This is a genomic window from Streptomyces mayteni, assembly GCF_054783955.1.
Genome location: NZ_BAAGPR010000018.1, coordinates 1 through 104,468 on the forward strand (window position 1 = coordinate 1; position 104,468 = coordinate 104,468).

68 protein-coding genes and 5 pseudogenes are annotated in these 104,468 nt (G+C 74.2%); 39 read left to right on the plus strand and 34 right to left on the minus strand.

Annotated features, from left to right (window positions below):
* Positions 1–1,358, plus strand: a 1,358-nt coding sequence (locus tag ACYVPE_RS11210; protein WP_461033342.1) for an acetamidase/formamidase family protein, incomplete at its 5' end; no start/stop codon positions are given.
* A 13-nt stretch (positions 1,359–1,371) separates the two neighbouring features.
* Here the strand turns inward: ACYVPE_RS11210 and ACYVPE_RS11215 are convergent.
* The 3 genes and pseudogenes from ACYVPE_RS11215 to ACYVPE_RS11225 form a co-directional block, all read right to left on the minus strand.
* Entirely contained in the window at positions 1,372–1,827 is a 456-nt protein-coding gene (locus tag ACYVPE_RS11215) for a GNAT family N-acetyltransferase (RefSeq protein ID WP_461033343.1), read from the minus strand.
* A complete protein-coding gene (locus ACYVPE_RS11220) occupies positions 1,824–2,339 on the minus strand; it encodes a tetratricopeptide repeat protein (protein WP_461033403.1) in 516 nt (171 codons plus the stop codon). Before ACYVPE_RS11220 ends, ACYVPE_RS11215 begins: the two co-directional genes overlap by 4 nt.
* Positions 2,322–2,825, minus strand: a pseudogene (locus ACYVPE_RS11225) (nucleoside deaminase); the annotation flags it as partial. The gene ACYVPE_RS11220 and the pseudogene ACYVPE_RS11225, both read right to left, overlap by 18 nt.
* Before the next feature lie 103 nt (positions 2,826–2,928).
* On the opposite strand from ACYVPE_RS11225, the gene ligD reads away from it, so the two are divergent.
* Positions 2,929–3,957: a non-homologous end-joining DNA ligase gene (gene ligD / locus ACYVPE_RS11230; protein ID WP_461033344.1), complete on the plus strand. Its 1,029-nt coding sequence runs from the start codon at positions 2,929–2,931 to the stop codon at positions 3,955–3,957.
* Positions 3,958–4,018: 61 nt separating this feature from the next.
* Complete coding sequence (locus tag ACYVPE_RS11235) at positions 4,019–5,434, plus strand: dihydrolipoyl dehydrogenase family protein (protein ID WP_461033345.1); 1,416 nt, start codon at positions 4,019–4,021, stop codon at positions 5,432–5,434.
* Positions 5,435–5,491: 57 nt separating this feature from the next.
* Here the strand turns inward: ACYVPE_RS11235 and ACYVPE_RS11240 are convergent, their stop codons facing one another.
* Positions 5,492–5,869, minus strand: a complete 378-nt coding sequence (locus ACYVPE_RS11240; protein WP_461033346.1) for a hypothetical protein — start codon at positions 5,867–5,869, stop codon at positions 5,492–5,494.
* Positions 5,870–6,023: 154 nt separating this feature from the next.
* Here ACYVPE_RS11240 and ACYVPE_RS11245 point away from each other — a divergent pair, with 154 nt between their 5' ends.
* The gene (locus ACYVPE_RS11245) at positions 6,024–6,410 is read left to right on the plus strand and encodes an RNA-binding S4 domain-containing protein (RefSeq protein ID WP_461033347.1); all 387 of its coding nucleotides are present in this window, start codon (positions 6,024–6,026) and stop codon (positions 6,408–6,410) included.
* 79 nt (positions 6,411–6,489) lie between these two features.
* Here ACYVPE_RS11245 and ACYVPE_RS11250 read toward each other — a convergent pair whose 3' ends face one another.
* From ACYVPE_RS11250 to ACYVPE_RS11260, 3 genes are all read right to left on the minus strand, one after another.
* Entirely contained in the window at positions 6,490–7,131 is a 642-nt protein-coding gene (locus ACYVPE_RS11250; RefSeq protein ID WP_461033348.1) for a DUF305 domain-containing protein, read from the minus strand.
* Positions 7,128–7,823 (minus strand): DUF3105 domain-containing protein, encoded by a 696-nt coding sequence (locus ACYVPE_RS11255; protein WP_461033349.1) that lies wholly within the window; start codon positions 7,821–7,823, stop codon positions 7,128–7,130. The genes ACYVPE_RS11250 and ACYVPE_RS11255 overlap by 4 nt, the downstream gene beginning before the upstream one ends.
* A 74-nt stretch (positions 7,824–7,897) precedes the next feature.
* Positions 7,898–8,356 carry a hypothetical protein gene (locus ACYVPE_RS11260; RefSeq protein ID WP_461033350.1) on the minus strand — a complete coding sequence of 153 codons (459 nt, stop codon included), beginning with the start codon at positions 8,354–8,356 and terminating at the stop codon, positions 7,898–7,900.
* A gap of 204 nt (positions 8,357–8,560) precedes the next feature.
* On the opposite strand from ACYVPE_RS11260, the gene ACYVPE_RS11265 reads away from it, so the two are divergent.
* The 4 genes from ACYVPE_RS11265 to ACYVPE_RS11280 all read left to right on the plus strand — a co-directional run bounded on the left by ACYVPE_RS11265 (position 8,561) and on the right by ACYVPE_RS11280 (position 12,374).
* Positions 8,561–9,559: a sporulation protein gene (locus ACYVPE_RS11265; protein ID WP_461033351.1), complete on the plus strand. Its 999-nt coding sequence runs from the start codon at positions 8,561–8,563 to the stop codon at positions 9,557–9,559.
* Positions 9,560–9,769: 210 nt separating this feature from the next.
* A complete protein-coding gene (locus ACYVPE_RS11270) occupies positions 9,770–10,753 on the plus strand; it encodes a sulfotransferase family protein (RefSeq protein ID WP_461033352.1) in 984 nt (327 codons plus the stop codon).
* The gene (locus tag ACYVPE_RS11275) at positions 10,750–11,193 is read left to right on the plus strand and encodes a hypothetical protein (protein WP_461033353.1); all 444 of its coding nucleotides are present in this window, start codon (positions 10,750–10,752) and stop codon (positions 11,191–11,193) included. Before ACYVPE_RS11270 ends, ACYVPE_RS11275 begins: the two co-directional genes overlap by 4 nt.
* Complete coding sequence (locus tag ACYVPE_RS11280) at positions 11,190–12,374, plus strand: glycosyltransferase family 4 protein (protein WP_461033354.1); 1,185 nt, start codon at positions 11,190–11,192, stop codon at positions 12,372–12,374. The genes ACYVPE_RS11275 and ACYVPE_RS11280 overlap by 4 nt, the downstream gene beginning before the upstream one ends.
* A gap of 39 nt (positions 12,375–12,413) precedes the next feature.
* Here the strand turns inward: ACYVPE_RS11280 and ACYVPE_RS11285 are convergent, their stop codons facing one another.
* Entirely contained in the window at positions 12,414–13,013 is a 600-nt protein-coding gene (locus ACYVPE_RS11285) for a LuxR C-terminal-related transcriptional regulator (RefSeq protein WP_461033404.1), read from the minus strand.
* A 32-nt stretch (positions 13,014–13,045) separates the two neighbouring features.
* Positions 13,046–14,215, minus strand: coding sequence for a sensor histidine kinase (locus ACYVPE_RS11290; RefSeq protein WP_461033355.1), 1,170 nt, complete (start codon positions 14,213–14,215; stop codon positions 13,046–13,048).
* Positions 14,216–14,326: 111 nt separating this feature from the next.
* Here ACYVPE_RS11290 and ACYVPE_RS11295 point away from each other — a divergent pair, with 111 nt between their 5' ends.
* Together ACYVPE_RS11295 and ACYVPE_RS11300 are read left to right on the plus strand one after the other, a co-directional pair.
* The gene (locus ACYVPE_RS11295) at positions 14,327–15,085 is read left to right on the plus strand and encodes an ABC transporter ATP-binding protein (protein WP_461033356.1); all 759 of its coding nucleotides are present in this window, start codon (positions 14,327–14,329) and stop codon (positions 15,083–15,085) included.
* Positions 15,082–17,490, plus strand: coding sequence for an ABC transporter permease (locus ACYVPE_RS11300; RefSeq protein WP_461033357.1), 2,409 nt, complete (start codon positions 15,082–15,084; stop codon positions 17,488–17,490). The genes ACYVPE_RS11295 and ACYVPE_RS11300 overlap by 4 nt, the downstream gene beginning before the upstream one ends.
* 34 nt (positions 17,491–17,524) lie before the next feature.
* Here the strand turns inward: ACYVPE_RS11300 and ACYVPE_RS11305 are convergent, their stop codons facing one another.
* The 4 genes and pseudogenes from ACYVPE_RS11305 to ACYVPE_RS11320 all read right to left on the minus strand — a co-directional run bounded on the left by ACYVPE_RS11305 (position 17,525) and on the right by ACYVPE_RS11320 (position 50,292).
* Complete coding sequence (locus tag ACYVPE_RS11305; RefSeq protein ID WP_461033358.1) at positions 17,525–18,421, minus strand: ABC transporter permease; 897 nt, start codon at positions 18,419–18,421, stop codon at positions 17,525–17,527.
* Positions 18,421–21,114 carry an alpha/beta fold hydrolase gene (locus tag ACYVPE_RS11310; protein WP_461033359.1) on the minus strand — a complete coding sequence of 898 codons (2,694 nt, stop codon included), beginning with the start codon at positions 21,112–21,114 and terminating at the stop codon, positions 18,421–18,423. The genes ACYVPE_RS11305 and ACYVPE_RS11310 overlap by 1 nt, the downstream gene beginning before the upstream one ends.
* 98 nt (positions 21,115–21,212) lie before the next feature.
* A pseudogene (locus ACYVPE_RS11315) lies at positions 21,213–28,415 on the minus strand (SDR family NAD(P)-dependent oxidoreductase); the annotation flags it as partial.
* Positions 28,416–28,500: 85 nt separating this feature from the next.
* Positions 28,501–50,292: a type I polyketide synthase gene (locus tag ACYVPE_RS11320; protein ID WP_461033405.1), complete on the minus strand. Its 21,792-nt coding sequence runs from the start codon at positions 50,290–50,292 to the stop codon at positions 28,501–28,503.
* An 843-nt stretch (positions 50,293–51,135) separates the two neighbouring features.
* Between ACYVPE_RS11320 and ACYVPE_RS11325 the strand changes: the two genes are divergently transcribed.
* The 3 genes and pseudogenes from ACYVPE_RS11325 to ACYVPE_RS11335 form a co-directional block, all read left to right on the plus strand.
* The gene (locus tag ACYVPE_RS11325) at positions 51,136–51,363 is read left to right on the plus strand and encodes a potassium transporter TrkA (protein ID WP_461033360.1); all 228 of its coding nucleotides are present in this window, start codon (positions 51,136–51,138) and stop codon (positions 51,361–51,363) included.
* A gap of 13 nt (positions 51,364–51,376) precedes the next feature.
* On the plus strand, positions 51,377–52,870 hold the full coding sequence (locus ACYVPE_RS11330) for a cation:proton antiporter domain-containing protein (RefSeq protein WP_461033361.1): 1,494 nt from the start codon (positions 51,377–51,379) through the stop codon (positions 52,868–52,870).
* A gap of 152 nt (positions 52,871–53,022) precedes the next feature.
* Positions 53,023–54,504, plus strand: a pseudogene (locus ACYVPE_RS11335) (DHA2 family efflux MFS transporter permease subunit); the annotation flags it as partial.
* A 49-nt stretch (positions 54,505–54,553) separates the two neighbouring features.
* Here the strand turns inward: ACYVPE_RS11335 and ACYVPE_RS11340 are convergent.
* Positions 54,554–54,823: a DUF397 domain-containing protein gene (locus tag ACYVPE_RS11340; protein WP_461033362.1), complete on the minus strand. Its 270-nt coding sequence runs from the start codon at positions 54,821–54,823 to the stop codon at positions 54,554–54,556.
* Positions 54,824–54,829: 6 nt separating this feature from the next.
* Positions 54,830–55,687, minus strand: a complete 858-nt coding sequence (locus ACYVPE_RS11345; protein WP_461033363.1) for a helix-turn-helix domain-containing protein — start codon at positions 55,685–55,687, stop codon at positions 54,830–54,832.
* Positions 55,688–55,882: 195 nt separating this feature from the next.
* Between ACYVPE_RS11345 and ACYVPE_RS11350 the strand changes: the two genes are divergently transcribed.
* A complete protein-coding gene (locus ACYVPE_RS11350) occupies positions 55,883–56,335 on the plus strand; it encodes an ATP-binding protein (protein WP_461033364.1) in 453 nt (150 codons plus the stop codon).
* Here ACYVPE_RS11350 and ACYVPE_RS11355 read toward each other — a convergent pair.
* Positions 56,280–58,058, minus strand: a complete 1,779-nt coding sequence (locus ACYVPE_RS11355) for a SpoIIE family protein phosphatase (protein ID WP_461033365.1) — start codon at positions 58,056–58,058, stop codon at positions 56,280–56,282. The genes ACYVPE_RS11350 and ACYVPE_RS11355 overlap by 56 nt on opposite strands.
* Positions 58,059–58,291: 233 nt before the next feature.
* Here ACYVPE_RS11355 and ACYVPE_RS11360 point away from each other — a divergent pair, with 233 nt between their 5' ends.
* The gene (locus ACYVPE_RS11360; protein ID WP_461033366.1) at positions 58,292–60,121 is read left to right on the plus strand and encodes a VanW family protein; all 1,830 of its coding nucleotides are present in this window, start codon (positions 58,292–58,294) and stop codon (positions 60,119–60,121) included.
* Here the strand turns inward: ACYVPE_RS11360 and ACYVPE_RS11365 are convergent.
* From ACYVPE_RS11365 to ACYVPE_RS11375, 3 genes are all read right to left on the minus strand, one after another.
* The gene (locus ACYVPE_RS11365; protein WP_461033367.1) at positions 60,115–61,137 is read right to left on the minus strand and encodes an aminoglycoside phosphotransferase/kinase family protein; all 1,023 of its coding nucleotides are present in this window, start codon (positions 61,135–61,137) and stop codon (positions 60,115–60,117) included. The genes ACYVPE_RS11360 and ACYVPE_RS11365 overlap by 7 nt on opposite strands.
* Before the next feature lie 40 nt (positions 61,138–61,177).
* Positions 61,178–62,191, minus strand: coding sequence for a class I SAM-dependent methyltransferase (locus ACYVPE_RS11370; RefSeq protein WP_461033368.1), 1,014 nt, complete (start codon positions 62,189–62,191; stop codon positions 61,178–61,180).
* A gap of 157 nt (positions 62,192–62,348) precedes the next feature.
* Positions 62,349–62,723, minus strand: a complete 375-nt coding sequence (locus ACYVPE_RS11375; protein WP_461033369.1) for a MerR family transcriptional regulator — start codon at positions 62,721–62,723, stop codon at positions 62,349–62,351.
* Positions 62,724–62,837: 114 nt separating this feature from the next.
* Between ACYVPE_RS11375 and ACYVPE_RS11380 the strand changes: the two genes are divergently transcribed.
* From ACYVPE_RS11380 to ACYVPE_RS11390, 3 genes are all read left to right on the plus strand, one after another.
* Positions 62,838–63,911: an alkene reductase gene (locus ACYVPE_RS11380; protein ID WP_461033370.1), complete on the plus strand. Its 1,074-nt coding sequence runs from the start codon at positions 62,838–62,840 to the stop codon at positions 63,909–63,911.
* Between the two features lie 258 nt (positions 63,912–64,169).
* The gene (locus tag ACYVPE_RS11385) at positions 64,170–66,536 is read left to right on the plus strand and encodes a hypothetical protein (protein WP_461033371.1); all 2,367 of its coding nucleotides are present in this window, start codon (positions 64,170–64,172) and stop codon (positions 66,534–66,536) included.
* A 56-nt stretch (positions 66,537–66,592) separates the two neighbouring features.
* Positions 66,593–67,207, plus strand: a complete 615-nt coding sequence (locus ACYVPE_RS11390; protein ID WP_461033372.1) for a hypothetical protein — start codon at positions 66,593–66,595, stop codon at positions 67,205–67,207.
* Between the two features lie 7 nt (positions 67,208–67,214).
* On the opposite strand, the gene ACYVPE_RS11395 is transcribed toward ACYVPE_RS11390, so the two are convergent.
* A complete protein-coding gene (locus ACYVPE_RS11395; protein ID WP_461033373.1) occupies positions 67,215–67,763 on the minus strand; it encodes a DinB family protein in 549 nt (182 codons plus the stop codon).
* A gap of 473 nt (positions 67,764–68,236) precedes the next feature.
* Here ACYVPE_RS11395 and ACYVPE_RS11400 point away from each other — a divergent pair, with 473 nt between their 5' ends.
* A complete protein-coding gene (locus ACYVPE_RS11400) occupies positions 68,237–71,896 on the plus strand; it encodes a WD40 repeat domain-containing protein (RefSeq protein ID WP_461033374.1) in 3,660 nt (1,219 codons plus the stop codon).
* Between the two features lie 42 nt (positions 71,897–71,938).
* On the opposite strand, the gene ACYVPE_RS11405 is transcribed toward ACYVPE_RS11400, so the two are convergent.
* On the minus strand, positions 71,939–72,718 hold the full coding sequence (locus tag ACYVPE_RS11405; protein WP_461033375.1) for a hypothetical protein: 780 nt from the start codon (positions 72,716–72,718) through the stop codon (positions 71,939–71,941).
* A 1-nt stretch (position 72,719) separates the two neighbouring features.
* A complete protein-coding gene (locus tag ACYVPE_RS11410; protein WP_461033376.1) occupies positions 72,720–74,321 on the minus strand; it encodes a serine hydrolase in 1,602 nt (533 codons plus the stop codon).
* A 74-nt stretch (positions 74,322–74,395) separates the two neighbouring features.
* Here ACYVPE_RS11410 and ACYVPE_RS11415 point away from each other — a divergent pair, with 74 nt between their 5' ends.
* Complete coding sequence (locus ACYVPE_RS11415; RefSeq protein WP_461033377.1) at positions 74,396–75,046, plus strand: TetR/AcrR family transcriptional regulator; 651 nt, start codon at positions 74,396–74,398, stop codon at positions 75,044–75,046.
* Here ACYVPE_RS11415 and ACYVPE_RS11420 read toward each other — a convergent pair.
* A pseudogene (locus tag ACYVPE_RS11420) lies at positions 75,043–75,690 on the minus strand (ABC transporter permease); the annotation flags it as partial. The gene ACYVPE_RS11415 and the pseudogene ACYVPE_RS11420 sit on opposite strands and share 4 nt — an antisense overlap.
* 81 nt (positions 75,691–75,771) lie before the next feature.
* On the opposite strand from ACYVPE_RS11420, the gene ACYVPE_RS11425 reads away from it, so the two are divergent.
* Entirely contained in the window at positions 75,772–75,981 is a 210-nt protein-coding gene (locus ACYVPE_RS11425; RefSeq protein WP_461033409.1) for a hypothetical protein, read from the plus strand.
* Here ACYVPE_RS11425 and ACYVPE_RS11430 read toward each other — a convergent pair.
* Positions 75,974–76,870 carry an AraC family transcriptional regulator gene (locus tag ACYVPE_RS11430; RefSeq protein ID WP_461033378.1) on the minus strand — a complete coding sequence of 299 codons (897 nt, stop codon included), beginning with the start codon at positions 76,868–76,870 and terminating at the stop codon, positions 75,974–75,976. The genes ACYVPE_RS11425 and ACYVPE_RS11430 overlap by 8 nt on opposite strands.
* Before the next feature lie 153 nt (positions 76,871–77,023).
* Here ACYVPE_RS11430 and ACYVPE_RS11435 point away from each other — a divergent pair, with 153 nt between their 5' ends.
* Both ACYVPE_RS11435 and ACYVPE_RS11440 read left to right on the plus strand, forming a co-directional pair.
* Positions 77,024–77,782, plus strand: a complete 759-nt coding sequence (locus ACYVPE_RS11435) for an SDR family NAD(P)-dependent oxidoreductase (RefSeq protein WP_461033379.1) — start codon at positions 77,024–77,026, stop codon at positions 77,780–77,782.
* A 184-nt stretch (positions 77,783–77,966) separates the two neighbouring features.
* Positions 77,967–79,406 carry an FAD-dependent oxidoreductase gene (locus ACYVPE_RS11440; RefSeq protein WP_461033380.1) on the plus strand — a complete coding sequence of 480 codons (1,440 nt, stop codon included), beginning with the start codon at positions 77,967–77,969 and terminating at the stop codon, positions 79,404–79,406.
* 9 nt (positions 79,407–79,415) lie between these two features.
* On the opposite strand, the gene ACYVPE_RS11445 is transcribed toward ACYVPE_RS11440, so the two are convergent.
* Positions 79,416–79,865, minus strand: coding sequence for a hypothetical protein (locus tag ACYVPE_RS11445; RefSeq protein ID WP_461033381.1), 450 nt, complete (start codon positions 79,863–79,865; stop codon positions 79,416–79,418).
* Positions 79,862–80,293: a hypothetical protein gene (locus tag ACYVPE_RS11450; protein WP_461033382.1), complete on the minus strand. Its 432-nt coding sequence runs from the start codon at positions 80,291–80,293 to the stop codon at positions 79,862–79,864. The genes ACYVPE_RS11445 and ACYVPE_RS11450 overlap by 4 nt, the downstream gene beginning before the upstream one ends.
* Positions 80,294–80,409: 116 nt before the next feature.
* Between ACYVPE_RS11450 and ACYVPE_RS11455 the strand changes: the two genes are divergently transcribed.
* Together ACYVPE_RS11455 and ACYVPE_RS11460 are read left to right on the plus strand one after the other, a co-directional pair.
* On the plus strand, positions 80,410–81,225 hold the full coding sequence (locus ACYVPE_RS11455; RefSeq protein ID WP_461033383.1) for a helix-turn-helix domain-containing protein: 816 nt from the start codon (positions 80,410–80,412) through the stop codon (positions 81,223–81,225).
* Complete coding sequence (locus ACYVPE_RS11460; protein WP_461033384.1) at positions 81,222–81,464, plus strand: DUF397 domain-containing protein; 243 nt, start codon at positions 81,222–81,224, stop codon at positions 81,462–81,464. The genes ACYVPE_RS11455 and ACYVPE_RS11460 overlap by 4 nt, the downstream gene beginning before the upstream one ends.
* On the opposite strand, the gene ACYVPE_RS11465 is transcribed toward ACYVPE_RS11460, so the two are convergent.
* Positions 81,461–82,420 carry a threonine ammonia-lyase gene (locus ACYVPE_RS11465; RefSeq protein ID WP_461033385.1) on the minus strand — a complete coding sequence of 320 codons (960 nt, stop codon included), beginning with the start codon at positions 82,418–82,420 and terminating at the stop codon, positions 81,461–81,463. The two genes, ACYVPE_RS11460 and ACYVPE_RS11465, sit on opposite strands and share 4 nt — an antisense overlap.
* Before the next feature lie 56 nt (positions 82,421–82,476).
* Here ACYVPE_RS11465 and ACYVPE_RS11470 point away from each other — a divergent pair, with 56 nt between their 5' ends.
* From ACYVPE_RS11470 to ACYVPE_RS11485, 4 genes are all read left to right on the plus strand, one after another.
* Positions 82,477–82,872, plus strand: coding sequence for a hypothetical protein (locus ACYVPE_RS11470; protein WP_461033386.1), 396 nt, complete (start codon positions 82,477–82,479; stop codon positions 82,870–82,872).
* 20 nt (positions 82,873–82,892) lie between these two features.
* Positions 82,893–85,379, plus strand: coding sequence for a DUF4132 domain-containing protein (locus ACYVPE_RS11475; protein WP_461033387.1), 2,487 nt, complete (start codon positions 82,893–82,895; stop codon positions 85,377–85,379).
* A gap of 38 nt (positions 85,380–85,417) precedes the next feature.
* Positions 85,418–85,924 (plus strand): GNAT family N-acetyltransferase, encoded by a 507-nt coding sequence (locus tag ACYVPE_RS11480; RefSeq protein WP_461033388.1) that lies wholly within the window; start codon positions 85,418–85,420, stop codon positions 85,922–85,924.
* A 100-nt stretch (positions 85,925–86,024) separates the two neighbouring features.
* The gene (locus tag ACYVPE_RS11485; RefSeq protein ID WP_461033389.1) at positions 86,025–87,053 is read left to right on the plus strand and encodes a ParB/Srx family N-terminal domain-containing protein; all 1,029 of its coding nucleotides are present in this window, start codon (positions 86,025–86,027) and stop codon (positions 87,051–87,053) included.
* Here the strand turns inward: ACYVPE_RS11485 and ACYVPE_RS11490 are convergent.
* Complete coding sequence (locus ACYVPE_RS11490) at positions 87,025–87,471, minus strand: hypothetical protein (protein ID WP_461033390.1); 447 nt, start codon at positions 87,469–87,471, stop codon at positions 87,025–87,027. The two genes, ACYVPE_RS11485 and ACYVPE_RS11490, sit on opposite strands and share 29 nt — an antisense overlap.
* Here ACYVPE_RS11490 and ACYVPE_RS11495 point away from each other — a divergent pair.
* From ACYVPE_RS11495 to ACYVPE_RS11505, 3 genes are all read left to right on the plus strand, one after another.
* Positions 87,466–87,939, plus strand: coding sequence for a histidine kinase (locus ACYVPE_RS11495; RefSeq protein WP_461033391.1), 474 nt, complete (start codon positions 87,466–87,468; stop codon positions 87,937–87,939). The two genes, ACYVPE_RS11490 and ACYVPE_RS11495, sit on opposite strands and share 6 nt — an antisense overlap.
* Entirely contained in the window at positions 87,894–88,796 is a 903-nt protein-coding gene (locus tag ACYVPE_RS11500; protein WP_461033392.1) for an alpha/beta fold hydrolase, read from the plus strand. Before ACYVPE_RS11495 ends, ACYVPE_RS11500 begins: the two co-directional genes overlap by 46 nt.
* Before the next feature lie 297 nt (positions 88,797–89,093).
* Entirely contained in the window at positions 89,094–90,881 is a 1,788-nt protein-coding gene (locus tag ACYVPE_RS11505; RefSeq protein ID WP_461033393.1) for a BCCT family transporter, read from the plus strand.
* 54 nt (positions 90,882–90,935) lie between these two features.
* Here ACYVPE_RS11505 and ACYVPE_RS11510 read toward each other — a convergent pair whose 3' ends face one another.
* Together ACYVPE_RS11510 and ACYVPE_RS11515 are read right to left on the minus strand one after the other, a co-directional pair.
* On the minus strand, positions 90,936–92,588 hold the full coding sequence (locus tag ACYVPE_RS11510) for an FAD-binding dehydrogenase (protein WP_461033394.1): 1,653 nt from the start codon (positions 92,586–92,588) through the stop codon (positions 90,936–90,938).
* Positions 92,589–92,900: 312 nt separating this feature from the next.
* Positions 92,901–95,549, minus strand: a complete 2,649-nt coding sequence (locus ACYVPE_RS11515) for an alpha-amylase family glycosyl hydrolase (RefSeq protein WP_461033395.1) — start codon at positions 95,547–95,549, stop codon at positions 92,901–92,903.
* 190 nt (positions 95,550–95,739) lie between these two features.
* Between ACYVPE_RS11515 and ACYVPE_RS11520 the strand changes: the two genes are divergently transcribed.
* From ACYVPE_RS11520 to ACYVPE_RS11530, 3 genes are all read left to right on the plus strand, one after another.
* Positions 95,740–96,606 carry a GNAT family N-acetyltransferase gene (locus ACYVPE_RS11520; protein WP_461033396.1) on the plus strand — a complete coding sequence of 289 codons (867 nt, stop codon included), beginning with the start codon at positions 95,740–95,742 and terminating at the stop codon, positions 96,604–96,606.
* Between the two features lie 61 nt (positions 96,607–96,667).
* A complete protein-coding gene (locus tag ACYVPE_RS11525) occupies positions 96,668–97,042 on the plus strand; it encodes a YidH family protein (protein ID WP_461033406.1) in 375 nt (124 codons plus the stop codon).
* Positions 97,042–97,350 (plus strand): DUF202 domain-containing protein, encoded by a 309-nt coding sequence (locus tag ACYVPE_RS11530; RefSeq protein ID WP_461033397.1) that lies wholly within the window; start codon positions 97,042–97,044, stop codon positions 97,348–97,350. Before ACYVPE_RS11525 ends, ACYVPE_RS11530 begins: the two co-directional genes overlap by 1 nt.
* Here the strand turns inward: ACYVPE_RS11530 and ACYVPE_RS11535 are convergent.
* Entirely contained in the window at positions 97,337–98,419 is a 1,083-nt protein-coding gene (locus ACYVPE_RS11535) for a PQQ-dependent sugar dehydrogenase (protein WP_461033398.1), read from the minus strand. The genes ACYVPE_RS11530 and ACYVPE_RS11535 overlap by 14 nt on opposite strands.
* A 132-nt stretch (positions 98,420–98,551) precedes the next feature.
* Between ACYVPE_RS11535 and ACYVPE_RS11540 the strand changes: the two genes are divergently transcribed.
* The 4 genes from ACYVPE_RS11540 (at position 98,552) to ACYVPE_RS11555 (ending at position 102,891) form a co-directional block, all read left to right on the plus strand.
* The gene (locus tag ACYVPE_RS11540) at positions 98,552–99,013 is read left to right on the plus strand and encodes a MaoC family dehydratase (RefSeq protein WP_461033407.1); all 462 of its coding nucleotides are present in this window, start codon (positions 98,552–98,554) and stop codon (positions 99,011–99,013) included.
* 297 nt (positions 99,014–99,310) lie between these two features.
* The gene (locus tag ACYVPE_RS11545) at positions 99,311–100,615 is read left to right on the plus strand and encodes a hypothetical protein (protein ID WP_461033399.1); all 1,305 of its coding nucleotides are present in this window, start codon (positions 99,311–99,313) and stop codon (positions 100,613–100,615) included.
* An 87-nt stretch (positions 100,616–100,702) separates the two neighbouring features.
* Entirely contained in the window at positions 100,703–102,025 is a 1,323-nt protein-coding gene (hmgA, locus tag ACYVPE_RS11550) for a homogentisate 1,2-dioxygenase (RefSeq protein WP_461033400.1), read from the plus strand.
* A gap of 38 nt (positions 102,026–102,063) precedes the next feature.
* Positions 102,064–102,891, plus strand: coding sequence for a GntR family transcriptional regulator (locus ACYVPE_RS11555; protein WP_461033408.1), 828 nt, complete (start codon positions 102,064–102,066; stop codon positions 102,889–102,891).
* Between the two features lie 54 nt (positions 102,892–102,945).
* Here ACYVPE_RS11555 and ACYVPE_RS11560 read toward each other — a convergent pair whose 3' ends face one another.
* The 3 genes and pseudogenes from ACYVPE_RS11560 to ACYVPE_RS11570 form a co-directional block, all read right to left on the minus strand.
* The gene (locus ACYVPE_RS11560) at positions 102,946–103,209 is read right to left on the minus strand and encodes a hypothetical protein (RefSeq protein WP_461033401.1); all 264 of its coding nucleotides are present in this window, start codon (positions 103,207–103,209) and stop codon (positions 102,946–102,948) included.
* Between the two features lie 154 nt (positions 103,210–103,363).
* Complete coding sequence (locus tag ACYVPE_RS11565; RefSeq protein ID WP_461033402.1) at positions 103,364–104,119, minus strand: class I SAM-dependent methyltransferase; 756 nt, start codon at positions 104,117–104,119, stop codon at positions 103,364–103,366.
* A 90-nt stretch (positions 104,120–104,209) separates the two neighbouring features.
* Positions 104,210–104,468, minus strand: a pseudogene (locus ACYVPE_RS11570) (hypothetical protein); the annotation flags it as partial.

Sequence of the window (104,468 nt, forward strand, 5' to 3'; positions counted from 1 at the left end):
CGCCCCCCGCCCGTGCCACCCTGATCGCCCCCCCCGCCCCCCGCCGCTTCCTCCAGGCGCCCGGCGCGGTGCCGCCCGCCGGCACCGCGGCCGGCCTCACCGCCGCGGCGCCGGCCGCCGCTGCCGAGCCCGCCTCGCGCGGCGGCGCTCCGCGCGAGATCCTGCAGCCGCACCGGGGGCCGATCCACGGCCGGCACTACCTGCCGTCGCTGCCCGACCAGGTCCGCTGGGGGTACACGCCGGCGGTGGGCAGCGATCCCGTACTGCGGATCAGGTCGGGCGAGACGGTGACCGTCGACTCGGTCTCCCATGAGGGCATCCTGGAGGACCAGGGCCGCGACCCGGTGGCCTTCTTCGGCGACCACGACGTGCCGCGCGGGCAGGTGCTGAGCGACGCGATCGCCATCGCCGCCGAGTACGACCGCACGGAGCGCGACTTCGACGCCGACGGCCCGCACGTCATCACCGGGCCGATCGCGGTGGCCGGCGCCGAGCCGGGCGACGTGCTGAAGATCGAGCCGCTCTCGCTGCTGCCCCGCGTCCCCTACGGCGTGATATCCAGCCGGCACGGCAAGGGCGCCCTCGGCCGCCGCCCGGACGGCTCGGCGCCCGACGGGATCACGCTCGACGAGGTGATGCCGCCGGTGGCCACGGACGGCAGGGCCGGCGGCGACCCGGCCGGGTACGGCAACGTCTCGGTGTTCACGCCGGTGCGGCGCGGCCGGGGCGGGGCGCTGAACGGGGTGCTGCCGCTCGGCTCGCGGCGCGGGCGCGAGGTGACGTTCCCGCTGCGGCCGCACATGGGCACCATGGGCGTCGCGTTCGCCGAGGCGGCCGCGCTCACCGACCCGGCGCTCAACTCCATCCCGCCGACGCTCGGCGGCGGCAACATCGACATCAACCTGCTGCGTGAGGGCGCCACCCTCTACCTGCCGGTCTTCGCCGAGGGCGCGCTCTTCTACACCGGGGACCCGCACTTCGCGATGGCCGACGGCGAGGTGGCGCTCACCGCCGTCGAGGGCTCGCTGCGCACCACGTTCCGGCTCACCGTCTGCAAGCCGGACTCGGGCGACGCGCCCTCGGTGGCGTTCCGCTACCCGTTCGGCGAGACCGAGGACGCCTGGCTGCCGGTGGGCCTCTCCGACCCGGACGGCAGCCAGGGCGGGCAACTCAGCGACCTGGACGTGGCGATGCGGCGGGCCGTGGTCAACGCCCTCGACTTCCTGGAGCACGACCTGGGCATGGACCGGGCCACCGGCTACGCCTACCTGTCGGCGGCGGCCGACTTCCACATCTCCCAGGTGGTCGACCGCACCGTGGGCGTGCACGGCGTGATCAGCAAGGACCACTTCGGCTGACCGCCGGGCGCGCCTAGAGCGCGCGGGAGAACACCACCCGGTCGCGCCCCGGTCCTTCGTACCCGGGGCGCGGCTCGGAGACCTCGAAGCCCAGGGCCCGGTGGAAAGCGATGGACGGCTCGTTGACCGGCGAGGTCACCGCCCGCACCGTGGTCCGCCCGCCGGCCCTGGCCTGGGCGAAGAACCGCTGGTACAGGTCGCGGGCCAGGCCGCCGCGGCGGTGCTCCGGGGCCACCCCGGTGAAGTGGATGTACGCCTCGTCGGGGGCGGAGGGCGAGAGGAAGCCGATCACGAACCCGGCCAGCTCGCCGTCGCGTTCGGCGACCAGGCTGGTCCGGTGGAAGTGGTCGAGGAACAGCCGGCCGAGGACCTCGGAGACGGGCCGGCCCCACCAGTCGTCGGCGACCGCGACGATCGCGTCGTAGTCGCCCGGCCGCGCGGACCGCACCAGGAAGGCGTCGGACGTCATCGCGGATCGGCCTCGGGGCGCAGGGCGCGGGCGTAGTTCGCCATCGAGCGCTGGTAGCGCGGCAGATGGGGGGCGAGCGCGGTGAGGGCCACGGAGACCGCCTCGCGTTCACGGCCGACGTCGACCAGGCAGAGCGCCAGCGTGGCGCGGACCGCGTCGTCCATGTGGTCGGAGGTGCGGGCCAGCTCGGCGGTCAGCAGTTCGACGCCGGCCGCCGGGTCGCCCAGGTTCCGCAGCGAGCTGGCCAGTTGGCAGGCCGCCCGGCGGCGCCGCACGCCCGTCAGGCCGAGTTCGAGCGCCCGCCGGTACTCGGGGACGGCGCGCTCCGGCTGGCCGGTGGAGTCGTGGGCGCAGCCGCGCTCGAACGCGGCCAGGGCGCTGTCCGCCGGGAGTTCGTCGGCCAGGCCCTCGATCAGCGCCCGGAACTCGGCCGCGTCGTGCTCGTCGATGGTGCGCCAGGCGTGGGCGACCCGCTGCTCCCAGTTGGGCTCACCGTGGAAGCGACGGTGCAACTCCCGCACCTGGTCGGCCAGTTCCGGCACCGGGCCGGCGACCAGCACGCCGGGCGCCACCTCGGAGATCGGCAGCGTGGCGACCGGCGGCGTCGGAACGCCGAACTCCACGAGCCACTCCCCCAGTTGTTCCGAGGAGCAGACGTAGACGACCCGCCCGAGGCCGACCCAGGCGTGCGCGGCCGCGCACATCGGGCAGTGCTCGCCCGAGGTGTAGACGGTCGCGGCGGCCCGCTCGGCCGGGGTCAGGTTGGCGGCCGCCCAGCGGGCCAGCCGGAACTCCGGGTGCCTGGTGTTGTCGCCGCCGGCCACCCGGTTGTGGTCCTCGGCGAGCACGGTCCCGTCGGCGGCGACCAGCACGGAGCCGAACGGCTCGTCCCCGGCGGCCAGTGCCTCGGCCGCCAGCTCCACACAGCGCCGCAGATGGCGCGCGTCCGCCTCGTCCACCACGGTGTCCTCCCGGCCCGACTCGTCCTGTTCGATCATGCGGCGATCAGGATACGTCGCGGACGTGCGCCGTTCGGGCGGGCACGGGCCGGCCGGCGGCGTGCTGTCCTCGGCGACCTGCGGGCGCCCCTCTACTGGGGGCATGGAACGGGACCCGAGCCCGCCGGCGGGCGTGCCCGACGCGGTGCCCCCGATGCTGGCGGTGGACGGCGAGCCGCCGACCGGCCCGTGGGGCTACGAGTTCAAGTGGGACGGCTACCGCTGTTGCCTGTGCGTGGGCCCGGCCGGTCGCACCCGGCTGACCAGCCGCAACGGCCACGACCTCAGCGACACCTACCCGGAGCTCGCCGGCGTCGTGCCGAGGGCGCTCGGCGCCGGCGGCGGGCTGGTCCTGGACGGCGAGATCGTCGCCCTGGACGACGCAGGCCGCCCCGACTTCGGGCTGCTGCAGCGGCGGCACCAACGGCGGCCGGCCGCTGGGCTGCTGGCCCGGGTGCCGGTGACGTACTTCGCCTTCGACGTGCTGCGGCACGACGGGCGGGCGCTGCTCGACGAGCCCTACGCCGACCGCCGCGAGCGGCTGGTCGGCCTGGGTCTCGACGGCGCGTCGGGGCTGGCCGTGCCGCCGCACTACACCGGCGCGGAGGTGGCGCCCGAGCGGTTGCTGGAGATCGCCCGCGAGCACGGTCTCGAGGGGGTGATCGCCAAGCGGCTCGACTCCCGCTACCTGCCGGGCCGGCGCTCCCGACTCTGGGTGAAGAAGGCGCTGTTCACCACCCGTGAGGTGGTGGTCGGCGGCTGGCAGCCGGGCGAGGGGCGCCGGGTCGAGTCCATCGGCTCGCTGCTGATCGGCGCGCACGACGCGGCCGGCCGGCTGTGTTACGTCGGCCGGGTGGGCAGCGGTTTCGGCGAGGCGGTGCTGGCGGATCTGCGCGCCAGGCTGGCCCCGCTGGCCCGCGACACCAGCCCGTTCGACGAACCGGTGCCCGGCCCGCACGCGCGGCGCGCCAGGTGGGTGGCGCCCCGGCTGGTCGGCGAGGTGGCACACCGCACCTGGACCGCGGACGGCCGGCTGCGGCATCCGGTGTGGCGCGGGCTGCGCCCGGACCGCGACCCGGCCGAGGTCGGGCTGCCGGCGCGGCCACGCGAAGATCGGGAGGGCAGGGCCTAGCGTGGGCTGCCGGCCGTGGAACGGTTGAGCGAGGAACGGTTGAGCGAGGAACGGAAGTCTGATGAGTGACGACGACACCTACGACGTGATCGTGATCGGCGCGGGCCCGGTCGGCGAGAACGTCGCGGACCGCACGGCGGCCGCCGGGCTGCGCACCGTGATCGTGGAGAGCGAGCTGGTGGGTGGCGAGTGTTCCTACTGGGCCTGCATCCCGAGCAAGGCCCTGCTGCGGCCGGCGGCGGCGCTGTCCGGCGCCAGATCGGTGGCCGGGGCGCGGGAGGCGGTGGGCGACCGGCGGGTGGACGCGGCGGCCGTGTTGGCCCGGCGCAACGCGTTCGTCGGCGACTGGAAGGACGACGGGCAGGTCTCGTGGCTCGACTCGGTCGGCATCGAACTGGTCCGCGGGCACGGGCGGTTGGCCGGCCCGCGGCGGGTGGAGGTGGCCGGGCGGACGCTGACCGCCAGGCACGCGGTGGTGGTCTGCACCGGCAGCCGGGCCGTGCTGCCCGACCTGCCGGGGTTGGCGTCGGCCAGGCCGTGGACCAGCCGGGAGGCCACCGGCTCCCAGGAGGTGCCGGGGCGGCTCGCCATCGTGGGCGGTGGCGTGGTGGGCGCCGAGATGGCGGCGGCGTGGAGCGCGCTCGGCTCCCGGGTGACGCTGCTGATCCGCGGCGAGCGGCCGCTGCCGCGGATGGAGCCGTTCGCCGGCGACCTGGTGGCCGACGGGCTGCGCGCCTCGGGCGTCGACGTGCGAACGGGCGTCTCGGTCACGGCCGTCGAGCGGAAGGACGGGCCGGTGGAGATCACGCTGGACCACGGTGACCCGCTGACCGCCGACGAGGTGCTGTTCGCCACCGGCCGGGCGCCGCGCACCGACGACCTGGGTCTGGAGACGGTCGGCCTGGAACCCGGCTCCTGGCTGGAGGTGGACGACAGCCTGCGGGTGGCGGGCGTGCCGGACGGCTGGCTGTACTGCGCGGGCGACCTCAACCACCGGGCGCTGCTGACCCATCAGGGCAAGTACCAGGCGCGGATCGCCGGCGCGGCGATCGCGGCCCGGGCCGCCGACCGGCCGGTGGACGAGGCGCCGTGGGGGCCGTTCGCGGCGACGGCCGACCACGCGGCGGTCCCGCAGGCGGTGTTCACCGAGCCCGAGGTGGCCGCGGTCGGCCTGACCCTGGCGGCCGCCGAGGCGGCCGGCCACCGCTGCCGGGCGGTGGACTACGACCTCGGCGCGGTCTCGGGTGCCGCGCTCTACTCCGACGAGTACCGGGGTCAGGCCAGGATGGTGGTCGACCTGGACGACGAGCGGCTGCTCGGCGTCACGTTCGTCGGCCCCGGCACCGGCGAACTCCTGCACGCCGCGACCATCGCGGTCACGGCCGAGGTCCCGCTGTCCCGCCTCTGGCACGCGGTCCCGGCCTTCCCGACCACCAACGAGATCTGGCTCCGCCTCCTGGAGACCTACCGGGGGTAGGACCCCGCCCGGCCGGGTCGCCGCGCGGACCCGGCCGCCCCCGGCGGGTCCGGCGTCTCAGCCGGCCAGGTAGGGCTCGCAGAGGTCACGGATCTGGTCGTCCCAGAAGTCCTGCCAGTCCACGGCCGCCTCGCAGAAGGCGCTCATGGCCTCGTCCGCGCCGTCCCCGCCGGGCGGCGGGGGCTCGGTGCCCGGCGGGGGCGCGTCGTCGGTGGGCTCCGGGTCAGGGGCGGGGGCCTCGGTCTCCTCGGGCGTGGGCTCGGGGAGCGTGGTCGTCAGCCCCTCCTGCGGGGACGGGTCGGTGATCTCCTGGTCCGGCTCGGGGCCCTCCTCGGGGGAGGCGTCCGAGGTGAGCGCCGGGCGTGGGCCGCCGTCCGGCTCCAGGGAGTCCGCCGTCCCGCAGCCGGCGACCCCCAGCACCACCATCGTCACCATCCCCAACGTCCTCTGCCGAGCCCGCACTTGTCTCCTCCGCCTGGTCGTCCGGCGCACTGTGGTGCGGCCCACTCTGTCAGACGGCCGTCCGGAGATCGGCGGCAGCCCGGAGAAGGTGCGGAGAAGAAGCTGTGGCGGGTTTAGGCTCGGGCGCATGGCTTCCGAGGAGGAGAGCAGCGTCCGCGTCGACAGCTGGATCTGGTCGGTGCGGCTGGCGAGGACGCGGTCGGCCGCGGCCGCCGCCTGCCGGGCGGGGCACGTCCGGGTGAACGGGGAGCGGGCCAAGCCGGCGCAGCCGGTGCGGTCCGGGGACGAGATCCGGGTGCGGCAGGAGGGGCGGGAGCGGATCGTGGTGGTGACGAAGCTGATCCGCAAGCGGGTCGGCGCGCCGGTGGCCGTGGAGTGCTACCAGGACAACAGCCCGCCGTCGCCCCCGCGCGAGCAGTCCCTGCCGGTGGCCCGCCGCGACCGCGGCACCGGCCGGCCGACCAAGCGGGAACGGCGGGACACCGAGCGGCTGCGCGGCCTCACCGACCACTGACCTGCCGCCCCGCGCCGGCGGCGCCTCCGCCCCGCCGCCGCGCGGCCCCGGCGGCCGAGCCCCGCCGCCGGGGTGCCCGTCAGGACGTCGGCTCGACGCCGCGGTCGGCCAGCATGTCGGCCATCAGCCGGATCTCGGACTCCTGGGCCTCGACCATGCCGGCGGCCAAGTGCTCGATCTCGTCGGTGCCCGCCTGCTCCGCCGCCGCCTGGGCCATCACGACGCCGCCCTGGTGGTGCACCGTCATCAGCTGGAGGTAACGGATCTCCGCCTCCTCGCCCTCGGCCGCCGAGAGCTCGGCCAGCTCCTCGTCGGTGGCCATGCCAGGCATCAGCGCGCCGTCACCCGCCGCCTCGTGGCCGCCGTGCGCGTCGCCTTCCATCCAGGACATCGGCGGCTCGCCCGAGCTCTTGTTCCGGCCCCAGACCTCAAGCCAGCCGAGCATCATCCCCCGCTGGTTGGCCTGGGTGTTGATGATGTCGTAGGCGAGCCGGCGCACGTCCTCGTCGTCCGTGCGGTCGCGGATGACGAAGGACATCTCCACCGCCTGCTGGTGGTGGACCGACATGTCCCGGGCGAAGCCCACGTCCGCCGACTCCTCGGCCGGCGCGGCCGCCGCGGAGTCGGCGGGGGCCAGGGCGGTCAGGCCGATCAGCAGCGCGGCGACCACGGCGATGGAGCCGCTGGCCGCGATCAGCCACCGCCGGACGCTGGCACTCATTCCGCGAGCCCCCCGGTGCAGGCGGCGCCCGGCTCCGGCGTCTGGGCGCCCTGGACGAAGGTGTTGAGGAAGGTCTCGACGCGCGGGTCGTCCGCGGTGTCGACCGCCAGCTGGTTGCCCCAGGCCGTGAGCACGATTGGCGACTCCTGGTCGGCCTTGGGGCTCATCAGGGTGTACGTGGTGCTGGAGACGCGGTCACCGAGGGTGGCTATGTCCTCCTCGGCGGCGGCGTCGTTGTAGGTGACCCAGACGGCGCCGTGCTCCAGCGAGTGCACCGCGTTCTCGTTGGCTATCTCGGCCTCGTAGACGTCGGCGTCGCAGTTCATCCAGGCCTGCGCGTGGTCGCCGCCGGCCGGCGGGTTCATGTCGTAGTCGACCTGGCCCTCGACGTGGTTGCGGCTGAGCTCCTCCCAGGTCTGCACGCCCTCGATGTCGGCGGACTCGCCGGACTGCGACCCGGCGGTGTCGTTGTCGCCGTCGGCGTTCGACACCAGCCACCAGCCGCCGCCGACGGTGGCGGCGAGCACCACGCAGCAGGCGACGATGGTGAGGAGGCGGTTGCGGCGGTCGCGGGCGCGTTCCTTCCGGCGGGCCTCCTCGATCTTGGCCCGGCGCTCGGCGGTGGCGTTGCGCTTCCCGGACTTGCCACCGGTCCTGCCGCTGGCCTTGTTGCTGGTCTTGTCGGTTGCCATGAGGTCTGAGTCCTTCTTCCGGTTCCGGCGAACGGGATGGTCCTGTTACGGGGGTGTGGGGTGGGACTTTCCCGTCACGTTCGCTGGATCCGCAGCCGATGCAGGTCGACGGCCCCCGCCCCGTCGTTCGCCGGCCCGCTGATGCCGGGCGCGGCAATGACGCGGGCGGCCGGCGGCGCCGGGTCGGGCGGCGGAACGTGGAGCGCGAGCGGGGCCGGGAGCAGCGGATCGGCCGGCGTGCCCGGGCCGCCATGGCACTTGCTGCCCGGGTCGATGGAGTCCGCCTGCGGTGGGGCGTGGGGGTGCTGCCCGAGATCCGACTGCGCGGCGTGGAGACCCGGTGTCGCGGCCAGGGCGGCGGTCTCCGTGCCGGTGGCGGCGAGGCCGAGGGCGCACAGCACGGCGGCGAGGACGAGGGCCCGCCAGAAGGCGGGCCCGGTGATCGGGCGGTTCGGCGCCATGCCCTGGACAGCCCCGCCGCGCCCGGCGTGGCTGACGTCTGTGCCGCCGGTCCGGCCGGCTGTTCGGGTCATCGACGGTCATCGTACTCATGGCCGATCGGTGATGGCCCGGTGCCGTCATGACCACGGATTGTCGCCGGCGACGCGGTAGCGTGGAAACGGCCTTGTGCAGCAGGGTTGTTGGGGCTGTGTGGGCTCACGGGATCCGATCAGATCACCGTGCAATTGGAATCAATCGGACTTTTCAGACTCTCAGACTCGAAGGAGAGCGCCGAGATGGTGTTCAAACGGCTGCTCGGGGCGATGGGCGTGGGCGGCCCCTCCGTGGACACGATCCTGGACGGCGGTGCGGTCGTTCCCGGCACCACGTTGACGGGGCGGGTCATGGTGCGGGGTGGCTCCATGGACGTCGAGATCACCGGCATCCACCTGGATTTCGTGGCACGGGTCGAGGCCGAGGGGCACGACTCGGAGAGCGAGGGCTACGTCGTCTTCCACCGGGCCACGGTGGGCGGCGGCTTCCGGCTCGCCGAGGAGCAGGAGTTCAGCGTGCCCTTCCAGGTGCCGGTGCCGTGGGAGACCCCGGTCACCGAGCTCTACGGCCAGCCGCTGGGCATCGTGCTCGGCGTGCGCACCGAGCTGGCGGTGGCCGGCGCGGTGGACAAGGGTGACCTCGACCCGCTGATGGTCCGCCCGCTGCCGGTGCAGGAGGCCGTGCTCGAGGCGTTCGGTCAGCTGGGCTTCGGCTTCAAGTCGGCCGACCTGGAACTGGGGCACATCGGCGGCACCGGGCAGACGCTGCCGTTCTACCAGGAGATCGAGATGTACCCGCCGGAGCACTACGCGCACGCCATGCGCGAGATCGAGATCTCCCTGCTGGCCTCCCCCAGCGGGCTCGAGGTGGTGCTCGAGGCCGACAAGCCGGGCGGCTTCTTCAGCGGTGGGCACGACGTCGTCAACCGCTTCGGCGTGGGCCACCACGACGTCGGCCAGACCGACTTCAACGGGCTGGTGGACTCCTGGGTCAGGCAGCTCGCCGAGCGGCACGGCGGCGGTCACGGCGGTGGCTTCTTCGGCGGCGGCCACCAGGGCCACCAGGGCCACCACGACCCGTACGGGCACCAGGGCTACCACCCGCACAAGGAAGAGGAGGAGCGCTCCGGCTTCGGCGCGGGCGCGATGGTCGCGGGCGTGGCGGCCGGCGTGGTCGGCGGCCTCGTCCTGGGCGAGGTCATCGACGAGGTCGGCGACATGTTCGAGGGCGACGAGGACTGACGGCGCCCGCGTCGGAAACTCCCGGCTCACTCGCGTGAGTTCACTCGCGCGAGTGAGCCTTCGCTCGTTATCGACGGCGTGCTCCGGGTCTTGCCCCGGCGACCGGACGAGTCTGGTGTAAGAACGACCGTGAACCGATCTCCGTCGTTCTCACCCGTTCTCGCCCGTTCTCGCCCGTTCTCCTCCCGTTTGGTGTGGGGCTCCTTCGCCATGTCGTTTGCCAAGAAACCGCTACGGAAAATCAACGCCGCGCTCGGCTGGGTGACCGGCTTCCAGGTGCGCCGCACGCGCCCCGGGTCCGCCGCCCCACGCTCGATCGCTCCCCCGCGCGCCGCGGGCACCCGGAGCGTGATCGCGCCGCGGCCGCCGGCCGACCCGGTCAGGGACCGGCTGCTGCGCCGCCCGGTGTTCATCATCGCGCCGGTGCGCTCGGGATCCACCCTGCTGCGGCTCACCCTCAACGCGCACTCCCGGCTGCACGCGCCGCACGAACTCCACTTCCGCCGGCTCGAGGTGGCCCACGCCACCCGCCTCGCCGAGCGCTCGCTCGGCCTGTTGGGACTCGACCAGGCCGAGCTCGAACACCTGCTGTGGGACCGGGTGTTGCACCGGGAGCTGGCGCGCTCCGGCAAGGAGACGCTGGTGGAGAAGACCCCGGGGAACGCGTTCGTGTTCCGGCGGATCGCCACCTGTTGGCCGGACGCCAGGTTCCTGTTCCTGCTGCGGCACCCGGCGGCCGTCGCCCGCTCCTGGCACGAGGCGGACCCGGTGAAGCGCAACCCGGAGCACGCCGCCCACGACGCGCTGCGCTATCTGAACGCCGTGGAGCGCGCCCGGCGCGCGCTGCCGGGACACACCGTGCGCTACGAGGAGTTGACCGGCGACCCGGAGGCCACGCTCCGCTCGGTCTGCGACTTCCTCGACGTCTCCTTCGAGCCGGGGATGTTGGAGTACGGGCAGGTGCCGGGCGCCACCGCCCGGTTGGAGAAGGGGCTCGGCGACTGGCGCGAGAAGGTCAGGTCGGGCCGGGTCCAGCCGGCCCGCGAGCTCCCCCCGCCCGAGGAACTGCCGGCGGTGCTGCGGGAGATCTGCGAGACCTGGGACTACCCGACGTCCGGCCCCGCGGCCGGCCCCGCGTCCGGTCCCGCCGCGGATTCGGCGGGCGGCCTGGTCGGCACCGGGCGGGCGTCATGAGGGGCCACGCCGAACTGGCCCAGGTGTGGCCCCGGGACGGCCGGCTGCGCCTCGTCGGCCGGCTGCACGACCACGCCCCCGAGCCGGCCACGGCCGACGGCTGGACGCTGCGGGTGGCCCGGCGCGGCGCGGTCGGGCAGCCGGCGCTGCGCTACCCGGCGCCGCTCGACGGGGCGGCGTTCGACTCCTCGTTGCCGGTGGCGGACCTGGTGCCGGCCGACGTGTTCGAGCCGCCGGCGCTGTGGGACGTCTGGCTGGCACCGCCAGGAGCCACCGGCGCCGGGCTGCGGGTGGGCCGGCTGCTCGACGACATCAGGAACAAGAAGACGGTCATGGTCTTCCCCGGCCAGCGGGTCACCAGGGGCGAGCTGACGCTGCTGGTGCGGCCGTACTACACGATCAAGGACAATCTCTCCGTCGAGGTGCGGCCCGGGCGATGAAGATCCGCTATCTGCTGCTGCACGCCTACGGGATGGGCGGCACGATCAGAACCGTGTTCACGCAGGCCGGCGCGCTGGCCGCGGCCGGCCACGACGTACGCGTGGTCAGCGTGCTCCGGCGCGCCGACCGCCCCTACTTCCCGCTCGACTCCCGGGTACGGCTCTTCGCCCTCGCCGACCTGCGACACCGCCACGACCACGACGCCGAGCCGGCCGGGCACCGCGGGCCGCTGCGCCGGCTCGCCGACCGCCGGGCGGCCGGGCCGGCGCGGTTCGTGCCGCGCGGCGAGGGCGGCTACGCGGCGCTGACCCGCGGCATCGAGCGCCAGGTCATCGACTACCTGGGCGAGTTGCGGGACGGGGTGCTGGTGACCACCCGGCCCTCGCTGAACCTGCTGGCCGCCAGGTTCGCCACCCGGGGCGTGCTGCGGGTGGCCCAGGAGCACATGAACCTGTCCGTCCACCAGCCCGACGTGCGGGCCGCGATCACCCGCTGGTACGGGCGGTTCGACGCGATCGCCGTGCTGACCCAGCGGGACCGCGGGGACTACCTGCGGATCGCGCCCGACACCCGGGTGGAGCTGATCCCCAACGCGGTGCACTCGTTGAAGCAGAAGCCGGCCACCTGCGCCAGCCGGATCGCGGTGACCGCCGGCCGGCTGCGCCCGCAGAAGGGGTACGACCTGCTGATCCCCGCTTTCTCCCGGCTGGTGGACGAGTTCCCCGACTGGCAGCTGCGGATCTACGGCACCGGGGACCGCGGCAAACAGCTGCGGAAGCTGATCGAGGAACACCACCTGTACAACCACGTGTTCCTGATGGGCCGCTCCGACCAGCTGGACGAGGAGCTGGCCAAGGCCTCGATGTACGTGCTGAGTTCGCGGGCCGAGGGGCTGCCGATGGTGATGATCGAGGCGATGACGCACGCGCTGCCCGTGGTCAGCTTCGACTGCCCGACGGGCCCAGCGGATGTGATCACCGACGGCAAGGAGGGGCTGCTCGTCCCGCCGGAGGACGTGGAGGGGCTCGCCGCGGCGATGCGCACCCTGATGGCCGACGAGGGGCTGCGGGCCCAGATGGGCGACGCGGCGCTGGCCACCGTGCAGGCGTACGCGCCGGAGGCGATCCGCGACCGGTGGACGGCGCTCTTCGAGTCGTTGGCCGGCTCCAGGACCGGGTGAAGGACCGGCCCTCGCCAGGGGCGTCACGGTGGCTCGCCGTCAGACGCGGAGGTAGGCGAGCACGGCGAGCACCCGGCGGTGGTCGTCGGGGGCCGGCGGGAGGTCGAGCTTCGCCAGGATGCTCGCGATGTGCTTCGCCACCGCCGCCTCGGTCACGACGAGACGCCTGGCGATCGCCGCGTTGGAGCGGCCCTCCGCGATCAGCGCGAGCACTTCGCGCTCACGCGGCGTCAGGCGGGCCAACGGATCACGGCGCCGCGCCAACAACTGGCGCACCACCTCCGGGTCCACGACTGTCGCCCCGGCCGCCACCCGGCCGACGGCGTCGGCGAACTCCTCGACGTCGCCGATGCGTTCCTTGAGGAGGTATCCCATCCCCGCGCCGCCCAGACGGTCTTCGAGCAGCTCGTCGGCGAACGTCTGCTCGACGTACTGGCTGAGCACGAGCACCGCGAGTTCCGGCTGCTCCGACTGGAGTCTGCGGGCGGCGCGCAGGCCCTCGTCGCGGAAGTCGGGCGGCATGCGGACGTCGACGATGACCAGGTCGGGCCGCTGCCGCTGGGCGGCGGCGAGCAACGAGGCGCCGTCTCCGACGGCTCCGACCACGTCGTGACCGAACCGCCGCAGCAGGTGCACCATGCCCTCGCGCAGCAGCACGGTGTCCTCGGCGATCAGGACGCGGAGGGGTGGTGGCACGGGATCTCCGCTCTGATCGTGGTGGGCCCGCCCGGCGGACTGGACAGGAGCATTCTGCCGTCGGCGGCGGCGATCCGGTCGGCCAGGCCGAGGAGGCCGGTACCGCGCGCGGCGTCGGCCCCACCCACGCCGTCGTCCTCGATCTCCAGGCACAGCACCCCTTCGGCGCTGCGGGCCGCGATGCGGCACCGGCCGGCTCCGCTGTGCCTGGCGATGTTGGTCAGCGCCTCGGTGACCACGAAGTAGACCGTGGCCTCGACGCCGGGCGACAGCCGCTCTGGCAGGTCGATGTCGACGGTGGCGGGGACCGGGGAGCGCCCGGCGATGTCCCGGACGGCGGCGGGGATTCCGCGCTCGGTGAGCACCTGTGGGTGAACTCCCCTGATCAACTCGCGCAGCTCAGCGAGCGCCTCCTTGGCGAGGGTGTGGGCCTCCCCCACCTCCTTGGCCGCGACGCTGCCCGGCGCCACGTCCAGCGCGGCTATCCCCAGCTTCATGTTCAGGGCGACCAGGCGCTGCTGGGCCCCGTCGTGCAGGTCGCGCTCGATGCGGCGGCGCTCCGCCTCGAAGGCGTCGACGAGCCGCGCCCGGGAGCGGACCACCTCGCGCAACTCGCCGTCCCCTGGGGCGAGGGCGGCCCTGGCCAGGGCGCCACGGGCCCCCGCCCAGGCGCCGATGGGGTAGGCCGCTATGGGCAGCAGGACCGCTCCGGCGACCGGCCCCGTGATCGCCTGCCAGGGCGCGGCGGTCGGTTGGAACGGCGCGGCCAACAGGAACCCGGGGATGCCGATCGAGACCAGGACGACGGCGAGGTCCGCCCAGCCCACGGCCAGGATCGAGACGGCGCCGTAGCCCACCGTCCGCCAGCCGTCGAGTGGCCGCAGCGGCTCGCTGTCTATCAGGGTGAGGCGCCACCTCTCGAACGGTCCCGCCATCAGAACGGCGAAGGCCAGGATGTGGACGGCGGCGAGCACGCACGCCGTCCTGCCGAAGGGGGCGGTCAGCACGCCGAGCAGCGCGAGACCGAGCGCGGTGCTGAAGAATCCGCCGGTCAGCAGATACGTCAGCGACCGCAGGGGCCAGTTGGAGCGGAGATATCCCAGAGGCCGGTAGCTGAGAGCCTCCAGGACGTTACGAGGAAACACCCGTCGACCGTATCGAGCCACCCCCGGGGTGGTCGGTAGTGCCAGGTGGAGTATTTCTTCTCGCCCTGGCGCCAATGCGCGGGCGGGGCACCGTGCCGTTGCCTGGATCCCATGACCTTGACACCGACTGACCCCACTCCCCCTCCCGTTCGGCTCCACGCCGTCCGGAAGCGCCACGGCACGGGAGAGCACGCCGTGACCGCTCTGGACGGCGTCACCGTCGCCTTCGCCTCCGGCACGATGTCGGCCGTGATGGGGCCCTCGGGCTCGGGGAAGTCGACCCTGCTCCACTGCGCGGCGGGCATCGACCGTCCGTCCGCCGGCGAGGTGTGGATCGCCGGCACCGAGTTGGGCGGCCTCGACGAACACGGTCTGACGCTGCTGCGCCGGGAGCGGGTCGGTTTCGTCTTCCAGGAGTTCAACCTGGTCTCGGCGTTGACGGCGGCGCAGAACGTGGAGTTGCCGCTCCGGCTGGCCGGGCGGCGTCCGGCGGCCGGCGCGGCACGGGAGGCCCTGGCCCGGGTCGGCCTCGCGGCCAGGGCCGGCCATCGGCCGAGTGAGTTGTCGGGAGGCCAGCGACAACGGGTCGCGATCGCCAGGGCGTTGATAGCGCGCCCGGCGGTGCTCTTCGCGGACGAGCCGACCGGGGCACTGGACAGCGCCGCGTCGCGCACCGTGCTCGAACTGCTGCGACAGCTGGTGGACACGGAGGGGCAGACGGTGATCATGGTGACGCACGATCCCGCCGCGGCGGCGTTCGCCGACCGTGTCGTGCTCCTCGCGGACGGGCGGCTCGCCGACGAGTTGCCGGGCGGCACGGGAGCCGAGGCGATCGCGGCGCGGACGGCGGCGCTCGAGGTGCGGTCGTGACGGTCCTGGCGATGGTCAGGCAGCGTTGGGTCTCGTTCCTCGGCTGCTTCGTCGCGGTCGCGGTGGGCGTCGCCGTGGTGACGATGAGCGGTCTGATCCTGCTCTCGGGCGGCACGGGCGTGCCGGCGCGGCTCGCCGCCGCCCCGGTGCTGGTCGCCAGCCCTGAGGAGGCCCAGGTCAGCGGCGTGTTCGCCCAGCCGCCGCCCTGGTCACCCGAGCGGGCCGAGCGGTTGCGGGAGGCACTGGCCGCGCTGCCGGGAGTCGACGCGGCGGTCCCCGTCCGCGACTTCTACGCGCAGTCCTTCGGCACCGAGCAGCGCGCCGGCGAGCGGCAGGGCCACGGCTGGTCCACCGCGGCGCTGGCCTCGTTCGGGCTGACGGCCGGCGGGCCGCCGACCGCGGCGGGCGACATCGTCGTCGACCGGGCGCTCGGCCTGCCGCCTGGCGAGCGGGTGGCGATCCTGACCGCCGAGGGTCCGGTCGACTTCACGGTCTCGGGCACGATGGCCGGCCCCGGCTACTACGTCACGGACGAGCGGGCCGCGGAACTCGCCGGTGGTGTCCGCGTCATCGGCCTCACCCTCGCGCCCGGAACAGATCCCGCACGGGTGGCCGAGTCCGCGCGGGAGGTCGTCGGTTCCGAGGGCCGGGTGCTGTCCGGTTCCGCCCGGGGCGCGCTCGCCCCCGAGCAGGACGAGATGACCGGCTGGATCGGCGCTCAGGTCGTCACCGCGATGACGGTGCTCTCCGCGTTCGTCTCCGTCTTCGTCGTGTCGTCGTCCTTCGCCTTCACGGTCGCCAGGCGTCGTCGCGAGTTCGGCCTGTTGCGGGCTATCGGCGCGACGCCGCGGCAGTTGCGGCGCGTGCTGTACGGCGAGGCGGTGTCGGTGGGCGTCCTCGCGGCGGGCGTCGGGTCCGTGCTCGGGCTGCTGCTGGCGCCTGCCATGGCCGGGCTGCTGGTCGACGGCGGCCTGCAGCCGGTGGGCTTCGCCGTGCGGTTCACCTGGTGGGTTCCCCCCGCCGCGTTCGCCCTCGGTCCCGCGGTCGCCCTGGTCGGGGTGTGGTGGGCCTCCCGCCGGGTGGCGCGGGTGGCTCCGCTGGACGCCATGCGGGAGGCGGTGGTCGACACCGTGCCGATGACCAGGGGCCGTTGGCTGTCGGGGCTCGGGCTGGCGGGCTTGGGCGTGGCCTGCGCCGCCGGCACGGCCGTCGCCGGTCCTGACGCCATGGTCCTGTTGGGCCTCGGCACCGCGATGAGTCTCACCGCCGGGCTCACCGTCCTCAGCCCGGCGTTCACCCGGCCCGTGGTGAGCGCGTTGACGCGGCCGCTCGCCATCCGCCCCGGGGCGACGTCCATGCTGGTGCGGGAGAGCGTGCGCACCGCGGTGCGCCGCACCTCGGCGACGGTCGCGCCGGTGCTCGCCACGGTGGCGTTCGCCGTGCTGATCACCAGCACGGTGGAGACCACCGCCGGCGCGGGGACCGCGGGTGAGGCCGCCGCCGTGCGGGCGGAGGCCGCGATCGTCCCGCGGGGCACCCCCGGCCTCTCGGCCGCGGCCGTGGCCGGGGTCGAGGGCGCCGCCGTGCTGTCGACCACCGTCTACCCGGCGGCCGGCGGTTCCGCGCTGCTCGCGGCCGGCGTCTCCCCGGAGTTCGCGGCGGTGCGCGGCGCGCCGGCGCCCGCCGAGGGCACGGTCGTCGTGAGCGCGGCGGTGGCCGGGGCGCACGGCCTGGAAGAGGGCGCGGGCTTCGGCCTCGTCTTCGACGACGGCCGAGCGGAGCGGCTCCGGGTGGCCGCGGTGATCGGCGACGATCTGCCGTACCAGCTGCTGCTGCCGGCCGAGTTGGTGCGGGCCCGTGATCCCTCGGCGCTGGCCGACGTCGTGTTCCGCACCGGTGGGCCGCCGGCCCGTCCGGCGGCGGAGCTCGGCGCCGAGGAGGTCTCGGTCCTGGAGCAGGCACGAGGGGACGACGCGGAGGAGGACGACCTGATACGTCTCTTCACGCTGATTCTGGTCGCCATGACGGCCGGGTACACGGCGATCGCCGTCGGTTCCACGCTGCTGACGGCGACCTCGGACCGGGCACGTGACTTCCGGGTGCTGCGGCTGTCGGGCGCGTCGCGGCGCCAGGTGCTCATGGCCGTGGCGGGAGAGACCTGTTGCGTCGTGGCGATCGGCGCCGTGCTGGGCCTGGCCGCGGCCGCTCCGGCGCTGCTGGGCATGAGCCACGGGCTGCGCGAGAACCTGGGCGTCCCGGTGGAGCCGGTGGTCGCCTGGCCGTGGGTGGTGGGCTCGGTCGGTGGGTGTCTGCTGGTCGGGCTGGCCGCCAGCGTGCTGCCCGCCCGCCGCGTCCTCCGTCAGGCGGGGGTCCCCCGGTCCAGGGGAGGGCGGATGAGCGGCTGACGGGAGCCGGCCGGCCGGTCCTGGACCGGGGGTCTCAGGAGACGATGTCCTTGTTCCGGAAGCCGCGGAAGGCCAGCGCGAACAGCACCAGGGCGTAGGCGACGGAGACCGCGGTGCCGCGGATCATGCCGCCCCACTCCAGCTGCGGCTGGAAGGCGTCGGCCCAGGCGAACTGCCAGTGCGCGGGCAGGAAGTCGCGCCAGTCGCCGAGCGCGGTGATGGCGTCGAGGATGTTGCCGACGATGGTGAGCCCGAGCGCGCCGCCAACCGCGCCGAGTGGCGCGTCGGTGGCGGTGGACAGCCAGAACGCGAGGCCGGCGGTGACCAGTTGGGCGACCAGCACGTAGCCCACGCCGACGGCGAGGCGGCCCAGCGCCTCGCCGGCCGGCAGGGTGCCGCCGGTGGGCAGCTCCAACGGCCCCCAGCCGTAGGCGGCCGCGCCGACGGCCAGGGCCACCAGCGGCAGCAGGACCATGGCGGCGGCGCTGAACAGCAGCGCCACGCCGAGCTTGCTGAGCAGCAGCCGGGTGCGTGGCACCGGCGCCGCCAGCAGGTAACGCAGCGAGGACCAGCCGGCCTCGGCGGCCACCGTGTCGCCGAAGAACAGGGCCACGGGCACCACGAGCAGGAAGCCGGCGGAGAGGAAGAGGCAGGTGGCGGCGAAGTTCACGCCGGAGGCGGTGGCGGTGTCCAGCAGGGTGAGTTCGCCGCCGCCGCTCGGCTCGCCGCCGACCTCGAAGGCCACGGCGACCACCAGCGGCAGCAGGCCGAGCAGCGCGCCGATCACCAGCGTGCGGCGGCGCCGCAGTTGGCGGACGGCCTCCACCCGCAGCGGCAGGGTGCGGCGGGCGGCGTAGCCGGGCGCCGCGTCGAGGGCGGTGGTGCCGACGGCGGCCGTGGTGTCGGCTGTGGTGTCCGGCGCGGCGGCCATCAGGCGCCTCCGATCAGGGTGAGAAAAGCGTCCTCGAGGCGGCGGTGCGGCCCCACAGCGTGCACGGGGATCTCCAACCGCACCAGCTCGGCGAGGAGTTCGGCGGGGCTGAGGCCGTCGAGCCGGATCAGCAGGCCCGTCTCGGCGCGGCCGACCGAGGCGACGCCCGGCAGTGCGGCGACCTGTTCGAGCACCGCGTCGGTGGGCTCGACGTCGATGCCGACCAGCAGGGTGTCGCCCGAGCCGGTGATCTCGCCGACCGGGCCGGAGCGCACCAGCCGGCCGCCGTCCATCACCACCAGGTCGGTGCAGGTCTGCTCGACCTCGGCGAGCAGGTGGCTGGAGACGATCACGGTGCGGCCCTCGGCGGCGTAGCCGGTCATCACGTCGCGCATGGCGCGGATCTGCGGCGGGTCGAGGCCGTTGGTGGGCTCGTCGAGGATCAGCAGTTCCGGCAGGCCGAGCATGGCCTGGGCGATGGCGAGCCGCTGCCGCATGCCCTGCGAGTAGGTGCGGACGGCGCGTTCGACGGCGGTGCCGAGGCCGGCGATCTCCAGGGCCTCGTCGAGGTGGGCGTCGGCGGCCGGGCGGCCGGTGGCGGCCCAGTAGAGCTCCAGGTTGGCGCGGCCGCTGAGGTGGGGCAGGAAGCCGGCACCCTCGACGAAGGCGCCGACCCTGGAGAGCACCGGGGCGCCAGGACCGACGAGGTGGCCGAAGAGCCGGATCTCGCCGGCGTCCGGGGCGATCAGGCCCATCAGCATGCGCAGCGTGGTGGTCTTGCCCGCGCCGTTGGGGCCGAGCAGGCCGAGCACCTGGCCGCGCCTGACCTGGAAGGAGAGGTCGCGGACCGCGTAGCGGTCGCCGGCACCCGCGTAGCGCTTGGTGAGCCCTTCGATCCGCAGCGGGACGTCGGCCAGCAGCGGGTCGGGGGCCGGGTCGACCCGGGCGGTGCCGGCCGGGGCGCGGCGGCGGCCGGTGAGCAGAATCGCCGCCGCGACGACGGCACCGCCGAGTGGCAGGCCCCAGGTCCACCAGGGCAGCGGCGGGGGGCCGCTGACCAGTTCTGGTGCGGTGGGCACGGTGAGCGCGGGGTCGGCGAGCGAGACCGTGTGGGTGGCCGGCTCGTTCGGCGAGGCGTAGCCGATGTCGGTGGTGGAGAGCACCACCCGCATCCGGTGGCCGGCCTCGAACGGGTAGTCGATGGTGGGGAGTCGGACGTCGACGGTGCGTCCCTCGCCGATGTCGTCGACGCGGATCGGGGCGACCAGTTGGGCGGGCAGGGTCTGGGTGCCGCCGTCCGGCGCGACGTCGTAGAGCTTGGCGAACAGCACGGCGCTCTCGGCGTCGGACGACAGGTCGACCCGCACGGAGGGGGCGCCGGTGACCCGGGTGGTCCGCTCCAGCGGCGCGGAGTCGAAGGAGGCGTACTGTCCGGGGAAGTCGAGCGCGAGGCCGAGGCCGAGGGTGGAGATCCGGGCGAGGGCGCCGAGCCCGGGGACGGCGGAGACGCCGGGCGGGGCGCCGCCCGGTGGGTTGACGAAGCTCTGCTCGCCGCCGGTGAGTTCGACGGTGGTGGACTCGCCGTCGAGCCCCGGGTAGGCGTCGCCCGTGGCGCCGCGCAGCAGGGTGGAGCCGTTGGTGGAGTCGAAGCCGCTGATCCGGGTGACGCGGAATCCCGGCCCGGTGTCGGCGCCCGGGTCGTCGCGCAGGTAGCGGTCGAACCAGTCGATGGTGCGCTGCTCGGTCCTGCCGGCCTCGGAGACGCCGCCGTCGTGGCCCGCCCACACCCAGTCGACGCTGACCGGGGCGCCGTTGGCCTCGATGGCGCCGGCCATGGCGTCGGCCTGGTCGAGGGGGAAGAGCGAGTCGTGCTGGCCCTGGGTGATCAGGGTGGGCACGTCGATGCGGTCGGCGACGGCGGCGGGGCTGCGGGCGTGCAGCAGGTGGCGGGCCGCCTCGTCGGGCGCGCCGGCGACGGCCACCCGCTCGTAGAGCGCGCACAGCTCGGGCAGGAACCGGCCGCAGCCCGGCTCTTCGGCGGTCGATCCGGTGGTGGCCTCGGTGGATCCGGTGGTGAACAGGATGCCGGTCCACAGCCGCTTGAAGACGCCCTCGGGGAACAGCGCGTCGGCGAGGTCCCAGTAGGTGACGCGCGGGGCGATGGCGTCCACCCGGTCGTCGTGCCCGGCGGCGAGCAGCGCGATGGCGCCGCCGTAGGAGGATCCCGCGACGCCGACCCGGGGGTCGCCCTCGCCGTCGAGCCGGATGTCGGGGCGCTCGGCGAGCCAGTCGATCAGCCGGGAGACGTCGGCGACCTCACGCTCCGGGTCGTTGAGGCCGATGCGCCCGGTGGAGCCGCCGAAGCCGCGGGCCGACCAGGTCAGCACGGCGTAGCCGGCGCGGGCCAGCCGCTCGGCCTCCGGCCTGACGTCCTCCTTGCTGCCGCCGAAGCCGTGCGCGAGCAGCACGGCGGGGCGGGGCTCGGCGGCCTCGCCGGCGGTGAACAGGGAGGTGTCGATCCGCACGGTCTGCCGGCTGCCCGGCTCCTCCGGCATCTCGAACACCCGGTCGTCGCGCGCCACCTCGGGCCCGTCGTCGCCGGTCGCCGCCCAGGTGCCGACGCCGGCCAGCACGGCCAGGGCGGCCAGCACCCCGGCCAACCGGCGGCCGCGCAGGGGCCATCGCGTTCTCATGTGCCGGGGTTCTCCTTCGAGACGGCCAATGGTCTCTCCACGCTAACCGAACCGGCGGCCGAACCCCGGTCGGGGGCCGGCCGCCGGCGGCAGCGTGCTCAGCGCGTCGACGCGCTGGGCACCGGCAGCTCGACGAGCCAGCGGCGCAGGGAGTCCGCGGTGGTGCCGGCGTGTTCCGCCATCATCGTGCAGTGGTCGCCCGGCACCTCGGCGGTGTCGATGTCCGTCGGCCAGACCGAGCGCCAGTCGGTCAGGCCGGCGGTCGGCGCGTCCGGCGCGCCCGGCACGCAGCGGTCGGGGCGCACCAGCAGCGTCCTGGCCCGCAGGGGCCGCGGTCGCCAGTCGTGGAACATGGCGGCGTAGGCGCCGAACGCCGTGACCGTGGTGAAGTCGAGAGCGGCGAACTCCCGCCTGCGCCCGACGAGTTCGTAGCCGAGGGCGGCGCGGAACCGGAGCGGCATCCGGTCCCGGATGTAGCTGTCGAGGAGGACCACACCGGCGGGCGACGCACCCTCGCTCTCCAGCCGTTCCGCGACCGCGTGCGCGACGGGCCCGGCCGAGGAGTAGCCGAGGAGCGTGAAGGGCCGGTCGACGACCGGGCGCAGCGCCTCGACTAGGGAGCTGATCAGGATCTCCCGGCTGGCCGCCAGCGGCTCGCCCCGCCGGAAGCCGGGCAGGGCGAGGACCGAGAGGCCGACGCGGCCGCGCAGCCGTTCGGCGAGCGGGGCGAACTGGGCGGGGCCGTCGACCGGTGCCAGCGGGGGCAGGGCGATCAGTTCCGGCCCTCCGTCACCGGAGGAGAGCCGGGTCAGGGGCGGCGCCGAGAACACGGCGCGGTACGGTGCGTCGAAGCGTTCCCGGAGGGCGGCGGCGCTGGCGAGCAGCGTGTCCGCCTGCTCGTCCTTGCCGTCGAGGACGAGCCTTCGGTACAGCTCGCCGGGGCCCGGGCCCTGCCACTCGTCGGCGCCCGGGTCGGGGGCGGCCGCCGTGTCGGGTCCCACCGGTGCGGCCGTCGCGATGTCGGCGACCGCGCCGGCCAGGCTCCGGGCGAGTGCCTCCGGGGTGGGATGCCGGAAGGCGAGGGTCGCCGGCAGCCGCAGCCGGAGCGCGCCGCTGAGGCGGTTGCGCAGCTCGATGGAGGTGAGTGAGTCGAATCCCAGCGCCTGGAAGGACCGCTCGGGCTCGATGGCCTCGGGCCCGGGGTGGCCGAGGACGACCGCGGTCTCGGCGCGCACCACCTCCAGCAGGATCGTGTGGCGTTCTGGCTCGGGTGCCGCGGCGAGTCGGGCGCCCAGGTCGGACGCACCGGGCAGGGTGCGCGCCGCCGGGGCGGCGGGCGCCCGGCGGGCCAGCCCCACGAGCATGTCGGGCAGGGTGTCGCCGGCCGCGGCGTCGCGCAGGGCCTCGCCGTCGAGCCTGGCCGGCACCAGGTGGGCGTCGGCCCGGTCGAGGGCCTCGTCGAGCAGGGCGAGGGCGCGGTCGGTGGGGAGCGGGGCCACTCCGACGCGGCGTACCCGGGCCACGTCGGCCGCGTCGAGTGAATCCGTCATGCCGCTCGGCTGGGCCCAGGGGCCCCAGGCCAGGGCGGTGGCGGGCAGGCCTGCGAGGGCGCGGCGCGCGGCCAGCGCGTCGAGCGTGGCGTTGGCCGCCGCGTAGTTGCCCTGCCCTGGGCCGCCGAGCACACCGGCGACGGAGGAGAACAGCACGAACGCCGAGAGGTCCGACCCTCGGGTGAGCTCGTCCAGATGGGCGGCGCCTCCCGCCTTGGGCGCGAGGACGGTGTCGATGCGGTCCGGTGTCAGGGTCTCGATGACGCCGTCGTCGAGCACGCCCGCGGTGTGCACGACGGCGGTCAGGGGGTGCGTGGCGGGGACCTGGCCGAGCAGTGCGGCGAGTTGGGCGCGGTCGGCGGTGTCGCAGGCCGCGATCGTGACCCGGGCGCCCCTGGCGGTCAGTTCGTCGCGGAGTCGGCGCGCCCGCGGCGCCTGGTCGCCGCGGCGGCTGGCGAGCAGCAGGTGCCGCACGCCGTGCCTGGCGACCAGGTGGGTGGCGACCTCGCCGGCCAGGGTGCCGGAGCCGCCGGTGATGAGGACGGTGCCCTCCGGGTCGAGGGGCCGGGGGACGGTGAGGACGAGCTTGCCCGTGTGCTGTCCCTCGCGCATCAGCCGGAAGGCCTCGGGTGAGCGCCGGATGTCCCAGGCGGTGACCGGCAGCGGGTGCAGCACGCCGCGGGCGAAGAGGTCCCGCAGCTCGGCGAGGAGCCCCCTGAGGTGGTCGGCGCCCAGCTCGGTGACGAGGAACGCCTCGTAACCGACGCCGCGGTGGGCCTCGGCGACCCGCGCGGGGTCGCGGACGTCGGTCACGCCCATCTCGACGAACCGGCCGCCCGGTGCCAGCAGGCGCAGCGTGGCGTCGACGAAGTCACCGGTGAGCGCGTTGAGCGCCACGTCGACGCCACGCCCCTCGGTGGCCCGGAGGATGGCCGGTGGGAAGTCGAGGGTCCGTGAGGAGGCCATGTCGGTCGCCGCGATGCCGGCCGAGCGCAGCAGGTGCCACTTCTCGGGGCTCGCCGTGCCGAGGACCCGCGCTCCGAGGTGTCGGGCGATCTGGGTGGCCGCCATGCCCACGCCGCCGGCGGCGGCGTGCACCAGGACGGTCTGTCCCGGTCGTACGTCGGCGAGGTACCTGAGCGCGTGGTAGGCGGTGAGGAACGCCATGGGCACGGTGGCGGCCTGGGCGAAGGTCCAGCCCTCGGGGACGGGCAGGACGAGCCGGTGGTCGGCGACCACCTGGGGGCCGAGGGCGGAGGGCCACAGGCCCATCACCCGGTCGCCGGGGGCGAGTCCGGTGACACCGGGGCCGACCTCGGTGACCACGCCCGCGCCCTCGGCGCCGAGCGGGCTGGCGGTGGGCAGCATCCCGAGGGTGTTGAGGACGTCACGGAAGTTGAGGCCGGCCACCCGCACGGCGACCCGGATCTGCCCGGTGGTCAGGGGCGCCTCGGCCGCCGGGTGGGGTACCGGGCGCAGGGCCGTCAGGCTGCCGGCCCGGCCGGGTTCGAGGCGCCAGGCCCCGGTCTGCGGCGGGACGAGCCGTTGCCCGGTGGCGCGGGTGAGGCGCGGCACGTGGCACCGGCCGTCGCGGACGACGAGTTGGGGTCGGTCGTCGTGCAGCGCGTGCGGCAGCGTGCCGGCCGAGGCGGGGGTGCCGTCCCAGTCGACGAGCCGGAGGCGGCCCGGGTGTTCCGCCTGGGCGGCCCTGACCAGGCCCCAGACCGCCGCGTGGGCGGGGTCGACGGGCTCGGGTCCCGCGGCGGCGACCGCGTGCCGGGTGAGCAGCACGAGGCGGGAGGACGCCCATCGGTCGTCCTCGAGCCACCGCCTGATCTCCGGCAGGGCGGCCTTCACCTCGGTCGACGGCTCCGCCGCCGGCCGTGACCCGACGCACCGGACCACGGTGTCGGGGGGAGCGGTGGCGCCCGCGTCGATCGCCGCGGAGAGCGTGGCGAGGTCGGGGTGGTGGGCGGCCAGGTCGGCGATCGGTTCCCTGGGGTCGCCGACGAGAGCGAGGCGACCGGCAGGCGCCGGGGCGAGGTCGCCCGCCGACAGGGGCCGCCAGTCGACCCGGTACAGCGCGTCGCCCGGTTCGTCGAGCGCCGCGTCGAGCTTGGCGGTGGTCACGGCCCGCATCACGAGGGCGTCGATGGAGCCGACGGCGTTCCCCCGGTCGTCGGCCAGGCTGACGGCGAAGCCCTCGCCCGAGGCCGCGGGGGCGATCCTGACGCGGAGCCTGTCGGTGTTCGGCGGGGAGAGCCGCACCCCGTTCCAGACGAACGGCAGCCGCGTCTCCCCCACCACGTCGAGGCCGGCCGCGTGCAGGGTGCTGTCGAGCAGCGCGGGGTGCATCAGGTAGGCGCCGGCCTGCTCGCGCAGCCCCTCGGGGAGTTCGACCTCGGAGAAGGTCTCGTCGCCGCGTCGCCAGAGGCGGACGAGCCCGTGGAAGGCCGGTCCGAAGGTGAAGCCGCACTCGGCGGAGCGCGCGTAGGGATCCTGGCCGTCGAGCGGGACGGCGCCGGCCGGCGGCCACTGGGTCGTCGGGGCCGGTTCGGGCGCCGGCCCCGACGCGGTGCCGGCGGGGGTGCCGGTGGTGGTGACGGTGCCGGTGACGTGCCGCACCCAGCGGACGTCGGGGGCCGCGTCCAGCGGCCGTGACTCCAGGGTGACCGCCCGGTGGCCGGTCGGTCCCGGCTCGTCCACGGTGAGCCGCACGACGGCGGTGGCCCGCGCCGGCAGCAGCAGCGGGTTCTCCATGGTGAGTTCCTCCACCACCGGGCAGCCGGCCTCGCGGCCCGCCTGGAGGGCGAGTTCCACGAAGACGACGCCCGGGACCACCACCCGGCCGAGCACGACGTGGTCGGCGAGCCAGGGTGCGGTGGTGGTGGAGAGCCGCGCGGTCAGTTCGAGGCGGCCGGTGACCGGGTCGCGCACCACGGACTCGATCAGCGGGTGCCGCGTGGCCGCGGTCGCGAAGGTGCCGGCGGTGGGCCGCGTGGCCGGCCAGTGGCGGTGGCGGGTGAAGGCGTAGGTGGGCAGGTCGAGGGGGCGCCACGACGCGTCGACGTCGAAGGCGCGGGTCCAGTCGACGGCGAGGCCGTGCAGGAACACGCTGGTCAGGGCGGTGTCGAAGTGACCGCGTGCGGTGCCGCCGCCGCGCTGGACGGCGACGGCGAGGGTGCCGGGCTCGCCGGGGAGGCTCTCCAGCACGGCCGGCGTCAGGACGGCGTCGGGACCGATCTCCACGAACGCCGTGACGCCCTCGGCGCGCAGCGTGCCGACCCCGTCGTGGAACCTGACGGGCCGCCGGATCTGGTCGAGCCAGTACTCCGGGGTGGCGAGCAGGCCGGGCTCGGCGACGCGGCCGGTGAGGTTGCTGACCAGCGGGATCTCGGGCTCGCCGAAGGACAGGTCGCGCAGCGCCTCGGCGAAGTCGCCGAGCATCGGCTCCATCAGGGGGGAGTGGAAGGCGTGCGAGACCGGCAGCCGGCTGGTGGGCACGCCGCGGTCGGCGAAGATCCGCGCGACGCGCGTCACGCTCTTCTGGTGGCCCGAGATCACCACGGACGAGGGCCCGTTGACGGCGGCGATCACCGCGGGGCGGGCGGCGGTCGAGTGGGCGGCGAGTTCGGCGGCGACCTCCCGCTCGGTGGCCGCGACGGCCACCATCGCGCCGCCGGACGGCAGTTTCTGCATCAGCCGGGCGCGGGCGGCGACCAGCCGGGCCGCGTCGGGCAGGGACAGCACGCCGGCGAGGTGGGCCGCGGTGATCTCGCCGAGCGAGTGGCCGAGCAGGAGGTCGGGGGCGGCCGGCACCCAGGTGCGCCAGAGCCGGAACAGGGCGGTCTGGTAGGCGAAGTGCGCGGGCTGTGCCGCCCCGGTGCCGCGCAGCGCACCGGTGCCAGGGGCTCCGTCGGCGCCGAGGACGGCGTCCCACACCTTCGTCGGCAGCAGTCCTTCGAAGGCGGCCCGCGCCTCGTCGAAGGCCGCGGCGAACACCGGGTGGGCGGCGTACAGTTCGCGCGCCATGCCGGGGCGCGCGGCGCCCTGGCCGGTGAGCAGCAACGCGGTCTTGCCGAGGCTCGGCGCGGCGACGCCCGTCGCGAGGGCGGGGGCGGGCGATCCGGCGGCCAGCGCGGCGAGGGCGGCCCGCGCCTCGTCGGCGTTCCGGCCGCGGATCACCGCCCGGTGTTCGAAGGCGGTCCTGGTGGCGGCCAGCGCGTGGCCGATCTCGGCCGGTTCCGGCCGGGGTTCGCCGGCCAGTCGGTCGAGGAGCCGTCGGGCCTGGCCGCGCAGCGCGCGTGGTTCGCGGGCCGAGAGCACCCAGGGCACGGCGGTGCCGGGGGTGGCGGTGACGCCCCGGGGCGGCGAGGGCTCCTCGTCGGACGGGGCCTGTTCGACGATCAGGTGGGCGTTGGTGCCGCTGATGCCGAAGGCCGAGACGGCGGCGCGGCGCGGCCGGCCGGTCTCCGGCCAGGCCCGTGCCCCGGTGACGAGTTCGATCGCGCCGGAGTCCCAGTCGACGAGGGGGGTCGGCCGGTCCACGTGCAGGGTCGGGGGGACCCGCCGGTGCCGGATCGCCTGCACCATCTTGATCAGCCCGGCCACGCCGGCCGCGGCCTGGGTGTGGCCGATGTTGGACTTCAGGGCGCCGAGCAGCGCGGGCCGGTCGGCGGGCCGGTCCTGGCCGTAGGTGGCGAGCAGCGCCTGGGCCTCGATCGGGTCGCCGAGCCGGGTGCCCGTGCCGTGCGCCTCCAGCACGTCCACGTCGGCGGCGGTGATCCCGGTGGCGGCCAACGCCTGGCGGATGACGCGCTGTTGGGAGGGCCCGCTGGGCGCGGTCAGCCCGTTGGAGGCGCCGTCCTGGTTGACGGCGCTGCCGCGGACGACGGCGAGGATCCTGCGGCCGTCGCGGATCGCGTCGGAGAGTCGTTGCAGGAGCACCAGGCCGACGCCCTCGCTGAGTCCCGGGCCGTCGGCGGCGGCGGCGAACGCCCGGCAGCGGCCGTCCCTGGCCAGGGCGCCCTGCCGGGAGAAGGAGTTGAACTCGGCGGGCTGGGTGAGCACGGTGACGCCGCCGGCCAGCGCCATGTCGCACTCGCCGCCGCGCAGCGCCTGCGCGGCGAGGTGCACGGCGACCAGCGAGGAGGAGCAGGCGGTGTCGATGGTGACGGCCGGCCCCTCGAGGCCCAGGGTGTAGGCGACGCGGCCGGAGAGCACGGAGATGGTGCCGCCGGTGACGCCGAACCCGGCGGCCTCGCGGGCCGGGTACCAGCCGGACTCCAGGTCGGCCGCGCTCACGCCCACGTAGACGCCGGTCCTGCTGCCGCGCAGGTCGGCGGGGACGACCGCGGCGTGTTCCAGGGTCTCCCAGGCGGTCTCCAGGACGAGGCGCTGCTGCGGGTCCATGACCGCGGCCTCGCGCGGGGAGATGCCGAAGAACTCGGGGTCGAAGGTGGTGGCCCGGTCGAGGAAGCCGCCCTCGAAGGGAGTGGGGCGGCCCTCGCGCGCCGCGTCGGGGCCGTAGACCGTGGACCGCTCCCAGCCGCGGTCGGTGGGGAACTGGTCGATCGCGTCGACGCGGTCCTCGACCAGGTCCCAGAGGGCGTCGGGCCCGTCCGCGCCGCCCGGCAGATGGCAGCCCATGCCGACGATCGCGATCGGCTCCGTCAGCCGTGACTCGACCCGCGCCAGTCGTTCTCTGGTCGTGCGCAGGTCGGACATCGTCTTCTTGAGGAAGTAGCGGAGCTTCTCCTCGTTCTCCGGATCGCTCACCGACTTGTGTGCCGAACTTGGCATGACAACAAACACCCCATATGCGGAAGGAGAGCGGTCAGGAGATCCCGAACTCGTCGTCGAGCATTTGGAACAGTTCTTCGTCGGAGGCCGGGTTGAGTCGCGGCGCGGCGCCGCTCGTCCCCTGGCCGGCGGGGTGGCCGACCGACAGTTCCCGCCAGGTGTCGAGCAGGTGGTTCAGCCGCGTGGTGACCTGGCCCCGCAGGGCGACTGGGTCGTCGACGGTGGCCAGGGCCGCCTCCAGCTGGTCGAGCTGTCCGAACACCGAGGGCACTTCGGGGGTTTCCGTCCCGAAGATCTCCCGGCGCAGCCAGTCGGCCAGCGCGTCGGCGGTCGGATGGTCGAACACGAGCGTGGCGGGCAGCCGCAGTCCGGTGGCGACCCGGAGCCTGACGCGCAGGGACAGGGAGGTCATCGAGTCGAACCCCAGGTGCTGGAAGGGGCGGTCGGCGGCCACGTCCCTGGCGCTGTCGTGACCGAGCACGGCCGCCGCCTCGGTGCGCACCAGGTCGAGCAGGGCGGCGCGCTGTTCAGCGGCGGTCAGGCGGGTCAGCCGTTGGACGAACGCGGAGCCGCGCGGCGGGTCCGTGTCGTCGCCCGTCCCGGCGTCGCCACCCGGGGTCAGGGCCGGGCCGGCCTCCGGAATCCCGGAGAGCAGCGGCGCGGGGCGTACCGCGACGTACGAGCGGGCGAAGGCGTCCCAGTCGACGTCGGCGACCATGAGTCCCGACTCCCCCGCCGCGACGGCGAGTTCGAGCGCCTCGATGGCCTGCTCAGGTGGCATGGAGGACACGCCCGTCCGGTTGGCGAAGGCGCGGGTCCGCTCGTCGGCGCCGAGCCCGGCGCCGCCCCAGGCGCCCCAGGCGATGGCGGTGGCGGGCAGCCCGGCGGCGCGACGGCGGACGGCCAGCGCGTCGAGGAAGGCGTTGCCCGCGGCGTAGGTGGCCAGTCCCGCGCCGCCCCAGACGCCGGCCGCCGAGGAGAAGAGCACGAACGCGTCGAGCCGCGTGTCGGCGAGCAGCGCGTCCAGGTTGAGCGCGCCCCGCACCTTGGCGGCGAGCACCTGGGCCGCGTCCTCCAGCGTGCTCTCCGCGACGGGGCGGTAGACGCTGACGGCCGCGGTGTGCACGACCGCGCGGACCGGAAGGTCCACCGGGACCTCGGCGAGCAGCGCAGCCAGCGCGTCCCGGTCGGCCACGTCGCAGGCGGCCAGGGTCACCCGGCTACCCGACGCCCGCAGTTCGGCGGCGAGTTCGGCGGCGCCCTCGGCCGCGGGGCCGCGGCGGCTGACCAGGAGCAGGTGGTCGGCGCCGCGGGCGGCCAGCCGGCGGGCGACGCCCGCCCCGAGGCCGCCGGTGCCGCCGGTGATCAGGGTGGTGCCCGACTGCCGCCACTCCGGGTCGGCGGTCCTGGTGGTGCGGGGTGCCCTGACCAGCCGGCGCACCAGGGCGCCGGTGGGCCGGAGGGCGATCTGGTCCTCCGTGTCGCGCTGCCCGAGGACCGCGGCCAGTCGGCCGACCACCGTCTCGTCAGGGGTCGACGGCAGGTCGACCAACCCGCTCCACACCTCCGGGTTCTCCAGGGCGACGGAGCGGCCGGCTCCCCAGAGCATGGCCTGGTCCGGGCTGATCGCGGTGTCGGTCGGGCCGGCGGCGACGCCGCCGAAGGTGGCGCACCAGACGGGGAGGACGGCGCCGGCCTCCTCCAGGATCCTGATCACCGCGAGGTTCAGCGCCAGCCCGACCGGGAGGGTCGGCACGTGCGGGTGCGGTCCCTCGTCGAGGGCGAGCAGGGAGAGCAGGCCGGTGGGCCGGGGGCCGGGGGCGGTGAGGGCGGCGCGCAGCGGCGCGGCCACCACCCCGTGGTCGGGTTCGGCGGCGTCCAGGACGACCGGCCGGAGTTCGGCGCCGCGCGCCGACAGGCCCGCGGTGAGCGCGGTCACCCAGGGGTGCTCGGCGTGGCCGGCGGGCATCAGCAGCAGCCAGGTGCCGGTCGGCGCACCCGCCTGGTCGCCCCGGCCGAGGTCCGGGTAGGGCTCCCAGGACTCCCGGTAGCGCCAGGAGGCGAGCCGGGACTGGTCGGCGCCCTGTCGGCGCCAGGTGGCGAGGGCGGGCAGCAGGGAGGTCAGCGCCTCGGGGTCGGGGAGCCCCAGCACGTCGGCGAGCGCCGCGGGGTCCTCCTGCTCGACGGCGCCCCAGAACTCCCGCTCGTCCGTGGGCGCCGCGGGCGGCGTGCCACCCCCGGTGGCTTCGGGGTCGTGCCAGTAGCGCCGGCCCTGGAAGGGGTAGGTGGGCAGGGCGGCGGCGTCCGCCGGTCCTTCGCCGAGCACCGCGGACCAGTCGGGCGTGGCGCCGTGCGCTATCGCGGTGGCCAACGAGGCGTACAGCCGTCGTTCGCCCTCGTCGCGACGGAGCGTGCCGACGACGGCGACCCGGTCGTCCGCGCCGCGGGTGTCGACCGTGTCGCGGATCGCGGGCACCAACACCGGGTGCGGGCTGACCTCGACGAACAGGGTGTGCCCCGCCGACAGCAGGTCGCGGGTGGCGGCCTCGAACCGGACGGGCTCGCGCAGGTTGTCGAACCAGTAGAAGGCGTCGAGGGGGATACTCACGGGCAGCGGGCCGCCCGCCAGATCGGCGACGGTGGAGTGGAAGGGGATCTCGGGCTTCCGGGGGCGCACGTCCGCCAGTTGGGCGAGCAGTTCGTCGCGGACGGCGTCGACCCGCGCGGAGTGCGAGGCGTAGTCGACCGGGAGCCGGCGCGCCGTGATCTCCCGCTCGGCGCAGTGCGCGAGCAGTTCCGTGACCGCCGTGGCCTCACCCGCGACCACGGTGCTGCCTGGGCCGTTGACGGTGGCGACGGAGAGCCTGCCGGCCCAGGGCGCGAGCAGTGCGGCGGTCCGGTCGTGGTCGAGCGACAGCGAGACCATGCCGCCGCTGCCGGCGAGCGCGGTGAGTGCCCTCGATCGGCGGGCCACGACGAGCGCGGCGTCCTCCAGGGTGAGCGCGCCGGCGATGTGCGCGGCGGCGATCTCGCCCTGGGAGTGGCCGACGACGGCGTCCGCGGTGATGCCGAACGACTCCCAGAGCCTGGCCAGCGCGACCATCACCCCGAACAGCGCGGGCTGTACGACGTCCACCCGGTCGAGCGAGGGGGCGCCGTCGGCCTCGGTCAGGACGTCCAGCAGGTCCCAGCCGGTGTGGGGTCGCAGCGCGTCGGCGCAGGCGCCCAGGTGCTCGGCGAACACCGGTGAGGACGCCCGCAGTTCGAGGCCCATCCGGGCCCACTGGGTGCCCTGTCCCGGGAACACGAACACGGTCCTGCCAGGCCGGGCCGAGGCCCGGCCGGTGACGACGGCGGCGCTCTCCGCCCCGGCGGCGAGCGCCGCGAGTCCGGCCCTGAGTTCGTCCGGGGTGTCGCCGACCACGACGGCCCGCCGTTCGTGGGCGGTCCTGGTGAGGGCGAGGGCACGGCCGACGGCCAGGGGGTCGGTGGCCGCCCGGTCCTCCGCCGCCCGGTCCTCCGCCGCCTGGTCGGTGCCGACCTGGTCGACCGCGAGCCGGTCGAGCAGCGACCGAGCGGCGGCGCGCAGCGCCGCCTCGTCCCTGGCCGTCAACAGCCAGGGCACGGGGCGCCGTTCGGGCGCCGCGCCGGTGCCAGCGCGTTCGGTGGGCTCGACGGCCTCGGCGGGCGCGGCGGGCTCGGCCGCCGCCGGCGCCTCCTCGACGATGACGTGCGCGTTGGTGCCGCTGAGACCGAACGAGGACACGCCGGCCCGGCGGGGCCGATCCACCTCGGGCCAGGGCACCTTGGAGGTGACCAGCTCGACCGCGCCGGTGGACCAGTCGACGTGCGGGGTCGGCTCGTCCACTTGGGGGGTGGCCGGCACCTCGCCCCGCCGCATCGCCCAGACCGCCTTGATCACGCCGGCGACGCCGGCGGCGGCCTGCGTGTGCCCGATGTTGGCCTTCATCGCGCCGAGCAGCAGGGGGCGTTCGGCCGGGCGGTCCTGGCCGTAGGTGGCCAGCAGCGCCTCCGCCTCGATCGGGTCGCCGAGCGTCGTGCCGGTGCCGTGCGCCTCGACCACGTCCACGTCGGCCGAGGTCAGCCCGGCGCTCGCCAGCGCCTGGGTGATCACCCGCTGCTGCGCCGAACCGCTCGGCGCCGTCAGCCCGTTGGACGCGCCGTCCTGGTTGATGGCCGAGCCGCGCACCAGGGCGAGCACCTGGTGGCCGTTGCGGCGGGCGTCCGACAGCCGCTCGAGCAGCAGCAGGCCGGCGCCCTCGCCCCAGGCGGTGCCGTCGGCGGCGGCCGCGAAGGGCTTGATCCGGCCGTCGGGCGCCATGCCGCGCTGCTGGCTGAACTCGGTGAAGAGGCTGGGGGTGGCCATCACGGTCACGCCGCCGGCGAGTGCCAGGTCGCACTCCCCTGCCCGCAGGGACTGCGCCGCCAGGTGGATCGAGACCAGCGACGAGGAGCAGGCGGTGTCCACCGACACCGCGGGGCCCTCGAGGCCGAAGGTGTACGCCACCCGGCCCGAGGCCACGCTGCCGGCCGTGCCGCCGGCGAGGTAGCCGGCGAGTTCGCCGGGGGCGGCCGCCGCCCGGGCCGCGTAGTCGTGGTGGACCACGCCGACGAACACCCCGGTCCGGCTGCCGCGCAGGGTCTCGGGGACGATCCCGGCACGCTCCAGGGTCTCCCAGGAGGTCTCGAGCAGCACCCGCTGCTGCGGGTCCATGGCGAGTGCTTCGCGCGGCGAGATGCCGAAGAACTCGGCGTCGAACTCGTCCGCGTCGTAGAGGAACGCGCCCTGGTGGGTGTAGCTCTTCCCCAACTCGCCTGGCCGCGGGTCGTAGATGGCGTCCGTGTCCCAGCCGCGGCCGGTCGGGAAGTCCCCGACCGTCGTCGTGCCGTCCGACAACAGCCGCCACAGGTCCTCGGGCGAGCGGACGCCGCCCGGGAAGCGGCAGCCGACCGACACGACGGCCACCGGGTCGTCCGACACCTCGACGGGCGTCGCCGGGGTCTCGACCGGCGGCTCGGTGCGCTCGATGCCGAGCTCGGTGAGGAGGAAGTCGGCCATCGCGGCCGGCGTGGGGTGGGCGAAGACCACCGTGGACGGCAGTTGCAGTCCGGTCATGTCGTTCAGCACGTAACGCAGTTCGACGGCCGCCAGCGAGTCGAAGCCCAGGGACTTGAAGGAGTGCTGGGCGTCGATGGCCTGATCGGCGGAGTGGCCGAGCACCAGCCGGGTCTGGGTGAGCACCAGGTCCATGACCCTGGCGGTGGCCTCGTCGTACGACAGTCCGGCGAAGGGCCCGGACTCCCCCTCGACCGTCCCGTCGCCGGCCGCGGGGTCGGCCTCGGGCTGGGGGGCGCGTGGGCGGCCGAGGGCCGCCAGCGCGGGAGGCAGCTCCTCGGACGTCGGCCGGGCGTCGGAGGACGTCAGGTGGAGCGGGACCAGGTGGGCGTGCGCGTGGTCGCGGGCCGCGTCGAGCAGGGCCAGTCCCTGCGGAGCCGACATGGCCTCGATGCCGAGACGGCCCCACCTGGCGACGTCCGCGGCGGTGAGCGCCGCCGTCATGCCGCCGGCGCCGGCCCAGGGGCCCCACGCCAACGAGACGCCGGGGAGGCCGAGGACGCGGCGCTGGCCGGCGAGCGCGTCGAGGAAGGCGTTGGCCGCCGCGTAGTTCGCGTGTCCCGGGGTGCCGATGGTCCCGGCGACGGAGGAGAACAGCACGAACTCGGCCAGGTCGAGTTCCCTGGTCAGCTCGTGGAGCCACCACCCCGCGGCCACCTTGGGCCGCAGGACGCGGGCGAGTCGCTCGGCGTCCAGGGACTCCACCGTGGCCTCGTCGAGCACGCCGGCCGCGTGGACGACCGAGGTGAGGGGGTGTTCGGCGGGGATGCCGGCCAGCAGCGCGGCGAGCGCGGCGCGATCGGCCACGTCGCAGGCGGCGATCGTGACCCGGGCGCCCGAGGCGGCGAGTTCGGCGGCGAGTTCGGCCGCGCCTGGGGCGCGCTCGCCCCGCCGGCTGACCAACAGCAGGTGCCCGGCGCGGCGGGCGGTGGCGTAGTGCCTGGCCAGCGCGGCGCCGAGGGCGCCGGTGCCGCCGGTGATCAGCACCGTGCCGGGGACGGGAGGGTGGTGACGGGCGGGCGCCGCGGTGGGCGGCGCGACGCGGGCCAGCCGCGGTACCCGGGTCTCGTGCGCGGAGAGCACCAGTTGGGGCTCGCCGGTGGCCAGAGCCCGGCCCAGCGCGAACGGGTCGGCGTCGTCCGCCAGATCGACCAGGACGAATCGGCCCGGGTACTCGCTCTGCGCCGAACGCACCAGGCCCCAGACCGCCGCGCCGGCGAGGCCGGCGACGAGGCCGCCGGGTGCCGGCGCCGTGGCGCCCCTGGTGACCAGGACCAGCCGCGAGTCCGCGAACGCCGCGTCGGCCAGCCAGGCGCGCAGCAGGGCGCGCACGCGCTCGGTCGCGGCCGCCGCCGACGCCACCGGCTCGCCCCCGGTGATCAGCGGGGCGATCGGTGCCAGCACCACGGCGGGCGCCTCCGGGCCGGCGGTGGTCAGCGCCGGCAGATCGGGGCGGCGGGGCAGCCCGAGGCCGAGGTCGTCGTCGCCGAGCGCCACCCATCCGGCGCGGTCGGCCGACGCCTCCGGCGTCGTCAGCGGGACCAGGTCGAGGTGGAACAGGCCGTCGGGCGCGGTACCTTCGCGGGCCGACAGCTCGTCGGCGGTGACGGTACGCCAGGTGACGGAGGACACCGAGGCCACGGGAGCGCCGCGGTGGTCGGCCAGGGTCAGCGACGCCGCCTCGGGGCCGACCCGGGCCAGCCGCACCCGAAGACCGGGCACCCGAGGGGCGTGCAGCCGGATGCCCTCCCAGGAGAAGAGCAGCCCGGCGCCGCTCGACTCCTGCCAGAGCGCGGTGGGTTGGAGCGCGGAGTCCAGCAGGGCCGGGTGGAGACCGAACCGGTCGTCGCCCACCTGGTCGGCGACGCCGTCCGCCAGGGCGACCTCGGCGAAGATCTCGTCACCGCGCCGCCACAGGGCCCTGATGGCCCGGAACGACGGCCCGTAGGCGTAGCCGCGAGCGGCGTGCTCCCGGTACAGCTCGCCCGGGTCCATCGGAGTGGCCCCCTCCGGCGGCCAGCTGGCGAGGTCGCCTGCCGGCTCGTGGCGCGCGGGCTCCGGGGCCAGGGTGCCGCTGGCGTGCCGGGTCCAGGCGGCTCCCTCGCCGCCGCGGGCGTGGATGGTGAGGGCGCGGCGCTCGTCCTGGTCGGGAGCGCCGACCCGCACCTGGAGTTGGACGGCACCGGTCTCGGGCAGCGGCAGCGGGGCTTCCAGGACGAGTTCCCCGACGACGAGCGCCGCGGCGTGGCCGGCCCGCTCGCGCCCAGCGTCGGCGTGCCAGGTGCCGGCGTGCCAGGTGCCGGCGTGCCAGGCGGCGTGCAGGGCCAGTTCGGCGAGGGCGGCGCCCGGCGTCAGCACGCGGCCGTGGATCACGTGGTCGGCGAGCCAGGGCTGGGCGCTCACCGACAGCCGGCCGGTGAGCAGCACCGAGCCCTCGTCGGCCACGGTCAGGGCCGCGTCGAGCAGCGGATGTTCCGGGCGGGTCAGGCCGGCGCCGGCGAGGGCGCTCGCCGCGTCCCCGGTCATCCAGTAGTGGGCGCGTTGGAAGGCGTAGGTGGGGAGTTGGACCTGCCGGGCGTCGGGGGCCGCCAGGGCGTGCCAGTCCACCGCGACGCCCTGGACGTGCAGGCGCGCCAGGGCGGTGAACAGCGCCCGCGGCTCCGGGAGGTCGCGGCGCAGCGCCGAGACGAACCAGGGCGTGGCGCCGCCGGACTCCGCGGCCAGCGCCTCCTCCCCGAGCGCCGTCAGCACGGCGTCGGGGCCGAGTTCGAGGAACACGTCGGCCCGTCGGTCGCGCAGCAGCCGTATCCCGTCGTGGAACCGCACGGGCTGCCGGACCTGGCGGGCCCAGTAGGCGGCCGAGCGGGCCTCCTCGTCGGTGAGCGGCGCGCCGGTGACGTTCGAGATGATCGGGATCCGCGGCGGGTGGGCGGTGGTCCCGGCCACCACCCGCTCGAACTCGGCGAGCATGCCGTCCATGTGCGGCGAGTGGAAGGCGTGGCTGACCCGCAGCGGCCGGGTCTCGACGCCCCGTGCCCGCCACTCGTCGGCGGCCTGGCGCACGGCGTCCGCGTCGCCCGAGATCACCGTGGCGGACGGGCCGTTGACGGCCGCGACACAGACGGCGTCGTTCCGGTCGGCGAGTGCGGCCCGGACGTCGTCCTCGCCGGCGCGGATCGACACCATGGCGCCGCCCGCCGGCAGGGCGGCCATCAGGCGGCCGCGCGCCGCGACGATGGCGGCGGCGTCCTCGAGCGACCAGACGCCCGCGAGGTGGGCGGCGGTCAGCTCGCCGACCGAGTGACCGAGCAGGTGGTCGGGACGTACGCCCCACGACTCCACCAGCCGGAACAGCGCGGTCTCCAGCGCGAAGAGGCTGGCCTGGGCGAGGTCGGTGCGCCGCAGGGTCTCGCGGGCCTCCGGGCCGTCGGCGGCGAAGATCGCCTCGCGCGGCGAGGCCCCGAGGTGCGGCGCGAGCGCCGCGCACACCGCGTCGAAGGCCGCCGCGAAGACCGGGAACGCGTCATACAACTCACGGCCCATGCCCGGGCGTTGGGCGCCCTGCCCGGTGAGCAGGACCGCCACCCTGGCGCCGTCGGGGGCCGCCTCGCCGCGCACCAGGAGGGGGCTGGGCTCGCCGGCGGCCAGCGCGGCGAGTCCGGCGCGCGACGCGTCGGGGTCGTCGGCCAGGAGGACGGCGCGGTGTTCCAGGGTGGCCCGGGTGGTGGCGAGGGAGAGGGCGATGTCCCCGGGCCGCGGCGCCTGGTCGCCGGGAACACCGGGAACACCGGGAACACCGGGAACACCGGAGAGGGCGTCAAGGAGCCGGCGGGCCTGGGCCCGGAGCGCCGGCTCGTCGCGCGCGGACAGCGGCCAGGGCGCGACGACCTGGCGGGGCGTCCCGCTGGCGGAGGGTTCGACGGCAGCCGGCCGGGCCTCGGAGTGCGGCCCGGCCGGGGCCTGTTCGAGGAGGACGTGGGCGTTGGTGCCGCTGATGCCGAAGGAGGAGACGCCGGCCCGGCGTGGCTGGGCGGCCTCGGGCCACGGCGTGCTCTCGGTGACCAGCTCGACCGCGCCCGCCGACCAGTCGACGTGGGTGCTCGGCGCGTCGACGTGCAGGGTCTTCGGCAGCACGCCGTGCCGCATGGCCTGCACCATCTTGATCACGCCGGCGACGCCCGCGGCGAGCTGGGTGTGGCCGATGTTGGACTTCAACGAGCCGAGCAGCAGCGGCCGTTCGGCCGGCCGGTCCTGGCCGTAGGTGGCCAGCAGCGCGCCCGCCTCGATCGGGTCGCCCAGCCTGGTGCCGGTGCCGTGCGCCTCCACCGCGTCGATGTCGCCCGTGGTGAGCCCGGCGTCGGCGAGCGCGGCCCTGATCACCCGCTGCTGCGACGGGCCGTTGGGGGCGGTGAGGCCGTGGGAGGCCCCGTCCTGGTTGACGGCGGAACCGCGCACCACGGCGAGCACGGGACGGTTGTCGCGGCGGGCGTCGGAGAGCCGCTGGAGCAGCACGAGTCCCACGCCCTCGCCCCAGATGGTGCCGTCGGCCGTGTCGGAGAACGCCTTGATCCGGCCGTCGGCGGCCAGGCCGCGCTGCCGGCTGAACTCCACGAACATGCCGGGGGTGGCCATGACCGTGACGCCGCCGGCGAGGGCCAGGTCGCACTCGCCCGAGCGCAGCGCGCGCACCGCCATGTGCAGCGCCACGAGCGAGGAGGAGCAGGCCGTGTCCACGGTGACGGCCGGGCCCTCCAACCCCAGGGTGTAGGCGATGCGGCCGGAGGCGACGCTGGCGGTGTTGCCGGTCAGCAGGTGGCCCTGGACGCCGGCCGGCGCCTCGGCGAGGCGGGGGCCGTACTCCTGGGCGGTGGCGCCGACGAAGACACCGGTGCTGGTGCCGCGCAGCGTCGTCGGGTCGATGCCGGCGCGTTCGACGGTCTCCCAGGACGTCTCGAGCAGCAGCCGCTGCTGGGGATCCATCGCCGCCGCCTCGCGCGGCCCGATCTCGAAGAACCCCGCGTCGAACTCGCCCGCGTCGTGCAGGAATCCGCCGCGCGCGACATAGGAGGTGCCCGGCCGGTCGGGGTCCGGGTCGAGCAGGGAGTCCAGGTCCCAGCCCCGGTTCCCGGGGAACGGCGTGATGGCGTCGGTGCCCTCGACGACCAGCCGCCACAGGTCCTCGGGCGACCGCACGCCGCCCGGGTAACGGCAGGCCATGGCGGTGATGACGATGGGGTCGTCGCCGGCCGCCGGCGAGGGCTCCATGCTGACCGGCGGACGCGCGTCCCGCTCCGGGTCGCCGGTGATCTCGGCCAGCAGGCGGCGGACGAGGGCGTCCGGGGTCGGGTGGTCGAAGGAGAGCGTGGCCGGCAGCCGCAGCCCGGTGACGGCGTTCAGCCGGTTCCGCAGTTCGACGGAGCTGAGGGAGTCGAAGCCCATCGCGGAGAACCGCCGGTCGGCGCCGATGCCGCTGGCGTCCGCGCGGCCGAGGACGAGCGCCGCCTCGCGGGTCACCAACTCGAGCAGCGCCGCGCGCCGTTCGGCCGCCGGGCGTTCGGCCAGCCGCGCCACCAGGGACGTGTCCCTGCTCGCCGCGCGGGTCGTGGCCCGTCGGGTGGCGGCGGGTCGGGTGGGGGTGGTGGCCAGGCCGCGGAGGACCGCGGGCGGTTCGGCCAACGCGCGTACCGCCGCTCGGTCGATCCCGGTCGCCAGGATCACCGGCCGGTCGACCGCCAGGGCCGCCTCGAACAACGCCAGACCCGACTCGTCGCTCAGCGGCACCAGGCCGAGACGCCCGAGGCGCGCCAGGTCGGCGTCGCCCAGATGTCCCGTGACACCGCTCGACGAGGCCCAGCGCCCCCACGCCAACGAGACCGCCGGCAGGCCCCGCGCCCGGCGGAACGCCGCCAGCGCGTCGAGGAACACGTTCCCCGCCGCGTAGCCTCCCTGCCCAGGCGTGCCCAACGTCCCCGCGGCCGAGGAGAACAGCACGAACTCCTCGATCGGCAGCTCGCTCGTCAGTTCGTGCAGATGCCACGCCCCGTCGACCTTCGGTCGCAGCACCCGCCGCAACCGCTCCGCCGGCAGCCCGGCCACGACACCGTCGTCCACCACGCCGGCCGCGTGCACCACCACCCGCAACGGGCGGTCGGCCGGCACGGCCGCCAACACCCGCGCCACATCGTCGCGGTCGCCGATGTCGGCCGCGACCACGCCCGCGGTCACGCCCAGGGCCTGGAGTTCGGCGACCAGTTCGCGGGCCCCGGGAGCCTCCGCCCCGCGCCGGCTGGTGAGCAACAGATGCCCGGCCAGGCCCGAGGCCGCGTAACGGCGCGCCAACAGGCCGCCCAACATCCCGGTGCCGCCGGTGATCAGCACCGTCCCGGGCCGCTGGTCCGCCGTCGGGTGGACGGTGGGCGGGATGGTCAGCACGATCTTTCCGGTGTGCCGGGCGAGGGCCAGGTGGCGCAGCGCCTCGGGGGCCTGCCGAACGTCCCAGACCGTGGTGGGCAGCGGCCTGAGGTGTCCGGCCTCGCACAGCGCCCGCAGTTCGCGCAGGATCTCGTGGAGGCGGTCCGGGCCCGGGTCCATGAGGTCGAAGGCGTGGTAGCCGGCGCCGTCGTGGCGCGCGGCGACCTCGTCGGGCTCGCGGATGTCCGTCTTGCCCATCTCGAGGAACCGTCCGCCGGGCGCGAGCAGCCGCAGCGACGCATCGGTCAACTCGCCGGCGAGGGCGTTCAGCACGACGTCGAAGCCGCGGCCGCCGGTGGCGGAGCGGAAGGTCTGCTCGAACTCGGCGGTGCGCGAGTCGGCGATCCGGTCGTCGGCGTAGCCGAGTCGGCGCAGGGTGTCCCACTTGCCGACGCTGGCGGTTCCGTACACCTCCATGCCCAGGTGCCTGGCGAGTTGGCGGGCGGCCATGCCGACGCCGCCGGTGGCGGCGTGCACGAGCAGCGTCTCGCCGGCGCCGACCCTGGCCAGGTCGATGAGTCCGTGGTAGGCGGTGGCGAAGGCCATGGGCACCGTCGCGGCCTCGGTGTACGTCCAGCCGGCCGGCATCCGCACCACGAGTCGCCGATCGGCGACGACGAGCGGACCCGTGCCCTCCGGGTAGAGGCCCATCACCCGGTCGCCCACGGCGAGTTCGGTGACGCCCCGGCCGACCTCGGTCACGATGCCGGCGCCCTCGCCGCCTGGCGGGCGACGGTCGGGGACCAGGTCGAGCCCGATCATGACGTCGCGGAAGTTCAGCCCGGCGGCGCGCAGTGCCACCCTGACCTGGCCGGGGGCGAGTGGCTCGTCGAACGCGGGATGGGGCAGGCGGGCCAGGTCGTCCACGGAGCCGCGCGAGGTGAAGTCGAGGCGCCAGGCGCCGGGCGTCGCGGGGGGCGGCAGCGTCGGGTGGCTGCCCGTCAGGCGCGGGACGACGCAGGTGCCGTTCCGCAGGGCGAGTTGCGGCTCGCCGGTGTCGAGCGCGGCGGGCAGCAGTCGCAGCGACGCGGCCTGGCCGTCGTGGTCGACCAGCGTGAACGGTCCCGGGTTCTCGGTCTGGGCCGAGCGGACCAGGCCCCAGACGGGTGCGGTGTCGAGCGCCGGTACGTCCTCGCCGTCGCGAGCGGCGACGGCGCGGCGGGTGACCAGGGCCAGGCGGACCCCGCCGAGCACCTCGTCGGTCAGCCAACTCCGCAGCAGTTCGAGTGTCGACCGGGTGGCGGCGTGCGCGCCGGCGACGGGGTCGGCGGCCGGCGCGTCCGCGCCGCAGGGCACCAGGACGGCGTCGGGGGCGGCGCCGGCGGCCAGGGCGGCGCGGAGGGCGGGCAGGTCAGGCAGCCGGGTCACGTCCGTGGCCCGGGAGGCGAGTTCGGCGGCCAGCGTCGCCGCGGGGCCACCGTCCCCGAGCACCACGAGACGGGCGCCCTTCGCGCGCTCCGGAAGGGGCAGCGGTTCCCAGGCCACCCGGTGCAGGTCGTCCGGGTGTTCGGCGGCCGGGGAGAGGGTCGGCGCCGGCCGCAGGGCCAGGGCTCCGACGCTCAGCACCGGGCCGCCCTCCGGGTCGCTGAGCGTGATGGCCACGGTGTCGGTCCCGACCGTGTCGAAGCGGGCCCGCACGGCGTCAGCGCCGGTGGCGTGCAGGCGCACGTCCCGCCAGGAGAACGGCAGCAGTGTGGGGCCGCCGGGGCGCAGCACCGCGTGCAGGGCGGCGTCGAACAGGGCGGGGTGCAGGCCGAAGCCCTCGGTGCCGCCCGCGGCTTGCGGCAGCTCGGCCTCGGCGTGGACGGTCCCGCCGTGGTCCCAGGCCGCGCCGAGTCCACGGAAGGCCGGCCCGTACCGGTAGCCGAGGCCGGCCAGCCCGTCGTAGTGCTCGCCCAGGTCGAGTGGTTCGGTGCCGGCCGGCGGCCACTCGTCCGACGCGCCGGGCGACGGCGCGGGTTCGACGGGGCCCGGGGCGAGGGTTCCGACGGCGTGGCGTGTCCACGGCCGGTCGTCCCGGGCGTCGGCCGGGCGTGAGTGGATGGTGAGGGGCCGGCGCTCGTCCTCGTCGGCGGGGCCGAGCAGGACCTGGACCCGCACGGCGCCGGAGTCCGGCAGCACGAGCGGCGCGTCCAGGGTCAGTTCCTCGAGCAGTGCGCAGCCGCCCTCGAAGCCGGCGCGGAGGGCCAGTTCGAGGAGCGCGGTGCCGGGCACCAGCACCGTGCCGTGGACGGCGTGGTCGGTCAGCCAGGGGTGGGTGCGCCGCGAGAGGGTGCCGGTGAGCACGTGGCTGTCCTCGCCGGCCAGCGCCGTGGCGGCGCCGAGCAGCGGGTGGTCGGCGTCGAGGACGCCGAGGGTCGTCGGGTCGCCGGCGCCGTGGTGCGGCTCCGGCCAGTAGGTGTCGCGTTGGAAGGGGTAGGTGGGCAGTTGGGTGGCGTCGATCGGGCCGGTGCCGAGGACGGCGGACCAGTCAGGCCGCACCCCGCCACGCACGTGCGCGGTGGCCAGCGCGGTCAACAGCCGCGGCCGGCCACCCTCGTTCCGGCGCAGGGTGCCGGTGACGACGGCGCCGGACTCCGGCGCGTGCGCGGCGATCGTCTCCTCGACGCCCACGGTGAGCACCGGGTGGGCGCTCGACTCGACGAACAGGGTGTGGCCGTCGGCGAGCAGGGATCGGACGGCGGCCTCGAACTCCACGGTCCGCCGCAGGTTCCGGTACCAGTACGCGGCGTCCGTCGGCACGTCCGCCGGCAGCGGCCCGCCCACGTGGCCGGCCACCGTCGAGTAGAACGGCACGGTGCCTGGGCGAGGCTCGACCGGGGCCAGTGCCGCCAGCATCTCGTCGCGGACGGTCTCCACCCACGGCGCGTGCGGGGCGTAGTCCATGGCGATCCGCCGGGCCCTGACGCCCCGCGTCTCGCAGTGCGCCATCAGCTCGTCGAGCGCCGCCGCCTCACCCGAGACCGCCGTGGTCGAAGGCCCGTTGAACAGGGCGACCGCGATCCGGCCTGGCCAGGGGGCGATCAGCTCGCGCGCGGCCTCCGCGTCCAGTGGCAGGGAGACCACGCCCCCCAGGCCGGCCAGCGACCGCAGCACCTTCGCCCGCGCCGCCACCACCCGGGCCGCGTCCTCGAGCGACAGCATGTCCGCGACGTGGGCGGCGGCTATCTCGCCCTGGGAGTGCCCCACCACGGCGTCCGGGCGCACCCCGAGCGACTCCCACAGCCTGGCCAACGACACCATCACCGCGAACAACGCCGGCTGCAGCACGTCGATCCGCTCCACCGAGGGGGCCCCTTCGACCCCGCGCAGCACGTCCAGCAGGTCCCAGTCCGTGAACCGGGACAACTCCCGTGCGCAGGCGGCGAGATGCTCGGCGAACACCGGCGAGGAGTCCAACAGTTCGACACCCATGCCGAGCCACTGCCAGCCCTGGCCGGGGAACACGAACACCGTCCCACCGGAGTTGTCGGGCGGCGAGCCCACCGTGAGGCCGGGGGCGGACCGTCCGGACGCCAGGGCCGCGAGACCGGCCCGCAGTTCCCGGTCGTCGCGCCCCACCAGCACGGCGCGGTGGGTGAGGGAGGCCCGACCGCGCGCGAGGGCGGGTGCGTGACCGGTCAGGTCCTGCTCGTGGGCCAGCAGCCGCTCGGCGATCTCGCGCAGCGCGCCGGGGGTCTTCGCGGACAGCACCAGCGGCAGCGGGGAGTCGCCGGGCCGCGGTTCGTCGGCGGGCTCCTCGGTCGGAGCCTGTTCCAGGACGACGTGGGCGTTGGTGCCGCTGATGCCGAACGAGGAGACGCCGGCCCGTCGGGGGCGGCCGACCTCGGGCCACGGCGTGCGCTCGGTGACCAGTTCGACGGCGCCCGCCGACCAGTCGACGTGCGGGGTCGGCGCGTCGACGTGCGGGGTGGCCGGCAGCACGCCGTGGTGCATGGCCTGCACCATCTTGATCACGCCGGCGATCCCGGCGGCGGCCTGGGTGTGGCCGATGTTGGCCTTCACCGAGCCGAGCAGCAGCGGCCGGTCGGCCGGCCGGTCCTGCCCGTAGGTGGCGAGCAGCGCGCCCGCCTCGATCGGGTCGCCGAGCTTCGTGCCGGTGCCGTGCGCCTCCACGACGTCGACGTCGGCCGTGCCGAGGCCGGCGTCGGCCAGCGCCCGGCCGATCACCCGTTGCTGGGCGGGGCCGTTGGGCGCGGTCAGCCCGTTGGAGGCGCCGTCCTGGTTGACGGCGGAGCCGCGCACCAGGGCGAGCACCCGGTGGCCGTTCCGGCGGGCGTCCGACAGCCGCTCCAGCAGCACGAGGCCGACGCCCTCGCCCCAGGCGGTACCGTCGGCGGCCGCCGAGAAGGGCTTGATCACGCCGTCAGGCGCCAGGCCGCGCTGCCGGCCGAACTCGGTGAAGACGCCCGGCATCGCCATCACCGTCACGCCGCCGGCCAGCGCGAGGCCGCACTCGCCGGAGCGCAGCGCCCGGGTGGCCAGGTGGAGCGCCACCAGGGAGGAGGAGCAGGCGGTGTCCACGGTGACGGCCTGGCCTTCGAGGCCCAGGGCGTAGGCGATGCGGCCTGAGGCGACGCTCGTGGTGTTGCCGGTGAGCAGGGAGCCGCTGAGCCGCTCCGGTGCCTGGGTGGTGGGCGGGCCGTACTCCTGCGGCATGGCGCCGACGAACACGCCGGTGTCGCTGCCACGGAGGGTGGCCGGATCGATCCCGGCGCGCTCCAGCGTCTCCCAGGCGGTCTCCAGCAGCAGCCGCTGCTGCGGGTCCATCGAGAGCGCCTCGCGCGGCGAGATGCCGAAGAACTCCGCGTCGAACTCGTCGGCGTCGTGGAGGAAGGCGCCGCGGCGGGTGTAGGTCCTGCCCGGCTTGCCGGGCTCCGGGTCGTAGATGCCGTCCAGGTCCCAGCCGCGGGTGGTGGGGAAGTCGCCGAAGGCGTCGGCGCCTTCGGCGAGCAGCCGCCACAGATCCTCGGGCGACCGCACCCCGCCGGGGTAGCGGCAGCCGATCGAGACGACGGCGATGGGGTCGTCGGCGATCGGGCCGGGGGTCGGGGCGGAGCCGGTGGACGGGGCCGGGGCGATGCCGAGGTCCTGGCCGAGGCGGGCGATCAGCGCGGCGGGGGTCGGGTGGTCGTAGATCAGCGCGGTGGGCAGCCGCAGGCCGGTGGCCGAGGTGAGGCGCCGGTGCAACTCGACGCCGGTGAGGGAGTCGAAGCCGAGGCTCTTGAAGGTGGCGTCGAGGGGGACGGAGCCGGCGGCCCCGTGGCCGAGGACGGCGGCGACCTGGGTGCGGACGAGGTGGGTCGGGTCGTCGGACCTGCCGGGCGGGTGCGGGTGGCGGGCCGCGGGCTCGGCGGCCGGCTGTCGGGGGCGCCGGGCCGGCGCGTCGCGGAGCACGGTCGGGAGGTCGCCGGCCCCGCCGAGCAGCCGGAGGGCGGGAAGGTCGGCGTGGGCGGCGAGCAGCGGTTCCGCGTGCGGGGCGCTGGCCTGGTCGAGCCGGGTCATCGCCTGGTCGGCGGCCGGCGGTTGGAGGCCGAGGGCGGCGATCTCGTCGGCCTCGGTGTCGCGGGCGAGGTGCGGCACGGCGGCGGGTAGGCCGGCGGCGCGGCGGTGCGCGGCGAGGGCGGCGAGGAAGGTGTCGGCGGCGGCGTTGCGGCCGTCGACCGCGCCGAGGAGGCCGGCGGGCGAGGCGACGAGCGTGAACTCGCCGAGCGCGGGGGCGCGGTCGCGGGTGAGCAGGTGCAGGTGCCAGGCGGCGGCGATGGTGCGCTGGAGGCCGTCGCCGTGGGCGCCGGCGCCGTGGACCACGGCGGTCAGCGGGTGGGCGGCGGGGATGTCGTCGAGGAGGGCGGCCAGCGCCTCTGGGTCGGCGATGTCGCAGGCGGCGAAGGTCACCTCGGCACCGAGGTCGGCGAGTTCGGCGGCCAGGCGGCCGTTGCCCGGCGCGTCGGCGCCGCGCCTGCCGACCAGCAGCAACCGGGTGCCGGGGCCGGCGGTGGCGTGGTGTCGGGCGAGGGCGGCGGCCTGGGGGCTGGGGAGGCCGGTGATCAGCGTGGTGCCGGTGGGCGGCCCGCCGGCGTCGCGGATCGGCCTCCGCTCGGCGTGCCTGAGCCGTGGCGCGTACAGCCTGCCGTCGACAACCGCGAGTTGGGGTTCGCCGGTGGCGACGGCGGCGGCCAGCGCGGTGTCCTGGCGGCTGGTCGCGTCGAGGTCGAGCACGGCGACCCGGCCCGGGTGCTCCCGCTGCGCGGAGCGCACCATGCCCCAGACGGCGGCGTCGGCGAGGCCGTCGACTGGCTGCCCCGGGCGGGCGGCGACGGCGCCGCGGGTGACGAGGACGAGCCGGGAGCCGGCGAGCCGTTCGTCGGCGAGCCAGGTGCGGAGCAGGGTCGCGACGCGCCGGATGGCGCGGCCGGCGCCGGCCGGTGGGTCGTCGGAGTGGTCGGCGTCACGCGGCACGGCGGCGGTGAGGACCACCTCGGGCAGCGGCCGATCGCCCTGCGCGAGGGTGGCGAGCCGGGCGTGGTGCGGCACGTCGAGGCCGAGGTCGTCCTCGCCGACGACCGCCCAGGTACCAGGTACGCGGAAGGCGGACGCGTCGGTGTCCAGCGGGAGCCAGTCGAGCCGGAGGACGGCGTCGGTGTCGGCGCCGCGCGCGGGCGGCAGCTGTTCCGGGGTGAGCGGGCCGGTCGTCACAGCCTCGGTGGTGAGCACCGGGGCGCCCTCGGCGTCGGTGAGCCGCACCGCGAGGCGGTCGGTCCCGAGGCGGGTGACGTGCGCGCGGACGGCGCGGGCACCGGTGGCGTGCAGGCGGACACCGGTCCAGGTGAGGGGTGTCCTGGCCTGGTCCGACTCGGTGGCGGCGAAGGCCAGTTGGAGGGCGGCGTCGAGCAGCGCGGGGTGCAGGGCGAAGCGGTCGGCGTCGGTGGCCTCGGCAGGCGTGGCCAGTTCGGCCAGCAGCTGGTCTCCGTGCCGCCAGGCGGCGCGGATCGTCTGGAACGCGGGGCCGTACCGGTGACCGCGCCCGGCGAGGCGGGCCTGCGGCTGCTCGGCCGCGTCGAGGCGGGTCGCGCCGGCCGGCGGCCACTCGGCCGGTGGCGGCTCCGGGGTGCCAGGGGCGGTGGTGGGGCCGAAGGATCCGGCGGCGTGCCGGGTCCAGCCGGCCTCGCCCTCGGCGCGGGAGTGGAGGGTGACCTGGCGCCCGCCGTCGGCGTCCTGGCCGCCGATCCGCAGCTGGAGGTGGACGGCGGCCGTCTCCGGCAGCCGGAGCGGGTGCTGGACGGTCAGCTCGCGCAGCTCGCCCGCGCCGGCGGACTCGCCTGCGGCCAGGGTGAGTTCGAGGAGCGCGGCACCGGGCAGCAGCACGGCGCCGTGCAGGGCGTGGTCGGCCAGCCAGGGGTGGCCGGCGGTGGAGAGGGCGCAGGTGAAGAGGTGCCCTTCGCCGTCGGCGAGGGAGGTGCTCGCCGCCAGGAGCGGGTGGTCCGGCGCGTCGAGGCCGGCGGAGTCGAGGCCGTCCCCGGCGGCGCTTTCGGCCCAGTAGGTGTCGCGTTGGAAGGGGTAGGTGGGCAGTTCGGTGGCGTCGGTCGGGCCGGTGCCGAGGACGGCGGACCAGTCAGGGGTGACGCCGCCGTGCACGTGCGCGGTGGCCAGCGCGGTCAACAGCCGCGGCCAGCCGCCCTCGTCGCGGCGCAGGGTGCCGGTGACGACGGCGCCGGACTCCGGCGCGTGCGCGGCCACCGCCTCGGTGAGGCCCACGGTGAGCACCGGGTGGGCGCTCGACTCGACGAACAGGGTGTGGCCGTCGGCGAGGAGGGATCGGGTAGCGGCCTCGAACTCCACGGTCCGCCGCAGGTTCTCGTACCAGTACGCGGCGTCCGTCGGCACGTCCGCCGGCAGCGGCCCGCCGACGTGGCCGGCCACCGTCGAGTAGAACGGCACGGTGCCTGGGCGAGGCTCGACCGGGGCCAGCAGTTCGAGCAGCCCCTCGCGGATCGCCTCCACCTGAGCGGAGTGCGAGGCGTAGTCCACGGCGATCCGCCGGGCCCTGATACCCTGCGACTCGCAACGGGCCAACAGCTCGTCAAGCGCCGCCGCCTCGCCCGAAACCACCGTGCTGGTGGGGCCGTTGACCACGGCCACCGAAATGCGTCCGCCCCAGGGGCCGATCAGATCACGCGTCTGCTCGGCATCCAGCGGCAGCGAGACCATCCCGCCAAGACCGGCCAGCGACCGCAGCGCCTTCGACCGCAGCGCCACCACCCGCGCCGCGTCCTCCAACGACAGCATGCCCGCGACGTGGGCGGCGGCTATCTCGCCCTGGGAGTGCCCCACCACGGCGTCCGGGCGCACCCCGAGCGACTCCCACCACCTGGCCAGCGACACCATCACCGCGAACAGCGCCGGCTGTACGACGTCCACCCGATCCCACGACGGCGCCCCCTGGGCGCCGCGCAGCACATCGAGCAGATCCCAGTCGGTGAACGGCGCCAACGCCTCGGCGCAGGCCGTCAGATGCTCGGCGAACACCGGCGAGGAGTCGAGCAGTTCGACCCCCATGCCACGCCACTGCGACCCCTGGCCAGGGAACACGAAGACGGTTCCGCCGGGGTGGGCCGCTGGCTGGCCGGTGACGAGTCGGGCGGTCTCCTCCCCCGCCGCCAGGGCGGACAGGCCGTCCAGGAACTCGTCGGCGTCGTGGCCCAGTACGACCGCCCGGTGGTCGAGCGTGGCCCGGCCGGCCGTCAGGGCGCGGGCGACCGCGACCGGGTCGGCGAGCGGGCGCTCGGCGAGCCGCGCGGCCTGCGCGCGTAGCGCGTCGGCCGTCTTCGCCGACAGCACGAGCGGCAGGGTGCCGTCCGTGGCGACCGGTTCGCCCTGCGCGGTGGGCTCCGGCGTCGCCTGCTCCAGGATGACGTGGGCGTTGGTGCCGCTGATGCCGAACGAGGACACCGCGGCGCGCCGCGGCCGGTCGGCCGCCGGCCAGGGAGTGTGCTCGGTGACCAGCTCGACGGCGCCCGCCGACCAGTCGACGCGTGGGGTGGGCGCGTCGACGTGCAGGGTGGCGGGCAGCGCGCCGTGACGCAGCGCGAGCACCGTCTTGATCACACCGGCTACACCGGCGGCGGCCTGCGTATGGCCGATATTCGACTTCAACGAGCCGAGCAGCAGCGGCCGTTCGGCCGACCGGTCCTGCCCGTAGGTGGCGACCAGGGCGGAGCCCTCCACGGGGTCGCCCACGGTGGTGCCGCTGCCGTGCGCCTCGACCGCGTCGACGTCGGCGGTGGTCAGGCCGGCGTCGGCGAGTGCGGCGCGGATGACCCGCTCCTGCGCGGGGCCGCTGGGGGCGGTGAGCCCGTTCGACGCACCGTCCTGGTTGATGGCGCTGCCGCGGATGACGGCGAGGATCCGGTGGCCGTTGCGTCGCGCGTCGGAGAGCCGCTCCAGCAGGATCAGGCCGACGCCCTCGGCGAGGCTGAAGCCGTCGGCCGCGGCGGCGAAGGGCTTGGAGCGGCCGTCGGGGGCCAGGCCGCGCTGGCGGCTGAACTCCATGAACATGCCGAGCGTGCTCATCACGGTGGCGCCGCCGGCCAGGGCGAGATCGCACTCGCCCGAGCGCAGCGAGCGGACCGCGAGGTGCAGCGCGACCAGGGAGGCGGAGGAGGCGGTGTCGACGGTGAGCGCGGGGCCTTCGAGGCCGAGGGTGTAGGCGATGCGGCCGGAGGCGGCGCTGCCGGTGGTGCCGGTGAGGAGGTGGCCCTCGAGCGGCGACCCCTGGTCCAGCCGGGGGCCGTACTCCATGGGCATGGCGCCGACGAAGACGCCGGTGTCGCTGCCGCGCAGGCTGGTCGGGTCGATCCCGGCGCGCTCCAGCGTCTCCCAGGCGGTCTCCAGGAGCAGCCGCTGCTGCGGGTCCATGGCCAGCGCCTCGCGCGGCGAGATCCCGAAGAACCCGGCGTCGAAACGATTCGCCTCGTGGAGGAAGCCGGCCTGGCGCTGGTAGTTGTGGCCGGGCGAGCCCGGGTCGGTGGCGCCCGCGCCCGCCGTGTCCCAGCCACGGTCGGTGGGGAACGGACCGATGGCGTCCCGCCCGTGGGAGAGCAGGTCCCACAGCTCGTCGGGGCCGGTCACCCCGCCGGGGAGCCGGCAGCCCATCGCCACGACGGCCACCGGCTGGTGCGGTTCGCCTGCCGATGCCGTCTGCCGGTCGGTTTCGCGCACCATACAGCCTCAGAACCTCTCAAGAGCAAGCGGATCAGACATCCAGGCCAGAGATTATCCGACCCTACCGAGCGCAAAACAGCACAGCCGTATCAATACACGACGAGAGTTACCCCTCCATAGAATCCACGGCCACCCCTCCCAGGAACGCCGCAGTTGCGAATCGACACAGCCCGCCGAGTGTAGATCATCCGGGAAGCAGCAGGTGAGAGCCACTTAACTCACACAAGATCACCCCTTGCACACCCCGCCGGAGCGTGACAGACTCCTGTGCGGCCTTTCCGGGGAATTGCATTTCCGATTCGCCTTCCTTTTCTCCTCGCGACCCTCCGCATTTCGACTCGACACCCGAGTCGCACCTGAATTCCGAGGGCGCCGCGAACCCCACTCGAAATATCGGTGAAACACCCGCAGCGCCATCGCGCGACCGATTCGGGAATTTTCCGCCGGCCGACGCGCGCGCCCCGCGCCGCCCGGGCCACCCCGTCCGACCTGCTGGCCACGCACCCTCCCCCGACGATCGAATATTTCTATGGAACTCGTCCCCATGTCGCATATGACGGCGAGATGGTACGGGTGGCAACAACCGCAAGCGGACCAATCCGGCCACCACAACGGGAATGCGTTCGTCCGGTTCTGGCGCCCCCTCAGGCGCGATTCAGGCCGTTCCCACGCCGGCGGGTTTCGCCCAACCGACCCCTTGCGGCGCCCGCTTGACGGGGCGTCGCGCCCGCGCCGCGCACCCCGCGGGCCGGGGCGCCCCGTTTGTCACGTCCTGCGGGAGAATGCGACGTGTCGGCCCGCCGCCGTCGGCGGGCCGGGCGAGGTCAGGAGGAGCGAGGCATGGGCAAGGGTGTGCACGTCCAGGATCTGCCGGGCGTGGGGAAGCGGTACGACATCGACCTCGGGCGGCCGGATCAGCGGATCTCGGTGATCATGCGCTCCGGAGGGGTACGGGATCTCTACGTCTTCGCCACCGCGTCGGCGGACCCGACGGCCGTGATCGAGCTGACGGAGGAGCAGGCCCGCAAGGTGAGCGCCGTGCTGTCGGCGACGTTCTTCGAGTCCTGAGGGGCGTCGCGGCGTGGGCCACCCCGACCTGATCGGCCTGGGCGCCACGGTGCTGATCGCCGGGCTGCTGGCGCGGATCGCCCGACGGTTCGGGCTGCCTTCGATCCCCTGCTACATGCTGGTCGGCATCGCCTTCGGGCCGGCCACCCCGGGGCCCGAACTGGTGCGCCACCCCGGGGACCTGGCGGTGATCGCGGCGCTCGGCCTGGTGCTGCTGCTGTTCCACCTGGGCGTGGAGTTCCCCGTCGACCAGGTGCTCGGCGGCGGGCGGCGGCTGTTCCTGGCCGCGGTGATCTGCATCGGCGTCAACGTGTGCGCGGGGCTGCTGTTCGGTCTGGTGCTCGGCTGGGGCGGGTCGGAGGCGCTGGTGATCGCCGGCGCGGTCGGCATCTCCTCGTCGGCGATCGTCACCAAGCTGCTGATCGAGCTGCACCGGCTGACCAACGCGGAGACGCCGGTGATCCTCGGCATCGTCGTGATCGAGGACCTGTTCCTCGCCCTCTATCTGGCGCTGCTCTCGCCGGTCCTCTCGCAGGCGGGTTCGGCGGCCGGCCTCGCCGCCGACGTGGCGGCGAGCTTCGGGTTCCTGCTGCTTCTCTTCCTGGTGGCCAGGTTCGGCGCGCGGGCGGTGGCGAGCCTCGTCGACAGCCGGGAGGACGAGCTGTTCGCGGTGCTGACCATCGGGCTCGTCGTGCTCGTGGCGGGCCTCTCCGACCGGCTCGGGGTCTCGGACGCGATCGGCGCGCTGCTGACCGGGCTCGTGCTGTCCCGCACGGAGATCAGGGAGCGGGTGGTGCGTCTTGTGCTGCCGCTGCGCGACGTGTTCGCGGCGGTCTTCTTCGTCACCTTCGGGCTGACCATCGACGTCGCGCACCTGGGGGCGGTGGCGGCGCCGGTCGGGATCGCGGTGGCGCTGACGCTGGCCTGCAACCTGGCCGCCGGCGTCGCGGCGGCCCGGCTGTTCGGGTTCAACCAGCGGGGCGCGGTGAACATCGGGCTGACGATGCTGGGCCGCGGCGAGTTCTCGCTGATCCTGGCCACCCTGGCGCTGGCGGCCGGCCTGAACGCCAGGATCGGCCCGTTCGTGGCGATCTACGTGCTGGTGCTCGCGGTGGTCAGCCCGCTGCTCGCCACCCACTCGCGGTACGCGGCCAGGCTGATGCCGGACTGGATACTGCGTCCCGGCTGGCGCTACGTCCGGGAGGAGACGATCAGCACCTCCTGCACCCACCTGGACCGGATCCGGATCACCGAGACGGACGCCGAGGAGTGTCCGCAGTGCGTGGCGGAGGGCACCGACTGGGTCGAGCTGCGGCTCTGCGTCACCTGCGGCCGGGTCGGCTGCTGCGACGACTCGCCGCGGCGGCACGCCAGCGGCCACGCGGACGCGTCGGGGCACCCGATCATCCAGTCCGCGGAGCCAGGCGAGGACTGGCGCTGGTGCTTCCCCGACGAGACCCTGGTCCAGGCGCCGCTGGGCGGCCGGCGGTCCGCCACGGTCGACTGATGTCCGGCTAAAGATTCCGCCAATTCGTTTATCTGTAGTAAGCATCTTGTCGTAGGGTCGCCAGCGGGACAGCAACCGATGGGGAGACCGTGACAACGCAGAGTAAGGAAGACCTGACCCCGACCGGCGGCCGGCTCGAAGCCGGCCAGGCGATGACCCATCCGCAGATCATGCGGGCGCTGTCCGGACTGCTGCTCGGCATGTTCGCGGCGATCCTGTCCTCGACGATCGTCACCAACGCGCTGCCGCACATCATCACCGACCTGGGCGCGGGGCAGTCCGCCTACACCTGGGTGGTGACCGCGACCCTGCTCTCGATGACGGCCTCGATGCCGCTGTGGGGCAAGCTCGCGGACCTGTTCAGCAAGAAGCTGCTCATCCAGATCGCGCTCGTCATCTACGTCGTCGGCTCGCTGATAGCCGGCCTCTCGCAGAACGCGGCCATGCTGATCACGGTCCGCGTGGTGCAGGGGCTCGGCGTCGGCGGTCTGGTGGGGCTCTCGCAGATCATCCTGGCCGCGATGATCTCGCCCCGGGAGCGCGGCCGCTACAGCGGCTACCTGGGCGCGACCTTCGCCGTGGCCACCGTGAGCGGCCCGCTGGTCGGCGGCGTGATCACGGACACCCCCGGCCTCGGCTGGCGCTGGTGCTTCTACATCGGGGTGCCGTTCGCGCTCGCCGCGCTCGTCGTCCTCCAGCGCACCCTGCACCTCCCCGTGACCAGGCGCCGGGTGCGGATCGACTGGGCCGGCGCGCTGCTGGTGAGCGGCGCCGTCTCGCTGCTGCTGATCTGGGTGACGCTGGCCGGCGACAGCTACCCCTGGGCCTCCTGGCAGACCGCGGCCATGGTCGGCGGTTCGCTGCTGCTCGGCGCGCTCTTCGTGCTCGTCGAGCTGCGGGCCAGCGACCCGATCATCCCGCTGCGGCTCTTCCGCGACAAGACGATCACGCTGACCTCGATCGCCTCGCTCTTCGTCGGCATCGCGATGTTCGCCGGCACCGTCTTCTTCAGCCAGTTCTTCCAGCTGGCCCGCGGGCAGAGCGCCACCGTCTCGGGGCTCGCGACCATCCCGATGATCGCCGGCATGTTCCTGTCGTCCACGGTCTCCGGCCGGCTGATCACCAGGACCGGGCGCTGGAAGCGCTGGCTGGTGCTCGGCGGGGTGCTGGTCAGCGCCGGCACCGGGCTGCTCGGCACCATGCGCTACGACACGCCGTACTGGCGGATCGCCGTGTTCATGGGCCTGATGGGCCTGGGCCTCGGGATGCTGATGCAGAACCTGGTGCTGGCCACCCAGAACCAGGTGGAGCCGAAGGACCTGGGCGTGGCCAGCTCGGTCGTGGCCTTCTTCCGCTCGTTCGGCGGCGCGATCGGCGTCTCGGCGCTCGGCGCGCTGCTGGCCAACCGGGTCGCGGGCTACACCAGGGACGGCCTCGCCGACCTCGGGGTCGACTCCGGCGCCGCCTCCGGCGGCGGGATCCCCGACCTCGACGCCCTCCCGGCCCCGCTGCGCGCGGTGGTCGAGAGCGCCTACGGACACGGGGTCGCCGACATCTTCCTCTTCGCCGCCCCGGCGGCGCTGATCGCGCTGCTGCTGACGCTCTTCATCCGGGAGACGGCGCTGCGGACCCGGTAGTGGCGGCGGGCCCCGCGCGCCGCTTCGGCGGCGCGCGGGGCGCGCGTCACGCCAGCAGGAAGTCCGCGTCTCCCCGCTTCGCGCCGCGGATGAAGGTCTCGATCTCGTGGGGGGTGTAGATCAGGGCGGGCCCGTCCGGGTCCGTGGACTGGCGGAGGGCCACCCGGCCGTCGGCCAGCTTCATCGCCTCGACGCAGTTGCCGCCGTTCGTCCCGCTCCAGGGCTTTCGCCAGCCCTCGGTGCCCAACTCCCGGGCGGGCATCCCGTTGTATATGCGTTCGGTCGTGAGCGCCATGCGGCGCGTCTCGTCACCCATGCGGTGTCAGAGCTCCTTGCGAATGTCACCGAGGATCGCCGCGGTGTCTTGAACCGGTGCGGCCTGCGCGCCCATGCGGTCGAGCACCTCGAGATAGGCCACGGTGTCGGGCCGCTCGTCCAGGTAGACCGCACCGGTCAGGCTCTCGGCGTAGATGATGTCGGGCAGCTCCGGGATCTCGAATCGGAAGAGCTGGAACGGCCCGAACATGCCGGGGTGCGGCCCGGCACTGAACGGCATGATCTGTAGCGAGACGTTCGGCGACGCCGTCGCCTCGATCAGCCGGTCGATCTGCGCGCGCATCACGGCCGGCGAACCGACCCTGCGGCGCAGCACGTGCTCCTCGACCACGGCCCACAACAGCGGGGCGTGCGGCCGGTGGAGCAACTCCTGACGCGCCATGCGCAGGTCGACCCTGCGGTCGATCTCGTCGGCCGGCGCGCCGGGAAACCCCGTCCTGAACAGGACTCTGGCATAGTCCGGGGATTGCAGGAGCCCCGGGACGCAGTGCGGTTCGTACGCCCTGATCAGGCTGGCCTCGCCCTCCAGGCTCACGTAGAGGGAGAACCAGTCGGGCGTGACGTCGCGGAACCGGTGCCACCAGCCGGGTCGGTTGGCCTCCTCGACCAGCTCCATGAAGGCGGCCGCCTCGGCCCCCTGGACGCCGTACAGCTCCAACAGGGCCTTGACGTAGAGGGGCTTGAGGCCGACCTCGGCCTTCTCCATGCGGCGCACGGTGGTGGCGTTGACGCTCAGCGCGCGGGCGGCGTCCACGAAGCTGCGGCCGGCCCGTTCCCGCAGGTCGCGCAGCCGCATGCCGAGGACGATCTGCCCCACGGTCGGCCCGGAACGCGCCTCTGCCACGTCGCCCTCCTCAGGGCTCGTCAAGTCCCCCGACCCGGGAAGAAGTTTGCCACACCCCGTAGCGGCATCGACAGAGATCGACTGGCTTTCTGCGAATTGCAGAACTCCTCTTGCGCTCGCGCTCCGTCGTTGCCCATAGTTAGGCAAGTGACCCGGCTCACCATGGCTCAGGCTCCACGGAAGGCGACCCCGCCCGTGTCCCCACTTCACGGCACGACGCCCATTCCCCTGCCCCGGTGCGCGGATCACCGCGCTCCGAGCCCGCCGGGAGAGCGGATCGACCTGCCGGCGACCGCCACCTCGGTCGCCGCGGCGCGCAGCCGGGTGCGGTGCCGCCTCGATCGCTGGGGGCTCGCGGACTCCGTTCGTGACACGGCGCAACTGGTCGTATCCGAGCTGGTGACCAACGTCATACGGCACACCCGCAGTGACCGGGTGGTGTGTTGGGTGGTGGCGCAGGGGTCCGGGGTGCGGATCGAGGTCACCGACCAGGGCCACGGCATGACCCCCCGGGTGCCGCGTCAGGCGAGCTCGGACGCGGAGGGCGGCCGGGGCCTGCTGCTGCTCGACGCGCTGGCCGTGCGCTGGGGCGTCATCCCGCCTGGGCACGTGTCGGGCTGTACGGTGTGGGCCGAGATACGCCCCTGAGGAGCGGCGGCTCCGCCCGCCCGGCCACCACGCCGGCGCCGACCGGCGGCTCCCGGCCGGTGGTCTCGCCGCGCCGCAGCAGCACCAGCGCCATGTCGTCCACGTCGGGCCCGGGGCCGCGCACCTCGGTCATCACGTCGGCCAGCAGCTCCAGGTCCTCCGGCCCGCCGCCGAGCGCGGCGGCCAGCGTCGCCACGCCCTCGTCCAGGTCGCGGTCCGGCCGCTCGATCAGGCCGTCCGTGTAGAGGAGCAGGGTTTCCCCTGGCGCCAGCAGGCCCTCGCCGACCGGCGGTTCGAACTCGCCGAACTCGGTTGCCACGCCGAGCGGCAGCGCGCCGGCGACCGGCAGCTGCTCGCAGGCGCCGTCGGCGTGCCGGATCAGCGGCGCGAGGTGCCCGGCCCGCACCAGGCTCAACCGGCCGGTGGCCGGGTCGTGTTCGGCGTACAGGCAGGTGGCGAACCGGTCGGTGTCGAGTTCGTGCAGGAACGCCGAGGCGCGGCTGACCACCTCCGGGGCCGGATGCCCCTCCGTCGCGAACGCCCGCAGCACCACCCGCAGTTGGCCCATCACGGTGGCCGCGTGCGTGTCGTGGCCCTGGACGTCGCCGATGACGGCCGCCACCCGGCCGCCGGGCAGCGGGATCACGTCGAACCAGTCGCCGCCGACGTCCCGGCCGAGCCGGGCGGAGCGGTAGCGCGCGGCGACCGCGGCCCCGCGGACGGTGGGGACGCCGCGCGGCAGCATGGCGTGCTGCAGGTTCTCCGCGAGGTCGTGCTCCTGCTCGACCAGCATGGCGCGCTGTAGGCTCTGCGCGACGCCGGCGCCGATCGCGGCCAGCAGGTTGCGCTCCTCGGAGGGGAAGTCGCGCTCCTCCTGGAACAGCAGTCCGAGGCCGCCGAGCGGCACCCCCTGCGCGGTCAGCGGCAGGTAGGCGGCCGCGCTCACGCCGAGGTTCGCGACGTGCGGCCAGAGCAGCGGGAAGCGCTCGGCGAACTCCTCGGGCGAGCTGATGTAGACGGGGCGCTGGGAGCGCACCGCCTCGTTCATCGGCAGCGGCTCGTCGAGCCGGGCGTTGTCGAGCCCGGGTGCCGGGCTGCGGTCCTCGGCGACGATGTGGATGCGGCCGTTCTCGATGACGCCGAACCTGAGGCTGGCGGCGCCGAGCCGGCGCAGCCCGTCCCGCGCGGTGAGCACGTCGGTGACGTCCCGCACCGTCACGGCCCTGGCCAGCGCCTCGACGGTCCGGTCGACGACGGACGTGTGGCGGCGGCGCCGCTCGTCGAGCTCCTCGCGCGCCACCACCCGGCCGAGCTCCTCGCTGGCGTCCCGCACGATCCCGATGACCCGGTGCGGGACGCCCCGCCCGTCGCGGACGATGTGGGCCTGGCTGTGCGTCCACCGCAGCCGCCCGTCCCGCAGGCGCACCCGGAAGTACACGCCGTAGCCGGCGCTGCCGTCCTCCAGGGCCCGCCGCACCGTGCCGTCGACGCGGACGGCCTCCTGTTCCGGCAGCCGCGCGAGCAGCGTCGCCGGCTGGGAGTCGTACGTGTCGGGAGGCAGGTCGAGGACGTCGCGGGCCGACGCGTCGAGGTGCAGCAGGTCCCGGTCGAGATCCCAGTCGAAGCCGCCCATCCGGTTCAGCGCGAGGCAGACGTCGGGGCGGACGGGCCAGCCGTCGCGGAGCGGCCCGCCGTCCCGCCCGGGTGGCCAGAGCTCGTCCATGTCCTGCCGTCCGTTCGTCGGCCCGACAGCGCGTCGGGACATGCGCCCGCCGGCGCGCCGTCCACCTCCCACTGTGACACCACAGCGCCGCCGCCACGACTCGTACCGGTGGTCGATCCGGACCCCGGGGCGGCTCGCTGTTCGCACAGGTCCGCACAGATGTCCGCATGGATTCGCAGGGATTGGGCAACGGACCTGCACACGGCCGATCACGGTGCGCTAGTGTGCGCGGCGTGTCGCGCATACCCCAGCTTTCGCGCCCACCCCGCCCGGTTCTGATCGGCGGCGTGCTGGCGCTCGGTTTCGGCGGTCTGACCCTCGGCTGGATCCTGCTCTTCGCCCCGCTCAGCGGCGGCATAGCGCCAGGTACCCACGTCCAGGGCGTGGACATCGGCGGTCTCTCGCCCGAGGAGGCGGAGGCCAGGTTGTCGGCGGAGCTCGCGGACGACTGGGCGGCGCCGCTCCAGGTGCTGATCGGCGGGGAGGAGGACGAACGGCACGCCATCGAACCGGCCACCGCCGGCCTCTGGGTCGACATCGGATCGACCGTGGCCCAGGCGGACCGCCCCGGCCTGCTGCGCCGGCTGTTCGGCGCCCGGGGCGGCGAGCTCGACCCGGTGGTCAGGCAGGACCCGGCCGAGGCGCAGACCGGCCTGACCGCGCTCGCCGCCTCCTGGGAGAGCACCGTCCGGGAGGGCGCCGTGGCCTTCGAGGACGGCGAGATCAAGGTCACCGAGCCGGAGGCGGGCGTCGCGCTCGACGTGACCGGCTCGCTCGCCCCGCTCCGCGAGGCGTACCCGGCCCAGTCCGGCGCCCAACCGGTGCGGCTGCCGGTGTGGCAGGCCGAGCCGCGCACCGACCGGCGCGAGGTGGAGCGGGCGCTCGCCGAGTTCGCCGAGCCGGCGATGTCAGGACCGGTCACCCTCACCGCCAACGGCCGCCGGATCCCCCTCGCCCCCGCGGTGATCGGCGACCACCTCACCCTCACCGCCGACGGACAGGGCACGCTGCGCCCGGAGTTGGACGGCGAGGCGCTGGCGGCCGACGAGCGCCTCGCCGACGCGCTCGACGCCGCGGCCACGGACCCCGTCGAGGGCAGCGTGCGGCTCGACGGGGACCGGGTGGTGATGGACGAGCCGGGCGAGGCGGGCAGCCGGGTGTCGGCGGAGGCCGTCGGCGAGGCGGTGCTTCCCCTCCTCACCGAGGTCGGCGACGGGGCCCGCACCGCGCCCGTCGACACCGAGCCGGTCGAGCCGACGCTCGACGAGGACACCTACCGGGAGCTCGGCCTGGTCGAGGAGATGTCCTCGTTCACCGTCGAGTTCGAGCCGGCCGGCTACCGCACCACCAACATCGGGCGGGCCGCCGAGCTGATCGACGGCTCGCTGGTGCTGCCCGACGATGCCTGGAGCTTCAACGACCGGGTCGGCGAGCGCACCGAGGAGAACGGCTTCGTCGAGGGCGTCATCATCCAGGACGACCGGTACCAGCGCGCCCAGGGCGGCGGGGTGTCCGCCGTGGCCACCACGGTCTACAACGCGATCTTCTTCGCCGGCGTCGAGCCGCTGGAGCACGGGGCGCACTCGTTCTACATCGAGCGCTACCCGGAGGGCCGCGAGGCCACGGTCGCCTGGGGCAGCCTCGACCTGCGGTTCCGCAACGACTCGGGCAACGCGATCTACATCCTGGCCGACGCCGACGACACCTCGGTGACCGTCACCTTCCTCGGCACCAGGAAGTACGACCAGGTCCGCTCCGACACCGGCCCCCGCGAGAACATCAGGGAGCCGGAGACCCGCCGGGGTGAGGGCGAGGACTGCGTCTCGCAACCCCCGTTGGAGGGCTTCGACGTCGAGGTGCGGCGCATCTTCGTCGACGACGGCGAGGAGGTCGGCCGGGAGACCTACACCACCAGCTACACCCCACGCGACCGGATCATCTGCCCGTCGACCGTCACCGGCTCGGTCACCCCGAGCGTGCCGGAGCCCGATCCGGCACCGGCGCCGCAGCAGGACGCCGGGCCCTACCCGTCCTACCCCTGGCCGTGGGGCTGGGGCTACTGAAGCAGCGCGGTCCAGCGGTCGAGCGAGCGCAGCGTCCCCGGCAGGGCGCGCTCGGCCGCCGTGACCATCCGCGCGCCGAACGCACGCTGCTCGGCGTCCGCCCGCCGGTGTCCGAGCGCCAGCCACAGGCACCAGGCGGTGACGCCAAGCTGGTCCCGCAACATCCCGGCGAACGCGGAGACGTCGGCCGGCCCGCCCGGACCGCCGCCGGCGAGGTAGGCGTCGAGCAGCGGCCGCACCACCGCGGGATCGCCCTGGGCGACCGGCCCTTCGTAAGCGGTGGCGAAGCGGAACGCCACGCTCACCGCCTCCCACCAGGGCACCTCGGCGCTGACCGCGTCCCAGTCGATCAGCGCGTAACCCGCCGGGGTGCGCAGCACGTTGGCGCGGGACGTGTCGCCGTGGACGAGCAGCCGGCGCGGCGCGTCCCGCTCGGCCGCCAGGATCAGCGCGGTGGCCTCCTCGACGGCCGGCAGCAGCGCCCTGGCGGGACCGGCGACGTCGAGCCCGCCGGCCTCGGCCTCGGCGGCCCAGGAGTGCCAGTCGGGGACGGTCTGGAGCGGCTTGGCGGCGTCGTCGTCGCCGGCGAGCCCGAGGCGGGCGATCCTGGCGAGCGTGGCGCCCACCCAGGCCGCCGCGTCCGCGTCCCCCTCGGGCACGGACCGCAGTTCGTGTCCCTCCTGCCACTCGGTCACCCGCACCAGATCGGCGTCACCCCACCGGTGCCAGTAGCCGACCGCCGGCGCGGGCGGCTCGACGGGCCCGGGCATCGGGACGCCGGCGGCCAGCGCCGCGCTCTGCAACCGGTGGGCGCGCTCCGCACGCCTGAGCTGCCACTCGGCGACCGTCAGCCGATCGGTCTTGACCACGAAGCGGCCGCGCTCGGTGGTCAGCAGCCCGCTCACCGACGGGTTGCCGCCGTTGGGCAGTCGGCGGAGTGCGCCGACCGGGCGACCGAGGTCGAAGGCGGCGGCGACGGCGGCGAGTTCACGGGGCTCTGTCAGGTCGGGCGGCATCCGTGCAGTGTGGCGCCAACGCCCGCCGTGGGCCAGCGGGTTACGCCGGGGTGAGGCGGTCGATGAAGCTGAAGGCCGGGACGTCCAACAGGCGGCGGTCGGCGATGCGCCAGCCGCCCTCCTCGATGGCCGTGGACCACTCGTCGATGGTGGGCAGCAGCTGGCCCATCACGCTGTGCACGGTCTCGAACCCGAGCGTGAACAGCGGGTGTTCCGGACCGTCGAGGCCGGTGGAGCGGCAGGTGTCGCCGAGGATCAGGTTGCGGACGTCGGGGAAGACGGTCCGCAGCCGGCGCAGGGTGCGCACGCAGTTCTGCCGGGGCCACAGGTCGTGTCCCATCAGGAAGCAGGTGACCGTGTCGACCTTGGCGTACTCGGGGCGCGGCCCCATCGTCACGAGGTCGTCCTGGGTCAGCGTGACGCGGTCCTGGACGCCCGCCTCGCGCGCCGCCTCCCGGGCCACGGTGATCGCGCTGGTCGACATGTCGACCCCGATCAGTCGCGCCTCCGGCTTCAGCGCCGCCAGCATGAGCAGCCGCTCGCCGCCACCGCAGCCCAGGTCGGCGACGGCGTCCATCTCCAGGCCGTCGATCATGTCGCGCAGCGGCGGGTCGAAGAAGGTCTGGGTGATGTTGCGGCAGGCCACGCTGATGGCGCGGGCGTCCCGCCGCACGAACCCGCCCTGCCGAAGGCTGTTGACCACCTTGACCGGCAGGGTGGTGAGCAGTTCGCCGCAGCCCCGGGTCAGCCAGTAGAAGAACGCCCGGGCGCGGAAGGCGTCGTCGAACCCGATGTCGGTCTCGGCGGTCTCGCGCTCCGGGTCGAGGCTGACGATCCGGCGGCTGGAGAGGGCGACCAGGATGGCCCGCACGGTGTGCGGGTGCGCGTCCCGCCGCTCGGCGAACGCGGCTATGTCGACCCGTCTCCGCTGGTCGAGTTCGTCCAGCAGCCCGATCTCCCACGCGGCGCTCAGCGCGGCCGAGGCGATGGCCCCGTTGAACGTGTCGGCGCAGTAGCGCGCCCCCTCCGGCAGCTGCTGCTGGGAAGTCGTCATCGCATGCCCCTGTTTCCTGTGCATCTTCGGGATTCCCGTTGTCCCCAGCGTGCGGGGGCGACGCGACACGCGCATGCAGGGCGGGACGAAATGCGGCCGTTCGGGTTATGGCGGGCCGGGGATCCCGCGGGCGCCGCCCGGGGGCCCGCCCACGGGGCTACGCGGGGCGGCAGAGGGTGCCCGTGTGCAGGGCCGCGGTGGCCTGACCGATGACGGTGTCGAGCCGCTCGCGCGCCCGCTCCAGGTCGCCGATCCTGGCGGCGAGCCGCTCCCGCTCGGCCGCGAGGCGGGTCAGCGTCTCCGGGGTCGACTCGCCGCTCGCGATGCCGGGCAGCAGGTCGAGGATCACCCGGCTCGGCACCCCGGCGGCGTGGAGGCACCGGATCGTCCCCACCCGGTCCACCGCGCGGTCGCGGTAGTGCCGCTGCCCGCTCGCGCTGCGCTCCGCCGTGAGCAGCCCCTGCTCCTCGTAGTAGCGCAGCGCCCGAACGCTGACTCCGGTCCTGGCGGCGAGTTCGCCGATCCGCACCATGGCCTCCAACTGTGATCCGGGTCACGCGACTTGCCTCTGACGTCGACGTGAGGTTCTAGCGTCATGAGCGCGCGCGCACCACCGATCGATTCCCGCGACTCGAAGGAACAGACCGTGACCAGCCTTCTGGACGGCTACCGCATCGGCGAGCTGCGCCTGCCCAACCGCGTCGTGATGGCCCCGATGACCCGGGCCCGCGCCACCGCGGACGGCCTGGCGACGCCGTCGATGGCCACCTACTACGCCCAGCGCGCCACCGCGGGGCTGATCGTCAGCGAGGGTGTGGCCCCGACCTTCCCCGGCCAGTCGGGCCCCTACACGCCGGGCCTTCGCACCGAGGCCGAGGTCGCCGCCTGGCGGCCGGTGACCGACGCCGTGCACGCCAACGGCGGCCGGATCCTCGCCCAGTTGATGCACGGCGGCCGGGTCGGCCACGTCTCCGTCGCCGGCCACCAGCCGGTCGCGCCGTCCGCCGTCACGCTGCCCGCCGACGTGTTCACGCCGGACGGCATGCGGCCCGCGTCGGCGCCGCGGGCGCTGGGCACGGCGGAGGTCGGCGGCGAGGCCGCCGCGTTCGGCGCCGCCGCCCGGCGCGCGGTCGACGCCGGTTTCGACGGCGTCGAGCTGCACGGCGCCAACGGCTATCTGATCCACCAGTTCCTCTCCAGCAACGCCAACCTGCGCACCGACCGCTACGGCTCCACCGTCGCCGGCCGGATCCGGTTCGCCGTCGAGGCGGTGGAGGCGAGCGTCGACGCGGTCGGCGCCGACCGCGTCGGTATCCGCCTCTCCCCCGCCGGCCGGGTGTGGGACATGGTCGAGGACGACGCCCCCGCGCTCTACGCGGCCCTGTTCGAGGCGCTCGCCCCGCTCGGCCTCGCCTACGTCCATCTGCTGGCCCCCGAGGGGGACGACGAGTTGCTGCCGGCGCTCCGCAAGGCGTGGCCCGGCACCCTGATCGTCAACCCGGGCGGCCAGATCGGGCCCCGGGAGACCGAACAGGCCGACGGCGAACGGTGGTTGGCGGCCGGCGCCGACCTGGTCGGCTTCGGCCGGGCCTTCCTCGCCAACCCCGACCTGGTCGAGCGCTTCCGCACCGGCGTGCCGCTCCGCCCCACCCCCGACCGCGCCACCTGGTACGGCGGCGGCGAGACCGGCTACCTGGAGTACCCGAGCCACCGCTACTGACCGGGGGCGCGGGGCGCGGGCCCCCGGGATCAGACGGCGGCGGCCATCCGCACGCCGATGGCCCGGTCGGCCTGCGCGCTGCCGACCGGGCGGCCCGCGCGTTACCGCGTGCCGGGCGGCCCGGGTGCCTCACCTGCGCGCATGTCCCCACCTCCACCTCGGGCCGATCACCGGGAGCGCCTCCCTCGCCGGTGCCGTCGTAGGATGCCCCGACAGCGACGGCCGGGGTGATCACGCGCGCGGGGGCGAGAAACGACCGTGGTGGGCTTTCACGATCTCTACAACGTGCGACTCGACGAACTGGCCACGGCCGTCGACGACTGGGAGCGCCAGGAGCGCGACCTCGTCGCGATGGCCGAGTCGGCGGCCACCATGGGCCGGCGGGCCACCACCGCCAACTGGGCCGGCGAGAACCGGGGCGTCACCGTCCCCCATGTCGTCGCCATCGCCGACGAGTTCGACGCGGCGCTCGCCCAGGCGACCTCGCTCAGGCGGGTCCTGCACGACGCGCACGCCCGCCTCAGGCGCTGCCGGGACGACCTGTGGACCGTCGTCGACACGGACGCCCCGGCGGCGGGCGTGACCGTGTCCCCCGACGGCCGGGTGACCACCGACCTCACCGGCCTCGACGGCGACACCCGCCGGGAGCGGCAGGACGCGGTCCTGCGGATCGCGGACGAGATCCAGCGCGTCCTGCGACGCGCCGCCGAGCACGACCGGACGATCGCCCGCGCGCTCCGGGACATCGCGGGCCCCGACGAGGACCGCTTCAACCCGGTCTCCTACGCCTCCCTCGACGCGGCCGACCTGGCCTACCGCGACGCCCGCGCCTTCCTCGACCTCGCCGCGAACCCGGCCGAGTTGACCGACGGGGACGTCGTCGTCCTCGCCACGCTGCTCGAAGCCCACGCGGACGACCCGGTGTTCGCCGAACGCATCGCCACCGGCCTCGGGGCCCGGGGCGGCCTGGAGTTCTGGCGCGACCTGACGAACTCCCGTGAGGTGCTCCGGGACACGGCGGAGTGGACACACCTCGCCGACCTCCAGTCGAACCTCGGCGTGACGCTCGGCCTGGCCACCCGCTCCGACTCCACCGCGATGCGGGAGTGGGAGCGGGACATGATCGACCTCGGCGACGACCGGGTCGGCGGCGTCGCCGGCCCCTACGGCTTCCAGGTCATGAGCGCCCTGATGAACAGCGGCGAGTACGACCGCGACTACCTCGTCGCCTACGGCGACCGCCTGCTGACCTTCGAACGGAACGACGGCCGCACGGCACTCCAACTCTGGGACTCGGACCCCGAGCTGGTCCTCAACTTCGCGCCGGCGGAGGACACGGCGGAGCCGCCGGAGGACCTCTCGGAGACGGAGCGGGAACAGTGGGAGCGGCAACGGGCCGAGTCCCTCGGCAACCTCGGCCGCGACCCGATGACCGGCTTCCTGACCGCCCTCGGCAACACCCCCGAGGCGGCCACCGCCTTCTTCGCCCCACCGGCGGACTTCGACCCGACCTCCCAGGTCGACCTGCTGGACGCCGACTCGGTCGAGGCCCACAAGGAGACGCTCAACGAGCGGCTGCTCTACCTCACGACGGAACGCGACTGGTGGAACAGCGTCGACGACTACGGCCCACCAGAGCCCCTGCCGGCCCACTCCTCCCTGGGCGAGGCCCTGTTGGCGGCGGCCGCGGGACACCCCGCGCGTGAGGTGACCGAGGAGAGTCTGACGGAGGACTTCAGAACCCCCGCGACACGACAGGTGATGGAGCAGGTCGTTCACCTGTACGGCTCGGTGGATCCCACCCTGCTGGCGCGGCAGCCGCAGATGGCGGAGAGTCTGGGCTCGATGGCCGCCTCGTACATGAGCGACATCAACTACACGCTGAGCGCGGACACGAACTTCCAGCGGGAGACGCACGCGGAGACCTACGCGCCGCCCTACGACAACGTGCTCGGGAACGACTACCACAGCACGATCCGCTTCCTGACGGTGCTCGGGCACGACCAGACGGCCCATCAAGTCGTCACCCAGGCCCAGCAGATCTACACACTCGGCACCCTGGACGCCCAGCCTCCGGTGAACGAGGAGAACTACCGCGAGGGGATCGACGCCATTCGCACCTCGGCGACGGTTCGGGGCATTCTCGACCATGCCCGGGTGGATCAGGTGAACGCCGAGTTCGGGGCTGAGAGCGCGGCCGCCCAACAGTCACTGGGACAGACCACGAGCTGGCTCAAGTCCGCGACCGGCACCGTCGTCTCGGCCGGTGTCGGAGCCGGGGTGGCCGTCTCCGCGACCACCCTCAGCGGCGGCATGGCCGTGGTCGTGCCGATCGCCGCCGGCGGGGCGGGAACGCTGCTCACCGAGTTCCTCAACCAGAACATCGACCAGGCGATGCAGTCGGACGTCAACGTCCCGCGACAGACCGCGGTGACGGAGCAGAACTTCTTCCGGGCGGGAGAGACCGAGATCGCGGGACTCAAGGAGCAGTACGCCATGTTGGCGTCCGACCATCTCGGCCGCACCACGATCGACAACGAACTGACCCTGCTGGACACCACCTACCTGTGGGGCGGGGACCTGGCCGCGTCCCACGGAACCGAGACCACGGAGTCGGTGAACTGATGCCTCGAACAACTCCCTCCCGCCGCCGGAGCCGGCGAACGCTCCCCTGGCTCGGCATGGGCGCCGTCCTCCTGGCCGGCTGCTCGGGAGGCGGCTCCGATGACCCCGCCCCCGAAACCACGGAGGAGGGCGCCAACTGGTCCTCGGCCACGGAGATCTGTGGCGGAGCCTTCCGTGACGGCGCCGCCGAAGACCTCGAGGCCATCTCGGGCACGGCCGAGTTCCGGGAGGGATCCGCGCGGCCGCCCGCCGAACTGGACGCGTTCGTCGAATCGTTGCGGGCCTCCGAGAGCTTTCGCGAGACGCTCTGCGAGATCTATGCATCCCCCGACGGCGACAACCTCTTCGCCGGAGTTCACTTCCGCTGGGCGGACGGCGAGACGGAGACCGAAGCCGACTCCGCGCCCCAGGACGACTGGCTCTACTACGAGGCCGGTGACGAGGCCGTCGTCACGGATCGTGCCACCCTGATCTACTTTCCGTGCCCCGGCACGGCACCGCACGAGAACGGCGTCATCGGCGCCAACCTCGCCGTCCAGCGGCCGGTCGCCCGCGACGCCGACGCCGAGATGAACATCCTCAACTCCGTCTCCCGCGCCGTCGCGGACGGGCTCGGGTGTCTGGCGGAGTCCGGGCTGCCGGAGGGGGCGCCTGAGCGGGTCGCGGGGTGAGCGGGGGTCACTCCCCCGTCTGGCCGTCGGCCGCCTCGCGGAGCAGGTCGGCGTGGCCGTTGTGGCGGGAGTACTCCTCGACCATGTGCACCAGGATCCAGCGGAGGCTCGGCGTCCTGCCGTCGGACCAGCCGCGCACGGCCAGGCGGTCGAGCCCGGCGTCGCCCGACGCCAGCGCCTCGTCGACGAGGGCGCGGGAGCGTCGTACGGACTCCGCCCAGAACGCCCGGAGTTCGTGGGGGTCGTCGGCGGCCGCCGAGTGCCAGTCCCAGTCCGGGTCGGCCTTCCAGTCGACCGCGTTCCACGGCGCCGACCGCTCGCGGCCGTGCAGGGACCAGGAGAACCAGTTGTCCTCCACGTACGCCAGGTGCTTGAGCAGGCCGCCAAGCGTCATGGTCGAGGCCCCCACCGTGGTGGCGAGGCCGGCCGCGTCGAGGTCGGCGCACTTCCAGGCCAGGGTGGCCCGGTGGAACTCCAGGTAGCCCAGCAGGGTGGCCGTCTCGTCCCCGGCCAACGGCGGTTCCGGCCGGCCCTGTTCGTCGATGTCGGTCGTCATGGGCAGGGAGTGTAGATCGCGGCCGGCCCGACTCGTCGGATATTCAGCGGTCCGGCAGCCCCCGCCGCACCCGCGGCACGCGGGTCAGCATCGCCCGGTCGGGCCGCCACGCCGAACGACGAGGCGTGCCTGAGCCGTTCGTTCTCCTCCACACGCGCGGATGCTCCGGTGGAATTGATTGGCGTGGTGGAACGGGGCTGGCAATCAATCGACACGCTGCTGGAATCGATGGTGCGCGGCCCACTCCGGTCCGGGGGGTCGAGTGGGCGGCGCGGGGAGGGGGCGGACGTATCCCGGGGATGGGTAGTGCTTCGGGGTACGTCCGCTGTTGTGCGCCCGGGAGAACCCGGGGGAGGGGGAGGGCCGTGGGGCGTCGGGAGAATCCGCTGGACCCGGCCGCGGGGCCGGTCCAGCGTTTCGCGTACGAGCTCCGTGCGTTGCGGCGGGCTGCCGGCGGTCCGACGTATCGGGCGATGGCCGGCCGTGTCCCGTACGCGGCCGCGACGCTCTCCGAGGCGGCCGCCGGCGAGCGGCTGCCGTCCTTGGCCGTGGCGCTGGCCTATGTGCGGGCCTGTGGCGGGGACGAGGCCGGGTGGGAGCGGCGTTGGCGGGCGGCTTCGGCGGCGGTCGAGGCGTTGCCGCCCGGGCTGGAGGGTGGGGAGTGCCCGTATCCGGGGTTGGCGCGGTTCGAACCGGCGGATCACGCGCGGTTCTTCGGCCGGGACCGCCCGGTAGCCGAGCTGGTCGCGCTGGTTCGTGAGCGCCGGTTCGCGGTGTTGGTCGGGGCTTCGGGGAGCGGGAAGTCGTCCCTGCTGCGGGCCGGTCTCGTTCCCGCGCTGCGGAACGCGGAGCCGCCGGCTGATCGGCCGGCCGCGGTGCGGATCCTGACGCCGGGCGAGCAGCCGTTCCGCGTCCATGCCGTGGCCCTGGCGCCGGTGCCGGCGGCGGGTGCCGGGGACACCTGGGTGATCGTGGACCAGTTCGAGGAGCTGTTCACGCTCTGTCAGGACCGGGAGGAGCGGACGCGTTTCCTCGACGCGCTGCTGTCGGCCGCCGAGCCAGGCGGGCGGACGCGGGTCGTGGTCTCGCTGCGGGCCGACTTCTACGGGCGTCTCGCCGAGCACGCCGACCTGGCCGAAGCGGTCCGCAGGGCCACGCTGCTGGTCGGCCCGATGAGCCCCGAGGAGTTGCGCGCGGCGATCGTCAAACCCGCCGCCACCCAGGGGCTGATCGTCGAGCGGGCCCTGACCGCGCGCATCGTCTCCGACGTCGAGGGCGAGCCCGGCGGCCTGCCCATGATGTCCCACGCCCTGCGGGAGACCTGGCGGCGCCGCCACGGCCGGACCCTGACCCTGGCCGACTACGAGGCCGCCGGCGGCATCCACGGCGCCATCGCCCATACCGCGGAGCGCCTCTACACCAGCCTCTCCCCCACCCAGGCCGAGCTCACCCGGCACCTGTTGCTGCGTCTCATCACCCCAGGGGACGGCACCCAGGACACCCGACGCCCCGCGCCACGCCCGGAGTTGGAGTCGGGCGAGACCGAGGACGCCGGCCCGGTCCTCGACCAGCTGGCCCGCGCCCGCCTCATCACCCTCGACGAGGACACCGTCGACCTCGCCCACGAGGCGCTGATCACCGCCTGGCCACGGCTCGGTTCCTGGCTCGACCAGGACCGGGCTCGCCTGCGGCTGCACCGCCACCTCACCGAGGCCGCCGCCAGCTGGCACCAGCTCAACCGCGACCCGGGCGCCCTCTACCGCGGCACCCGCCTCGCGGCGGCCGAGGAAGCCTTCCCACCCGAGGAGCGGGAGCCGCTCACCGCCCTGGAGCGGACCTTCCTCACCACCAGCCTCAGGGCCAGGGAGCGGGAACGGCGCACGGCCACGCGCACCACCCGCCGGCTGCGCACCCTGACCGGTGGGCTGTCACTCCTCCTGGTCTTCTCCCTCGTCACCACGATGGCGGCCGTCCGGGAAGGGCGGAACGCCACCACCGCCGAACTGGTGGCGCTCTCGCGCCAACTCGCCGCCCAGTCCACCGCGCTGCTGCCCTCCGACCCGGACCTCGCCGCGCTCCTCGCGATCGAGGCCCACCGCACCAGCCCCACCACCGAGGCCACGGCCAGCCTCTACTCGGCCGCGGCGCTTCCCCTGCGCCACCGCCTCACGGGCCACGGCGCGTCGGTACAGGGGGTGGCGTTCAGCCCGGACGGCGACGTGCTCACCACCACCGGGCTCGACGGCACCCTGCGCAGGTGGGACACCCGCACCGGCGAGCCCGTGGTGTCCGTCGAAAGCGACCCGGAGGGATTCGCTTCCAGCATGTTCAGTCCGGACGGGCGGACTCTGGCCACCACCGGCGCCGACGGAACGCTTCGGCTCAGGAACGCGACCACCGGTGAGTCCCTGGCCGCCTTCCCCGAGCAGCCGGGCAACCAGCGAAGTCCCCTGGCGTTCAGCCCCGATGGCGCCGTCCTCGCCACGATGACCGGGTCGGGTGCCGTGGTCCTGTCCGACACGGTCACCGGGCAGTCGATGAGGACCTTCACCGGATTCAGCCCCGAGCGCCTCACCGCGACGTTCGCGCCCGACGGGCGGGCGCTGGCGCTGGCGGACGGGGAAGGAACCGTCCGCGTCCTGGAGGTGAGCACGGGCCGTGCCCGGTCCGCCTTCACCATCCCGGGTGCCTCGGCGGCCGAGCTGGCCTTCAGCCCGGACGGGCGCGCGCTGGCCACGGCGGATGTCGACGGCACCGTCCGGATCCGGGACGCGGGCACGGGCCGTGCCCTGGTCACCCTCGCCCATCCCGGCAACCGGATGCCCACCGTGGTGTTCAGCCCGGACGGATCGACCCTCGCCACCGCGGGCGACGACGGCACCGCACGATTATGGGACGCGGCGACCGGCCGCCTCCTGGCCACCCTCACCGGCCACACCGGCTGGGTCGTCGCGGTGGTGTTCAGCCCGGACGGGTCCACGCTGGCCACGGCGAGCGACGACGGCACCGCGCGGTTGTGGGACGTGCCGGTCGGCCGCGGCGCCAGGCTGGAGGAGCCTCCCCGGGACATGTCGGCGGTCGCGTTCAACAGCGTCGGCACCATGCTCGCCACCGCGGGTGACGATGGCGCCGCACGGTTGTGGGACTCCGCGACGGGCCGCCTGCTGGCCACGCTCACCGGCCACACGGGCCCCGTGGCCGCGGTCGCGTTCAGCCCGGACGACACGATCGTCGCGACCGCGGGCGAGGACGGCAAAGCACGGTTGTGGGACGTGGCCTCCGGCCGGGAGTTGGCCATGCTCACCGCCTACAACGGCCCGCTCTCCGATGTGACGTTCAGTCCGGACGGCGGCACGCTGGCCGTCATCGACGCCGTCCGCGTGCGGCTGTGGGACATCGCCAGTCGCCGGCCCGTGACCTCCTGGTGGCGCGGCGGCGACCAGAACGACGTGAGCTTCAGCCCGGACGCCGCCACCCTCGTGACCGTGCGGCTGTGGGACGTCACCGGCGACGAGGCCGTCGCCTCCTGGTGGCGTGGTGGCGCCCCGCGCGACATGAGCTCCAGCCTCAACGCCGCCGGCCTGGGGTCCGCCCGGGAGGACAGCCCGGTGCACGTCGTCGACATCACGAGCCGCCGCCCCCGTGAGGCGTTCGCCGACCTCGCCGGCATGGTGCGTGCCGTGGCGATCAGCCCGGACGGCGCCACCCTCGCCACCGCCGACGACAACGGGGAGACCCGCCTGTGGGACCTGGCCACCGGCCGGGCCGGGGCCACCCTGCCGGGGCCGGCCGGCGTGGTGCGCACGGTGGCCTTCAGCCCGGACGGCGCCACGCTCGCCACCGCCAACGAGGGCGGGGAGATCCGTCTGTGGGACGTGGCCACGCGGCGGGTCAGGGCAGCGCTCACCGGCCATACCAGCGCGGTGCGCGCCTTGGCCTTCGGTCCGGACGGCGCGACGCTGACCAGCGCCGACGTCGACGGCACCGTGCAACGGTGGAACCTGACGCTGCCCGACCCCGCCGACGCGATCGACGCGATCTGCCGAGCCGTCGGCCGCGACCTCACCGCGGTGGAGCGGTCCCAGTACCTCCCGGAACGACCGGACCGCCCCGTGTGCCCCGCCGGCGGGTGAGGTCCCCGAGGAACCGTCCGGCGCGTCGCCCGCCGGTCGCCGTCAGCCGTTGGGGTAGGCCTCCGCGATCAGCCGGGTGCGCAGCATCGACAGCTGCGCCTGCATGTCGTGCACCAGGTACAGGTCGCGGCGCCTGGTCCACGCCTGGCCGGACTCGGTGTCGTAGGTGCCCGGCATCTCGAAGCCGCGGGGCGCGAAGGACGCCATGCCGCGCCCCTCGGTGGTCAGCACGCAGCGCTTGACGTGGTCGCGGAAGCCGACGACGCCGGCGGTGCCGACGCCGCCCGGGGCGGACGCGCGCAGTTCGGCGACCTTGGCCGCCACGCCGTCGGTGCTGAGGTAGACGATCGTGCCGTCGGCCGCGTGGTCGGGCTCGATGGAGACGGCGTCCCGCATGCCGTGCTTGGCGTGCAGGAAGCGGGCGATCTCCCACTGCGCGTACACCGGCACCCGGCGCCGGGCCCGGATCCTGGCCACCGTGTCGGCGAGCGCCTCGTTGGTCGGCCCCGGCTCGGCGAGCACCCGCGTCGGGTCGCCGCCGTCGGCCGGCGGCCGGTTGCCGAAGGCGTAGGCGACGATGAAGTCGAGCTGGGCGAGCGGGGCGGTGGGCGGCGTCCAGTCGAAGCCGACGTCGTGGATCCAGGGGGCGACCCGCCGGGCCGCGGCCTCGTCGTCGAGTTCGGCTGCCAGGGCCGTCCGCATGTCGCGGGCCAGCCGGTCCGCGCCAGGCGAACGGCCGTCGGCCCTGGCGGGGGTGGCCTCCAGAAGGATGGGCGTCGCGGCGGCCGCGGAGAGGGCGGCGGCGAAGGACCGTCGAAGCATCTCAGTCTCGTCTTTCCCTGGTGGTGCGTGGTGGGGCGTTCCGACCCTGAACGGACGAGATGGCTGGCCCCTGAACGACGCGGAAAGCCTGAACGGACGCCCGTGGCCCGCCGTCGGGGGCGCGGAGCCGCCACAGCAGGGCGGCGCCGAGGAGCAGTCGGACGGCGGCCACGGCGAGGCCGGCGACGGTGACGGCGAGCAGCAGCCAGCCGACGTCCGGGGCCCACAGCCGGATGGTCCCGAGGTCCACGCCGAGCCAGCGCGGCACGCCGAGCTCCGCGAGGCCGGCGAGCGCGAGGCCGCCGAGCGCCCAGCCGGCGGTGCCGGCCACCACCCGGGCCCGCCCGCGAGGCGCGGCCTTCTGGCGGGCCAGCCGGTAGCCGGAGCGGAGGACGACGGCCGCGGCGCCGAGCAGGACGGCGGTGAGGACGGCGAGCGCCGCCGGGTAGGCCGGGTCGCCTGCGACGGCGGCGGGGCGGCCGCCGGCCAGGATCCGGGCGGCGCCGAGGGCGTGTCCGACGAGTTCGGCGTCCTGGAAGTAGCCGTAGGCGTTCTCCAGGACGACGATGCCGCGGTCGAGTTCGGGCAGCAGCACGACGCCCGCGAAGTAGCCGGGGGCGGCGCCGGTGTGCCAGATGGTGCCGGTGCCGAGGTCGGCGTTGCGCTCGTCGACCCGCCAACCGAGGCCGTACCGCAGGGTGTCGGTGATGCGCGCGGTGCCGGTCCGCGCCGCCGCGACGGATTCGGGGTCGAGCACCCGCTCCGTGCCGAGGCTGCCGCCGTTCAGCTGCGCCATGGCGAAGTGCGCGAGGTCCTCGACCGTGCCGCCGAGGTAGCCGTAGCTGGCGCCGGTCTGGTCGTAGCGCGGGGCGACGTCGACCGGCCGGCCGAAGACGTAGCCGTGGCCGGCGGGCAGCGCGGCGGCGCGCGCCTCCTCGGGGGTGGTGAGGGCGCCTGCCATGTCGAGGGGGTCGAGCACCCGCTCGCGCAGGTAGGCGTCGAAGGGTTGGCCGCTGGCGGCCTGGACGACGGCGCCGAGTACCAGGTAGTTGGCGCTGGAGTACGTGAACCGCTCGCCAGGCGGGAACAGCGGTGCGACGTCGGCGAGTTCGGCGAGCGCCGCGCCGTAGGGGTCGTCCCGGCGCTCGAAGTGGTCGGTGGTTCCGGTGGCTTCCGGTATGCCGCTGGTCTGGTCGAGCAACTGCCGGATGGTGATGTCGGCGCCGGCGCCGTCGGCCAGGGTGAACTCGGGCAGGTGGGCCCGCACCGGCTCGTCCAGGTCGAGGGCGCCGTCCTCGGCCAGGGCCAGGACCGCCGTCGCGGTGACCGGCTTGGCGACCGAGCCCCACAGGAACGGGGTGGTCTCGGTGACCGGGTCCCCGTCCCCGGTGTGCCCCCAGGCGCCGACGCGTTCGATCGCGTCGGGCGTGACGATCGCGTAGGCGACCCCCGGGGTGTCGCTGGCCGCCGCGCGTTCCCGCAGGAAGACGTCGATCTCCGCCTGTTCCCGTTCCTGAACCTGCTCCCGGTGCGTGGTCGGGGGCGCGGCCCCCAGGGCGAGGCCGGCGGCGAGCGCCGCGGCCGCGAGCGTGCGGATTCTCATGTGGTGCCCCTGTCGAAGCCATAACCATATCGGCGTACGGTTTTGAGCAGACCATACACTGATACGGTTATGGCGTGGCACGTACCGCGGACCATGACCTCCGCCGCCGGGAGATGGCCGCGGCCGTGCGGCGGCTCGTCGCCACCGCCGGGCTCGACGCGGCGACCGTGGCCGGCGTGGCGCGGGAGGCCGGCTTCTCCGTCGGCCTCGTCCAGCACTACTTCAGGAGCAAGGACGACCTGCTGCTCTTCGCCTACCGGCAGGTGACCAGGGACGTCCACGACCGGGTCGCCGCGCGCATCGCGGACGGCGTGACCCGGCAACGCCCCATCGCGGCGGTGCTCTTCGACAGCCTGCTCGAACTGCTGCCCCTGGACGACGCGCGCCGGGCCGAGTACCGGGTGTCGCGCGCCTTCGCGGGCCGGGCGCTGGACAACGAGACGCTGGCCGAGGTGGCGCGGGCCGGAGCGGCCGACGTCCACGACCAGTTGGCGGTCGCCGTGCACAACGGCAAGGAGTGCGGCGAGGTCGAGCCGGACCTCGATCCCGCCCTGGCCGCCACCCGGATCGCGGCCCTCGTGGAGGGGCTGGCCGACCAGCTCTACCGCGACCCGGAACGCCGCGTCGGCACCCGTACGGTGCGGACCGCCGCGGAGGAGTTGGTCAGGGAGTGCCTGGCCGGGGTCTTCACCGGTGAGTGCCGCCAGTACGCGACCGGAGGCTAGGGCACGGCGAGCGCCTCGGTGGGCGACAGGCGGGCGGCCCTGAGTGCCGGGTAGAGGCCGGCCAGTCCGCCGATGACCAGGGTCGCGGCGAGGCCGCCGGCCGCGGCCAGCGGCGGGACGACCGTGGGCCAGTCCCTGGACAGCGCGTAGCCGCCCGTCACGGCGGCGCCGAGTGCCGTGCCGCCCGCGCCGCCCAGGACCGACAACAGGAGGGACTCGGCCAGGAACTGGGTGCGGATCTGGCCGCGGGTCGCCCCGAGCGCGCGGCGCAGGCCGATCTCGGCGCGGCGTTCGAGGACCGAGATCACCATGGTGTTGGCCACGCCCACCCCGCCGACCAGCAGGGCCACCGCGCCGAGACCCACCAGCAGGCCGGTGAACGCCTCGTCGGTGGCCCGGCGCGCGGCTAGGGCCTGTCTTCCGGATCTTCGTGGGGCCGTGACGCCATACACGGCACCTCGCTGCGTTACCGAATCGCGCGAATACGGCGGGTATGAGCTGCGATCCGGCGCCTTGCGATGCACCGCATCTGGGGGTACCTCCCAGGCCGCCAGGCCTGGGGGAGCCAAGGCCTGATCCACGAAGATCCAAAAGACAGGCCCTGGCGCGTCGGACGGGCGGGAGACCGCCACCTCGTTGGGCGCCGCCGGGTTGGCCGTGGCGCCGAGCACCGCCCGCACCTGCTCCACCCGCGCCTCGTCGGCCCGCGCGTACACGGTGGTCGGGTGGCCGTCGAAGCCGAGGCGCGCGCCGGCCACCGGCCAGCCGACGAGCACGGCGGCGTCGAGTTCGGGGGCCAGCGGCACCGGGTCGAGAACGCCGAGGACGGTGAACCGCTCGCCGCCGACGACCACCTGGGCCTCGGGTCCCGGCTCGGACGCGGCGAGTCCACCGGCTGCCTCCTCGCGGACGGCGTGACCCGCCGGCTCAGGTGAGGGCGCCCGTGGCGGTGTGGCGCAGCCGGGTGGCGTCCTGGCTGGGAGGTGTGCCGAACTGGCGGCGGTACTCGCGACTGAACTGCGAGGGATTGTCGTAGCCGACGCGCTGCCCGACGCCGGCGACGTCGCCCGGGTGGACGGCGAGCAGCAGCCGGGCTTCCTGGAGCCGGATCTGCTTCTGGAACTGGATGGGGCTCATGGCGGTCACGGCCTGGAAGTTGCGGTAGAAGGCCGACACGCTCATGCCGGAGACCCGGGCCACGTCCTCGACCCGGAAGGGCTCCGCGTAGTGCTCGCGGATCCAGCGCACGGCTCGTGAGACGTGGCTGAGGCCGCTGTCGGGCAGGCCGAGCTGGCGGACGGTGGCGCCCTGTTCGCCGGTGATCAGGCGCCACAGGATCTCGCGTGTGACCAGTGGCGCCAGCACGGCCCGGTCGCGGGGTTCGTCGAGCAGGCGCAGCAACCTGACGACCGCGTCGAGCAGCGCGTCGGGCGCGTCGCTGACGGCGATCCCGGACGGCGTTCCCCCGCCGGCGCGGGGGCGGTCCCCGGGGCCGGCTTGGAGCAGCAGCTCGGCGACGGCGGAGGGTTCCAGCACCAGCCCGAAGCCGAGGGCCGGCTCCTCGGGACGGGCCCGGGTGAACTGTCCCGTGACGGGCAGGTCGACGGACGCGACCAGGTACTGCCCGGGGCCGTACTCGTAGACCCGCTCGCCGAGCGCCAGGCGTTTGGCGCCCTGCGCGATGACCGCGAGCACCGCGCCGGACATCGAGGGCGTCGGCGGCTCCGACCGGTCGACCCTGGAGACGAGGACACCGTCGATGTCGGTGCTCCAGTCGGGCCTGGCGTGCCGGGCCAGCAGGGTGCGGAGCTCGTCGAGGCGCATGCCCTCCATTGCAGCACCCTTCGCGGTGTTGATCCCGTGGCCGGGAGGATCGCGCAAGGAGAAAGGAGCATCGTTCTAACGTCTTCCCAGGTCAGACGGGTTCAATGGAAGTACCTCACTCCACTACGCACGAACCACATCTGGAGGAACACCATGAAGGTCGCCATCGTCACCGGCGCCAGCTCCGGCATCGGAAGGAGCGCCGCGATCGAGATCGCCGGCCGCGGCACCGGGGTCATCCTCACCTACGGCACCAACCGGCGGGGCGGGCTCGAGACGGCGGCCTCGATCACGGAGCAGGGTGGTACGGCCGTCGCCCTGCCGCTGGACGTCGCCGAGACCGGAACCTTCCCGGCCTTCCGCGACGCGGTGGCCGACGCCCTGCGTGACACCTGGCAGCGCGACACCTTCGACTACCTGATCAACAACGCCGGCCTCGCGCAGAGCGCGCTGATCGAGGAGACCACCGAGGAGTCGTTCGACAGGCTCTCGCGGACCCTGCTGAAGGGCCCGTTCTTCCTGACGCAGCGGCTGCTCCCCCTGATGGCGGACGGTGGGGCCATCGTCAACACGAGCAGCAGCTCGGCGAGGGCGGCCGCTCCGGAGCCCGGCTACTCGGTCTACGCGGCGCTGAAGGGCGGCCTCGACGTGCTGACCCGGTTCATGGCCAAGGAGTTCAGCGCCCGCGGCATCCGCGTCAACGCGGTCTCGCCAGGACCGACCCGCACCCGCCTCGGCGGCGACGCCTTCACCCGGTTCCCCGAGGTCGTTCCGGCCCTCGCCGCGAAGACCGCGCTCGGCCGCGTCGGCGAACCCGAGGACGTCGGCGCGGTGATCGCCACCCTCGTCTCCCCCGAGAGCCGCTGGATCACCGCCCAGAACATCGAGGTCTCGGGCGGCTACGGCCTCTGAGCCGGTAAAGGGTTGGACGGGGCGGCGATCGGCTTGTAGCTTGCGGTGGACCGTGACACCGCTCGAGGAGGTGAGACCCATGAACGCTGTATCGCTGTGGGTGCTCCCCCTTCCCGTCACGATCGGGCGATTCACGTAGGTGTCGCCGGGAGCGCCGACCAGGCACTCCCGAAAGGCAACACCTATGAAGCACGACTCCATGTGCGACGTGATCATCGCCGGATGCGGGCCGACCGGCGCGATGCTGGCCGCCGAGCTGCGGCTGCACGATGCCCGGGTACTCGTTCTGGAGCAGGAGACGGAGCCCACGTCGTTCGTCCGCATCGTCGGTCTGCACACGCGCAGCCTCGAACTGATGGCGATGCGCGGACTGTTGGACCGCGTTCTCCGGCACGGAAGGCGGCGCCCGGCCGGCGGAGTCTTCGCCGGGATCGACAAGCCCGCGCCCCAGGGGCTGGACTCCGTGTACGCCTATCTACTGGGCATCCCGCAGCCGGTCATCGTCCGCCTGCTCGAAGACCATGCGATCCAGCTGGGTGCGGAGGTCAGGCACGGGTGCGCGGTGACCGGTTTCGAGCAGGACGACGACGGCGTGACCGTCGAACTCCCCCACGGGGAACGGGTGCGGTCGCGCTATCTCGTCGGCTGTGACGGCGGGCACAGCACGGTGCGCAAACTCCTCGGCGTCGGCTTCCCCGGCGAGCCCTCGCGGACCGAGACGCTGATGGGCGAGATGGAAGTGGGCGTGCCGCAGGAGGAGATCGCCGCCAAGGTCGCCGAAGTCGGCAAGACCGACAGGCGGTTCTGGCTCAGGCCCTCCGGCTCCGGGAAATACAGCGTCGTGGTCCCCGCCGCGGGAGTCCGCGACCGCGCCGAACCACCCACCCTGGACGACTTCAGGCAACAGCTGCGCGCCATCGCCGGAACCGACTTCGGCGTGCACTCCCCGCGTTGGTTGTCCCGCTTCGGGGACGCCACCCGGCTGGCCGACCGCTACCGCGTCGGGCGGGTGCTGCTGGCCGGCGACGCGGCACACATCCACCCGCCCACCGGCGGACAGGGCCTCAACCTGGGCGTCCAGGACGCGTTCAACCTCGGCTGGAAACTGGCCGCGCAGAGCCGCGGCTGGGCGCCGGAGACACTGCTCGACACCTACCAGGACGAACGCCGCCCGGTCGCCGAGGACGTGCTGGACAACACCCGCGCCCAGCTGGCACTGCACTCCCCGGAACCTGGCCCGCAGGCCGTACGCAGGCTGCTCACCGAGCTGATGGACTTCGACGAGGTGAACCGCCATCTCATCGAGAAGATCACCGCGACCGGCATCCGCTACGACCTCGGCGAAGGCCCCGACCTGCTCGGCCGCCGCCTGCCCGACATCGACGTGAGACACGGCAACCTCTACGGCCTGCTGCACCACGGCCGCGGCCTGCTGCTTGACCGCACAGAACGCCTGGCCGTCACCGGCTGGTCGGACCGGGTCGACTACCTCGCGGACCCCACGGCGGCCCTGGACGCGCCCTGCGTCCTGCTGCGCCCCGACGGCCATGTCGCCTGGCTCGGCGACGATCAACGGGACCTGGACGACCACCTCGCCCGCTGGTTCGGCAGGCCGGCCACCTGATAGCCGGCCTCAGCGCGGGTTCGTCGCTCGCGGGGGTCGGCCGGTCAGCGCGATCCCCGCGAGCACGGCGGCCCCGGCAACCGACACCGCGGCCGTCCCCCGCACCGCCTGCGGTACGTCGTCCGCCGCCCGCCGGCTCCCGTCCTCCATCTCGCACACGGTGCGCAGCGTGGTGAAGCGGACCTGGTAGTCCACCGCCCCGTCGAACTGGGACCGGCACGGGTGGTCGGGCGGGAACGGGGCCGAGTCGGCACCGCCGTCCTGCGCCACGGCCACGGTCAGCATCAGGACCATGGCCCCGAACGAGTAGGAGACCGTCGCGACCGCCCCACAGACCCAGGCACCGGCGGCGACCACCCGGCGCCAGCCGGACAGGCGTAAGGCCCTGACGCCTTGCACCAGGCAGAGGATGACCACCACGACGGCGATCAGAAGCACCACGGGTACGAGGAGGATCACACAGTCATCCTGCCAGCGACCGCGTGCAGCAGCGCGACGTCCACGAACGGCGCGTCCTCGGTCGGCCGCGACCGCCAGAGCAACGGCCAGGTACGGCGGTCGCCCTGGAGCGACGGCACGCCGACGTACGAGTACCGCTCGTCGCTCCGACAGAACGCCTCGGCCGGGAACGACCACCGGTAGCGACGCACGGAGCGGGGCGGAACGAGGAAGTACGTGCGGGGCTCACCGATCGCCTGGAACACGATGGGCCCGGCCCGGTGGGCGGTCCGCTCCGCGAGGACGTCGGCCACGGCCGGCCCCTGCTCGCCGACGATCCGCACGGCGTCGAAGACGACGCCGACCATGCGGAGCGTCGTGCCGACGCGGGGCACCCAGTCGGGACGGTAGGGAGATACCACCGGTTCGAGTTCATTTTCACCGATCATGCGGACCATGATTTCGCCCGCCGTCTAACGTGACCAGTGGTGACGAGGCGACACCACAGCGTGTGCCGGGGTTCGTTACCGGTGTGTGCGGCTGTGTGAAACCTCGGGAGGGCGGAATGGCCGTGAAGAAGAATCAGAGCCTGGACGGTCGACAGGTGTTCGGCGCACTCCTGCGGGCGCTCCGCGAGTTCAACGACGTGACGCCGGGGCAGGCGGCACTGATCGTCGGCTACTCCGAGTCCATGCTGGAGAAGATCGAACGCGGCGAACGCAACGCCAGCCCGGAGTTCATCGACGAGATCGAGAAACTGGTCGCCCTGCCAGGTGTTTTGGCACCGACGGCGACGCGGCTGCGGGAACAGCGGCACCCGGACTGGTTCGGCGAGTACGCCGAGCGGGAGGGCGAGGCGGTCAGCCTGTGGTCGTACACGACGACCACGGTGCACGGCCTGCTTCAGACACAGGGCTATGCCCACGCGGTCCTGAGCTCCTACTACCCGATGCTGGAAGACGAGGAGATCGATCGACGCGTGCAAGCCAGGCTCGAACGCCAAGAGTTGCTGGCCCGGAAACCGGCGGTGAACCTGTCCCAAGTGATCCAGGAATCGGTCCTGCGGCACCCCACGGGCGGCCGCGCCGTCATGAGGGAGCAGCTCGAACGACTCCTTGAGATCGGCGACATGCGCAACGTGTCTGTTCAGGTTCTGTCCATGCGTCAGGAGTTGCATGCCGGCTTCGATGGGCCGCTCACCTTGTTGGAGAACCCCGACCGGCGTTGGGTGGCCTACGTCGAGGTGCAGGGAAACGGCAGCGTGATCGACGGAACGGAAGAGGTGGGCAAACTCCACGCCAGGTATGGAATGATCCGATCACAGGCGCTCAGCACAGGTGACTCCAGGAAACTGATCGAGGAGATGATCCGCGAGCTATGAGCAGCAATCGACTCACCTGGTCCAAGTCGAGCTACAGCGGCAGCGAGCCTGGCGAATGCCTGGAGTTCGCCACGGAGTGGCACACATCCACACACAGCGGCAGCGCAGGCGGCGACTGCGTCGAGGTGGCCGCCTGTTCGGCGACCGTGCACATCCGGGATTCGAAGCGCCGTGCCGGGGGTTCGCTCGCCGTGTCCGCCGCGGCTTGGCGGGGCCTGCTCGTCCATCTGTCCCGCTAGTCGGTCCAGCGACGGTACGCGTCCAGGTCGACGTTGCTGCCGCAGAGGATCGTGACCACGTGGCGGCCGGCGAAGCGGTCGCGGTCCTCCAGGATCGCCGCGATGCCGAGCGCGGCCGACGGTTCGGCGATGAGGCCGGCGTGGTCGCGCAGCATCCGCATGGCGGCGATGATCGACGTCTCCCGGACCAGGACCGCGTCGTCGGCGACGACCAACAGGTCGTCCAGGACGGCCGGGATCGGGCACCGGCCGGCGACGCCGTCGGCGATGGTGTCGGTCGACTCGGTGGTGACCACGCGCCGTTCGTGCCACGACCGCGTCATCGCCGGTGCGCCCAGCGGCTGAACGCCGATCACCTCGGCTTCGGGCGCCATCGCCTTCACCACATGGCCCACGCCGGTGGCCATCGCCCCGCCGCCGAGGGCGATCAGGACGGCGTCGAACGACGGCGCCGCGTCCACCAGTTCCAGGCCGATCGTCGCCGCGCCCTCGCAGGTCTCGATGTCCAGGCTGTCCTCGACGAGCCTGATGCCCTCGTGGCGTGCGATGGCCGCGGCCCGCTCGCGGGCCAACTCGTGGTCGCCGTCCACCAGCTCCAGCCGGGCGCCCAGCGCGCGGATGCGCTCCCGCTTGGTCGCGGGCGCGAAGCGGGAGGCCACGACGGTGACGTCGAGGCCCCGGCGGCGTCCTGACCAGGCGAGGGCCTGGCCGAGGTTGCCCGCGCTGGCGCACACCGCGGCCGGCGAGCCGGCGCCGGCGAGCTGGCTCGCGACCAGCTCGGTGCCGCGGCCCTTGAAGCTGCGGACCGGGTTCGCCGTTTCGAGCTTGATGCTCACCTCGCACCCGAGGTGGGGCTCCAGCGCTTCGCAGCGGTACAGCGGAGTGTCGAGGAACATCGGGTCGATCACCTGGCGAGCCGCCCGGATCCGGGCGGTGTCGAGACGCGTCTCCAGCATGGCGGGAGCATAGGCGGCCACCGCCGTTGTCAGTGGTGACCTATAGCGTCCTCGGCATGGGAACGGTGACGTTCGTCGACGAGACGACATCAGGGGACAGTGTCCCGGCCTTCGGACTCGAGATCGCCGAGGAGCGGCTCACGGCGCGTGAGTTGATCCGGCGGCGGGTCTTCCAGGAGGTCGCGGAGTTCAACGCGCGTGCGGAGCCGCAGATCTTCCAGGGCCTCGTCCAGCCGCAGGACACGGAGCGCGTGCTGAACGGGTACGCACTGCGCACCCCGCGCCGCATCGACCCGGAGGCCCAGGCGCAGCGTGCGCTGGCCGCGTTCGCGGGGAACGGGTTCCTGGTGCTTGTCGGGGACCGCCAGATCACGGACCCGGACGAGGAGATAGCGCTGCCGCTCGGCGTGGAGGTCACGTTCCTGAAGCTTGTGCCGCTGGTGGGTGGCTGATCGTGGGCATGGTGAGCAAGATGCGCAAGATGCAGGGCCACGCCGCCGCGCGCGAGGCCGGTCCGCTCGCGTACGAGGCGCTGAGCGTGGCGACGGCCCGGACGGCCTTCAGAGGGCCGAACGTGTGGCTCCAGATCCTTGAGCTGCTGGAGAGTCTCGATCCCGCGCTGCGCGCGGACGTCGCGGGAGAATTCGGCCGGTTGTACGCCGAGTTCAGCTCCCCTGAGCGCCCGCAGACGCAGATGTTGCGGCTGCTGCAGATCGTGGGTGCGGACCTGCCGGGTGATCCGCTCGCGACCGAGCGGACCGCCGAGCTGGAGAAGCTCGGCACCGAGGTGGCCATCTGGTGGGACGGCGAGGTGCAGTTCGCCGCCGAGCACGAACTGGCCGCCGGCCGACCGTTGTCGGCACCCGTCGTGGCGTTCTTGCGCCGGTGCGCCCTGGAGGGGTACCGCCGACAGGAGACGTCGGCCTTGGCCAAGAAGCTGACGGAACCCGTGCTGAACGTGGGAGAGGCGTGGGCCGAGGAGGCCATGGCGTGGGCCGAGCAGGCCATGGCGGAGGCCGCCGAGGAGCCTTGGCGGGCCCTGCTCGTGCACGCCGCGACCGCGACGTCGGCCAAGCCCACGGCCACGTGGGACAAGGCGGCGCTCACCCTCATCGAACCCCTCGGCACCGACGCCGTGCGGGCGGCGGTGCTCGGTTGGCTCCGGCTCGTCGGCCGCCCCCGCACCTTCGCGTTCACCGCCGTGCGGTCCGGGCCCGACGCGAACCTCGCCTTCGACCCGTACAACGCCAACGCCCTGCGCGGCCTTACCTGGATCCTCGCCCTGCTGCCGGCCCACCCGGACACGGCCCGCGCTCTCGGCGCGCTCGTCGAGACCTCCCTGAAGCGGGTACCGGGCCTCGGGCCCGTGAACCCCAAGGTCGCCAACGCCGGGGTCGCGGCCCTGGCCCGTATCGACGGCGAGGCGGCGCTCGCCGAGCTGGCCAGGCTCGCCACCCGCACCACCTACAAGGGCACGCTCAAACTGCTCAACGCCGCCCTCGACACCCGCGCGGAAGCCCTCGGTCTCAGCCGGGAGGAGATCGAGGAACTGGCCGTGCCCGCCTACGGGCTGACCGAGGTCGGACGCAGCGCGACACAGCTTGGAGACGTCACCGCCCTGCTGGAGGTCACGGGCGCCAGAGTCGTCCTGCGCTGGCGCTCCGCCGCCGGCAAGGAGGTCAAGTCCGTCCCCGCCGCGGTCCGGCGCGACCACCCCGAGGAGCTGAAGGAGCTCAAGACCGCCGTCAAGGACATCGACAAGATGCTCGGCGCCCAGATCGAGCGTCTGGACCGGCAGTTCCTCGCCGGCCGCACGTGGTCCTACGCCGCCTGGCGCGAGCGCTACCTCGACCACCCCCTGGTAGGCAGCCTCGCCCGTCGCCTGCTGTGGATGGTCGACGGCACCCCGGTCGGCTTCGCCGACGGCGCCACGCGCACCCTCGCCGACGAGCCGGTCGAGCACGGCACGGAGGTCACCCTCTGGCACCCCGTCGGCCGCGAGCCCGCCGAGGTGGTCGCCTGGCGGGACTGGCTGGAGCGGCATGCGATCACCCAGCCCTTCAAGCAGGCCCACCGCGAGGTGTATCTCCTGACCGACGCCGAGCGGGCGACAGGCACGTACTCGAACCGGTTCGCGGCGCACATCGTCCGCCAGCACCAGTTCCACTCCCTCGCCGCGGTCCGCGGCTGGCGCAACAAGCTGCGGCTCTGCGTCGACGACACGGCGCCACCCGCCACCCGTGAACTCCCGCGGTGGGGCCTGCGCGCCGAGTACTGGATCCAGGGCGAGGGCCACGAGCCCGGCGTCGACACCACCGATTCGGGCAGCTACCTGCGGCTCCGAACCGACCAGGTGCGCTTCTACCCGATCGACGCACCGGAGAACTCGGCACACTGCGACGGCGGCGAGTACCGCATGTGGCTGCGCGACGGCGCCGAGCCGGTCGAGCCGCTCCCGCTCACCGAGATCCCGCCGCTCGTCCTCTCCGAAGTCCTGCGCGACGTGGACCTGTTCGTCGGCGTGGCCAGCGTCGGCAACGATCCGACGTGGCAGGACGGCGGGCCAGGCGGCCGGTACCACGAGTACTGGACGTCGTACGGCTTCGGCGAGCTGAACCAGAGCGCCGAGACCCGCCGCGGCCTCCTCGAACGCCTGCTGCCGCGGCTCGCGATCGCCGGGCGGTGCACCATCGAGGGCCGGTTCCTGCACGTCAAGGGCGAACTACGGACGTACAAGATCCACCTCGGCTCGGGCAACATCCTGATGACGCCGAACGACCAGTACCTCTGCATCGTCCCCAAGTCGTCCGCGGGCGCCGCCGCGGGGGCCGGCTACCTGCCCTTCGAGGGCGACCGCACCCTGGCCGTCGTGCTCAGCAAGGCGTTGATGCTCGCCAAGGACACCGAGATCACCGACCCGACGATCGTCAGCCAGCTACGCCGCGGGGCGCTGCCTTGATCGGTGGCGCCGTGGGGCGTGCCGTGGAGGATGTGTCCATGCTTATCCGAGCCGTGCGCCCGAGCGAACTGCCCCTCCTCCAGGACATCGAGCGAGCCGCCGGGCGGTGCTTCCTGAACGTCGGCATGCCGGAGATCGCCGAGGACGAACCGCTGCCGGTCGGGGAGCTCGCCCGCTACCAGGAGGCCGGTCTCGCCTGGGTCGCGGCCGGCGAAGGCGACGCCCCGGTCGCCTATCTGATCGCCGACCGCGTCGACGGCAACCTCCACGTCGAGCAGGTCTCGGTGCACCCGGACTCCGCGCGCCGCGGTGTGGGCAGGTCGCTGCTCGACCACCTGGCGGCCCGTGCGGCGAGCGAGGGCGCGCCGGCGCTGACCCTCACCACGTTCGCGCGGGTCCCATGGAACGCCCCCTACTACGCGCGCTGCGGTTTTCAGCCGATGGACGACGGCGGGCTCACCCCCGGCCTGCGGGAGATCCGCGAACGCGAGGCGGCGCACGGCCTGGCCCGGTGGCCGAGGATTTGCATGCGCCGGGCGGTGTGAATCGGCTTCCGCCTTCCCTTGACGGCGCGGCGGAGGCCGAACCTCCACTTGTGGTGTCGGGTTCACCTTTCTGTCACCGGGGAACGTCACGATGCCCCGCGTGAAGAACACAGGACATATCAGACGGCGAGGAGCGTGGCTGGCGACGGCCGCGCTCGTCGGTGTGGTGGGCGTGGCCGGTGCCGGCACGGCCGAGGCGGGTGGCCGCGGTGGTGAAGGCCCGGAGGCCGGCGACCTCATCACCGTCTCGCTGGCCGAACTGCGGCCCACGCAGCCGGCCATCGGCTACGACCAGATCTACTACAAGCTCGGCCGCTACGCCGCCGAGCCCGACAAGGCCTTCGACGACTGGTGCGAGGCCAACGGGCAAGGTGAGGCCGACGAGGTCACCTCCCGCTCGCGCCTCGACGACGCCAGCACCTTCTCGTGCACCATCCCGCTGGGCGAGGAGACCGACGAGTCCATAGCGGTCATGAAGACCGTGGTCATCGGTCCTGGCGGCAAGCTCTACCTCACCGACGGGCACCACACGTTCACCTCCTTCTGGGAGAGCCCGGGCGGCGGCTCCGACACCCGCGTCCGCGTCCGCGTCGTCGACGACCTCAGTGACCTGAGCATGCCGGCGTTCTGGCGCGAGATGCAGGCGCAGAACTGGGTGTGGCTGCGGGACGGCGACAACCGGCCCATCACCGCGAACCGGCTGCCCCGGCACATCGGGCTGCGCAGCCTCGGTGAGGACCCGTACCGCGCGCTGGTCTACTTCACCCGGGACATCGGCTACGTCCAGCCGGACGACGCCACCGAGTTCCTGGAGTTCTACTGGGCCAGCTGGGTCCGGGAGAACTACGACCTGGACGACTACGACCTGAGCGACTTCGACACCTACCTCGGCCTGGTGCGCGAGGTGTCGGAGGACATGGTCGCGCTCGACCCGGACACCGTCGTCGCGGGCGGGCACACCGCCGCCGAGCTCGGCCAGCTGACCGAGTGGAACGACGGTGAGCCCGAGGACGACGGCGAGTGGGAGAAGCTGAGCCAGCCGATCACGGACAACAAGCCCGGCAAGCTCGCCTACGCCCTGGAGTACCGCGGGTCGGTCGTCAACGACCGCCACCACCGCGCAGCGTAGCCAGCAACCGCCCGAAGGCGGACCGGCGTTCGGGGGCCGGCGGCGTGGCCGCCGGCTCCTTCGTCGTCTCCGGCACCGCCGGCCCCGCCACGTCGTAGTGGACCGGGAGCGAGCGCAGCCCGGACACCAACGGGGTGACGCACCACGGCAGTTGGTCCTCCGGCAGGGCGAGCCGCAGGGTGCCGAAGCGGGCCCGGATCCGGGCGACGCCGATCTCCACGATGGCCTCGGCCAGTTGGCGGGCCGGGCAGGCGTGCGGGCCGACGCCGAAGGCGAGGTGCGGCGCGGCGTCGTCCCCGGTGGAGTGCGGGCAGGCGTGGGCGGCGGGCGGTGACACCATCACCGGGTCGCCGGCGGCGACCGTGACGTTCCCGAGGCGGGTGTCCGCGACGGCGAAGCGGAACGACAGGTTGTGCATGGGCGGGTCGGCGACGACGGTGCGCTCACCCTGCTGCGGGTGCTGGCCGGGCTCGACCGCCGGCCGGCGCCGCGCCGCTCCCCCGTCGACCTGGGCCGGCTGGCCGCCGAGCCGGACGCCGACCTGCGGGCCAGGCAGCCGGACCGGCCGGTGCGGGTCGCGGTGCCGGCCGCGGCCGGACCGGTCACGGTGTGGGGCGACGAGGCGATGCTGCGGCAGCTGGTCGGCAACCTGCTGGGGAACGTCGGCGTGCACACGCCGGCCGGCGCACGGCGGGACGGTCGGCCTGTCGTCCGGGCCAGGGAAGGGCCTGACGGCGACCGCCGGGCTGCCCGCCGGCGGGGAGCGGCGATGCGGGAGCGGCGCGGCGGGGTGACGATGGGGAGACCCGAGCGTTCCGCCCGAGTCCCTGGAGGTCAGCCATGGCTCCGGTCGTGCACCACCGCACCGTGGAGATCGAAGGACTGAACGTCTTCTACCGGGAGGCCGGCCCGGCCGGGGCCCCGGCGGTCGTGCTGCTGCACGGCTTCCCCAGCAGCTCGCACATGTTCCGGAACCTGATCCCGGCCCTGGCGGACCGCTACCGGGTGATCGCGCCCGACCACATCGGCTTCGGCTACTCGTCGATGCCGGCGCTCGGCGACTTCCCCTACACCTTCGACGCGCTGACCGACGTGACCGAGGCGCTGCTGGCCCGCCTGGGCGTGGACCGGTTCGCGATGTACGTGCACGACTACGGGGCGCCGATCGGCTGGCGGCTGGCCACCCGCTCGCCCGACCGGGTGACGGCGATCGTCAGCCAGAACGGCAACGCCTACGAGGACGGCCTCGTGAAGGCCTTCTGGGACGGCCTCTTCGCCTACGCCGAGGAGCCGGGCCCCGCCACCGAGCCGGGCGTGCGGGCGGCGCTGACGGCGAAGATCACCAGGTGGCAGTACGAGAACGGCGTCGCCGACCCCACCCTGGTCAGCCCGGACACCTGGACCCTCGACCAGTCGTTCCTCGACCGGCCAGGCAACGACGAGATCCAGCTGAAGCTGTTCCGCGACTACCCGAGCAACGTGGCCGGCTACCCGGAGCTGCACGAGTACTTCAGGTCAGGCCAGGTGCCGCTGCTCGCCGTCTGGGGCGCGGGCGACGAGATCTTCGGCCCCGAGGGCGCCTGGGCGTTCCTGCGCGACCTGCCGGACGCCGAGGTGCACCTCCTGGAGTCCGGGCACTTCGCGCTGGAGAGCCACCTGGACGCCGTCACGGGCTATGTGCGCGGCTTCCTCGGCCGGGTGCTGCCTGAGCCGGGGAGCGCGGGGCCGGCTGGTGCCCACTGACGAGCCGACCGTGGCCGGTGTTCACGGTGCGTCGACGCTCCGACGCCTCCGCGTAAGGAACGCATAAGATCTGTGACATTTTTCGCCACCGCAACTGACTCCGTTCCGCCGACGAACCCTCCACAATCCGTGAAAACCGCAGGTCAACGGGTTTTCTTCGCATGGCATGGTTGGAGCGAAACCGGGTAGCCGCCCGCCCATGCAGATTGTTGCCCGGTACAGCTACAGCGGCTGACCAGCCAGGAGACCGGGTGGAAAGGAAGGTTGTACGGCGTGCCAAGCGATAAACACGGTTCGGTGACGACAACGGACAGACCCTCTCGGCTGTCGCTGACGAAACCACGGACGGATCCGGTGGTGTTCGGCGTCGCAGCCGTGCTGACGTTGGCGTTCGTCGTCTGGGGGGCGGCGTCCTCGGACTCGCTCGCCGAGGCGTCGGGAGACGCGCTCGGCGCGATCATCCATCACGCCGGCTGGGGCTTCGTGCTCGCGGCTTCCGGGTTCGTGGTGTTCGCGCTCTGGCTGGCGATGAGCCGGTACGGGCGGATCACCTTGGGCAAGGAGGGCGAGCAGCCGGAGTTCAGGACGATCTCGTGGATCGCGATGATGTTCAGCGCCGGCATGGGCATCGGCCTCATGTTCTGGGGCGTGAGCGAGCCCCTGGCGCACTACGCCACCGCGCCGCCCGGCACCTCGCCTGCGGACGACGGCGAGCGGATGACGACGGCGCTGTCCACCACGCTCTTCCACTGGACGCTGCACCCCTGGGCGATCTACGCGGTGGTCGGCCTGGCCATCGCGTACAGCGTCTACCGGCGCGGCCGCCGGCAGACGATCAGCGCCGTGTTCACGCCGCTGATCGGCGAGAAGCGGGCCAACGGCTCGTGGGGCCGGGTCATCGACATCCTGGCGATCATCGCGACGCTCTTCGGCTCGGCCGCCTCGCTGGGTCTCGGCGCGCTGCAGATCGGCAGCGGCGTCGAGGAGCTCGGCTGGATGAGCGACGTCGGCACCGGGCTGCTGGTGCTGGTGATCGCCGGCCTGACCGCGGCGTTCGTGCTGTCCGCGGTGTCCGGCGTGGCCAAGGGCATCCAGTGGCTGTCCAACATCAACATGGTGCTGGCCGTGGTGCTGGTGGTCTTCCTGTTCGTGGCCGGCCCCACCGTGCTGATCCTGGACCTGATCCCGTCCTCGCTCGGCACGTTCATCGGTGACCTGCCGCAGATGGCGGCGCGCACCGAGGCCAGCGGCGGCGAGGGCGTCGGTGACTGGCTGTCCGGCTGGACGGTCTTCTACTGGGCCTGGTGGATCTCCTGGACGCCGTTCGTCGGCATGTTCATCGCGCGGATCAGCCGGGGCAGGACCATCAGGCAGTTCGTCGGCGGCGTCATCCTGGTGCCCAGCGTGGTGAGCCTGATCTGGTTCGCGATCTTCGGCGGCACCGGCATGCGTCTCGAGTCGCAGGGCGCGGGCCTGACCGAACAGGCCACCACGGAGGGCCAGCTGTTCGCGGTGCTCCAGGAGTACCCGGCGGCCAGCGTCACGGCGCTGCTGGTGATGGTGCTGGTCGGCATCTTCTTCGTGTCCGGCGCGGACGCGGCGTCCATCGTGATGGGCACCCTGTCGCAGCGCGGCACGCTGGAGCCGAGCCGGCTGGTCGTCGTCTTCTGGGGCGCCCTGACCGGCGCGGTGGCCGCGGTGATGCTGATGATCGGCGGCGGCGGTTCGACGGCGCTCGACGGCCTCCAGAACCTGACGATCCTGGCGGCGGTGCCGTTCACCGTGGTGATGGTCGGGCTCTGTTGGGCGCTGATGCGCGATCTGCGGCAGGACTCGCTGATCCTGCGTGAGGAGCAGGGCGTCGAGGCCGTGGAGATGGCCGTGATGGCCGGACACCAGCGCTACGACGGCGACTTCGAGCTGCGCATCGGCCCGGGCAACGGCAACGGCGAAGGGAACGGCCACGCCAACGGCAAGGGCCAGGGGCCGGCGAACGGCACCGATCCCGACGCGCCGGACGACGCCGGTACGCCGGACGACGCCGACGTGCCGGCGCTCGCCGACCAGCCGACGGTCGGCGGCTGACCCCGCCACCCCGCTCCACCGCGGCCCGGGCCAGGTGAGCGCGCCTCCAGCGCGCTACACCGCCCGGGCCGCGGCGCGTCCGGCGGCGCGACCCGAGAAGAGGCAGCCGCCGAGGAAGGTGCCCTCCAGCGAGCGGTAGCCGTGTACCCCGCCGCCGCCGAACCCGGCGGCCTCGCCGGCCGCGTAGACGCCGGGCAGCGGCTCGCCGGCGGCCGTCATGACCCGGGACGACAGGTCGGTCTCGAGCCCGCCCAACGTCTTGCGGGTGAGCACGGAGAGCCGGGCGGCGATCAGCGGCCCGGCCTTGGGGTCGAGGAGCGCGTGCGGCGGCGCCACCCGGGCCAGCCGCTCGCCGCGGAAGCCGCGGGCGTGCCGGATCACCAGGGCCTGCGGGTCCCGGCCGTCCTCGGCGGTGATCTCCCGGTCCCTGTCCTCGATCACCCGCCGCAGCGCGGCCGCGTCGACCAGCTCGGCGCCCGTCACCCGGTTCATGCCGCGGGCCAGTTCGGTGACGTCGTCGGCGACGACGAAGTCGGCGCCCCGGTCGAGGAACGCCCGCACCGGGCTCGGGATCCCGGAACGGATCCGGCCCAGCACCTCGAGCACGCGCTTCCCGGTGAGGTCGGGGTTCTGCTCGGAGCCGGAGAGCGCGAACTCCTTCTCGATCACCCGCCGGCTGAGCACGAACCAGGTGTGCTCGTACCCGGCCCGCCTGAGGTGTTCGAGCGCGCCGAGGGTGTCGGCGCCCGGTATGTGCTCGGCGGGCAGCCGGCGGCCCGTGGCGTCCAGCCAGAGCGAGGAGGGCCCGGGCAGGATCCGGATGCCGTGACCGGCCCAGACCGGGTCCCAGTTGGCGATGCCCTCGGTGTAGTGCCACATCCGGTCCCGGTTGATCAGCCGGCCGCCGGCCCGCTCGGCGACGCCCAGCATCAGGCCGTCCACGTGCGCCGGCACGCCGGTCAGCATCCGCTCCGGCGGAGTGCCCAGCCGTTCCGGCCAGTTGGCGCGGACCAGGTCCTCGTTGCCGCCGATGCCGCCCGAGGTGACGATCACGGCCTGGGCGCGCAACTCGAAGGTGCCAGCCGCCTCACGCGAACTGGCCGTGCCGCGCGGCGCCGAGCTCGGCACCAGCACCTCGCCGGTGACGGTGTCGACGACGCCGCCGGTGCGGCCGAGCCCCGTGACGCGGTGCCGGAACCTGGTCTCGACCAGGCCGCGCTCCTCGGCGGCGCGCAGCCGCGCGACGAACGGTTCGAGGACGCCGGGCCCCGTCCCCCAGGTGATGTGGAACCTGGGCACCGAGTTGCCGCGCCCGCTGTCGTCACCGCCACCGCGCTCGGCCCAGCCGACCACGGGAAAGATCTTGACGCCGCGCTCCCGCAGCCAGGCCCGCTTCTCGCCGGCGGCGAACTCCACGTAGGCCTCGGCCCAGCGGCGCGGCCAGCGGTCCTCCCCTCGGTCGAAGCCGGCGGTGGCGAGCCAGTCGCGGAGCGCGAGTTCGTGACTGTCGCGGACACCGAGGCGCCGCTGCTCCGGGGAGTCGACGAGGAAGAGGCCGCCGAACGACCAGTGCGCCTGGCCCCCGAGGGACGCCTCCGGCTCCTGGTCGAGCAGGATCACCCTGCGCCCGGCCTCGGCCAGTTCGGCCACGGCCACCAACCCGGCGAGGCCGGCGCCGATCACGATGACATCCGCGTCATAACCCATGCGGGCCAATCTATCGGCGAAGACGCCTGGCGGCTTCGCGCCCCGAAGGGCCTCCCGCCGAAGGCGGGCCGGACCCCGCCGAAGGCGCGCGGCCCTGGGCTGGGCCCCGGCCTCCTTCGAAGGCAGGTTTTCCCCCCAACCGGGGCCGCGCCCCGTACCGGCCCGTAGGGCCGCCACAGGCGCGCGGCTTCGCCGCGCAGGCGGCGGCACCGCGGCCGCAGGCCGCCGTTGGCCGCCGCCGAGGCCGTGGGGGCCCGGGGCCGCAGGCCCCAGGCCCCCACCGGTTCGCCAGCGCAGCATCGCCGCGCCGCGCTACCGCAGGTAGGGGCCCGGTTCGCCGATGCGGCCGGGGGCCGTGTTGGGGCCGCCGAGGTCGAGGACGTAGACGCGGAGGTTGCCCTTGCCCGGGGCCGGGACGGTCAGCGTGCCGGCGGTCACCTGCCGGGTGTCGCCGGTGACGGCGTCCACGTACGTACCGTTGGGGACGCCGGTGAACGTCGCGCCGCCGGAGACCGTGACCAGGGCGAAGCTGTCGACGCCCGTCGCCGCGTCGGTGTAGCGGCGTTTGAAGGCCAGGTCGCCGCTGACGCCCTCGGTCGAGTACTGGCCCATCTGGAGGGCGGGGATCTCCCCTCTGATCTGGTTGAGCCGCTGCACGTGCCGGACCAGCGGCTGCCGCAGCGTCTCGGCGACGGGGCCGCTCGCCTCCGCCACCTCGCCGAAGTCGGTGACCGTCAACTCCCCCGCCACGTGGTCGCCGTAGTAGGCGCGGCCTGTGGTGGCGAGCGGGCAGCTGGGGCCGCAGTCGATCCGTTGTCCGGCCTGGAACTCGATCTCCGAGCCGTAGTAGAGGGTGGGGATGCCGCGGAACGTCCACATCAGCGACATGTTCTCGGCCCAGGCGTCGGTGCCGCCCGCGTAGCGGTTGCTCGACTTGTTGGGGCCGTAGTCGTGGCTGTCGACGTAGACGACGTTGTAGGTCGCGTCGTTGGTGGAGTCGTCGGAGTCACGGCCGTTGTGGAACGCGTTGGACGCGTCCCCGAAGTTCATGTGCATCCGCATGTCGATGATGTTCATCCCGGAGAACCGGCCGCGGTCGGGGGCGTGGTAGCTGTTGCCGCGCAGGAAGGCGTTGTCCGTGGTCGGTTGGCCCGCCGGGCCGATGGCCTGTTCCTCCGTGTACTCCTCCAGCACGGCGGTGGCGTCGTCCTGGCTGTAGTCGCGGCGCGGCTGCCAGGTGAAGAACTGCGCCGAGTGGTTGACCGAGCCGCGGTTCCACTTGTCGTTGACGAACGCGGCGACCTCGCCGAAGACGAAGAAGTTCTCGGCCCGTTCGGCGCCGAACCGATCCTCGACGCGGTCGTACATCGCGGGCAGGAAGTGCCGGGTCCACATGACCCGCGGTATGTGGACGGCGGTGTCGAGGCGGAAGCCGTCGACGCCCATGTCGATGAACCGGTTGTAGGCGCCGATCAGGTGCTGTTGGACGCGGGCGTTCTCGGTGTCGAGGTCGGCCAGGTCCTCGTGGAGCCAGCAGCTTCTGGAGTCCTCGCCCTCCCAGTTGCCGATCCAGCAGCGGTGGTAGGTGTCGGCGGGGAAGAGGGAGTTGGTGGGGGCGGGCCACTGGCAGTTGTAGAGGGTGTAGCCCTCGGGGCTCCGACCGCCGGTGGGCGTACCCCAGTTGGGGCATCCGTTGCCGGCCGGCTCCTCGTTCGACCACAGGTCGCCGTTGTAGGGGCGGCCGTTCTCGTCCTCGTCGAGCGGATCGTAGGCGCGCCCGGCCTCCGGCGTGTCGTAGTACCAGTCCCACTGCTCGTCCTGGACGCCGTAGACGGTGGGCGTGTAGAGGCCGTTGGCGCCCCAGCGGGAGCTGTGGTTGTAGACCACGTCCTGGTAGATCTTCATGCCCATCGCGTGGGCGGCGTTGATCAGGTCCTGGTAGGTGGCGCCGGTGGACTCCAGGCGCGGATCGACCTGGTAGAAGTCCCAGCCGTGGTAGCCGTGGTAGTCGTAGTCGGAGCGGTTGAGGACGACCGGGGTGATCCAGACGGCGGAGAAGCCGAGGGCCTTGATGTAGTCGAGCTTCTCGATCAGCCCCTTGAAGTCGCCGCGGAACATGGGGTCGTCGTAGTTGGCGTTGCCGGAGCGCTCGTGCTGGCTGCCGCCCCGGTTGTTGGCGCTGTCGCCGTCGAAGAAGCGGGCGGTGAGGACGAAGTAGATCGGGTCCTGGCGGGGATCGGTGCCCAGCGGCTCGCCCGGCTCGGCCGCGGGCGGCGCGGCGCCGGTGGTGACGGTGACGGCGGCGGTGGGCGCCGAGCGGTTGCCGGCGGCGTCGCGGGCGGTGACCTGGTAGGCGTACTCGGTGTGCGCCTCCAGGCCCTGCTCCGACCAGACGGTGGAGCCGGTGTCGGCGGTGCGGTCGCCGCGGCTGCCGCCGGTGCGGGTGATCCGGTAGCCGGTGACGCCGACGTCGTCGGTGGCCGGCTCCCAGCCGAGCACGACGCCGGTGCCCTCGACGCGGACGGTCAACCCGCCGGGGGTGGTGGGTGGTTCGGTGTCCGGCTCGTACCCGGCGCAGGGGTCGCCGGTCGAGACGACGCCGTCCCGGACGGTGATGTCACCGGTGCCGAGGCGGTAGTTGGCGCCGTTGTTGTTGTCCCAGGTGCCGGCGCCGTTGTTGAAGGTGGCCTGGAGGCCGGCGGCGGCGCCGAGGTCCACCGTCTGCCGTACCCAGCCGGGGCACGCCTCGGCCATCCGCACCCCGGGCACGGTGGTCCAGGCGCCGCCGTCCGGGGCGTAGTGCAGGTAGTGGGCGTTCCAGTTCCTGGACGCCGTGTAGTAGCTGACGGTCGCGGTGCCGGTGGCCTGAACGGGCTCGCCGGCCGCGACGGGGCTGGCGGTGAGGGCGAGGACGACGGCGAGCAGGGCCAGGATCGGGTGTTTCCGAAGGCGGGGTCTCATGTCGGAGCGGCTCTCCTCGCGAACTGGCAGGCCGGTGGGGGGTGGTGGAGTGAGCTGCCGTGCAAGAACTTGCGAAACTTCTTGCAGAGTAGCGAGGGATCCGCCGGCCGTGAACCTGCCGCGCGTGACGGCTTCCCGGCCGCCGGAAACTCAGGTGCGGGCCCGCGGTGCGCTGGTGTGTGATGGGGGCATGGCGATGGAGTCGGGCGGTCCTGGAGTCGACGGTCTCGGCGAGGCGGTGGCCGCGCTGCGGGAGTGGCAGGACGACGGGGCGCCGATGCAGCTGCATCCGGGCGACCTGGGCTGGTTCTGGCGGTTCGGCGCGGAGGCGACGGCCGCGGCGGTCAGGACCTGGCGGCGGAGCGGGCGGCTGCTCGCCGTCGGACTGCTGGACGGTCCCGGGCTGTTGCGGCTCACGACGGCGCCGGACGCCAGGCGGGACGCGGAGTTGGCGCGGCGGCTCGTCGAGGACCTGTCGGAGCCGGGGCGGGGTTTCCTGCCGCCGGGGAAGGCGTACGTCGAGGCGCCGGCCGACGCGCTGGTCCAGGAGCTGCTGCGCGACGCCGGCTGGCACCCCGACGAGCCGTGGACGCCGCTGCGCCGCGATCTCGGGGAGCCGGTGGCGGACCCGGGCGTGCGGATCGAGGTGATCGGGCCGGAGCGGGCGCACGTGCGGGCCGCCGTGCAGCGGGCGTCGTTCGACGGGTCGACGTTCGCCGAGGGGCGCTGGCACGCGATGGCGGCCGGACCGGCGTACGCCGACGCCCGGTGTCTCGTCGCCCACGACGACCGGGGGCACGCGGTGGCGGCGGTGACGGTGTGGTCGGCCGGCCAGGGGAAGCCCGGGCTGATCGAGCCGATGGGCGTGCACCGGGAGCACCGCGGCCACGGCCACGGCACGGCGATCTGCCTGGCCGCGGCGGCGGCCCTCCGGGGGCTCGGCTCGTCGAGCGCGCTCGTCTGCACCCCGAGCTCCAACGCCGCCGGCGTCGCCGCCTACGCGTCGGCCGGCTTCCGGCGCCTCCCCGAGGTCCGCGACCGGCGCCGGGACGGGTAGCGGAGGCACTCACCGGGAGGCGTCCCGCCCCATCGGGCACACTCGTCATGTGATCGGACGAATGTGGCAGGCGGTGCGTTTGTGGTTCGCGCCGTGGCGGGTGCGGGAGGAGGGTGTCACGCCTGACTACCGCTTCTCGCTGGCGAACGAGCGGACGTTCCTGGCGTGGCTGCGGACCGCGCTCGCGCTGGTGGCCGGCGGGATCGCGGTCGACCAGTTCCTGACCGATCTGGCCTGGGGGCCACGCGTGGCGGTGGCCGCGCTGCTGCTGGCCGGCGGGGGGCTGTGCGCGGTGCGGGCCGTGAACCACTGGGTGCGGTCGGAGCGCGCCATGCGGCGCGGCGAGGACCTGCCGATGAGCCGGTTCCCGGCGCTGCTCGCGGTCGGGACGCTGGTGTGCGCCGCGGTGGTGATCACCGCCGTGGTGCTGAGCTGATGGAACGCGATCCCGGGGCGCAGCCGGAACGGACCCGGCTGGCCTGGCGGCGGACCACGCTGGCGTTCGCGCTGGTGGTGGTGCTGGCCGGCCGGACCCTGATCACCGAGGGGGACGGCGGCCCGGCCGCGGTGGTGGGGGTGGCCGGGGCCGCCGTGGCGTGGGTGGGGTTCCTGGCGTTGGCGCACCGCAGGATGCGGGCGCTGACCGGCCGCCGGCCGGCGGCGGCCGGCGGCACGGTGCTGGCGGCCGCCGGCGTGGTGCTCGCCGTGGCGGCGCTGCTCGCGCTGACGCTCAGCGCAGGGTGACGACGTGCACCCCGTCGCGGCCCTGCGGGGCGCCGGGGCTGTCCGCGTTGCTGGTGGAGAGCCAGAGCGCGGTGCCGCCCGGCACGGTGGCGACGGTGCGGAGCCGGCCGAGCTGGCCCTGGTAGTACGCCTGCGGGGTGCCGGCCTCGGTGCCGTTCAGCGGGATCCGCCAGAGCCGCTGGCCGCGCAGCGCGGCCAGGTAGAGCGCGCCGTCGGCGTAGGCGAGGCCGCTGGGGGACGCCTCAGCGGTGCTCCAGGTGCGCCGGGGGTCGGTCATGCCGGCGCGGCCGCAGACGCCCTCGCAGACCGGCCAGCCGTAGTTGGCGCCCTGCGTGATCAGGTTCAGCTCGTCCCAGGTGTTCTGGCCGAGTTCGGCGGCCCAGAGCCGCCCGGCGGCGTCCCAGGCGAGACCCTGCGGATTGCGGTGGCCGTAGGAGTAGACGTGGTTGCCGAACGGGTTGCCGGGGGCCGGGGCGCCGGTGGTGGTGAGGCGGAGGATCTTGCCGTTGAGCGACTGGGTGTTCTGCGCCAGGTCGGTCTGCTGGGCGTCGCCCGTGGTGGCGTAGAGGAAGCCGTCGGGGCCGAAGTCCAGCCGGCCGCCGTTGTGGTAGGTGGCCCTGGCGATGCCGGTGAGGATGGGCTGGTAGCCGCCGATCGCGGTGCCGTCGAAGGTGAGGCGGGCGATGCGGTTGTCGCCGGCGGCGGTGTGGAAGACGTAGAAGGCCCGGTCGGTGGCGAAGTTCGGCGAGACCGCGAGGCCGAGCAGCCCGCCCTCGCCGCCGCTGACGACGTTCGGCACGGTGCCGACGACGGTGCGGGTGCCGTTCGGGGCGAGGCGGACGACGCGGTGGGTGTCGCGCTCGGCGTAGAGCGCGGAGCCGTCCGGCAGCCAGTCCATGCCCCAGGGCACGGACCAGCCGGTGGAGAGCTGGCTGATGGCGGCCGGCGCGGAGAGCGGGGTCGGCGCGGACGGCGCCGCCGGCGCCCCGGGGGCGGCGCCGAGTAACGCGGCGACCAGGCCGGTCGCGGCGAGCGCGGTGGCGACTCGGCGGAGCGTGCGGGCGTGCATGGAACCTCCAGGTGCTTCGAAGGACGGATGTTCACGGCGGTCGATCAGGCCAGCCCCCACGCGTCACCGATCCCACCACCTTGACGATGCACCGTCAATGACGCCGGGTCGGCTCGCTATGCTGCCCGCATGGTGGAGCAGCCGCGGACCTTTGCGTCGCCCGATGCCCTACTGGCCGCCGTCGGCGAGGAGTTGGGGCCGGGCGAGTGGCTGACGGTGGAGCAGCGGGCGATCGACCTGTTCGCGGAGGCGACGGGCGACCACCAGTGGATCCACACCGACCGGGAGCGCGCGGCCGCCGGCCCCTTCGGCTCGACCATCGCGCACGGCTATCTGACGCTGGCCCTGCTGCCGGTGCTGGTGCCCGGGCTGCTGCGGGTCGCGGGGGTGCGGCTGGCCCTCAACTACGGCGTGAACCGGGTGCGCTTCCCGGCCCCGCTGCCGGCCGGCTGCCGGGTGCGGGCCACCGCGAGGATCGCCGCGGTGGCCGAGGTGCCGGGCGGGACCCAGCTGACGCTGGCCGCCGCCATCCACCGGGAGGGCAGCGAGAAGCCGGTCTGCGTGGCGGAGACCGTGACCCGCTACCTCTGCTGACCGCTCCCCCGCGCGCCCACCTCCCCGCCGCCGGCCGGCCGCGGTACCGCGCCCCGGGGTGTGCGGGGCGCCGCCTGGGGCGCGTGGGAGTGCGCCGAGGAGCGCGGGGGCAGGACGGTGGCGTAGAGGCGAGGGTCGTTCATGGCACCACCGTCAACGCGGTGTCGCGCGCCTTTCACGCACGGCGGACCGAAAACCGGCAAAGCAACCCGATCGTGTGATCGTGAGGCAGTTCGGTCGACGCCGATGCCCCCGTGCGCCCTGTCGGGCCGCCCCGGGGCGTGAGACCACAGGACCATGACGAACCGGCGCGGCCCCAACAACCGACTGCGGGCCATGCTCTCCGAGGCCGGCTGGACCCAGGAGGCCCTGGCCCGTGCCGTGAACACGCTGGGCGGCGAGATCGGCACCGTGCTCCGCTACGACCGCACCTCCGTCGCGCACTGGCTCGCCGGCACCCAGCCCCGGCATCCCGTTCCCCAACTGGCCGCCGAGGCGCTCTCCCGGCGGCTCGGCCGGGCGGTCAGCCCGGCGGCCGTCGGGTTCGCGGCCGACGCCCGGGAGGCGCCGCAGCTGGACCCGGTGGCCGGCTTCACCGCGCTGTGCCGCTCGGACAGCGACACGGGCCGGCGCCGGCCGCTGCACCAACGGCCCTACCGCGTCGCGGAGGCGGTGGCGCCGGCGCTGCCGCCGGCGGCACCGGTCGAGTCGCCCGCCCCGCGCGCCGAGGGCACCGCGGCCCTGCACGACGCGGTGGACTTCTTCGCGGCCTCCATCGACACCCACGGCGGCCGGCACGCCCGCAGCGCGCTCGCCGCCTACCTCGCCGACGACGTGACGCCGCTGCTGAGCCAGCGGCGGTCGCGGCGCGCCCGCCGCGAACTGTTCGTGCTCGCCTCGCGGCTGGCCTTCCTGCTGGCCCGGATGTACGAGGACGGGCAGCTGCACGGGGCGGCGCAGCGGTACTACGGCTTCGCCCACCAGCTGGCCGGCGAGGTCGGCGACCGCACCGCCTGGAGCGTGGTGCTGCGGGCGATGAGCGGGCAGGCGCAGCGGCTCGGCCACCTGGCGCCGGCGATCCGGCTGGCGGAGGCCGCCCAGGAGGGCGCCCGCGGCGCGCCCCCCGCCCAGCAGGCCTACGTACAGGCCCAGTTGGCGGTGGTGTTGGGGCTCGGCGGGGATGCCAGGGGTGCGCTGGCGGCGCTCGGCCGGGCCGAGCGCGCCGCCGACCGGGCCACGGCCGCGGCCTCCCCGTTCGACGCCTACCCGGCCGCCGCGCTGCACTTCCAGACCTCGGCCGTGCTGGAGGCGCTCGGCGACCTGCCGGGGGCGCTCGCCGCGCTGCGCAGGGCCGCGGGCGAGCGGTCGGCCAACGACCTCAGGGGCCGGGCCCTCACCCAGGCCAGATTCGGTCAACTGCTGCTGCGCACCGGCCGTCTCGACGAGGCGTGCGTGGCCTGGGAGTGCTTCCTGCACGCGCAGGAACGATTGCGCTCGGGGGACGCGGAGCGCGCGTTGCGCGAGATGCGGCAGGCGCTCCGCCCGTACCGCAACCGGGGCCGTGCGGCGGAACTGCTGGCCAGGACGGTGCAGAGCCGTTGACTTCGCACCCCCCGCATTCCTACGGTCGAACAGAGGAATGACGGGTTCGCTCGGCGGCGGGAGTGCGGAATGGGCACGGTCGGCAACGTGGCAGGCAGTGGCGGCGAGGAAAGGTCGGCGGGGCATCCGCCGACCGGCTTCGGGAACGAGCATCGGAGCGAGGCCGTGCCAGGCGCGCTCCCCGAGGGGCGCAACTCGCCCCAGCGCGCCCCGCTCGGGCTCTACGCGGAGCAGCTGAGCGGCAGCGCGTTCACCGAGCCGCGGGCGGACAACCGCCGCTCCTGGCTGTACCGGATCCGCCCCTCGGCGGCCCACCCGCCGCTGCGCCGGATCGGGAACGGCGGGCTGCGCTCCGCGCCGTTCGAGGAGACCGAGCCCGACCCCAACCGGCGGCGCTGGGACCCGCTGCCCGAGCCGCCGGCCGGCACCGACTTCGTGGCCGGCCTGTGGACGCTGGGTGGCAACGGCGACGTCCGGCGGCGGGAGGGCATCTCGATCCACCTCTACCGGGCCGACTCCCCCATGGTCGACCGGGTGTTCTGCGACGCGGACGGCGAGCTGCTGATCGTGCCGCAGCGGGGCACGCTGCTGCTGCTCACCGAGTTCGGGCCGCTGCGCGCCGGCCCTGGGCACGTGGCGCTGATCCCGCGCGGGGTACGGTTCCGGGTCGAGCTGCCCGCGGGGCCGGCCGCCGGCTACGTCTGCGAGAACCACGGCCGGCCCTTCGTGCTCCCCGAGTTGGGCCCGATCGGCGCCAACGGCCTCGCCGCGGCCCGCGACTTCGAGGCGCCGACCGCCGCCTTCGAGGACGCGGAGCGGCCGGTCGAGGTGGTCACCAAGTTCTGCGGCAACCTCTGGGCCGCCGAGTACGACCACTCCCCGCTCGACGTGGTGGCCTGGCACGGCAACCACGTCCCCTACCGCTACGACCTGCGGCGGTTCAACGTGCTCGGCTCCATCAGCTTCGACCACCCCGACCCGTCGATCTTCACCGTGCTCACCTCACCCTCGACCCAACCCGGCCTGGCGAACGCCGACTTCGTGGTCTTCGCGCCACGCTGGCTGGTCGGCGAGGACACGTTCAGGCCGCCGTACTTCCACCGGAACGTGATGAGCGAGTACATGGGCCTGATCGAGGGCGCCTACGACGCCAAGGCCAGCGGCTTCGTGCCGGGCGGCGGCTCGCTGCACAACATGCTCTCGGCGCACGGCCCGGACCGGGAGACCTTCGAACGGGCCAGCGCGGCCGAGTTGGCGCCGCGGAAGGTCGACGACGGGCTGGCGTTCATGTTCGAGACGCGCTGGCCGGTGACGCTGACCGAGCAGGCCACCAGCTGCGGCCATCTCCAGCGCGACTACGACGCCGTGTGGCAGGGTCTGGAACGCCACTTCTCCCGACGACGGCCGTGAGCACAGCTCTCGACCCGCACAGCCCCGGAGCGACCGCCGTGACCGTCTTCGCCCCCGACTCGCTGGAGCTCAACCGGAAGCTCCCGCTCTGGTACCAGGTGTCGCAGTCGCTCCGCGCCTCGATACTCGGCCGCGCCCCCGAGGCACCGCTGCGGCTGCCCACCGAGGAGCAGTTGGCGGGGCACTACGGGGTGAGCGTGTTGACGATGCGCCAGGCGCTCAAGGAGCTGGAGCAGGAGGGGCTGATCAGCCGGCACCGGCGGCGCGGCACCTTCATCGAGCCGGCAGCCGGCCCCCGGGCGCCGGTGCGGCTGCTCGGCTCGGTCGACGCGATCGTGGCCCAGCAGTCGGGCGAGGAGACCACCCTGCTCGGCCACGGCCCGGCGCCGGTGCCCGGGGAGCTGGCGGGGTTCTTCCCCGACCTGGCCGAGGTGGTGCGCTTCCGCCGGCTGCGCCGGGACCGGACGAGCGGCGAGCCGGTCAACTGGGTGGAGAACCTGGTGCGCCCCGAGATCGCGGCGCGCATCGAGCCGGCGGCGCTGGCGCGGTGGCCGATGACCCGGGTGCTGCGGGACGTGGCCGGGGTGGCGGTCGGCCGGATCACCAACACCGTGCAGGCCAGGCTGGCCGACCCCGAGACGGCACGGCTGCTCGCCGTGCCGCTGCTGAGCCCGATCCTGCACATCACGGGCGTGGAGTACGACGCGTGTGGGCGCGCCGTCGACGTGGCGCGAATCCACTACCGGGGTGACCGGTTCTCGTTCGCGGTGTCGATGGACTCTGTTTCGACGGACTCGACGGTGGACGCGGTACCGGGCGACGCGCCTGTCGAACTCCCCCTGGACGACGGGCCGGACGCCGACTGAGCCACCCGCCGCCGGGCCGGGGCCGGCCCGGCGGTCGGGAACGCGCTCAGGGGTTCAGCCGCGACCGCCGAACAGCGTGCGCCGCAGCCGCCGCAGCGGCGCGAACAGCGAGACGCGCGCCTTCTTGCTGGTCGCGGTGCGCTCGTCGCGCCTGGTCAACTCCCGCATCAGCGAGGTGGCCTCCTCGGCCTCCCGCTGCGACACGGCAGGACCGGAGAGCACGCTCAAGTGGCGATCGAGGCGGGCGCTGCTGGCGCCACTCCCGCAGTTGATGGCAGGCACTCGAGGCGGCCTGCTCCGCACTGTTATCCGCTCCATGACTCTCCCACCCGTACAACGGCACCCGGTCCGGGCAGGGTAACCCTAACGCCCCACAAGTGCGCATGGGTATCCCGGTCCCACCTTTCACCTTTCCCCGCAACGGGGTTGACGAACACGACAAGACATCCGTTCCCTCGTAAACCCGCGCGCGTTACGGCCGGCGGGCGATCGTGACGATCTCGTGGCTGGCCGACGTGAGCGGCGAACCGTCGAAGTCCCCGTACCGCTCGGCCACCCGCAGCCCCGCCTCGGCCAGCGCGGCGTCGAGCGCGTCGGCGTCGAGGAACCGCAACGGGCCCTGGCGGACCAGCTCTTCCGGCCAAGCCGGTCCGCTCATCCGGGTGACGGCCTGGACGACGCCGCCCTCGATCGGCGAGGCGGCCTCGACGGCCATCCGCACGACGGCACCCGAGCCGGCCGGGTCCTGGACGGCCAGCCCGTACTCCAGGCCCCAGCGCTCCCAGCCGCGCACCGCCGGGTTGCGGGTCTCGAAGCCGAACGCGCCGCCCTCGGTGAGGGCGGCGCGCACGGCGGCCAGCGAGTCCCGCACCTGCTCGTCGGTGACCCACTCCTGGAAGGCGTGCCCGGTCATCACCACGAGGTCGAACTCGTCGTCGAAGGAGGTGGTGGAGAGGTCGCCCCTGATCCACTCGACGTCGGTGCGGCGCCGGGCGCGCTCGAGCATGCCCTCGGCCGGGTCGAGGCCGACGAGCCGGCCGGTGTGGCCGGCCTCGCGGGCGTGGTGCAGCAGCATCCCGGTGCCGCAGCCGAGGTCGAGCACGGAGCGCGCCGCCATGACGCGCGGCAGGTAGAAGTGGAAGTCCTCCCGCTCCTCCCAGGGGAAGAAGGCGTCGTAGGCGGCGGCGTAGTGCGGATCGGCGAACGGGGCGTGCGAGTCGTTGGTCACGGGGACAGCCTGAAGAGCGAACGACGCGCACGCCACCGCGTTTCACCCGAAAGGCAACCGCACCCGAAAGACAACCGCACCCGAAAGGCATCAGCAGTCGATAGGCGCAGTGACGCCTCCGGTGCGCCCGTCGGGCCGTGCCGGCCGTTCCAGCCGCAGCACGGTGCCCTCGCCGTTGGCCGAGAGCAGCAGCGCGCCGTCCGGAGCCAGCGCGAGCTTGGCGTACGGCGGCGGGGGCGCCGCCACTCCCGGCGGGGCCGGCGGCTCGGCCCGCCCGGCGGGCGGCGGCCGGCCGACCGGCAGGGGCTCGGCGGCCACCCCGCGCTCGCCCGTGGTCAGCGGGATCGCC

What these genes read in the sequence shown, in the direction of transcription:
- ACYVPE_RS11215 (WP_461033343.1), bottom strand. Translation starts at nt 1,827, where the DNA reads ATGACGTCCGACGCCTTCCTGGTGCGGTCCGCGCGGCCGGGCGACTAC.
- ligD (WP_461033344.1), top strand. Translation starts at nt 2,929, where the DNA reads ATGGAACGGGACCCGAGCCCGCCGGCGGGCGTGCCCGACGCGGTGCCC.
- ACYVPE_RS11235 (WP_461033345.1), top strand. Translation starts at nt 4,019, where the DNA reads ATGAGTGACGACGACACCTACGACGTGATCGTGATCGGCGCGGGCCCG.
- ACYVPE_RS11240 (WP_461033346.1), bottom strand. Translation starts at nt 5,869, where the DNA reads ATGGTGACGATGGTGGTGCTGGGGGTCGCCGGCTGCGGGACGGCGGAC.
- ACYVPE_RS11245 (WP_461033347.1), top strand. Translation starts at nt 6,024, where the DNA reads ATGGCTTCCGAGGAGGAGAGCAGCGTCCGCGTCGACAGCTGGATCTGG.
- ACYVPE_RS11250 (WP_461033348.1), bottom strand. Translation starts at nt 7,131, where the DNA reads ATGAGTGCCAGCGTCCGGCGGTGGCTGATCGCGGCCAGCGGCTCCATC.
- ACYVPE_RS11255 (WP_461033349.1), bottom strand. Translation starts at nt 7,823, where the DNA reads ATGGCAACCGACAAGACCAGCAACAAGGCCAGCGGCAGGACCGGTGGC.
- ACYVPE_RS11260 (WP_461033350.1), bottom strand. Translation starts at nt 8,356, where the DNA reads ATGACCCGAACAGCCGGCCGGACCGGCGGCACAGACGTCAGCCACGCC.
- ACYVPE_RS11265 (WP_461033351.1), top strand. Translation starts at nt 8,561, where the DNA reads ATGGTGTTCAAACGGCTGCTCGGGGCGATGGGCGTGGGCGGCCCCTCC.
- ACYVPE_RS11270 (WP_461033352.1), top strand. Translation starts at nt 9,770, where the DNA reads ATGTCGTTTGCCAAGAAACCGCTACGGAAAATCAACGCCGCGCTCGGC.
- ACYVPE_RS11275 (WP_461033353.1), top strand. Translation starts at nt 10,750, where the DNA reads ATGAGGGGCCACGCCGAACTGGCCCAGGTGTGGCCCCGGGACGGCCGG.
- ACYVPE_RS11280 (WP_461033354.1), top strand. Translation starts at nt 11,190, where the DNA reads ATGAAGATCCGCTATCTGCTGCTGCACGCCTACGGGATGGGCGGCACG.
- ACYVPE_RS11285 (WP_461033404.1), bottom strand. Translation starts at nt 13,013, where the DNA reads ATGGTGCACCTGCTGCGGCGGTTCGGTCACGACGTGGTCGGAGCCGTC.
- ACYVPE_RS11295 (WP_461033356.1), top strand. Translation starts at nt 14,327, where the DNA reads ATGACCTTGACACCGACTGACCCCACTCCCCCTCCCGTTCGGCTCCAC.
- ACYVPE_RS11305 (WP_461033358.1), bottom strand. Translation starts at nt 18,421, where the DNA reads ATGGCCGCCGCGCCGGACACCACAGCCGACACCACGGCCGCCGTCGGC.
- ACYVPE_RS11310 (WP_461033359.1), bottom strand. Translation starts at nt 21,114, where the DNA reads ATGAGAACGCGATGGCCCCTGCGCGGCCGCCGGTTGGCCGGGGTGCTG.
- ACYVPE_RS11325 (WP_461033360.1), top strand. Translation starts at nt 51,136, where the DNA reads ATGGGCAAGGGTGTGCACGTCCAGGATCTGCCGGGCGTGGGGAAGCGG.
- ACYVPE_RS11340 (WP_461033362.1), bottom strand. Translation starts at nt 54,823, where the DNA reads ATGGGTGACGAGACGCGCCGCATGGCGCTCACGACCGAACGCATATAC.
- ACYVPE_RS11355 (WP_461033365.1), bottom strand. Translation starts at nt 58,058, where the DNA reads ATGGACGAGCTCTGGCCACCCGGGCGGGACGGCGGGCCGCTCCGCGAC.
- ACYVPE_RS11365 (WP_461033367.1), bottom strand. Translation starts at nt 61,137, where the DNA reads ATGCCGCCCGACCTGACAGAGCCCCGTGAACTCGCCGCCGTCGCCGCC.
- ACYVPE_RS11370 (WP_461033368.1), bottom strand. Translation starts at nt 62,191, where the DNA reads ATGACGACTTCCCAGCAGCAGCTGCCGGAGGGGGCGCGCTACTGCGCC.
- ACYVPE_RS11375 (WP_461033369.1), bottom strand. Translation starts at nt 62,723, where the DNA reads ATGGTGCGGATCGGCGAACTCGCCGCCAGGACCGGAGTCAGCGTTCGG.
- ACYVPE_RS11390 (WP_461033372.1), top strand. Translation starts at nt 66,593, where the DNA reads ATGGGCGCCGTCCTCCTGGCCGGCTGCTCGGGAGGCGGCTCCGATGAC.
- ACYVPE_RS11395 (WP_461033373.1), bottom strand. Translation starts at nt 67,763, where the DNA reads ATGACGACCGACATCGACGAACAGGGCCGGCCGGAACCGCCGTTGGCC.
- ACYVPE_RS11400 (WP_461033374.1), top strand. Translation starts at nt 68,237, where the DNA reads ATGGCCGGCCGTGTCCCGTACGCGGCCGCGACGCTCTCCGAGGCGGCC.
- ACYVPE_RS11405 (WP_461033375.1), bottom strand. Translation starts at nt 72,718, where the DNA reads ATGCTTCGACGGTCCTTCGCCGCCGCCCTCTCCGCGGCCGCCGCGACG.
- ACYVPE_RS11410 (WP_461033376.1), bottom strand. Translation starts at nt 74,321, where the DNA reads ATGAGAATCCGCACGCTCGCGGCCGCGGCGCTCGCCGCCGGCCTCGCC.
- ACYVPE_RS11430 (WP_461033378.1), bottom strand. Translation starts at nt 76,870, where the DNA reads ATGCGCCTCGACGAGCTCCGCACCCTGCTGGCCCGGCACGCCAGGCCC.
- ACYVPE_RS11435 (WP_461033379.1), top strand. Translation starts at nt 77,024, where the DNA reads ATGAAGGTCGCCATCGTCACCGGCGCCAGCTCCGGCATCGGAAGGAGC.
- ACYVPE_RS11440 (WP_461033380.1), top strand. Translation starts at nt 77,967, where the DNA reads ATGAAGCACGACTCCATGTGCGACGTGATCATCGCCGGATGCGGGCCG.
- ACYVPE_RS11450 (WP_461033382.1), bottom strand. Translation starts at nt 80,293, where the DNA reads ATGATCGGTGAAAATGAACTCGAACCGGTGGTATCTCCCTACCGTCCC.
- ACYVPE_RS11455 (WP_461033383.1), top strand. Translation starts at nt 80,410, where the DNA reads ATGGCCGTGAAGAAGAATCAGAGCCTGGACGGTCGACAGGTGTTCGGC.
- ACYVPE_RS11460 (WP_461033384.1), top strand. Translation starts at nt 81,222, where the DNA reads ATGAGCAGCAATCGACTCACCTGGTCCAAGTCGAGCTACAGCGGCAGC.
- ACYVPE_RS11465 (WP_461033385.1), bottom strand. Translation starts at nt 82,420, where the DNA reads ATGCTGGAGACGCGTCTCGACACCGCCCGGATCCGGGCGGCTCGCCAG.
- ACYVPE_RS11470 (WP_461033386.1), top strand. Translation starts at nt 82,477, where the DNA reads ATGGGAACGGTGACGTTCGTCGACGAGACGACATCAGGGGACAGTGTC.
- ACYVPE_RS11475 (WP_461033387.1), top strand. Translation starts at nt 82,893, where the DNA reads ATGCGCAAGATGCAGGGCCACGCCGCCGCGCGCGAGGCCGGTCCGCTC.
- ACYVPE_RS11480 (WP_461033388.1), top strand. Translation starts at nt 85,418, where the DNA reads ATGCTTATCCGAGCCGTGCGCCCGAGCGAACTGCCCCTCCTCCAGGAC.
- ACYVPE_RS11490 (WP_461033390.1), bottom strand. Translation starts at nt 87,471, where the DNA reads ATGCACAACCTGTCGTTCCGCTTCGCCGTCGCGGACACCCGCCTCGGG.
- ACYVPE_RS11500 (WP_461033392.1), top strand. Translation starts at nt 87,894, where the DNA reads ATGGCTCCGGTCGTGCACCACCGCACCGTGGAGATCGAAGGACTGAAC.
- ACYVPE_RS11510 (WP_461033394.1), bottom strand. Translation starts at nt 92,588, where the DNA reads ATGGGTTATGACGCGGATGTCATCGTGATCGGCGCCGGCCTCGCCGGG.
- ACYVPE_RS11515 (WP_461033395.1), bottom strand. Translation starts at nt 95,549, where the DNA reads ATGAGACCCCGCCTTCGGAAACACCCGATCCTGGCCCTGCTCGCCGTC.
- ACYVPE_RS11520 (WP_461033396.1), top strand. Translation starts at nt 95,740, where the DNA reads ATGGCGATGGAGTCGGGCGGTCCTGGAGTCGACGGTCTCGGCGAGGCG.
- ACYVPE_RS11525 (WP_461033406.1), top strand. Translation starts at nt 96,668, where the DNA reads ATGTGGCAGGCGGTGCGTTTGTGGTTCGCGCCGTGGCGGGTGCGGGAG.
- ACYVPE_RS11530 (WP_461033397.1), top strand. Translation starts at nt 97,042, where the DNA reads ATGGAACGCGATCCCGGGGCGCAGCCGGAACGGACCCGGCTGGCCTGG.
- ACYVPE_RS11535 (WP_461033398.1), bottom strand. Translation starts at nt 98,419, where the DNA reads ATGCACGCCCGCACGCTCCGCCGAGTCGCCACCGCGCTCGCCGCGACC.
- ACYVPE_RS11545 (WP_461033399.1), top strand. Translation starts at nt 99,311, where the DNA reads ATGACGAACCGGCGCGGCCCCAACAACCGACTGCGGGCCATGCTCTCC.
- ACYVPE_RS11560 (WP_461033401.1), bottom strand. Translation starts at nt 103,209, where the DNA reads ATGGAGCGGATAACAGTGCGGAGCAGGCCGCCTCGAGTGCCTGCCATC.